Origin of the sequence: Pseudomonas sp. Teo4 (assembly GCF_034387475.1) — a bacterium.
GTDB lineage: Bacteria > Pseudomonadota > Gammaproteobacteria > Pseudomonadales > Pseudomonadaceae > Aquipseudomonas.
Genome location: NZ_JAXCIL010000001.1, coordinates 516,573 through 631,915 on the forward strand (window position 1 = coordinate 516,573; position 115,343 = coordinate 631,915).

The window sequence follows — 115,343 nt, forward strand, 5'->3', positions numbered from 1 at the left end:
GCAGGGCGTTGATGGCCACGGTCAGGCCGCCATCGGTGCCGTTCTTGAAGCCGACCGCCGAGGACAGGCCCGAGGCCATTTCACGGTGGGTCTGGGACTCGGTGGTGCGGGCGCCGATGGCCGACCAGCTGATCAGGTCCTGCAGGTACTGCGGGGAAATCGGGTCGAGCGCCTCGGTGGCGGTCGGCAGGCCCATTTCGGCCAGGTCCAGCAACAGCTGGCGACCGATGTGCAGGCCATCCTGGATCTTGAACGAGTCATCCAGGTAGGGGTCGTTGATCAGGCCTTTCCAGCCGACGGTGGTGCGTGGCTTCTCGAAGTACACGCGCATGACCAGGTACAGCGTGTCGGAGACCTCCTCGGCCAGCACCTTCAGGCGCTCGGCATATTCGTGGGCCGCCTTTATATCATGGATCGAGCAGGGGCCGACCACGACGAACAGGCGGTGGTCCTTGCCGTCGAGGATATTGCGCACTACTTCGCGGCCGGCAGTCACGGTCTGCAGGGCCTTGGCGCTGAGGGGGATTTCCTTCTTGAGCTGATCAGGGGTGATCAAGGTCTCGTTGGAGGCAACGTTTAGGTCATCGATCGGTAAATCAGCCATCGTGTTACTCGTCAGGTCACGGGTGCCGGCCGCCAGCAATCCCCGTGCGGCCCAGCAGCAAGAATATTCGCAGCGGGGAGCCGAACCTTAGCGCGTTAAAGGGGGCGCGACAATGGGCTGAGTCCCGTCGTTGCGGGGTTTTTCCCGAAGACTGTGGCGCTTGGCATCGATTCAGGTGCTTCGCAGCGGCAAACCGGTGTAAAAAAGCGCACCGTCCTTTATCTGGAGATCAGCATGCATTCTGGCAAACCGCGCATCGGCATCATCGGCAGCGGCGCCATCGGTGGCTTCTATGGGCTGATGCTGCAGCGTGCCGGCTTCGACGTGCATTTCCTGCTGCGCAGTGAATATGACGTGGTGCATCAGCACGGGCTGACCCTCGACAGCGCGGTGCACGGCAAGCTGCAAATGAAGGTTCAGTCTTATGTCGACGCCCAAGACATGCCGACCTGTGATTGGCTGCTGGTGGGGGCCAAGGCCACCAGCAACCTAGAGCTGGCGCCGCTGATCGTGCAGGTGGCCGCGCCGGATGCCCGCGTGGTGTTGCTGCAGAACGGCCTGGGTGTGGAGGCTCAACTGCGCCCGGCACTGCGCGACGACATGCACCTGTTGGGCGGCTTGTGTTTCATCTGTGTCAACCGTCAGGCACCGGGGCTGATTCGGCATCAGGCGTTGGGGGCGGTTCATCTGGGTTATCACAGCGGGCCGAGCAAGGACGGTGGTGCGGCGATTGTCGAAGAGGGCGCTGGTTTGTTCCGGGTGGCGGGTATCGACTCCAAGGCCATGAGCAATCTTGACCAGGCGCGCTGGCAGAAGCTGGTGTGGAATGTGCCATACAACGGCCTGTCGGTATTGTTGCGGGCCAGTACCACGCCGCTCATGGCAGACCCGGACAGTCGAGCATTGATCCAGGCCTTGATGGCAGAGGTTGTCCAGGGTGCGCTGGCTTGTGGGCACTCGCTGCCTGAAGGCTACGCCGAACAGCTTTTCCGCATGACCGAGCAGATGCCGGATTACTGGCCCAGCATGTACCACGACTTTGCCCAGCAACGTCCGTTGGAGCTGCAAGCCATTTATGCAGAACCACTGGCCCAGGCACGTGCGGCCGGCTGCCGCCTGCCGAACATGGAAATGCTCTATCAGGCACTGGCATTCATCGACCGCGCCAGTCGTCACGTCTGAGGCTGCCCAGGCCCGCGTCCCACGGTGCGCTGGGCGGCGAAGCGAGGCTGCTTGGCGCTGCTAAGCTGAAGCTTGCTCTGCCGTAGCGGCAGTCGAGGAGGTCGAATGATCCGTTCCATGTTGTATGCCACCGACCTCGGTGTTTACGCGCCATTTGTCATGCAGCATGCCCTGGCTTTGGCGCGAACCTTCAACGCGGAGTTGTACGTGATCCACGCAGTGGAGCCGATGGGGCAGTTCGCCGAGTCCCTTCTGCAGAGCTACCTCGACGAGCAGACCTTGGACGAGCTGCACAGCGAAGGCGTCAACACGGTCATGGCCAACATCGAACAGCGCGTGCTGGAAAACTTCCGCGAGGAGTTGGGGGAGGAGGCGGACCTGGCGGTCATCAAAACCGTCAGGGTGCGGCAGGGTGACCCTGCCCAGGTGATTCTCGATCAGGCGCAGCGCCTGGCGGTCGACCTGCTGATTTTTGGTAGTCATAGCCAGGGGGCGGGTGTCGATGTCCCCATTGGGCGCACGGCGGTGCGCTTGCTGCAATTGTCGCCGGTACCGGTGTACATGGTGCCGCTGGCTCAGCATCTTGGGCGTAGGAAAACGTGAACTTGGCGGTAGGGCGTTTCCGGAGGCATGTAACAAAATAGTTCTAGATTTATTTCGATAACCACTAATATAGTTATATATCGTCGCTGCCTGCAGCCGGTGACTTACCGCTGATCCGAGGGAAACCTATGAAGCTTCAACAACTGCGCTACATCTGGGAAGTGGCGCACCATGACCTGAACGTCTCTGCGACGGCACAGAGTCTGTATACCTCCCAGCCTGGGATCAGCAAGCAGATCCGCCTGCTCGAGGATGAACTGGGTGTTGAAGTCTTTGCCCGCAGCGGCAAGCACCTGACCCGGGTTACGCCCGCGGGTGAGCGCATCATCAACACCGCAGGCGAAATCCTGCGCAAGGTCGAAAGCATCAAGCAGATCGCCCAGGAATTCTCCAACGAGAAGAAGGGTACGCTGTCCATCGCCACTACTCACACCCAGGCTCGCTATGCACTGCCGCCAGTGATCAGCAGCTTCATCAAGCAGTACCCGGAAGTGTCCCTGCACATGCACCAGGGCTCGCCCATGCAGATTGCCGAGATGGCCGCTGACGGCACCGTCGACTTCGCCATTGCCACCGAGGCCCTGGAGTTGTTCGGCGACCTGATCATGATGCCGTGCTACAAGTGGAACCGTTGCGTGGTGGTGCCGCAGGGCCACCCGCTGACCAAGCTGCCGAAGCTCACGCTGGAAGCCGTTGCCGAGTACCCGATCGTGACCTACGTGTTCGGTTTCACTGGCCGCTCCAAGCTGGACGAAGCGTTCAACCACCGCGGCCTGACACCGAAGGTGGTGTTCACCGCTGCTGACGCTGACGTGATCAAGACCTATGTGCGCCTGGGGCTGGGCGTGGGTATCGTGGCCAAGATGGCGGTCGACACCAAGCTCGACAGCGACCTGGTGGCCCTGGACGCCAGCGAATTGTTCGAGGCCAGCATCACCAAGATCGGCTTCCGTCGTGGCACCTTCCTGCGTGGCTTCATGTGCGACTTCATCGAGAAGTTCGCCCCGCACCTGACCCGCGAGGTGATGGCCAAGGCCATCCAGTGCCATAACAAGCAAGAGCTCGAAGAGCTGTTCGACGGCGTCGAGCTGCCGGTGCACTGATTACACCAGGCATGAAAAAACCGGCTTGAGGGCTAATGCCTGTCAGTTGAGGTAATTGGGCTGCTCTGCAGCCCATCGCAGGCTTCGCCAGCTCCCACGGATTGAGTGCGCTTCTTGACGCATGCATCTGATCTGTGGGAGCTGGCGGAGCCTGCGATGGACCGCAAAGCGGTCCCTCTGGCTTAACTTACTGTGGGTCAGGCCTTGCTGATCAGGTTGCCAGCGTGCAGCCCGCATTCCTTCTGGGTCGACTCTTCCCACCACCAGCGGCCTTCGCGCTCGTGCTGGTTCGGCAACACCGGGCGGGTGCAGGGCTCGCAGCCGATGCTGATGAAGCCGCGCTCGTGCAGGCTGTTGTACGGCAGTTCGAGCATGCGGATATAACCCCAGACTTCCTCACTGGTCATTTGCGCCAGCGGGTTGAACTTGTACAGGGTGCGCTCGGGGGTGGAGAACGCCGTGTCGATTTCCAGTGCCGCCACCTGGCTGCGGGTGCCAGGGCTCTGGTCGCGACGCTGACCGGTGGCCCAGGCGCTCACCGTGGCCAGTTTGCGCCGCAGTGGCTCGATCTTGCGGACGCCGCAGCACTCGCCATGGCCGTCCTTGTAGAAGCTGAACAGGCCCTTTTCCTTGACGAACGGGTCCAGCTTGGCGCGGTCCGGGCTGAGGATCTCGATCGGCAGGTTGTATTGTTCGCGCACCTGGTCGATGAAGCGGTAGGTTTCCGGGTGCAGGCGGCCGGTGTCGAGGCTGAACACCTTGACCTGCTTGTTCAGCTTCCAGGCCATGTCGACCAGCACCACGTCCTCGGCGCCGCTGAAGGAGATCCACAGGTCGTCGCCGAAGTGCTCGAAGGCAAGCTTCAGGATGTCCTGTGGGGACTTGTTGGCATAGGTCGCGGCCAGGGCGGCGACGTCGAAGGGTTGGCTCATCAGGCGGTTTCCATCTTGGCTGTGGCGCTGTGCGCTCGTAGTGGTGTGATGGTAACAAAAAATGGCGGGGTAGACGCGCCCGCCTGCTGAATCACAGGCCTTGCAGCGTCTGCATCAACACCCGCACCTTGGCGATCGACTCTTCGTATTCCGCCTGCCAGTTGGAGTCCGCCACTACGGCGCCGCCGCCCCAACAGCTGGCTTGCCCATCCTTGATCAGCAGGCTGCGAATGGCGATGGAGCTGTCCATCTCGCCGCGCACGTCCACGTACAGCAGCGAGCCGCAGTACAGGGCGCGGCGTGTAGGCTCAAGCTCGTCGATGATCTGCATGGCGCGGATTTTCGGTGCGCCGGTGATCGAGCCGCCGGGGAAGCTATCGCCGATCAGGTCCAGGGCGTCCTTGTCGTTGGCCAGGCGACCGGTAATGCTGCTGACCAGGTGGTGGACGTTGGGGTAGCTCTCCAGGCTGAACAGCTCAGGCACCTTGACCGAGCCAATCTGGCAGGTGCGGCCCAGGTCATTGCGCAGCAGGTCGACGATCATCAGGTTTTCCGAGCGGTCCTTGGGGCTGTGACGCAGCTCTTCGGCGTTGCGCAGGTCCTCGGTTGGGTCGGCTGAGCGTGGGCGGGTGCCCTTGATTGGCCGGGTTTCGACCAACCCTTGGCTGACCCGGATGAAACGCTCTGGAGAGAAGCTGAGCAGCGCGCTGCCGTCGGCCAGTTGCTGAAAGCCCGAGAACGGCGTCGGGCAAGCCTTGCGCAGAGCCTGATAGGCACGCCAAGGGTCACCCTGGCAGGGCGCACGGAAGCGTTGGGTGAGGTTGATCTGGTAGCAATCGCCGGCCTGAATGTACTGCTGGACCTGGTCGAAGGCGACTTTGTATTGCGCCGGGGTCAGGTCGCCGGTCATCGGGGCAAGCAGCTGGAATTCAGGGTGCTCGACGCCCTCAGGGGCTTCGAACAGGCTGATCAGTCGCGCTTGCTCGGTGCTGTCCAGGCTTGGGTGCAGGACCAATTGGCTGGTGCCCAGCAGGTGGTCGGTGACCAATGCCCAGGCATACAAGCCCAGTTGCGCGTCGGGCAGGTCCAGGTCGTCGATGGCCTGGCTTGGCAGGTGCTCCAGGCGACGGCCGAAGTCGTAGCTCAGGTAGCCGATCAGGCCACCGGCGAACGGCAGTTCAACACCCTCGGGCAGCTCGGCCCGGCCCAGTTGCGCCAAGCCGTCACGCAGGCGTTGCAGGAAGGCGCGCCCCGTTTCATCAGGCTGCGCTTGCAGGTGCTGCATGGGCCAGGCGCTGAGCAGGTCGAAGCGGCCACGTTCGGCGCCGGGGCGGGCACTGTCGAGCAGAATGGCGCCAGGAGCCTTGCGCATGCGTGCGAAATAGGCGGCGGGGTCGGGCTGGTAGGGTAGAGGGTGGAGCGTACAGGTCGGCATCAGAATGGACGGCGATGAAAAAGCGAGGGGGCGATTGTAGACCTGTGTGGGATAAGCGCCTAGCACTGGGCGCGACATTCACCGTTGCGTTTTATGTTGGGGCCGCAAAGCGGCCCCTCTGGGTTTGCTAGCGCGAATTCACGTGCCCGAACAACCCCTGCGCAAAGCGCACGCGCTGCTCGGCATCCTCGGTTTCGCCATTCTTCGCCAGCGCTTCCAGATGCGCCTCGATGGCGTGGGTGCGTTGGGTCAGACCGCAGTCGTTGGCGATCTGGATGTTCAGGCCAGGGCGGGCGTTGAGTTCGAGAATCAACGGCCCCTTGTCCTGGTCCAGCACCATGTCCACGCCAATGTAGCCCAGGCCGCACAGTTCATAGCAACTGGCAGCCAGCTTCATGAAACCGTCCCAGTTCGGCAGTTGCACGCCGTCCACCGCGTTGGTGGTGTCCGGGTGCTTGCTGATGATCCGGTTCAGCCAGGTGCCGCGCAGCGTCATGCCGGTGGCCAGGTCCACACCCACGCCGATGGCGCCCTGGTGCAGGTTGGCCTTGCCGCCGGACTGGCGGGTCGGCAAGCGCAGCATGGCCATTACCGGGTAGCCCATCAGCACGATGATGCGGATGTCCGGCACGCCTTCGTAGCTGATGCTCTTGAAGATCTGGTCCGGGGTCACCCGGTACTCGATCAGTGCGCGGTCGCGGTGGCCACCGAGCGAGTACAGGCCAGTCAGGATGCTGGAAATCTGGTGCTCGATTTCCTCATGGCTGATGATCTTGCCGGAGACCGTGCGGTAGTTGTCCTCGAAGCGGTCGGCAATTACCAGGATGCCGTCACCGCCGGCGCCTTGCGCCGGCTTGATGACGAAATCGTTGCGCTCGCCAATGATCTGGTCGAGCTTCTCGATCTGTTTTTCGGTCTCGATGATGCCGTACATTTCCGGCACGTGGATGCCGGCGGCCAAGGCGCGTTCCTTGGTGATGATCTTGTCGTCGACGATCGGGTACAGGTGGCGCTTGTTGTACTTCAACACGTAGTCCGCGTTGCGCCGGTTGATACCCATGATGCCCCGGGCCTCCAGGGCTTTCCAGGTCTTGATCAGGCCGAACATCAGGCGTCAGCCTTCTTCAGAAAAGCCTTGAAGCGCACGAGCTCGGTCAGGCGGTAGCCGCGGTAGCGACCCATCGCCAGCATGAAGCCCACCAGAATCAGCAGCACCGCCGGGAAGGTGAAGACGAAGTACACCAGCTCCGGTACGGTCATCAGCAGGTGCGCGAGCGAGGCCGCGAACAGGGTGCCGATGGCGACTTTCATGGCATGGCCGCCGCCACGTTCTTCCCAGGTGATCGACAGGCGCTCGATGGTCATGGTCAGAATCACCATCGGGAACAGGGCGACCGACAGGCCGCGCTCAAGGCCCAGCTTGTGGCTGAACAGGCTGATGGCGGCAATCAGCACCACCACGAAGGTCAGCACCACCGACAGGCGCGGCAGCATCTGCAGCTTGAGGTGTTCGAGGTACGAGCGCAACGACAGGCCCAGGGCGGTGATCACCGTGAACAGGATGATACCGAAGCCCAGTTGGGTCTCGCGGAAGGCCAGGGCGATCAGCACCGGGGTGAAGGTACCCAGGGTCTGGACGCCGATCAGGTTGCGCAGCACCAGGATCACCAGCACACCGATCGGGATCATTACCATGATCATGAAGGTTTGCTGGGTCTGCAGCGGCAGGCCGTACAGGGAGTACTCGAGGAAGTCGGCGTCGGTGTTCTCGTCGGTCAGCTTGGCCAGGCGGATGGCGTTCATCTCGCTGTTGTTCATGCTGAAGGTGACGTTGGCTTTCTTGCCACCATCGACGGTGATCAGGTTGTCATCGCCGGTCCACCACAGCAGGCGGTCGCTAGGCAGGCCTTGCTCGCCGGTGTCCGGGTTGAAGTACAGCCAGTCGGTGCCGTTGAAGCTGCGCAGCCACAGTTCAGGTGTTTGCGGGGTGTCGGCGACCAGGCGGATGGTGTGGACCTTCTCGATCGGCACGTGGGCGATCGACAGCAGCAGGTCGATGACCTGGGCCTTCTTCATGGCCGAAGTGTCGCCGGCCAGCAACAGCTTGACGTTGTCATCGTTGAGATTGTTGACACGTTTGATGGTCTCGCTGACGAAGGTCTCGACGTCGGCCGAGTGCTGGCGGATCGGCGCCATCAGCGCTTCGGCGGCGATCTTCTCAGGGCCTTCGACAGCCAGGCTGTCACGGAAGGTCGGGCCTTTTACCGTGGTCTTTTCCTTGCTGTAACGCTTGGTCAGTACCAGGCGGTAGTAGAGCGTCTGGTTGCCACTGGCGCGGCGCGCCGACCAGGTCACCTTGCGGTTGCCGTCGGCCCGGTTGACGCTCACCCCGTAGTTGTTGGAGATGAAGCTCTCGTTGAGGCTGACGTAGTCGCGGTTCAGGGGCGGTACGAACATCTGGATCTTGACCGGGTCCTTGGCGCTGGCCACGAACTCGACCTTGGCGTCGATGTTCCACAGGTCATCGGTTTCGTCCTCGGTCACCGGAATGCCGAGGAAGAAGATCTGATAAGCCGTGACCGCCACGCCCAGCAACACCAGCACGGTGATCAGGACTTTCAGATGGAGGGTAAGAGAGCGCATCGGGGTTACTCTGCTTTGGGAGCTTCGGTGGCACAGGCAGGTTTGCCGGCCGCGTATTTAAGGCTTGGGTCGACCAGCGCGTCGAAGTGCTTGAGCGCCTCGGAGCCGATCAGCAGCGGGAACTGGAAAGCGCTGCGGTCGGTGAGGTTGACTTCGATGGTGCGCAGGTTCTGGCCCATGCAGATTTCGAGTTCGATGACCGGGCGGGCCGTGTAGGCCTTGCCGGAGTCAGCATCATAGTCGCCAGCGCGGCGCTTGATTTTGCTGACGCGGGCCAGAGGGCGCTCGATCGGGTGCGAGTGGGCGGCATCAATGGCCAGGTAGAAGCGCACCCAGCTCTCGCCATTGCGCTTGAAGCGCTTGATGTCGCGGGCACTGAGGGAGGCGGTCTTGGCGCCGGTGTCGAGCTTGGCGGCCACCTCCAGGTCGAGGTCGCCCAGGCGAGCGTATTCGTTCAGACCATACACGGTCTTGCCCGCCGCCTGGCCAAGGGCCGGCAGCAGGGTGAGGCATGACAGCAGTAAAACGGGTGTAAGTCTCATAATCCTGGCGCGGTGCTGTGCAGGGTTCGGGGCAAGGCGACTGGCAACTACTGCGCAAGCTTCCTCGTTCATCTGTCAACAACATGAATGGATGACAGACACGCAATCCATACTCCGTTGGAGGCGCGGCATTCTATCACGACGATGTCTTGGCGCCAGCGCGTCGCAATCAGACAGCGCAGGGCTTGGGTAAGTTCGTTCTTAGACAATTGTCGACAATATTGATTTTGTCTTTGACTGTTGGCGCCTGATTCGCTAGTTTCTGGCGAAGTGACTAGCAAGGTGTCAACAATATGCTCGACCTTTCCATCGACAGCCCCGCGGTGAACGACGAAACGGAAACCTTGTCCGAGAACGTCTTCCGCCGTATTCAGGCCGCGATCGTCAAGGGCGAGATCGCCCCCGGCAGCAAGATCTCCGAGCCTGAGCTGGCGCGTACCTACGGCATCAGTCGCGGCCCGCTGCGCGAGGCCATCCACCGTCTGGAAGGGCAGCGCCTGCTGGTGCGGGTGCCGCACGTCGGGGCGCGGGTGGTGTCGCTCAGTCATGCCGAGCTGATCGAGCTTTATGAAATCCGCGAATCCCTGGAAGGCATGGCCTGCCGTCTGGCCGCCGAGCGCATGAGCCTGGCCGACATCGACGAGTTGCGCCGGGTGCTCGACACCCACGAGCGCGACGCCGCGTTCCAGGCGGGGCAGGGCTACTACCAACAGGAAGGCGACTACGACTTCCACTACCGGATCATTCAGGGCAGCGGCAACCAGACCCTGGTCAAGATGCTCTGCGGCGAGTTGTACCAACTGGTGCGCATGTACCGCATCCAGTTCTCTGCCACGCCCAATCGGCCACGCCAGGCCTTCGCCGAGCACCACCGCATCCTCGACGCCATCGCCGACCGAGACGGCGAACTGGCCGAACTCCTGATGCGCCGCCACATCGGCGCGTCCAAACGCAACATTGAGCGTCACTACCTGGACGCCAACAACAACAGCCCACGAGGTGAGTCATGACTGTGAAGAGCACCCCCGGTCAGCGTTTTCGCGACGCCGTAGCTGCCGAGCATCCGCTGCAAGTGGTCGGCGCGATCAACGCCAACCACGCCCTGCTGGCCAAGCGTGCCGGTTTCAAGGCCATCTACCTGTCCGGTGGCGGCGTCGCCGCAGGTTCCCTGGGCCTTCCGGACCTGGGCATCAGCGGCCTGGATGACGTATTGACCGATGTGCGCCGTATCACCGACGTCTGCGACCTGCCGCTGCTGGTGGATGTCGACACCGGGTTTGGCGCTTCGGCCTTCAACGTCGCCCGTACCGTGCGTTCGATGATCAAGTTCGGCGCTGCGGCCATTCACATCGAAGACCAGGTGGGCGCCAAGCGTTGTGGGCACCGTCCGAATAAAGAGATCGTCACTCAGCAGGAGATGGTCGATCGCATCAAGGCGGCGGTGGACGCCCGTACCGACGACAGCTTCGTGATCATGGCGCGTACCGACGCTCTGGCTGTTGAAGGTCTGAACGCCGCCCTGGATCGCGCCGAGGCCTGCATCGAGGCTGGCGCCGACATGATTTTCCCGGAAGCCATCACCGAGCTTTCGATGTACAAGACCTTCGCCGACCGCGTAAGGGCGCCGATTCTGGCCAATATCACCGAATTCGGTGCAACGCCGCTGTACACCACCGAAGAACTGGCTTCGGTCGACGTGTCGCTGGTGCTGTACCCGCTGTCGGCCTTCCGCGCCATGAACAAGGCGGCTGAAAACGTCTACACCGCACTGCGCCGCGACGGTACCCAGAAGAACGTGGTCGACACCATGCAGACCCGCATGGAGCTCTACGATGCCATTGGTTACCACGCTTTCGAGCAGAGCCTGGATGCGTTGTTCGCCCAGAAGAAAGGTTGAGCCTGTGCTGGCCTCATCGCCGGCAAGCCGGCTCCCACAAGGGACTGCACTGGTTTTGAGGCATGCACTGTCCCTGTAGGAGCCGGCTTGCCGGCGATAGGGCCCACACAGACACCCCGAATTAGCCAGAAAGATTCCATAACAATTTCAAGAAAGGAGAAACACCATGGCCGAAGCAAAAGTACTCAGTGGCGCAGGCCTGCGTGGCCAGGTGGCCGGCCAGACCGCATTGTCGACAGTCGGCCAGGCCGGTGCCGGGCTGACCTACCGCGGCTACGATGTCCGTGACCTGGCGGCCGGTGCCGAGTTCGAGGAAGTCGCCTACCTGCTGCTGTACGGCGAGCTGCCAAGCAAGGCTGAACTGGCCGACTACAAGCGCAAGCTCAAAGGCCTGCGCGACCTGCCGCAAGCCCTCAAGGAAGTGCTTGAGCGCATTCCCCGCGATGCCCATCCGATGGACGTGATGCGCACCGGTTGCTCGGTGCTGGGTACCCTGGAGCCCGAGCTGACCTTCGAGGCCCAGCGCGAGAAGACCGACCGCCTGCTGGCCGTGTTCCCGGCGATCATGTGCTACTGGTACCGCTTCACCCACCAGGGTGTGCGCATCGACTGCACCAGTGACGAAGACACCCTGGGCGGGCACTTCCTGCACCTGCTGCACGGCAAGAAGCCGAGCGAGCTGCACGTCAAGGTGATGAACGTCTCGCTGATTCTCTACGCCGAGCACGAATTCAACGCCTCGACCTTCACCGCCCGCGTCTGCGCCTCGACCCTGTCCGACCTGTACTCGTGCATCACCGCGGCCATCGGTTCGCTGCGTGGCCCGCTGCACGGTGGCGCCAACGAGGCGGCGATGGAGCTGATCGAGCGCTTCCAGAGCCCGCAGGAAGCGGTGACCGAGCTGCTGGCCATGCTCGAGCGCAAGGACAAGATCATGGGCTTCGGCCATGCCATCTATAAAGAGTCCGACCCGCGTAACGAGGTGATCAAGGGTTGGTCGAAGCAGCTGGCCGATGAAGTGGGTGACAAGGTGCTGTACCCGGTCTCCGAAGCCATCGACAAGACCATGTGGGAGCAGAAACGCCTGTTCCCCAACGCCGACTTCTACCATGCCTCGGCGTACCACTTCATGGGTATCCCGACCAAGCTGTTCACCCCGATCTTCGTCTGCTCGCGCCTGACCGGCTGGGCGGCGCATGTCTTCGAGCAGCGTGCCAACAACCGCATCATCCGCCCGAGCGCCGAGTATGTCGGCGTCGAGCAGCGCCAGTTCGTGCCGATCGAGCAGCGCTGATACAGCAGGCCATGCACCTGTGGGCCCATCGCCGGCAAACCGGCTCCCACAGGTTCATCGCCGCCGCTGAGCATTGTGCAGTTCCTGTGGGAGCCGGCTTGCCGGCGATGAGGCCAGAACAGGCAGCGCAGGGCTGTTGACCGTACCGTGACCGAGCCTGATAACGATATGAATACCGCATTCCGCAAGCACCTGCCAGGCACCGACCTGGACTACTACGACGCCCGCGCGGCGGTCGAGGCGATCAAGCCCGGCGCATACGACGGCCTGCCATACACTTCCCGCGTGCTGGCCGAAAACCTGGTACGCCGTTGCGACCCAGCTACCCTCGACGCGTCCCTCGAGCAGCTCATCGAACGCAAGCGCGACCTCGACTTCCCTTGGTTCCCGGCCCGCGTGGTGTGCCACGACATCCTCGGCCAAACCGCGCTGGTCGACCTGGCTGGCCTGCGTGACGCCATTGCCGACAAAGGCGGTGACCCGGCCCAGGTCAACCCGGTGGTGCCGGTGCAGTTGATCGTCGACCACTCCCTGGCCGTCGAGTGCGGTGGTTTCGACCCGCAGGCGTTCGAGAAGAACCGTGCCATCGAAGACCGTCGCAACGAAGACCGTTTCCACTTCATCAACTGGACCAAGAAGGCGTTCAAGAACGTCGATGTGATCCAGCCGGGCAACGGCATCATGCACCAGATCAACCTGGAGAAGATGTCGCCGGTGATCCACAGCGACCGTGGCGTGGCCTACCCGGACACCTGCGTCGGTACCGACAGCCACACGCCACACGTCGATGCCCTGGGCGTGATCGCCATCGGTGTCGGTGGCCTTGAAGCCGAGAACGTCATGCTTGGCCGCGCCTCGTGGATGCGCCTGCCGGAAATCGTTGGTGTCGAGCTTGGCGGCAAGCTGGCGCCGAACATCACCGCCACCGACCTGGTGCTGGCCCTGACCGAGTTCCTGCGCAAGCAGAAAGTGGTCGGCGCCTACCTCGAATTCTATGGCGAAGGTGCCCGCGCCCTGACCCTGGGCGACCGCGCCACCATCTCCAACATGGCGCCGGAGTATGGCGCCACTGCCGCGATGTTCGCCATCGACCAGCAGACCATCGACTATCTCAAGCTGACCGGCCGCGAAGAACAGCAGGTCAAGCTGGTGGAAACCTATGCCAAGGCCACTGGCCTGTGGGCAGACGCCTTGGCCAAGGCCGAGTACGAGCGCGTGCTGCACTTCGATCTGTCGAGCGTGGTGCGCAACATGGCCGGCCCGTCCAACCCGCATGCCCGCGTGGCCACCAGCGACCTGGCAGCGAAAGGCATTGCCGGCGCCTGGGAAGAAGTCCCGGGCCAGATGCCGGACGGCGCGGTGATCATTGCCGCCATCACCAGCTGCACCAACACCAGCAACCCGCGCAACGTGATCGCTGCCGGCCTCCTGGCGCGCAACGCCAACAAGCTCGGCCTGGTGCGCAAGCCTTGGGTCAAGTCGTCGCTGGCGCCGGGTTCCAAAGCCGTTCAGCTGTACCTGGAAGAAGCGGGTCTTGAGAAAGAGCTTGAGCAACTGGGCTTTGGCATCGTCGCCTTTGCCTGCACCACCTGCAACGGCATGTCCGGCGCGCTGGACCCGGTGATCCAGCAAGAGATCATCGACCGTGACCTGTACGCCACTGCCGTGCTGTCGGGCAACCGCAACTTCGATGGGCGTATTCACCCATACGCCAAGCAGGCGTTCCTGGCATCGCCGCCGCTGGTCGTGGCCTATGCCATCGCCGGTACCATCCGCTTCGACATCGAGAAGGATGTGCTGGGCGTGGTCGATGGCAAAGAGATTCGTCTGAAGGACATCTGGCCGAGCGACGAAGAGATCGACGCGGTGGTGCGTGCGGCGGTCAAGCCCGAGCAGTTCCGCAAGGTCTACATCCCGATGTTCGCCATCGAGGAAGACCGTGGCCCGAAAGTGGCGCCGCTGTACGAATGGCGCCCGATGAGCACCTACATTCGTCGCCCGCCATACTGGGAAGGTGCCCTGGCCGGTGAGCGCACCCTGCGTGGCATGCGTCCGCTGGCGGTGCTGCCGGACAACATCACCACCGACCACCTGTCGCCGTCCAACGCCATCCTGCTCGACAGCGCGGCGGGCGAGTACCTGGCGAAAATGGGCCTGCCTGAGGAAGACTTCAACTCCTACGCCACCCACCGTGGTGACCACCTGACCGCCCAACGTGCCACCTTCGCCAACCCTAAGCTGTTCAACGAGATGGTGCGCAAGGAAGACGGCAGTGTGAAGCAGGGTTCGCTGGCGCGTATCGAGCCGGAAGGCAAGGTGACCCGCATGTGGGAAGCGATCGAGACCTACATGGAGCGCAAGCAGCCGCTGATCATCGTTGCCGGGGGCGACTATGGCCAAGGCTCGTCCCGTGACTGGGCGGCCAAGGGCGTGCGCCTGGCGGGTGTCGAAGCCATTGTTGCCGAGGGTTTCGAGCGTATTCACCGGACCAACCTGGTCGGCATGGGTGTGCTGCCGCTGGAGTTCAAGGCGGGTACCGATCGCAAGACCCTGGCATTGGACGGTAGCGAAACCTACGACGTGCTGGGCGAGCGCAAGCCGCGTGCAACCTTGACGCTGGTGGTGACCCGTAAGAATGGCGAGCGGGTCGAGGTGCCGGTGACTTGCCGTCTGGATACTGCTGAAGAAGTGTCGATCTACGAGGCTGGTGGCGTGCTGCAGCGCTTTGCCCAGGACTTCCTGGAAGCTTCGGCGTAGTGGCAGGGGGCTGCCGCGCAGCCCATCGCAGGCTGCGCCAGCTCCCACGGAACTTCTTGGACTGTCTGTGACAGCTCAGGCAGCCATTTTGTGGGACTGCTTGTGACAGCTCAGGCAGCTATTTTGTGGGAGCTGGCGCAGCCTGCGATGGCGCGCGCAGCGCGCCCAGATTGAACAGGACTATTCAATGGCACATGTACCGCAAGTAAAAATCCCCGCCACCTACATCCGTGGCGGCACCAGCAAAGGCGTGTTCTTCCGCCTGCAGGACCTGCCCGAGCAGGCCCAGATTCCCGGCCCGGCCCGCGACGCACTGCTGCTGCGGGTCATCGGCAGCCCCGACCCCTACGGCAAGCAGATCGACGGCATGGGCGGTGCGACTTCCAGCACCAGCAAGACCGTCATCCTGTCGCCCAGCATCAAGCCGGAGCACGACGTGGACTACCTGTTCGGCCAGGTCTCCATCGACAAGGCGTTCGTCGACTGGAGCGGCAACTGCGGCAACCTGTCTGCCGCTGTCGGCTCCTTCGCCATCAGCAGTGGTCTGGTTGAGGCGTCGCGCATTCCCCGCAACGGCATCGCCACAGTGCGTATCTGGCAGGCCAATATCGGCAAGACCATCGTTGCCCATGTGCCGATCACCGAGGGCGAAGTGCAGGAAACCGGCGACTTCGAACTCGACGGCGTGACCTTCCCCGCAGCCGAGGTTCAGCTGGAGTTTCTCGACCCGGCGGCTGACGAGGATGGTGACGGTGGCGCCATGTTCCCCACGGGTAACCTGGTGGACGATCTGGAGGTACCAGGCATTGGTACGTTCAAGGCGACTTTGATCAACGCTGGCATCCCGACCATTTTCGTCAATGCGGCCGATATTGGTTACACCGGTACCGAATTGCAGGATGCAATCAATGGTGATGCCCAGGCGCTGCTGCGTTTCGAGACCATCCGGGCCTATGGCGCGGTGCGCATGGGTCTGATCGAGCATGTCGACCAGGCTGCCGGACGTCAGCACACTCCCAAGGTTGCCTTCGTCGCGCCACCAACCACCTACACTGCGTCCAGTGGCAAGACTGTCGCGGCTGACGATGTCGACCTGCTGGTGCGTGCGTTGTCCATGGGCAAGCTGCACCACGCGATGATGGGCACCGCAGCCGTGGCGATCGGTACCGCTGCCGCCATTCCAGGCACGCTGGTCAACCTCGCCGCAGGCGGGGGAGAACGCAGCGCCGTGCGTTTCGGCCACCCCTCGGGTACGTTGCGGGTGGGGGCCGAGGCGCGCCAGGTCGGGGGCGAGTGGACGGTGACCAAGGCAATCATGAGCCGTAGTGCTCGCGTGCTGATGGAAGGCTGGGTGAGGGTGCCTGGCGATAGCTTCTAACGCACCATTGGCGCTCGGTTCTGGATGAGCAGGGCCGCGTTGCGGCCCATCGCCGGCAAGCCGGCCCCCACAGGTAAGGCGCTCGACTAGAGGGCGATGCAATCTGTGTGGGGTCTGGCTTGCCAGCGACGGGCTGCTCGGCAGCCCCCTTCACAGGAGCTGGAAATGAGCGCCAATGTAGACCTGAACGACCGCCCGGACTACGACCCGATACTGCAAACCCTGGCTGACTATGTGCTCAGATATCGGGTCGAATCCCCTGAAGCGCTGGATACCGCGCGCAACTGCCTGATCGACACCCTTGGCTGCGGCCTGCTGGCCCTGCGCTTCCCCGAATGCACGAAACTCCTCGGTCCGTTGGTGGAAGGCACCGTGGTCCCCCATGGCGCTCGCGTTCCCGGCACCTCCTATCGCCTGGACCCGGTCAAGGCGGCCTGGGATATCGGCTGCACCGTGCGCTGGCTGGATTACAACGACACCTGGCTGGCCGCCGAATGGGCGCATCCCTCTGACAACCTCGGCGGCATCCTTGCTGTGGCAGACCACCTGTCGCAAAGGCGCGTGGCCAATGGCGAGACGCCGCTGAGCATGCGCGACGTGCTGGAGGCCATGGTAATGGCTCATGAAGTCCAGGGCGTGCTGGCGCTTGAGAATGCCTTCAACCGTGTCGGCCTCGACCATGTGATTCTGGTGAAGGTTGCATCCACTGCCGTGTGCGCCAAGTTGATGGGGGCCAACCGTGATCAGCTGCTTTCGGCCCTGTCCCATGCCTTCGTCGATGGCCAGGCGCTGCGGGCGTACCGCCATGCGCCGAATGCAGGGTCGCGCAAATCCTGGGCAGCGGGCGATGCCTCCAGTCGTGGTGTGCGCCTGGCGGACATCGCGTTGCGAGATGAAATGGGCGTTCCGGGTGTGCTGACCGCGCCACAGTGGGGGTTCTACGATGTGTCGTTCAGCCATACCAACAAGGACCTGGCGCTCAAGCCCGCCGACCAGCGCGAGCTTCGCTTGCCCCAGCCGCTGGGCAGCTACGTGATGGAAAACGTGCTGTTCAAGGTCAGTTTTCCCGCTGAGTTCCATGCTCAGACTGCCTGCGAGGCGGCAGTGATGCTGCATCGACAGGTGCGCAACCGCTTGCATGAAGTCGACCGGATTCTCATCACCACCCAAGAATCGGCGATCCGCATCATTTCCAAGAGCGGCCCGCTGGCCAATGCCGCTGACCGTGACCATTGCCTGCAGTACATGGTGGCCGTGCCGCTGATCTTCGGTCACTTGGTGGCCGAGCACTATGAGGATGCCTTCCACGCAGCGCACCCCAGCATCGACCGGTTGCGTGACAAGATGGAGGTGGTTGAAGAACCGCGTTTCAGCCGCGAGTACCTGGAGCCTGACAAACGCTCGATCGCTAATAGCGTGCAGGTGTTTTTCAAGGATGGCACCAGCACCGAGCAGGTGGTGGTGGAGTACCCAATCGGCCATCGGCGTCGGCGCGGGGAAGGTATCCCGTTGCTGGAAGCGAAGTTCAGGGAGAACCTGGCAACGCGCTTTGCCCGACAGCGGTGCGAGGCGATATTTGCCTTGTGCAAGGATCAGCAGCGGCTGGAGGGTACCGCCGTGCACAACTTTGTCGATCTGTTCGTGATTTGAGGTGTTTGCAACGGCCTTGTCGCAGGCCAGGCAGCAAAGAAAAAGCCCCGGTATTTCTACCGGGGCTTTTCTTTACATCTTACAACTCAGCTTACGCCTGGACCACTGGGATCTTGGCGTTGGCTGCCGCTTCGCGGAATTCGGCGATCTGGTCGAAGCTCAGGTAGCGGTAGACGTCGGCAGCCATGCTGTCGATGTCCTTGGCGTACTGCATGTACTCTTCGACGGTCGGCAGCTTGCCGATGATCGAAGCAACTGCGGCCAGCTCGGCCGAAGCCAGGTACACGTTGGTCGCGTCGCCCAGACGGTTCGGGAAGTTACGGGTCGAGGTGGAAACCACGGTCGAACCGGTCTGCACACGTGCCTGGTTACCCATGCACAGCGAGCAGCCTGGCATTTCCATGCGCGCGCCAGCTTTGCCGTAGATGCCGTAGTAGCCTTCTTCGGTCAGCTGGTGAGCGTCCATCTTGGTTGGCGGAGCCAGCCACAGACGGGTCGGGATACCGCCCTTGACCTTGTCCAGCAGCTTGCCGGCAGCGCGGAAGTGACCGATGTTGGTCATGCACGAACCGATGAACACTTCGTCGATCTTCTCGCCCTGTACCGAGGACAGCAGGCGGGCATCGTCCGGGTCGTTCGGCGCGCAGAGCACAGGCTCTTTGACGTCGGCCAGGTCGATTTCGATGATTTCGGCGTATTCGGCATCGGCGTCAGCCGACAGCAGTTCAGGCTTGGCCAGCCAGGCTTCCATCGCCTGGGCGCGGCGCTCCAGGGTACGGGCATCGCCGTAGCCTTCGCCGATCATCCAGCGCAGCAGGGTGATGTTCGACTGCAGGTACTCGGCGATAGCCTTCTCTGGCAGCTTGATGGTGCAACCAGCGGCAGAACGTTCGGCCGAGGCGTCGGACAGCTCGAAGGCTTGCTCGACGGTCAGGTCGTTCAGGCCTTCGATCTCGAGGATGCGGCCCGAGAAGGCGTTGATCTTGCCCTTCTTCTCGACGGTCAGCAGGCCCTTCTGGATGGCGTAGTAAGGGATGGCATGAACCAGGTCACGCAGGGTGATGCCGGGTTGCAGTTTGCCCTTGAAGCGCACCAGGATCGACTCTGGCATGTCCAGCGGCATGACGCCGGTGGCGGCAGCGAAGGCCACCAGGCCGGAACCGGCCGGGAACGAGATGCCGATCGGGAAGCGGGTGTGCGAGTCACCACCGGTACCAACGGTGTCCGGCATCAGCATGCGGTTCAGCCAGCTGTGGATGATGCCGTCGCCTGGACGCAGCGACACGCCGCCACGGGTGCGGATGAAGTCTGGCAGGGTGTGGTGGGTGTTGACGTCGATCGGCTTCGGATAGGCCGCGGTGTGGCAGAACGACTGCATGACCAGGTCGGCGGAGAAGCCCAGGCACGCCAGGTCTTTCAGCTCGTCGCGGGTCATCGGGCCAGTGGTGTCCTGGGAGCCGACGGTGGTCATCTTCGGTTCGCAGTAGGCGCCTGGGCGTACGCCTTGGCCTTCTGGCAGACCGCAAGCGCGGCCGACCATTTTCTGGGCCAGGGTGAAGCCCTTGCCGGAATCGGCAGGCTGCTCTGGCTTCTTGAACAGGTCGGAAGCACCCAGGCCCAGTTCGGCACGGGCTTTCTCGGTCAGGCCACGGCCGACGATCAGCGGGATACGGCCGCCAGCGCGGACTTCATCCAGCAGGACTTCGGTTTTCAGCTCGAAGTTGGTGACCAGCTCGTCGCTGCCGTGACGGCGCACTTCACCTTTGAACGGGTAAACGTCGATGACGTCGCCCATGGCCAGGTTGGTGCAGTCGAATTCGATCGGCAGGGCGCCGGCGTCTTCCATGGTGTTGTAGAAGATCGGGGCGATCTTGGTGCCGAAGCAGAAGCCACCGGCGCGCTTGTTCGGCACGTACGGGATGTCGTCGCCGAAGAACCACAGCACCGAGTTGGTGGCGGATTTACGCGAGGAACCGGTACCGACCACGTCACCGACGTAGGCAACCGGGAAGCCTTTGGCCTTGACGGCTTCGATCTGGGCCAGCGGGCCGACCGAACCAGGCTGCTGCGGCTCGATGCCGTCACGGGCCATTTTCAGCATGGCCAGGGCGTGCAGCGGGATGTCAGGGCGCGACCAGGCGTCCGGAGCAGGGGACAGGTCGTCGGTGTTGGTTTCGCCAGGCACCTTGAACACGGTCAGGGTGTACTTGTCGGCGATGGCCGGGCGGGTGGTGAACCACTCACCGGCAGCCCAGGAGTCCAGGACGGCTTTGGCGTGGACGTTGCCAGCCTTGGCCTTTTCGGCCACGTCGTGGAAGGCATCGAACATCAGCAGGGTGTGCTTGAGCTGTTCGGCCGCGACGGCGCCCAACTCGGCGTCATCCAGCAGCGTAACCAGCGTTTCGATGTTGTAGCCGCCCTGCATGGTGCCCAGCAGCTCGGTGGCGTGCTTGCGGTCGATCAGCGGGGACTTGGCTTCACCTTTGGCGACGGCGGAGAGGAAAGCGGCCTTGACGTAGGCAGCTTCGTCGACTCCTGGCGGAACGCGGTTGGTGATCAGGTCTACGAGGAAGGCTTCTTCGCCGGCCGGCGGGTTTTTCAGCAGCTCGACCAGGCCTGCAGTTTGTTCGGCGTTCAGCGGCTGGGGCACGATACCCAGGGCGGCACGCTCTTCGATGTGTTTGCGGTAGGCTTCAAGCACAGTTATTACCCTCATCAGTGGTCCCTAAAGGGAGTCCGGGACGCTCATCCAGCATTCCTTGCACCCATGCGCGGAGCACGGCTTTTTGAGCCGTCCAGCCAGGGTCGCAAAGAATCCTTACAGAAGCTGCTTTCAAAGTTTTACGCCTGTAGAACGGAAGGCTGATGAGGGCTGGCACGGGCATGTGGGGACATGACCCGGGCCAACGCCGTTCTACCGGATGAACTGTGCTCGTGACGCTTTGAAAACAGCTTCCAACGGACATTGTTGCCTTGAAAAGGCGGGATGATTCTACGGCAAAAAAAGCCCGAAGGTAAGGCGGTGAATGTGACTTTAACGAGTGACCCTGGTTAGACAAAGGGCTAACATAAGCCCGTGTTCCACCGCCAAGCCGTTGTTTTTACATGTCCAACCACTCCATCAAGACCCCTTGCGTCGGCCTCTGCTCCACGGTTTACGGAGACACGGTGTGCCGTGGCTGCAAGCGTTTTCACCATGAAGTGATCCACTGGAATGGCTACGACGACGAGCAGAAGCGCGCGGTCTGGATGCGTCTGGAACAGCTGTTGGCGCAGGTGATGATGGCCAAGCTGGAGGTGTTCGACAAAAACCTGCTGCGCCAGCAACTGGTGCAGCGGTCAATCCGCTTCGTCGAGCAGCAGTCGGAGTATTGCTGGGCGTATCAGCTGATCGCTCGCGGGGCGCGGATGATTCGCGACCTGGAGGCTTACGGGATGGTGTTGCTGCCTGAGTTCCGCGATTGGGAACTGCCGCAGTTGCGCGATGCCATCGATCGCGAATTCTTTTTGCTTTCCGAGGCGCATTACCAGCGCTATATCGCCCCGAGCTTCTTGCGCGATGCCTTGGAAGGCGGGCAGGGCTGACCCGGGCTTAGGGTCAGCATGAAAGGTGTCAGCACGAAGGCCAGGCAACGCGAAACGGGGAGGAACGGCCAAGGGCCGTGCTCGACTCTACTTGGAGCACATGAGCATTCCGAACACCGTTTCAATGCAGTGTGGGCAAGTGCACATACATTGCGTAGAGAACCTGGAACATACTCGCATGAACCATGATCATGGTTGAGGCCGAATGCGGGCTGGTAATGTTGCCTTGACTGGAAGCGGGTCCTGCTTCATTCGCCACACACGTTGTCCGAAATTCTGGAGCTCATTAGCTTGCTTCAGGAGACGCAGATGTACAGTTTGGACAAGTCCAGGAGTTTCATGGCCAAAGCTTATTTTCAAGTCGGGTCAGCGCGTCACCCAATCGGTGCGAACTACAGTGACACAATCCCGGTTTTTGGCGAAAAAGGCTGGCTCTTCGCCGGTTCGGGCGGTCGTGACTATTCATTTGTAGAGTTGGTGATGAGCTTCGAGTGCTATCGAAGCCAGGCAGGCTCCGATCGCCTGTGGAAGATTGACGGCATCCAGAGTCAACTCGACCTCGCGCGCGGCACACTGATTGAGCAGAGTCGTAACGGTTACCTCGGCCTTTACAAGTCATCGTTCGATCACAAGAGCTCGGAGAGCCTGTGGGGCTTGAAGGGGCTGGACGTCGAGAACGGACTGGTAACATCCACTGTTGATGGGGTGATTTGGCGAGACAGTAGCGGCCGTCGCGTCAAATTGTTGACCGAAAGAGACGTAGGTGATTTGGGTGTGTCTCCTTACTTGAACACCCGAAAGGGTGAAGATGGGACACTTTCGCTGGAGATCCTTAGAGTCGGTATGGGCTGATACTCTACCGTGCGGTCGGGTATAGATGCCCGACCGCAGGGTGGCGTAGTTGCCAATCACGTTGGTGTATCAATCACCGATATATTCGCACCCGCTGGTGCAGGTCTCGTGAATCCGCACTTTCGACAGCTCAGGCAGCAGCGGCTTGACCTGGTCCCAGATCCACTTGGCGATCACTTCGCTGGTGGGGTTTTCCAGGCCTGGAATGTCGTTCAGGTAGTTGTGGTCCAGTTGCTCGTAGATCGGCTTGAAGATCGCCTTGATCTCGGAAAAATCGCGGATCCAGCCGGTGTGCGGGTCGAGCGGGCCGGTCAGGTGCAAGGCCACCTTGAACGAGTGACCATGCAGGCGGCCACACTTGTGCCCGGCAGGGACGTTGGGTAGGCGGTGGGCCGATTCGAATGTGAACTCTTTGAAAATTTCCACGCTGTCAGAACTCTGTAGGAATCATTACTGGCGGCGATTCTACCAGCATGGCCGCTACAAGGCTTGCAGGTGTTCATGCAACCGCCCGGTGGCAATCAATTCCAGCAGCTCGTCCCCCAGGCGCTGGCTTTCGGCAATGGCCTTGTACCAATAGCGCTTGCGGCTTGGCGCATCGCCCATGAAACGCTTGAAGTCTTTGCGGTCCGGCAACTTGCCGTAGGGCAGGGCTGCCAGGTACTGCGGCGAGGGCGTCATCAGCAGCACGTTCTGCAGGCGCGTGGCATCGCCTTTGCGCCAGGGCAGGGCCTTGTCGAACCAGCCGGGTACCACTTTGTCGGTGAAGTGCGGGTAGAGCACCAGGTCGTCGCCGCGGTAGGGCAGGTCGAGGTGGTAGTCGAGCAGGCCGCCGTCGCGGTAGGTGCCGGCGCCTGCACCGGGGATGTCGCGCACGCCTTCCATCACCATCGGAATCGAACCGGAAGCGAGCAGGGCGTGGCGCAGGTTGGCCAGGTCCAGCGGCAGGCAGCGCGACGGGAAGTCGGTGAGTTCGTCGAGCGGCGGCGCAGCTCGGTCATCGTGCAGGATGATGCGCTCGAAATGCCGACTCAGGCGCGAGCGACCCAAAATGTTGTCGGCGACGACCGAGGACAGGGCCATGCCCAGGCGACCGCGGTGGTCGTGGGCCAGTTGGCCGTGGCTTTTGACCACCAGGATATTCAGCCGGTAGTGCGCGTTGGCGAGAATCTGGCCATCGCAGCCTTGCAGCAGGTCATCGAGCATGCGCTGGCAGCTTTGGCTGATCTGAGCCGGGGTAACGCCCTTGGCGAAGTCCTGCTCGGTGTACAGTTCGCCCAGCCGGCGAATGCCAGCGACCGGGTCGTCGATGCAGGCACTGGCAAAGCGCCAAGAACCGATCGAGGCGCCAATCAATGCGCGTTGACGGGGTGCCGAGGGCAGCCATTCGCCGAACAGCGCCAGGTCCAGACCTTGGATGCCCAAGGGTTTCGGGCCACCTGCCGCACCAGGCAGTACGCCGATATCGGCTGCCTGCAAACCGCGTTCGCGAATCTGCTTCAGGGCTCGTTGGCCAGCCTTGAAGGTCAGGGCAGGGTACTTGATGTGGATGGCGCTCATGGAAGTTCTCGTCGGTGTCATGCGAGACAGTATAGAGACACTCAAGGCCAGATCGCCGGCAAGCCGGCTCCCACAAGGGCCGCGCTGGAGCTGCAAGCTGCGCTATCATGGCGCCAGCTGTTTTCAGGTTGAATTAAGGACCGCTGGGTAATCTTAACCCCGTAGACAACTTGAACATCTCCCAGGAGAGAAACGATGAAAACCTTGACTGCCCTGTTCACCGCCGCCGCCCTTGCCCTGGGCGCCAATGCCGCCTTCGCCAAGGACGTCCAGCCGGACGAAGTGGTCAAACTGGTGAACGCCAAGACCATCAAATCGCTGGATGAACTAAAGGCCGCCGCCGTCGCCAAGCACCCTGGCGCAACTGTGACCGATTCCGAACTCGAAGACGAATACGGCCGTTACATCTACAAGGTCGAACTGCGCGATGCACAGAACGTCGAATGGGACGTCGACCTGGACGCCAAGACCGGTGAAGTGCTGAAGGACGAGCGGGACAACTGATGATCGCGTTACCCCGGCCGGCGCGTTACCTGGCGCTTTCGCTGCTGGCCGTCTGTTCCCTGGCCGTTGCCCGTGACCTGGACCAGGATGAAGCACTGGAGCTACGCCAGAAAGGCATCATCCTGCCACTCGAACGCCTGCTCGAGACCGCCCTGGGGCGTTACCCCGGGGCGCGCTTGCTGGAGGCCGAGCTGGAAGAGGACGATGACCGCTATGAATATGAGGTCGAGCTGCTGACCGCCGAAGGTGTGGTTCGCGAAATCAAGCTCGATGCCAGCTCCGGTGCCCTGCTCAAAGACGAGGAAGACGACTGAATGCGCCTGTTGCTTGTCGAGGACAACGTACCGCTGGCCGACGAACTGATCGCCGGCCTGCAACGCCAGGGCTATGCCGTGGACTGGCTCGCCGATGGCCGTGACGCGGTGTACCAGGGCCAGAGCGAGCCCTACGACCTGATCATTCTCGACCTTGGCTTGCCCGGGTTGCCAGGCCTTGAAGTGCTGGGGCAATGGCGCGCCGGTGGCCTGGTGACCCCGGTGCTGATTCTGACCGCCCGTGGTTCCTGGGCAGAGCGTATCGAGGGCCTGAAGGCCGGGGCAGACGACTACTTGAGCAAGCCGTTTCACCCCGAAGAGTTGCAACTGCGCATCCAGGCGCTGCTGCGTCGTGCCCGTGGCCTGGCTAACCAGCCCACCCTCGAAGCGGCCGGTCTGCACCTGGATGAAAGCCGCCAATGCGTGCAGCGCGAGGGTGTGGATATCCAGCTGACCGCAGCCGAGTTTCGCCTGTTGCGCTACTTCATGCTGCACCCACGGCAGATCCTGTCCAAAAGCCATTTGGCCGAGCACCTGTATGACGGTGAGACCGAGCGTGACTCCAACGTGCTGGAAGTGCACGTCAACCACCTGCGGCGCAAGTTGGGTCGCAGCGTGATCGAGACCCGCCGCGGCCAAGGCTACCTGTACGCCGGGAGTGCCGAGTGAAGTCGATTCAGGCGCGTCTGAGCCTGGGCCTTGTGGCGGTGCTGGTGGTGGTGGGCGTGGCGCTTGCCCAGCTGACGTTGTGGCTGTTCGAGGTGGGGCTGCAGCGCTACCTGGAAGCGGGCCTGCGCAAGGAAAGCGAGAACCTGCTGGTGGCGATGGTGCGCGGCCCCTCCGGCCTGCAACTGGATGAGCGGCGTATTTCAGCGGCCTACCAACGGCCGTTTTCCGGCTACTACTTTCGCATCGACTTCGACCAGGGCACCTGGCGCTCGCGCTCGCTGTGGGACCTGGACATGCCCAAGCCTGCCGCGCCGGGCCTGTCGGACAGTCATGAACTAGGGCCGGAAGGCCAGCAGCTGTTGGCATTACGTGCAGACTACCGGCGCCTTGGCCAAGACGTCTCCATCAGCGTGGCGCAGGACTATTCCCCGGTGCGCGAGGGCTTCAGGCGCATGCAGCAGATCGGCCTGGGCCTGGGCCTGGTGGCGCTGGTGCTGATCCTGGTGCTGCAACGGGTCACCGTCACCCGGTCGTTGCGCCCGCTCGAGCGCGCGCGTCAGCAGATCGCCCAGCTGCAACAGGGCCAGCGTACGCAACTGGACGCCGAAGTGCCCACCGAGCTGGCACCGCTGGTGGACCAGATCAACCACTTGCTCAGCCACACCGAAGACAGCCTGCGCCGCTCGCGCAACGCCCTGGGCAACCTGGGGCATGCCTTGAAAACACCGTTGGCGGTGTTGCTCAGCCTGGCGTCCAGCGAGCGCCTCAAGGACCTGCCCGAAGTACGCGCGCAAATGCGTGAACAGCTGGAGCAGATTCAGCAGCGCCTGGCCCGGGAGCTGAACCGGGCGCGACTGGCCGGGGATGCGCTGCCGGGTGCTCAGTTCGACTGCGATGCCGAGCTGCCGGGTTTGCTTGCTACGCTGGGCATGATCCATGGCGAGGGCTTGTTGCTTGAACATGAGGCACCGCCTGGCCTGCTGTTGCCATGGGACCGCGAGGACCTGCTGGAACTGTTGGGCAACCTGCTGGACAACGCCTGCAAATGGGCCGACAGCGAGGTCCGGCTGTCGATCGCGCCGACCCCCGAGGGGTATCGGATCTACGTCGACGACGATGGCCCGGGGATTCCCGAGGCACAGCGTCAGCAGGTGTTGGAACGGGGTTCGCGGCTGGACGAGCAGGTTGATGGACACGGCCTGGGTCTGGGGATCGTGCGTGACATCGTCGAAGCGTGGGGCGGGCAGTTGGTGTTGCTGGAAAGCCCTTTGGGCGGGTTGCGGGTAAGTATCGAGCTGCCACGCAAGGGCCGGTAAGGCCGTAACGCTGTTTAGTTAAGTTCTCTGGGGCCAGATCACCACTGCAAAAAAATTGCAGTACAGCCGCATTTTTTTGAATTGGCCCAACCCCTGCGCATCCCTGCACAATTCCCTCACGAAACCTTGCGGTTTCCATCTCTCCAAGGACGGAGCCCCTAGGGCCCAGGCCTTTGCGGCTGGGCTTTCTTTTTAACCAGAAAAACACGACCCCGATTACCTGAATGTCTGCCTCGCCTTCTGAAAGCCGTCTGCGCAGGCTGTTGCCTGCCCCTTTGAATATCCCACCCAGAGAATGGCTGCGCGCCGCCGTGGGTGCGCTGCTGGGCCTGTTTCTCGCCGGTTGGTTGACCAGCCTGGCGTACGGCCCCGGCATCGCCTTGCACCTGCTCGGCCCTTTGGCCGCCTCGGCGGTGTTGATGTTCGCCGTGCACTCCGGGCCTTTGGCCCAACCCTGGCCGGTATTGGGCAGCTACGCCTTGGCCGGTGTCGTGGGCCTGGCCATGCGTCAGGGGTTCGGCGCCGAGTTGTGGGTGGCGGCCGTCGCCTTGGGCCTGTCGCTGGTGCTGATGTGCCTGCTGCGCTGCCTGCACCCGCCGGGTGGCGGCGTGGCGGTGAGTGCGGTGCTGGCTGACGCGGGCTTGACCGCGCTGGGGGATCACCTGCTTGAGCCGGTGCTGCTCAATGCCCTGATTCTGGTGGCGGTAGCGGTGGTCTATAACCGCATGACCGGCGTGCGTTACCCCAAGGGCGCGGCACCGCGCAAGGAACCGCACCACACCCACGATCCGCTGCCCAGTCAGCGCGTCGGCATCAGCAGCGACGATCTGGACCAGGCACTGGAAGAGCTGGGCGAATTCGTCGATGTCACCCGCGACGAACTGGAGCGCATCATCCTCGCCACCGAACAGCACGCCCTGCAGCGTAGCCTCGGCGGCATCACGGCGGCTTCGGTGATGTCCCGCGACGTGCAGTTCGCGACGCCGGACACCACGCTGGATCAGGCCTGGGCCATGTTGGCCGGCCACCACCTGAAGACCTTGCCCGTGCTGCAGCAGGGCAAGCTGGTCGGCATTGTCAGCCTTAGTGACCTGGTGGGAGCGGCCATGCAACGTGGGCGGTTCAGTTGGCGTGGGTTGTTCGCTCGCAAGACCGTGCGTCTGGCTCAGGTCATGAGCCGGCGCGTGGTCAGCGTCAGCGCTCAACACCCGCTGGAACGCCTGCTGCCGCTGCTGTGTGAACAAGGGCTGCATTGCCTGCCGGTGCTCGAGGGTGAGCGCCTGGTCGGTGTCGTCACCCAGACCGACCTGATTGCCGGCCTCAAGCGCCAGATGCTCAGCGGCTCAGATCAGCGGGTCCCAGCGTTGTGACCAATCGCTGGCGCCGGCTGCCACCAGCCGACGCAGGATCGCGAAGGATTGCTGCAGGGCCTCGCTGTCACGTTTGCGCGGATACACCAGGAACGTGGGGTAGGTGAATTCCGGCGCCTGCGGCACCCGCTCGAACACCCCGCTGTCCAGGTAGGCCTGGACCACGCGGGTACGGAAGTAGCCGCTGCCGCCCTGGTCGAGGATGAACTGCAGGGCCAGCGGCCCAAGGTTGAAGCTCAGGGCCGGGCGCGCGCAGTCGGGCAGGGCAGCGTCGTGCTGACGACGGAAGGCTTCGCCCCAGTCGATGTAGATGTAAGGGTCTGGCCGATCGACCCGGCGCACGCGAATCAGCTTTTCCTCCATCAATTGCTCCACCTGCAGCCCGGGGCCGTAGGTCGGCTGGTACACCAGCACGGCGTCGAGCAGGCCCATTTCCACCTTGCGCAGCAGCGACTCGCCGTCGCTGACCTCGCTGTGAATGGCATGGCTGGGCAGTTCCCGGTGCAGAGCGCTGACCCAGTCGAGCAGCATCGGGTTGCCCAGGCTCACCTCGCCACCGATATGCAGCACCTGCTGGCAGCCTTCGGGCAGCGGCAGGTCGCGCCGGGCCGCCTCCCAGGTCTGCACCAGCTGGTTGGCGTAGCTGACGAAGGCTTCACCGTCGCTGGTGAGGCTGGCGCCACTGCGGCTGCGCACGAACAGCTGGCAGCCCAACTGTTGCTCCAGGCGTTGCACCCGCGCGGTGATGGCCGTCTGCGACACGAACAGGCGTTCAGCAGCGGCGACCAGGCTGCCGCAACGCACGATTTCCAGAAAGGTTCGGGCCTGATCGATGTCCATGGGCTGCTCGGTGGCGGAAGGGGCGGCCTATTCTAGAGACTTTGCACCGTTATGGGGCGCATTTGCGTTGTCTGCAAATTTGCAGGTCGGTTGTGACTTTAGTCCCATGGCAGCCCCGGTGTGGAAGTCCATACTCAGTATTCGCCCTTCAATAACAACAAGTACCGGGTTTCCTTCGCTATGACCTATCAGCACAGTTACGCCCATTCCATTTCAGACCCTGCTGCCTTCTGGGCCGAACAGGCCGAACTGCTGGCCTGGCACCGCAAGCCTTCCCTGACCCTGCAGGAGAACCCCGACGGCACCCACCGCTGGTTCGCCGACGGTCGCTTGAACAGTTGCTACCTGGCCCTTGACCACCAGATCGAGCAAGGCCGTGGCGAGCAGCTGGCGCTGATCTACGACTCGCCGGTCACCGGCGTGCAGCAAGCGTTCACCTACAACCAGTTGCGCGACGAGGTGGCTCGTCTGGCTGGTCTGCTGCGACAGCTCGGCGTCGGCAAAGGTGATGGTGTGATCATCTACATGCCCATGGTGCCCCAGGCAGCGATGGCCATGCTGGCCTGTGCCCGTATTGGCGCGGTGCATTCGGTGGTGTTTGGTGGTTTTGCTGCGAACGAGTTGGCCCTGCGAATCGACGATGCCCGGCCGACGTTACTGCTCACGGCCTCGTGCGGGTTGGAATTCGATCGGGTGATCGAATACAAGCCGCTGGTCGATCGTGCCTTGCAGTTGGCCAAGCATCAGCCCAAGCAGGTGTTGGTGCTGCAACGTCCGCAGGCACGTGCCGAACTGCAAGCCGGGCGCGACCTGGACTGGAACCAGGCCCTCGCTGGCGCCGAGCCTGTGGCCCCGGTGGAGCTGGAGGCTGGCGACCCGCTTTACATCATGTACACCTCGGGCACCACGGGAAAACCCAAGGGCATCGTGCGCGAGAATGGCGGTAATGCGGTCGCTCTGTGCTACGCCATGCGCCACATCTACGGCATGCAGGCGGGGGATGTGTGGTGGGGCATATCCGACGTGGGCTGGGTGGTGGGCCATTCACTGATCGTCTACGGCCCGCTGATGAGCGGCTGCACCACGGTGTTCTACGAAGGCAAGCCGATTCGCACCCCGGACGCTTCTGCCTACTGGCGCGTGGTGGAGCAATACAAGGTCAACGCCCTGTTCTGCGCGCCGACGGCCATGCGTGCGATCCGCAAGGAAGACCCGGAAGGCGAGCTGATTCGTCGGCATGATTTGAGCTCGCTGCGCCAACTGTTCCTGGCGGGTGAGAAACTCGACTCCAGTACCCACGAGTGGCTGGAGCGGGTCAGCGGCAAACCGGTGCACGACCACTGGTGGCAGACCGAGACCGGCTGGCCGGTCACCGCACCTTGCGTGGGCCTGGAAGGCAGCGCGGCGAGGCCGGGTTCCAGCAACCGAGCAGTGCCCGGCTACAACGTGCGGGTGCTGGACGACGACGGGAATCTGCTTGGCCCGAATCACCAGGGTTCGATCGTTATCGCATTGCCGCTGCCGCCAGGCTGCAGCCAGACGCTGTGGGGCGATCATGACCGCTACCTGCAGGCCTACCTGCAAACTTACCCAGGCTATTACCACACCGGCGATGGCGGCTACCTGGACGATGACGGCTTCGTCTACATCATGGGACGCACCGATGACGTGATAAACGTCTCCGGGCATCGCCTGTCCACGGGCGAAATGGAAGACCTGGTGGCACGGCACCCGGCGGTGGCCGAATGTGCGGTGATCGGCGTGCATGACGAGATCAAGGGCCAGGTGCCGCTGGCGCTGGTGGTGCTCAAGGATGGAGAGGGCATTACCGAGTCGCAGCTGCTGGTCGAGCTGGTCGGCAGTGTGCGTGAAGAGATTGGCGCACTGGCGTGCTTCAACCGGGTGCGACTGGTCAAGCGCCTGCCCAAGACGCGTTCGGGGAAAATTCTGCGGGCGGTGTTGCGCAAGATCGCCGATGGGCAGGACTACATGCCGCCTTCGACCCTGGATGACCCAGCGGTGCTTGGGGAGATCGAGGCGGTGCTGGCGGATTTGCCTCGGGCGGGTTGAAGTATTCCCCGTGCTGGCCTCATCGCCGGCAAGCCGGCTCCCACAAGATCACCGCCGAAATTGTAGGAGCCGGCTTGCCGGCGATGAGGCCCTTTCAGCCAACCTGGTCCAATGGCCCGACCTGATGCAGTTGCCCCAGCCGGCTACGGGTGCGCATCAGGTCGGCAAGAGGCCCGCCCAGGCTGTCGGCCAGTGCCCGCTGGCCGATCACCGTCAGTTGTTTGTCCTGATCGTAAAGCACGTCCACCAGGTTGACGAAGCGTTGCTGCGCCGCCAGTGAACACTCCGACAAGTCATCCAGCTGATCGATGATCCACTCATCGTACTGACCAGCCAGCGCCAGGTAATCGATCACTGCCGTGGCCTGTTCGCACAAAGCCTCGAACGCAAACATCACTTGCCGCTCATTGCTGGCCAAGGCCCGCAAGGGGCGTTTGTTGACCTCTAAAACGACCGGTTGCAGTTCAGGCACGTTCAGCTTTCGGCGCTGGTCGTCATTTCCAGGCCACACATAGCTGCCCTGGGTGAAGCGTTGATGCGCGCGGTTGGCCGGCAGGCTGCGAAAATCGGTGTCGCCGCCGACTTCCAGCACCTGCATGCGGCTATTGATCAGGCGGATCACCGGCAGGAAGCGTTCGTGGTACAGCGGGTTTGGCAGCAGGCCCTCGGGCGCATAGTTGGACGTTACCAGCAGGAAGATGCCGCGCTCGAACAAGGCACTGAACAACCGGGTGAGCAGCATGGCATCGCCAATGTCGTGCACATGGAACTCGTCGAAGCACAGCACTCGGCAATCACCCAGCAGTTCATCCAGCGTCGCGCCCAGGGCGTCGTCCAGCGCCCGGTGGCGGTGCATGCCCTGGTGCAGGCGGGCGAAGAAATCGTGGAAGTGCAGGCGCTGCTTGGCCTCCACTGGCACCGCCTGGAAGAAGCCATCCAGCAGCCAGCTTTTGCCACGGCCCACCGAGCCATGCAGGTAAAGGCTGCGTGGCTGGCCTTGCTCCAACCTTGCCAGTTGCTCGGCCATGCACTGGATGACCTGGCGTTGGCCATCACTGAGCTGGTAGCCGCGGGCGTCGGCCTTGTCCTCGAACCAGGCGAGCAACTCGCTGTCGTTGGACATGCCGGCGCGCAGGCGCTGGCCGAGCTGACGCAAAGGGGAAGGGATCCAGGCGGACAAGACGAAGCCTCCTTGGGCAATGGCAGGGCAGGGTGCAGCTTGCGGGAAGTCGGCTATTTTGACTAATAGAGAAACCTGGAGGCAATCATCGTGACAGGCGATGGTTGTGCAAGGCCTTCAAGCATCGTTCTTGTTGTACGCAGGTCAGGTGATGGACGACATCCATGCTTTATCCCGTTTCGTAGAAATCCAGGAGCCCGTATTCGAGCGAGTGCTGGGCGAGCTGGCGGCCGGGCGCAAGACCAGTCACTGGATGTGGTTCATCTTTCCGCAACTCGATGGCCTCGGGCATAGCGCCATGGCCGAGCGCTACGGGATTTCCGGTATTGCCGAAGCGCGCGCTTACTTGCGTCACCCGCTGCTTGGCCCTCGACTGCTGCAGTGCATCAACGCTTTAATGCCCCACACCGATAAAACCGCCAGGGAAATACTTGGCCGGCCTGACGACCTCAAGCTTCGCTCCTGCCTGACGTTGTTCGCCCAGGTCGACCCGCATGATGCCGTGATCGATCAGGCACTGTTGCAGTTTTATGGTGGTGAGCCGGATGCCGCCACCCTTGATCTGCTCGGGTGCTAGAGGGCGGTCGAGCACCTAGAAACACTAACTCGCTGTTTTACTGCAATTTTTTTTGCATCGGGGGCTTCCCAGGTGCAAAGAATGTTGTTAAAGTGCCGCGCATTCCAAGACAACAACCCAGTTGTCGAAAAGTTGGAATTGTCAGAGTAGCAATCGCTACATCCGATACAGGGGCGTCGCCAAGCGGTAAGGCAGCAGGTTTTGATCCTGCCATGCGTTGGTTCGAATCCAGCCGCCCCTGCCATTTCCTAGCAGATTTTTTCCCATCTCAGTGCAGAGTTAGTCGGCGCTGGGTTTTGTCGTTTCTGCGCATCTTGCCTACCCTGGCATGCCAAGCAACTCCTTCAGCACCCGCGCCAGTTCTTCCGCCTGCACCGGCTTCTGGATCACCAGGCTGCCCGGCAAGTCCAACCCTTGCAGTTCGGCATAGCCGGTCAGGAAAACCACTGGCAGGCGTGGGAAGCGTTCACGCACGGCCTGGGCCAGTTGGGCGCCGTTGAATTCCGGCATGGCAAAGTCCGTCAGCAACAGGTCGATGCCCTCGTCCAGTTGCGCCAGCGCCTGCTCGCCGTTGTGTGCCTGACGTACCTGGTAACCGTACTGGCGCAACACGTCACCCATCATGTCACGCACCAGGTGGTCGTCATCCACCAGCAGCACCGTGCGGTCCCTGCCGCTTTCGCTGACCGACTGCGCCATGCTTGCCACGATGGGCCTGGCCTCGACTTCCTGTTTCACGGCCGGCAGGTACACCGCTACCTGGGTGCCGCGCCCTGGTTCGGTGTCGATGCGCACACCGCCGCCGGACTGTTTGGCAAAGCCGAACACCTGGGCCAGGCCCAGGCCAGAACCTTTGCCGATGTCCTTGGTGGTGAAGAAGGGCTCGAAGACTTTGGCCAATACTTCCTCGCTCATGCCGCACCCGGTGTCGCGGATACTCAGCATCACGTATTCGCCAGGCTCAGGGTCTTCCGGGCGCTGGGGACGTGCCTTGATGCGCGTGTTACGGGTAGAAAGCGTCAGCTGGCCACCATCGGTCATGGCATCCCGGGCATTGATGGCCAGGTTGAGGATGATCATCTCGGTCTGGGTCGGGTCGGTCAGCGCCTGCCAAAGGTTGTTGTCCAGGTCCAGGCGCACCGAAACATTGCCGCCCAGGGTGCGGCGCAGCAGTTCTTCCAGGCCGGTCAGTGTCTGGTTGAGGTTCAGTGGCACCGGCTCCAGGCGTTGGCGGCGAGAGAATGCCAGCAGCTGCGAGGTGAGCTTGGCGCCGCGCTCACCGGCTTCGCGGATGTGCGTCAGGCGCGTGCGGGCTTTGTTCAGGTCGGCTTTGTCCAGGTCGCGCTCAAGGAAGGTGGCGCCGGTGAGGATCACCGTGAGCAGGTTGTTGAAGTCATGGGCGACCCCGGCCGTGAGCTGACCGACCGCCTCCAGCCGCTGCATCTGTTGCAGCGCGGCCTCGATGCGCTCGCGTTCGGTGATCTGTTCGCGCAGGCGGGTGTTGGCTTCGGCCAGGCCCAGCGCGGATTCACGCTCGCTGGTGATGTCACGGGCCACCACATAGAGCAGGGTGTCTTCAGGCACTACCACCCACGACAACCAGCGCTGCTGGCCGCCGGCATGCTGGATGCGGCTGACGAAACGGGCGCTGGTGCGGCCATGGGCCAGGGCGGCCAGTTCATTGAGCAGGGTTTCCTGATCGGTTTCAGGAAGCAGGTGCAGCAGCGAGGTCTGGCTCAGGCGCTCGCGGGAGAACCCCAGGCTGGCCTCCCAGGCCGGGTTCAGTGCGACGGGTGTGAGGTCTTTGTTCAGCACCGCCAGCAGGTCTTGTGACAACTCCCAGGCGCGGTCGCGCTCGCGGGTACGGCGCTCGACCCGCTCCCCGAGCATCTCGTTGAGTTGCTTCAACGCCTGTGTGGCCATGCGCTGGGTGTGGATGTCCTGCAGCACGCCAGAGAAGCGTACGCAGCGGCCTTCGACCAGTTGGCTCTGGCCGCTGCTGAGCAACCAGCGCGGCTCCAGGCCATGGGGTTGCGCGATGCGGAACTCGACCCGGTAATGGCCATCGCTGTCCGGGCTCATGGCCTGGTTCACGGCGTCGCGGACCAGCGCCAGGTCGTCGGGGTAGATGCCGGCGTAGAACACCTCAAGGCTCATCTCGGTGTCGGTGGGCAGGCCGAACAGGGTCTTGCACCTGTCATCCCACAGCAACAGGCCCTCCTGGGGGCGATAATCCCAGGTGCCCATGCCTGCAGCGTCGATGGCGATACGCGCCCGTGCCTCGACATCGGCCAGCGCTTCCTCGGCGCGGCGCCGACGTTGGCGCTCCTGCACCTCGGTCAGAGCCCGGCGTACGGCCTTGGGCAGCAGTGGCAGGTTTTTCTTGAGAACGTAATCGGTGGCGCCCAGGCGGATCATTTCCACCGCGTGCTCTTCGCCATAGATGCCAGACAGGAAAATGAACGGCACGTCCGGCGCCAGGCGCTGGGCGATGGCCAGCACCTCGGTGCCGGATGAGCCGGGCAGCACGCAGTCGCAGAGAATCAGGTCATAGTGACTTTCACGCAGGGCGTGCTCGACCCCGGCGTGGTTGAAGACCAGTTGCGACTGCACTTGCAGCCCGCTGCGCTCCAGGCGCACCAGGGTCAGCTCGGCGTCCATCGAGCTGTCTTCGACCATCAGCAGTTTGAGCGGTGTCGGCAGCATGTTCGCGCAGGCCTCAGTTGCTGCCACGGCGATTCAGCCGCAGTGAGCCGGGTGGTGGCTCGTTGAGTACGGCCCAGAACACGCCAAGGTCGGAAATCGCCGCAACGAACTCCTTGAACTCCACCGGTTTGACCACGTAGGCGTTGACCCCCAGCTCGTAGGCCCGCAACAGGTCCGGCTCTTCCCGCGAAGAAGTCAGCATCACCGTGGGGATGCTGCGCAGTTCAGGGGTTGCGCGAACCTCCTTGAGCACTTCCAGGCCATCGACCTTGGGCAACTTCAGGTCCAGCAACAGGACGGCAGGGTTGCCGTCATCGCGCTCGGCATAGGCGTTGCGGCGCAGCAGATAGTCGAGGGCGTCGGCGCCATCGCGCAGGACGATGACTTCGTTGGCCAACTGGCTACGCTCCAGGGCCAGGAGTGTCAGCTCCAGGTCACGAGGGTTGTCTTCAACCAGCAGGATAGGCTTGAGCATGATGGTTTCAGGTACCTCCGTCAGTCGAGGGTTCGCGGGGGAGAGTGAAATGGAAGGCGGCGCCTTGGTCAATCTGGCCCTCGGCCCAGACCCGGCCTTCATGACGCTCGATGATGCGTCGCACGCTCGCCAGGCCGATGCCGGTGCCTTCGAAGTCTTCCATGCGATGAAGGCGTTGGAACACGCCGAACAGCTTGTTGGCATAGGCCATGTCAAAGCCTACGCCGTTGTCCCGCACGCAGATCTCGATTTCTTTCGGGTGTTCGAGGGCGTGTATGTCGATGCGAGCCGGCTCGCGCCCGCGCGTGTACTTGATGGCGTTAGCGATCAGGTTCTGCAGGGCCAGGTTGATGAAGGCGGGGTCGGCATACACCTTCGGCAGCGTGGCGATGTTCCAGATGATTTCACGGCCCTGGTAATCCGGCGCCAGGTCGCTACGGATGGCGGTGATCAGGGCATTGAGGTCGACATCCGACAGGCGCAAGGCCGAGCGGCCCATCTGCGAGAAATTCAGCAGGTTGTCCACCAGGCTGCCGGCGAAGTGCGCGGCCTCGCCGATGTGCTGCAGGAAGCGCCGGCCACGTTCGCTCAGGCCTTGGCCCTCGATTTCGCCAAGCAGCTCGGTGTACCCGGCGATGTGGCGCAGAGGTGCCCTCAAGTCGTGGGACACGCTGTAGGAAAATGCTTCGAGTTCCTTGTTGGAACGACGCAACTCGTTGGCCAGTTGCGCCAGCTCTTCGGCCTTGCGCAGGACGATGCCCAGCACGGCGGTGCGCAACTCGACGACACCTTCGATGATCAGTGGGTCCCAGGGTTGGCAGTAGCCGCGCACGTCCTCCTGCCAGCGTTCGAAGCTGTGCCGCGGGTCGAGGTTGCCCTGTGGGCCGATGTGTTTTTCCGGGCGTCCGGCCCAGTGCACGGTACGAACCTGCTCGGGACGGAACCACAGCAGGTAGTGCGAGTGTATTTGTGAAATCGCCACGGCCAGCACACCCGCCACGTGGCGAGTCAGTTCGGGAAGCTCGTCGATGTCGCGGCCCAGATTGTCGCTGTGGAACACCGCTTCGCCGTCGCGTCGCGACAGCCAGTGGACCAGAGCATTGACCTGCGCGGCCGGTGGCGTCTGGCCAATGAGTTCGCAGCGTTCGGCGGAGATGACCGCGGCCCCGGTGGCGCCGGCGAAGTCCAGCAGTACCTGCGGCAGGTGGTGCAGGCCATCGCTGACACTGTCATGGTCGGCCATCGATGAAATCATCCGTACGATATGCTGGCGCAGGTCGAGCAGCATGCGGGTACGGGCGTGGGACTCGCGCGATTCGATCTGCAGCGACAACACGCTGGCCAGCAGTTCGCAGGCGGTGCGGGTACGCAGATCCACGGTGCGCGGCTGCGCGTGGTGACACGAAATCAGCCCCCACAGCTGCCCGTCCACCACGATCGACAGTGACATGGAGGCCAGGGTGCCCATGTTGCGCATGTATTGCAGGTGCACCGGCGAGACGCTGCGCAGCGTGGCGAAACTCATGTCCAGGGCCTTGCCGGTGCGAGGGTTGGCGGTTGGCACCAGGTTTGCCGGTCGGTAATTGGCGTCCTCGATCACCCGAATGCGGTTGACCCGGTACAGCTCGCGGGCCTGGCGCGGAATATCCGAGGCCGGAAAGCACAGGCCCAGATAGCGCGGATAGCCGTCATCCGCCACCTCGGCCAGCACCTGGCCATTGCCCTCTTCATCGAAACGGTAGGCCTTGACCCGGCCAAAACCGGTGATGCGCTTGATCTGCTCCACCGACTGTTGCAGCAACTCCTGCAGGCTGCCAGCAGTGTGCAGGCTACCGACGAAACCACGCACCAGCGGATAGTAGTCGCCATGGGCTTCGAGGCCTGTCGGGGTGCGCATGGGCTCGAACTCGGCGATCAGAACCTGATCATGGCGATGGACCAGCAAGCGCAGGGTATCCCCACAGGGTGAGCCTGGTCGCAGGCACACATCGCCGATGTGGAAGGGGAACACTTCCTCCGCAGGGAGCCGCTCGAGCTGCCCGCGCAGGTCGAAGGGGCCACTTACCAGATCGGCGAATGCACTGCCCACCAGCTCCTTGGCCGGCACGCCCAGCCAGCGCTCGAGGTTGTCGCTGGCCTGAAGGATGCGCAGGTCGTGCTCGTCCAGTACCAGCAGAAACCCGTGGGGCTGGATGCTGCCCGGCACCTGGATCGGCTCCTGGGCGCATCGCTCGAGGGCTTGGGCAAGCGCATTGTCTGCAGTCATCTAAGAAACGCTCCTGTCATGTCCGTCCATGCATCGTGCATGCGTCTGATACAGGCTGTTGGTTGATAGGCACCGTAACAGAATGTAGGCCGTTTTACCGGCCTATGGCCATTGGAGGCAACGGATGCGCCGTGGGTTCGGCGTGTGGGCAAATTTTCTTGCCTCCCCTGGCAAATCCCGGTTCGGCAGAATTAATACAAAAGAGTGGCGCCAGGCCATCACGGCGATTGCATTCCGCTGCTACGCTGAAACTCAGCACATAACGACAAGGATAATAGGGTGACGGAACGCTTTCTGGCCGCGCTGTTGGGCCTGTTGTTGAGCGCCAGTGCCGTGGCGACAGACTTCCTTGTGGAAGTGCGGGTTCAGGTAGAGCGCGGGTGCATGCTGGTCAACCAGCAGCGCGACGCCGGTGCGCAGGCCCTGGGGCGGATCGACCTGGGGGCTACCGCACGCCTGGACGGCCCTGGTGCGCCGCTGAGCGGCGTGCTGATCAGCCGGCGGCCACCGCGCCTGGAATGCAACCCGGACACGCCGTACCAGGTGCGTGTCGACGGTGGCCAGCACGGCGGTGTCGGCGAGTTGCGGTTCCTGGCCAGCAAGGACGGCAAAGCCCGTCCCATTCCTTATCGTCTGTACAGCGACGCAGCCTGGCGCGAGCCGGTGGAGGCCGGGGTGCCGCACTCGGCGCGGGTGCCTGACAGCGGCTCGGTGGAGTTGCCCCTCTACGCCCGCATCGACAGCCTGGCCTGGGTGCCGCGGGCGGGGCTGTATGCCGACATGCTCAAAGTCACAGTGACTTGGTAGGAAGCCCGCCATGCACAAGGACGCGATGCCATGAACCGTACCTCGATTCTGTTGCTGAGCCTGGGTCAGCTGCTGTTGCCCAGTGGCATCGCCCATGGCACCACTACCGGGTTCATCCAGGCGCGTCTGGTCATCAGCGCCGCGTGCCAGATCAGCAGCGGCAGCGAGCAGCCCGCCAGTCTGGCCAACCCGGGTGTGATGGACTTCGGGGCACGTGGCCCGAACTGGGATCAGCCGTTGCGTAGCCAGGTTGACAAGGTGGCCGGCGAAGGTGGTCTGCAGATCAGCTGCACGCCCGAGGTCCGGGCCTTCAATGTTCGTATCAATGGTGGCCTCAATGGTAGCGACGGTGTTCGCAGGCTGAGTAATGGCCGCCAGACCATCGCCTATCAACTGGCGCTCGACCCTGGCGGTAACAGCCATTACGGCATCGGCCAGGCGCATGCATTCATCGTCAGCAGCACCCGACAAGTACCCATCCCCATCTACGGCGTAGTGGTGGCGCAATCACGTGCGCTGCCTGCCGGGCTGTATCGCGACACCCTGAGAGTGACCCTGGACTGGTAAGCACGCAAGGAGACTCCGATGCGCACGACTATCGCCCACTGCATTTTCGCTGGCCTCGGCTTGGCCCTGGCGGCCCAGGCCCAGGCCGTTACGGTGACTGGCACCATCAGCTCGACTCTGATTCTGACCGCCGCCTGCCAGGTCAATGGCAGTGGGGCGACCACGGGGTTGAACTTCGGCACGCTCAACTTCGGCACGCAGGATACCCTGTTCACCTCCGCCAATGGGCAGGTGCTCGGTGGTGGAGGCGGGGCCATGAGCATTCTCTGCTCGGCCGGTACCGTGCCGATCGTCAAGGTACGCGCGGGTGCCCATGACGGCCTTTCCAGTGGCGGCACCCGTGCCCTGGCCGACGGCAGCGGCAATTTCGTGCCCTACGACTTCTATACCGACGCCGGGCACACACAGGTGCTGGCCATCGACGGCACCATCAGCCTGCCGACCAGCACCGGTGTGGCCCAGACGGTCAACCTGTATGGTCAGGCGCGCGGCAAGACCGGCTTGCCGGCTGGGACATACACCGACACCGTGGCAGTCGAGCTGTCGTTCTGAGCCATGCGCCGCTGCCTGAGCGGGTGCCTCGCGGGGGTAGGGGTGTTGCTGGCCGCACCGCTGGGGGCGGTGACCAGCAGCACCTTCCAGGTTTCCGCGCAAATCGTCGCCGGCTGTCTGGTCGTGGGCAACGTGAGCAACTACGGCCTGCTCGATTTCGGCACTCAGTCGGCGCTTGCGAGCGGCACCCTCAGCACCTCCCTGGGCGGCACTACGGTGACATTCCAATGCACCCCGGGTGTATCGATGAGCATGAGCCTGGACGGCGGCCAGAACCCCGCCAGTGGTACGCGCAATCTCAAACGCAGTGGCGGTACGCAATTGCTTGCGTATCAGTTGTACAGCGATGCGGCCTACAGCCAGGCGCTGAGTATCGGGGCAAGCGCCACGGTCAGCTACAGCGACCCCGCCGCAATCAAATTACCGGTCTATGGCCGGACGACATTGACCGGCACTTTGCCGGCAGGCACCTACACCGATGTGGTGCAAGTGACGGTGACCTGGTGACACAGCCGGCAACCATGACAAGAAACCAAGGAGAGCAGTATGGCGTCAGGCGTGCAGTGGGCGCGAGGGTTGTTGGGGCTGTTGCTGCTGGCCAGTGTGCCGGCAGGGGCCGCCACGTCGGTATTGATCTGGCCGATTGATCCGGTTCTGGAGGCTGGCCAGAAGGCGGGTGCGTTGTGGCTGGAAAACCGTGGGACCGCTCCGACCAGCTTGCAGGTGCGCGTCTTCGCCTGGCGCCAGGGCGACTATCAAGAGCAGTTCCAGGCCCAGCGCGACATCATCGGCAGCCCGCCGGTTGCCACTATCGCACCGGGGCAGAAGCAACTGGTGCGGCTGACGCGTATCGCTAACTCACCCGTCGGCCAGGAACAGGCCTACCGCATCATCATCGATGAAATCCCTTCGCCGTTGCCAACCGACACATCCAGCCAGGGCACGACCGCGGCCATCCGCCTGCAGATGCGTTATTCGGTACCGCTGTTCGTCTATGGCGAAGGCCTGTGGGGCAAACCCGACCCTGAAGGCAGGCGCAGCGCCGACAGTGTTGGCAAGCCGCAGCTGAGCTGGCGCGCGGTGACAGTGCAGGGCAAGCCTTATGTGGAACTGCGCAACACCGGCCCGGTTCACGCTCGCCTGACCGACGTGGTGGTGCAGCAAGGCAACCAGTCCAGGCCGCTGGCCGAGGGCCTGCTGGGGTATGTACTGCCGGGGGCCAGCATGCGTTGGCCGGCGCCGATGGCGCCGAATGCCGGCAGCGTGCTCAAAGGCCGGGTCAACGGCCAGGAACTGGCCGAAGCCATCCGTCAGGGCCAATGAACCTTCAGCTGATTGCTTGGCAGTGGCTAGGGAGGCCCCGGCAATGGTTGGAATCCGTGTGTGAAATGGCCATCGCTGATGGCGCGCCGCTGGTGCCTGGGGGTGGTTCTGCTCGGCCCCGGCCTGGGCGCTGCCGACGACTTGCCACCACCCCCCACGGAGATGGCCAGCATCGCCGACGCCACGCTGTACCTCGATGTGCTGGTGAACCAGGTGCCCAAGGCTGAACTGGTGCCGGTCCAGCAGCGGGCCGGGCGCCTTTACCTGGAAAGCGACGTGCTGCGTGGCGCGGGCGTCAGCCTGCCGGGCAATCCCCAAGGCGAGCTGGCGCTGGATGCCGTGCCGGGCCTGCATGCCGACTACGATAGCCAGAACCAGCGCCTGTCGCTGCAGGTGCCGCCCACCTGGCTGCCGGACCAGCAGGTCGGCGCTCGCAACCTGTACCCGGCCAGCGACGCCCGCAGCAGCTTCGGTGCGCTGCTCAACTACGACCTCTACCTCAATGACACCGATGATGGCGGCACTTACCTGGCCGCCTGGAACGAACTGCGCCTGTTCGACAACTGGGGCACGTTCGCCACCACCGGGCAGTGGCGCCAGTCGTTCAATCGCATGCCGGGCGACGACAGCCGCCAGGGCTTCTTGCGCTACGACACCACCTGGCGTTTCACCGACGAGCAGCGGTTGCTGACCTACGAGGCCGGCGACCTGGTCACCGGTGGCTTGCCTTGGACCAGCTCGGTGCGCGTTGGCGGCCTGCAGTTATCCCGCGACTTCGGCGCCCGACCAGACCTGGTGACTTATCCGCTGCCCGCGTTCGCGGGCGAAACGGCGGTGCCCACTTCGCTGGACCTGTTCATCAACGGCTACAAGAGCAGCACCACCGAGCTGCAGCCAGGCCCCTACACCCTGACCAACGTGCCCTTCATCAATGGCGCTGGCGAGGCTGTGGTGGTAACCACCGACGCCCTCGGTCGGCAGGTGTCGACCACCTTGCCGTTCTATGTCACCAGCACCCTGTTGCAGAAAGGCCTGTCGGACTTCTCAATCGCCGCCGGTAGCCTGCGCCGTGAGTATGGCGTGAGCGATTTCAGCTACGGCCCAGGCGTCGCGTCGGCCAGCTTGCGTCACGGCCTTACCGACAATTTCACCCTGGAAAGCCACGTCGAAACCGCAGAATCCTTGCTGCTTGGCGGCGTGGGCGCAAACATGCGCCTGGGCAATTTTGGTGTGCTCAACGCTGCTGTGGCGCAGAGCCAATTCGAAAGTGAAAAAGGCCACCAGGTGGCGCTCGGCTACCAGTACAACAGCCAACGCCTGGGCTTCAGTTACCAGCGCCTGCAACGCCATGGCGAGTATGCCGACCTGTCGCGGGTCGACACACCCGACATGCAACTGAGCCAGCGCAGCGAGCAGGTCACCGTGAGCCTGAACCTGAACCAGTATGGCAGCCTTGGTGCAGGCTATTTCGATGTGCGTGCCGGCGACGGTACACGGACACGTCTGCTCAACCTGAGCTGGAGCCGACCGCTGTGGGGCAACAGCAGCCTCTATCTGTCAGCCAACCGCGAAATTGGCGATAGCCAGTGGGCGGTGCAGGCGCAATTGGTGATTCCGTTCGACCTGCACGGGACCTTGGCCTTGAGCGCCGAACGCACCCAGCAAGGCGAAGACCTGCAGCGCGTCAATTACAGCCGCGCGGTGCCGGTGGGCAGTGGCGTGGGCTACAACCTGGGTTATGCAATCGGCAGTGATCGCGACGCCTACCACCAGGCCGATGTGACCTGGCGCCTGCAGTCGGTGCAGCTGCAGGCCGGGGTGTATGGCAACAGCGGCGAGTTGACTCGCTGGGCAGACGCCACCGGTTCATTGGTATGGATGGACGCCGGCCTGTTTGCCGCCAACCGTATCGACGATGCCTTCGTGGTGATCAGCACCGACGGTTACGCCGACATTCCGGTGCGCTACGAGAACCAGGAAGTCGGCCGTACCGACCATAACGGCCATCTGCTGGTGCCATACAGCAGCGGCTACTACCGCGGCAAATACGAGATCGACCCCATGGATTTACCTCCGGACATTCTGGCGGCAGACGTGGAGCAGCGTGTGGCGGTGCGCCGGGGTAGTGGCTATCTGCTGGAGTTCCCGCTCAAGCGTGTATTGGCGGCGAGCATCGAGTTGGTCGATGCCGGCCAGCAGGCGCTCAAACTGGGCAGTCGCGTGACGCATCAGGAAACCGGCAGCCAAGCGGTGGTCGGTTGGGACGGCCTGGTTTACCTGGAGAACCTGTCGCCACACAACCGCCTGCAAGTGGACCTTGAAGGAGGCGGGCAGTGCCAGGTCGAATTCGACTTGCCTGAAGGGGAGGGTTCGATTCCACTGATCGGCCCATTGGTGTGCCGATGAACCTGCGCCTTGGCGGTTTGCTGCTCTGTACGTTGCTGCCGGCCGGATCGGCGTGGGCGGGCTGCACATTGGTATCGACGTCGCCGGTAGCCTTCGGCACGATCAACTCGACCTTGGTGCGCAATGTCGTACAGAGTGCGTCCACCACCAATGCCGGGCTGCAGTGCACCGGCTCGTTGGTATCGCTATTGTCGACCACCGACCACTTCTACCTCACGATCACGTCGTCCAGCGCAGGCCTGGTCGGGCCGACCGGGGATGTCATCCCTTATACGATCTACGGTGACAACACCACGTCCTATGCGATCACCCGTGGCACACAGTTCGATTTCGCCCCCAAGGGCATCCTCGAAGCACTCGGCCTGCTCGGCAGTATCGCCCCCAAAACCGTGCCGCTGTACCTGAAAACCCAGACTGGCAGCAATGTCGCGGCGGGGCTGTATCAGGAAACCCTGAACCTGGCCTGGAGCTGGGATTATTGCATCGGAGTCGCTGTCGGTGGTTTGTGTCTGGCTGGGCGTGACTCGGGTAGCGGCAGCAGGACCCTCAATGTGAGCCTGACGGTAAGCAACGACTGCCAGATCACCACACCCAACATCAGTTTCGGCAGTGCCCCGGTGGTGGGCGGGTTTGGCACGGTGAGCCAGAGTGTGAGCCTGTCGTGCACCAAGGGCAGCAGCTACACGGTAGGGCTCAATGATGGCGAGAACGTGTCGGGCGGGCGGCGCAGGATGAAGTCCAGCGCCAACAATTACCTGGCGTACGACATCTTCAAGAGTGCTGGCGCGGTGCGTTGGGGTTCGTTGACCACTGCCCGACGTTCGAGTAGCGATGCCGACGTGAACCCAGGAAACGGGACCGGAACCGGCAGCCAGGTGTTCAATTACAACGCCAAGGTCTACACCGACCAGACCACACCGCCGGCGGCGAGTTACACCGACAATGTGATTCTGGATGTGCAGTTCTGATCTGGCTTTTGCGGCCCCATCGCCGGCAAGCCAGCTCCCACATGTTACGTCGCAGCCTGAACCTGTGGGAGCCGGCTTGCCGGCGATGAGGCCCTGAGCTTCAGCGCAAATCGTCGACCATCTTCAACAACGTCTGCAACACCGCCCCAGCCAACGCCTTCGACCGTGCCCCCGACCACCCAGTGACAGGGTTCGGCGCATCGTCATGGTCCTTGAACGGCATTTCCAGGGTCAGCGACAGGCAGTCATACGCCATGCCCACTGCATTGCACGCCAAGGTCGTATTGGCCTGCCCCGGTTCGTCACGGGTGTAGCCGTACTTGGTCTGGAAGTCCGGCGTCACGCTGCACAGCGTGCTGCGAAACTGTTCTTCCAGCTTCGCCAGCCGCGGCGTGTACCCCGGGTTGCCTTCACAGGCGGCGGTGAACACATGCGGGATTTCCTCATCGCCATGCACATCGATGAACGCATCCACGCCGTGTTGTTTCATCTGCGCCTGGGCGAAGAACACCTCAGGGCTGAGCTCGACGCTGGCGTCCTGCCAGGCACGGTTGAGGTCCTTGCCCTTGAAGTTGGTGCGCAGGTGGCCGAGGAAGGCCCCATCAGGGTTCATGTTGGGAATCAGGTACAGGTCGGCCTTGGCCAGCAGTTGCTGCATCGTCGCGTCGTTGGCCTGCAGGCGATCGATCACCCCCTCCATGAACCATTCGGCCATATGCTCGCCTGGGTGTTGCTGGGCGATCAGCCACAACTTGCGCTTGCCCGCCGCGCCATCGCCAGCGCGCAGCAGTGGAATGTCTCGGCCCTGCACGCTGCGGCCATGGGCAAGCAGTTCGACACCGGGAATCTGCTGGGCGCGCTCGATCAACTGGTTGTGGCGGGCACGAGGGTAGGGCTCGAAGTAGGCGAACCAGACCTGCTCCTGCTCAGCCTTCAGCTCGAACGAAAGGGCTTTGCCATCGAACTGGCTAGGTACCCGGAACCAGCTTTGCTGGTCGTAGGAGGCCACGGCGTGGTAGCCGCTCCAGGCGTTCTTGTAGGAAGACTCAGAAGCGTTGTCCAGGCTGAAGCGATGGGCCTGACCCGGCGTGAGACCGCTGACCTTGAAGTGGAACCACTGGAAATGGCCGCTGTGCGTGTCCGGGCGGATGGCCAGGTGCACCTGACTCGGGTTGCTGACATCCAGCACCTGGATGTTGCCGGAATCGAAATCGCAGTCGATCTGCAGGGGGGACAGCGTTGCGGTCATTGTCAGGCTCCTGAGGTTTTTGTGGGGGTACTGTACACCGGGTTGGGGGGATGTTGCGGTTTTGGAGGGGGTAAGTGTGTATGCCTCCCTGGTTATTTCTTGTGTGGTACCTCGAAGGCTTCGGAGGGCGGCAATGCAGCCCGAACATTGAAGAGGCGACAAACGCCATACCAGCAGATTGCAAGTGTCAGGTTGTAGGGGAACAGCACAGCCCAGAAAGGCAGCTGCCAGAGTTTCTTGCCCTGCATTTCACCGGGCTCGCCGGTTCGCCAAGGGGCGTAATGACGCCAAGCTTCCGTTGGGGTCAGGCAGATGGCGTGAAGTGGCCTGTACCACCAGTTGGGTTCACCGGGTGGCGGTAACTTGTCTGGGCCGTGGTCCATGAAATGGCGAATGTACTCCCAGACTTCGGCGACATGGGTGATGTCAGAGTCGGTGGGTTCGTTGCTGTCTACCCAGAGGCAGTCTTTTTGATGGAGCGTGCCATCCGCTCGGCGCGGGGCGAATGCGAGGGCGTACTGGGTGCTGAAGGAAGAACCGCCGAATTCGGTGCGTTTGAATAGTCCACCTCCGATGTTCTTCCAGTCGAACACGAAGAGTTTACTGAATCGTTGGTAATAGATTTTTTTGGTGGAGCGGTTTAAGTAGAAGCTGGAAAGTTGTTTGATGAAGGTGATTCGATATATCAGAAATGGGGTAAAAATAAAAGGCGCTAATATTAGCATGGCTATAAATGGATAGTCTTTATCGTAGGGGGATGTTATGGCGTCGAGGACTATGCCGGGGTAGGTTAGAAGGATCAATATTACTGTCATGGCTGTGTATAACTTTCCCATGAACACAGAGTCGGTTACCCAAGGGTTGCGTAAGCAGAGTATCTTGTCGGAAATGCTAAGCTGTTGGTCGCAAATTCTGGGGGTTATGTTGCTTTTGTTGTTTTGATCGAATATCCATATTACTGACATGGCTTACTTCTCAAGTTTGAATTCTGCTGATGACTCGGATTTTTCATGCAAGCCTTGGTTTGGCAGGTAGGCAATGTTTAGTGTTGCCTCCTTGGCTTTGCTTATTTCGTTTTTAATATAAATTACCAATCCAGCAGGTGTGGTTTTGCACAAGGGGACTAATGGGAGCTCTCTCAGGTTTCCATTGCCGTCTAGGCTGGTCAAGGCTCCCGACCACTTGCTCTGCCCAACGATGAATTCACGTAGAAGTATGGTGAACTCTGCGGTGGTGTAAGGTGTGGGCGAATCGTCATTAATGATGGCTATCCAGTTAGACGGTGACCAAGAGTTATCGTCGCTCCAGCCACTGGTTAGGCCGTCAAGACCTAACTGTTTTGCGTCTTTAGCAGTTAGCAAAATTGGGGAGTAATATTCGGCCTGCCATGTTCTGATTTCTTCAGTGAGACTGACGTATCTGGGAAGTTTTTGCTCAAAGTCTAGCGTTAAACCTGTACGGATTTCTCCGTCGTTGAGGCGTGTGCCGAAGATGCTCCGGGCTGCCCATAGCTCAATAGGGCTATGAAGCCGTTCGTTCGCTTTTGCATGAAGATAAAGTCCTCCTGCAATAAGTGCCGCACCTAATAGTACGACTCCAGCGGCAGCCCAGCCCGCGAATGGAATCACCGATGTGGGGCCAGCGATGGCGAGGCCGCCTTCTAAAATCAATGAGGATCCGATGGCGGCGGTGAATCCACCTGAAAGTGTGTACATACTAGCAATCCGGTCACCATGGTTTTGCTGGCGCGCAGCTTTTTCGAGGTCTGAATAAAATCCAAATATAATTGCGGGGTAACCGGATAGCCGCGCAAACAGGTTGCTTCCCAGAAACTTTACAAACCCATTGCCAAACGCCATGCCCGGAGCCGTTTTGCTCAAGCGCAACATCACCGCCTTTTGCGTAGCCCGCACACTCACCAGTGTTGCCGCCGCCGCACCGATCACACCGAAGATGGAGGCCGCAAACCCGGTGGTGTATTCCAGCGTGTCACTTTGCTGCAAACTGTTGTACGCCGCTTTCAGTGCAATCACATTGAACCAGAGCATCCCCGCATTCAAACCCATCCCCGCGCTCGCCGTCAGCAACCCGATGAAGTTTGGCTTGACCCGTGTGGTGGTCGTTAGCTCGACGGTGACTGTTCGGCTACCGGTCAACCGGAGTTGCTTCAGTTCCTCGACCTGGGCCATCCCGGTCTTCAGGTAGCGTTCCACCTCCTTACTGAACGGATTCTCCCGTATCAGCTGGTCGGTGATCCCGTAGCGCGCGGCCAACAACCCCAGGGCCTTTTCGGCATTGGCTTCCTGGGCGGCGGCCAGCACCTGTTGGCGCAGCGTGTGACTGGCATCCCAGCGGGTCTGGCCGCGCATGCGTTTGAGCACCACGGCATTGACGGACTGGGCGGTGAGGTCGGTGATGTCGGCAATCGCCGGAAAGCGGCCAACGAGGCCTTCGATGACGTTGTCGCTGCCGCCCAGCAGGGTGCCGACGGCATCGGCTTTGTCCTTGAACGGGTTGAACGGCGCCAGGGCCATGTACAGCGGGCTGTCGTGCTGATCCAGCCAGCGCTCCAGGCGCCGGAAGCGCTGGTCGTAGTCTTCGGTGCCCGGCACCGGTTGGCTCATGGGGTGGATGAGCAAGGCCAGGGCGATTTCCAGGCCTCGGGCGGAAACTATCTCGTTGCGGTCGTAGCAGGCCAGCGCTGCTGCCAGGCTGTACGGATCATCGATGTGCGGCGCTTCGGCGGTGGCCAGCCACAGGTCGTGATCGCTGATGGCCTGCATCGCCAGGGTGCGCAAGCCGTCGATGCGTTGTTCCAGTTCGTCGCGTTCGGCCAGGAACCGCTGGTACTTCGCGGCATCGATACGCTGGGCCAGGCGTGCGCCACCGGGGGAATAGTCGGGGTGGGTCAGCGCTTGGTAGCGGGCCTGCGCCTTGGCCAGCGAGCTGACCGGCGAGTCTGGCAAAAGGTCTCGTGCAACGATCTCCGGGGTGGGCACATCGGCGGGGTACAGGCTCTCCAGCGTCTTGTTCAGCAGCATGGCCACCAGGTTTCGGTGGTGAAAATCCTGGCTTTGTGCGCTCAGCCGTTCGGCATCCAGGCGGTAGCAGGCGGGTAGGCATTGCTGTGCGGGGCTCTGCGCGGGGCGGGTGTGCTCCAGTTGTTCGGACGGCATCAAGTCGCGCATCTGGTGCTGGTAGGCCGAAGCGGACAGGGCCAGGTCCAGCGCCATGCCTTCGGCATCGGCCAGCACCACCACCGCCGGGATTTTCGGCTGGGTGCTGGGGTAGTGCTTTGCCATGGCGCTGAGGTTGCCAATGGGCAGCAAGTCGTGGCGCGGGTGGCTGCTCCAGGTCAGCGACATGCGCCGGTCTTCCTGCTTGAAGTCCTCAACCCAAGTGGTCAGGGCGCTGACCGGCAATACGTGGGGCTGGGTGGACGGGGCCTGGTTGTTGGCAATCAGTTCGGCCATGTCCAGCTGGCGCATATGCCGTTTGCGCACTGCGGCCGAAGTGGTGATGCGGGCGGTCATGGCGTTGGTCCACAGGTGCGGGCTGTAGCCAATCCAGACTTCACTGGCGGTGTCAGTGCAGGTGTCGGCCCAGACCCAGCCCATGGTCCGGCGGGACAGGTAGGCATCGCGGCGGTGGTAGCACTCCAGGCCGCGGTAGCGCAGTTCCTTGTAACGGCCTTCGCCGTCGTATTCATGGATGACCAGCTTTTCGCCTTCGGTGCCCCTCATGAACACATAGACATACCCTGGGCGCAGGGCGCGCAAGGTGTAGGCCGAGTGCTGCAGCGGGGGGAAGCCTTGTTCCAGATTGAAGCCGGAGTCGGTGTAGCAGCAGGGTGGGGCATCGGCCCCGCGCGGGACGATGGCATAGCGCACCGGCAGGATGGGAACGCGTGCGCTGCAGGCAGGGTGGGAGACGGCGCGGCTCACGGTGGAGTCAGTCATGGGGTGGTTTCCTTACTCTGTATTGGCGCGTTTCGATGTCCTTATTTGTTGTGCGGCGACAATCTTCCAGCACCCTCGAATTGAAAGTGAAGAAATAAGAATGCTTGTTGAATGAGTGTGCCGCAGCAAGTCCAAGTGCTGACAATAACGTGCAATAGGTAGTCAATACATATTTGGGCTTCCTAAAAGAGTGTAGGAAGTTTCGCTTTGTTAATTTCGCGCGCCTGTTTTGAAATAATTTGATTCAACTACAGGTGTGAAGACAGCGTCGCGCACTTAAGTGTGCAAAGAGGGGGCGTAATTATGAATGGCAACGGAAGTCGCTGACCGCTGGCGGCAATGCTACCGCTTATTGGCGCGCTGTTGGCGGGTGATGCTCAGATCAGAGCAGCGACGCTAGGCAACGAGTGGCATAAAGGCAGCGGCATGGGAATGTTTGGAAGTCATCGTCCGGTGAGCGCGATTCGTCGCGCTAACAACAGCGAGCTTATGCTTTCGGCTCCAAGCAATCACCAGTGATGCGGCGCATCGGCTGGCCTCATCGCCGGCAAGCCGGCTCCTACAGGGGGGCGTGCCGGTGGACGCGGGTTCCCCCGCAAACCATCCGCACAACCTTACCCCTTTTCGTAAAAAACCTAACCAGCCGCATCAACCTCCAAAAACGCCGCTTCCAGCAACTGCCGCGTATACGCATGCTGCGGCGCGTGGAAAATCGCCTGCGCATCTCCTTGTTCCACCACATGCCCATGCTTGATCACCATCAACTGGTGACTCAATGCCTTGACCACCGCCAGGTCATGGCTGATGAACAGGTAGGTCAGGTTGTACTTGCTCTGCAGGTTGCGCAGCAACTCTACCACTTGCCGTTGCACGGTCCGGTCCAGCGCCGAGGTCGGCTCATCCAGCAGGATCAATGCAGGCTTCAACACCAGCGCCCGGGCAATCGCAATCCGCTGACGCTGCCCGCCGGAAAACTCATGGGGGTAACGGTGGCGTGTCCGTGGATCAAGCCCCACTTCCTCCAGGGCCGCGACGATTGCGGTTTCCTGCTCCGCCGGGGTGCCGATCCGGTGAATGCGCAGGCCTTCACCGACGATATCCGCCACGCACATGCGTGGGCTGAGGCTGCCGAACGGGTCCTGGAACACCACCTGCATTTCCCGCCGTAACGGGCGCACTTCCTTCTGGTTCAGCCCTTCCAGATTCTGCCCATGAAAACGGATCCCGCCCTGGCTGGAAATCAGCCGCAAGATGGCCAGCCCCAGCGTCGACTTGCCCGACCCGGACTCGCCCACGATCCCCAGCGTCTGCCCCTGGGGCAGGCTGAAGTTGACCCCATCCACTGCCTTTACATGGTCGACCGTGCGCCGCAACAAACCCTTCTTGATCGGGAACCAGACCTTGAGGTCCTTCACCTCGAGCAACGGCGCCCCCACCGGGTTGTGCGCGGGCAACCCGCTGGGCTCGGCGTTGATCAGCATCTGCGTGTAAGGGTGCTGCGGCGCGCTGAACAGTGTGCCGCAGTCGGCTTGCTCGACGATCTGCCCGCGCTGCATCACGCACACACGGTGGGCGATGCGCCGCACCAGGTTGAGGTCGTGGCTGATCAGCAGCAGGGCCATGCCCAAGCGCGCCTGTAGCTTCTTCAGCAGGTCGAGAATCTTCAACTGCACGGTCACATCCAGCGCCGTGGTCGGCTCGTCGGCGATCAGCAGTTCAGGCTCGTTGGCCAGGGCCATGGCAATCATCACCCGCTGGCGCTGGCCGCCGGACAGTTCATGGGGCAACGCCTTCAAACGCTTCTTCGGCTCGGGAATGCCGACCATTTCCAGCAGTTCGAGGGTGCGGGCGGTGGCCTGCTTGCCGGTCAGGCCCTTGTGCAGCAGCAGAATCTCGTTGATCTGCTTCTCGATGCAGTGCAGTGGGTTCAAGGAGGTCATCGGCTCCTGGAAGATCATCGCGATGCGGTTGCCACGGATGTGCCGCATGGCCTTTTCGCTTTGATGCAACAGGTCCTTGCCTTCGTAGCCGATGCTGCCGCTGGGGTGGCGGGCCAGAGGGTAGGGCAGCAGGCGCAGGATCGAGTGGGCGGTCACGGACTTGCCCGAGCCGCTCTCGCCGACCAGGGCCAGGGTCTCGCCCTTGCGGATGTCGAAACTGATGCCGTCGACCACGCGGTTGACCTGCTCGCCGGTGACGAACTCCACCGCAAGATCACGGACTTCGATCAGGTTGTGTTCGCTCATGTCATTTCCTCGGGTCGAAGGCATCGCGGGCGGACTCGCCGATGAACACCAGCAGGCTCAGCATCACCGCCAGCACGGCGAAGGCGCTGATGCCCAGCCAGGGCGCCTGCAGGTTGGATTTGCCCTGGGCCACCAGCTCACCCAGCGAAGGTGCGCCGGGGGGCAGGCCGAAGCCGAGGAAGTCCAGGGCGGTCAGGGTGCCGATGGCGCCGGTGAGGATGAAGGGCATGAAGGTCATGGTCGAAATCATCGCGTTGGGCAGGATGTGGCGATACATGATGGCGCCATTGCGCATGCCCAGGGCGCGTGCGGCGCGCACGTACTCAAGGTTACGCCCACGCAGGAACTCGGCGCGCACCACGTCCACCAGGCTCATCCATGAGAACAGCAGCATGATGCCCAGCAGCCACCAGAAGTTGGGCTGGACGAAGCTTGCGAGAATGATCAGCAGGTACAGCACCGGCAGGCCCGACCAGACTTCCAGGAACCGCTGGCCAGCCAGGTCGACCCAGCCGCCGTAATAGCCCTGCAAGGCGCCGGCAATGACGCCGACGATGGAGCTAAGCACGGTCAGGGTCAGGGCGAACAGCACCGAAATGCGGAAGCCGTAGATCACCCGGGCCAGCACGTCACGCCCTTGGTCGTCGGTGCCCAGCCAGTTGTCGGCCGAGGGCGGCGCGGGGGCGGGGACCTTCAGGTCGTAGTTGATGCTCTGGTAGCTGAACGGAATCGGTGCCCACAGCACGAAGCTGTCTTTCTTGGCCAGTAGCTCGCGTATGTAGGGGCTCTTGTAGTTGGCCTCCAACGGGAACTCGCCGCCGAAGGTGGTTTCTGGGTAGCGCTTGAAAGCCGGGAAATACCACTGGCTGTCGTAGCGCACGGCAATCGGTTTGTCGTTGGCGACCAGTTCGGCGCCCAGGCTCAGGCCGAACAGGATGATGAACAGCCACAACGACCACCAGCCCCGGCGGTTGGCCTTGAAGCGCTCGAAGCGCCGACGGTTGAGAGGGGACAGGGCCATGTCAGTGCTCCCGGCTGGCGAAGTCGATGCGTGGATCGACCAGGGTGTAGGTCAGGTCGCCGATCAGCTTCACCACCAGCCCCAGCAGGGTGAAGATGAACAGGGTGCCGAAGACCACCGGGTAGTCGCGGTTGATTGCCGCTTCGAAACTCATCAGGCCCAGGCCGTCGAGCGAGAAAATCACCTCGATCAGCAGCGAGCCTGTGAAGAAGATGCCGATGAACGCCGACGGAAAACCGGCGATCACCAGCAGCATGGCGTTGCGGAACACATGGCCGTACAGCACCCGTGGCCGGCTCAGGCCTTTGGCCTTGGCAGTGATCACGTACTGCTTGTTGATCTCGTCCAGAAAGCTGTTCTTGGTCAGCAGGGTCATGGTGGCGAAGTTGCCGATCACCAGCGCGGTAATCGGCAGCACCAGGTGCCAGAAGTAGTCCAGCACCTTGCCGGTGGTGGACAGCTCGTCGAAGTTGTTCGAGGTCAGCCCCCTGAGCGGGAACCAGTCGAAGTAGCTGCCGCCGGCGAACAGCACGATCAGCAAAATGGCGAACAGGAACGCGGGAATGGCATAGCCGACGATGATCGCCGAGCTGGTCCAGACATCGAAGTGGCTGCCGTGACGCACGGCCTTGGCGATCCCCAGAGGGATCGACACCAGGTACATGATCAGGGTGCTCCACAGCCCCAGCGAGATCGATACCGGCATTTTCTCGGCAATCAGGTCGATGACCTTGGCGTCGCGGAAGAAGCTGTCGCCGAAGTCCAGCTGGGCGTAGTTCTTGACCATGATCCACAGCCGTTCCGGTGCCGATTTGTCGAAGCCGTACATGCGCTCGATTTCGGCGATCAATGCTGGGTCAAGGCCCTGGGCTCCGCGGTAGTTGGAGCCGGCCACCGAGACTTCCGCGCCGCCACCGGCGATGCGGCTGGTGGCGCCTTCGAAGCCTTCGAGCTTGGCGATCATCTGTTCCACCGGGCCACCGGGGGCGGCCTGGACGATGATGAAGTTGATGATCAGGATGCCGAACAGCGTCGGAATGATCAGCAGCAGGCGGCGCAGGATATAGGCCAGCATGTCAGTTGGCCTCATCCGCAGGGGCCGCTGCATCCGGCATGGCCGGGGCGACCTCGGGCTTGATCCACCAGGTGTCGATGCCCACGTCGTACTTGGGCGACACTTTCGGGTGGCCGATGTTGTTCCAGTACGCCACGCGCCAGGTCTTGATGTGCCAGTTGGGGATCACGTAGTAACCCCACAGCAAGACACGGTCCAGTGCCTTGGCATGGTTGACCAGGCTCTGGCGCGAGTCGGCATTGATCAGCTGTTCGACCAGTTGGTCGATGGCCGGGTCGCGCAGGCCGATGAAGTTGCGGCTGCCGGGGTTGTCCGCGGCGGCGCTGGTCCAGTACTCGCGCTGCTCGTTGCCGGGCGAGTTGGACTGCGGGAAACCGCCGACGATCATGTCGAAGTCCCGCGAGCGCAGGCGGGTGATGTACTGGGAAACGTCGACCCGGCGGATGTTCAGGTCGATACCCAGGTCGGCCAGGTTACGCTTGAACGGCAGCAGGATACGCTCGAACTCGGTTTGCGCCAGGAGAAACTCGATGGTCACCGGCTTGCCCTGGGCATCGACCATCTTGTCGTCGACGATTTTCCAGCCGGCCTCTTGCAGCAGCTTGTATGCCTTGCGTTGCTGCTCGCGGATCACGCCGCTGGCGTCGCTGACCGGGTTGTGGAAGGCCTCGGTGAAGGCTTGCTCGGGGACTTTGCCGCGAAACGGTTCGAGAATCTTCAGCTCATCGGCGCTGGGCAGGCCGCGTGCGGCCATTTCGGAGTTTTCGAAGTAACTGCCCGTGCGGGTGTAGGCGCCGTTGAACAGCTGCTTGTTGGTCCACTCGTAGTCCAGCAACTGGCTCAGCGCTTCGCGCACGCGTACGTCCTGGAACAGCGGGCGGCGCAGATTGAAGATAAAGCCCTGCATGCCGGTGGGGTTGCCGTTTGGCAACTCTTCGCGAATCAGGCGCCCTTCGCGCACCGCTGGTACGTTGTAGGCGGTGGCCCAGTTCTTCGCGCTCATTTCGAGCCAGTAGTCGAACTGCCCGGCCTTGAGTGCTTCCAGGGCCACGGTGTTGTCACGGAACGAGTCGACGGTCATCGCATCGAAATTGTAGAAACCACGGTTGATCGGCAGATCCTTGGCCCAGTAGTCCTTGACCCGCTCGTAGCGGATCGAGCGGCCGGCCTTGACCTCGGCCACCTTGTACGGGCCGCTGCCCAGTGGGATCTCCAGGTTGCCACGGGTGAAGTCACGGCCTTCGTACCAGTGCTTGGGCAGCACCGGCAATTGGCCGAGAATCAGCGGTAGCTCACGGTTGTTGCCGTGCTTGAACTTGAACAGCACCCGCAGCGGGTCTTCGGCCACCACCTCGGCCACGTCGGCGTAATACTGGCGGTAGAGCGGCGCCCCTTGCTTGGTCAGGGCATCGAAGGTGAACACCACATCGTCCGCACGCATCGGGTGGCCGTCATGGAAGCGGGCCTCGGGGCGCAGGTAGAAGCGTACCCAGCTGTTGTCCGGGGCCTTTTCGATCTTGCCGGCCACCAGGCCGTATTCGGTAAACGGCTCGTCCAGGCTCTGACGCATCAAGGTGTCGTAGATGATGCTGATGTTGTCGGCGGCGACCCCTTTGTTGATGAAGGGGTTGAGGCTGTCGAAACCACCGAAGCTGGACTGGCGGAAGGTGCCGCCCTTGGGCGCGTCCGGGTTGACGTAGTCGAAGTGCTTGAAGTCGGCCGGGTATTTCGGCGCCTCGTCGTAGAGGGTGAGCGCATGTTGTGGCGCGGCCAGAGCCGGCAGGCTCAGGCAGGCGAGCAACAGGCTGCCTGCCAGCCGGCGCAGGTGATGCGTTGGCATCATTGGGCTTTCTCCGAAGTCTTGAGCCACCAGCTGTTCAAGCCCAGTGTGTAGGGCGGCGTGGTGACGAAGGCGAACCGGTTGCGGTAGGCCAGGCGGTGATTGTCGAGATACCAATTGGGGATCATGTAGTACTGCCACGAAAGCACACGGTCCAGGGCGCGGGCGGCGGCGACCTGGTCGTCGCGGGTACGGGCGGCGAGCAAGGTGTCGAGCAGGTGGTCGACCACCGGGTCCTTGACCCCAGCATAGTTCTTGCTGCCCTTGGTCGAGGCCTGGCTTGAATGGAAGTACAGCCACTGTTCGAGGCCTGGGCTCAAGGTCTGGTTCAGGGTCATCAGGATCATGTCGAAATCGAACTGGTCCAGGCGCTGCTTGTACTGGGCTCGGTCTACTGTGCGCAGATGTGCGTCAATACCGATGCTCGCCAGGTTTTCGACATAAGGTTGCAGGATGCGTTCAAGGTTGGGGTTCACCAGCAGCAGCTCCATACGGAATTGCTGGCCCTTGTTGTTCACCAGACGCTGGCCGTCGAGCTTCCAGCCGGCCTGGGCAAACAGGGCGAGCGCCTGGCGCAGGGTCTGGCGGTTGATGCCGCGGCCATCGGTGTGGCTGACCTTGTAAGGCTCGGTGAACAGCTTCTCTGGCAACTGATCACGGAACGGTGTGAGCAGCAGCCACTCCTTGCCGGTGGGCAAGCCGGTCGCGGCGAAATCGCTGTTGGGGTAGTAACTGGTCGAACGCCGGTAGGCACTGCTGAACAGGGCGCGATTGGTCCACTCGAAATCGAGCATCAGGCCCAAGGCCTGGCGAACCTGTGCGTCGCTGAAATTGGCCCGGCGGCTGTTCATGAACAGGCCCTGGGTCTGGGTCGGGATGCGGTGGGGAATCTGCGCCTTGATGACATCACCGCGGCGAATCGCCGGGAAGTTATAGCCGTTGGCCCAATTCTTGGCCTGGTGCTCGATATAGATGTCGAATTCGCCGGCCTTGAAGGCTTCGAAGGCCACCGTGGCGTCCCGGTAGAATTCGTACTCGACGCGGTCGAAATTGTATTTGCCGCGGTTGACCGCCAGGTCCTTGCCCCAGTAGTTCTTCACCCGCTCGAATACCAGGCTGCGGCCCGGTTGTACCTGGGTGATGCGGTATGGGCCACTGCCCAAAGGCGGTTCGAATGTGGTGGCCTTGAAGTCGCGGCCTTGCCAGTAGTGCTTGGGCAGCACCGGCATTTCACCTAGTCGCAGGATCAGCAGCGGGTTGCCGGCGCGCTTGAACACGAAGCGGATACGCAGCGGCCCGAGAATGTCCACCCGCTGCACTTCCTGCAGGTTGGTGCGGTAGATCGGGTGGCCGTCCTTGAGCAGGGTCCGATAGGTGAATGCAACGTCTGCCGAGGTGATGGGGTGGCCATCGTGGAAGCGTGCTTCCGGGCGCAGGTTGAACACCACCCAACTGCGGTCCTCGCTGTACTCGACCGAGCGGGCGATCAGGCCATAGCTGGAGGTAGGTTCGTCGCCGGACGGGTCGTATTGGCCGGTGCCGATCATCAGCGGCTCGTTCAGCTCGCTGATGCCGTACTGCAGGAAATTCGGCGTGGTGACCGGGCTCGAGCCTTTGAAGGTGTAAGGGTTGAGCGTGTCGAACGTGCCAAATGCCATGGCCCGCAAGGTACCGCCTTTGGGCGCTTGCGGGTTTACCCAGTCGAAATGGGTGAATGTGGCCGGGTACCTGAGCGTGCCGAACTGCGCGTATCCGTGGCTTTCGCTCACCATCGCGACTGCGGGAAAGCTCAAGGCCAGGCTGAGTGACAGCAGGAGGGGACGTATCAATTCGGCATCCGATCCAGAGGCGTTGGGCTTTGGTCGGGGTACAGTAACAGCTTGGCGGGGTTGGAAAAAGGTGTGGTTGGGTGGATCGCGTAGCGTTGCTTTGCAGCCCATTCGCGGGGCAAGCCCGCTGCTACAGCTTGATCAGCAATCCAGAAAATTGCGGGGTTCTTGTGGGAGCGGGCTTGTCCGCGAATGGGGCGCGAAGCGGCCCCAACGCTCACATCAGTGCGACAGGTAAACCGTGAGGGTCTGCCCCGGCTTGAGTGCATGCCCGCTGCGCGGATTCCAGCGCTTGAGGTGCTTCATTTCGACGTTGAAACGTTTGGCCACCAGGTACAGCGAATCACCTTTGCGCACTTTGTATTGGGTGGAACGTTTTTGCGAGGCCGCTACCCGATTGCCAGCCGCGCTCGGCGCGTTGCCACCGCGCAGGGCCAATACCTGACCTGCGCGCAGGCGATTGCCCGGCAGTTTGTTCCAGCGCTGAATATCCTTCACCGAAACGCGGTTGGCCTTGGCGATGCTGGCCAGGTTGTCGCCACGCTTGACCCGATAGCTGCGCGCCGCCGGGGCCTTGGCCTCGGCCACTGCGGCCTCGAACACGGCCTTGCGTGGTTGCAGGCTGACCAACTGCTCTGGCTTGAGGTTGTTCAGGCTGTTGGTCAGCAATTGGGCCTTGGCCGTTGGCACCAGCAGTTGCTTGGGGCCGTCAACGGTCATGCGTTTCTTGAACGCCGGGTTGAGCTGAATCAGCTCGTCTTCGTCGATGTTGGCGAAGGCGGCAACCCGCGACAGGTCGAGGCGGTCATTGATCGCCACTGCCTCGAAGTAGGGTTCGTTGGCGATCGGGTTCAGGTTCACGCCGTAGGCTTCCGGCGTCATCACCACCTGCGACAGGGCCAGCAGCTTGGGCACGTAGTCACGGGTTTCCTGGGGCAGTGGCAGGTTCCAGTAGTCGGTCGGCAGGCCGAGCCTCTCGTTACGCTCGATGGCCCGGCTGACCGTGCCTTCACCGGCATTGTAGGCCGCCAGGGCCAGCAGCCAGTCGCCGTTGAACATGTCGTGCAGGCGGGTCAGGTAGTCCAGCGCGGCGTTGGTCGACGCGGTGATATCGCGGCGGCCATCGTAGAAGTTGGTCTGGCGCAGGTTGAAGTGGCGACCGGTGGACGGGATGAACTGCCACAAGCCCACGGCATGGGCGCGGGAGTAGGCCATCGGGTTGTAGGCACTTTCGATGGCCGGCAGCAGCGCCAGCTCCAGCGGCATGTCGCGTTCTTCAAGGCGCTCGACGATGTAATGCAGGTAGAGGCTGCCACGCTCGCCGGCACTTTCGAGGAAGGTCGGGTTGCTGGCAAACCACAGGCGTTGCTGTTCGATCCGCGGGTTGACGTCGATGTTGTCCTGCAGGGCGAAGCCCTGGCGCATGCGCTCCCACACATCCTGCGGTGTTTGGTCGGCAGGTTTGACCGCCAGAGGCGACGGCTTGTGCTTGATCCGAGCCTGATAGTTGTGCGCGCGAACGCTGTCGGATTCGTCGACCTGACGGGTGCTCTGGCAGCCCACCAAAGTGGCGGCCAGGGCCAGCGCACTGATTTGGGCCAGGCGCGTCAGGGCGACGGAATGAGAGGTTCTGCGGCTACGGGAAGACATCGGCTGGGACAGGTTTCCGGGCGAAAAATTTCGGCGATTCTAGAAACCGGTCCCTCTCGGGTCAACCATTGACCTCGGTCTGCGATATATCTTGAGGTTATCAGAAGGTGTCCTTCCAAGACCTCAAGGCAGCAAAAACAGTGACCTGCGTGGGGTTTGAATGTCCCTTCCATTCGTCTGCTTTTTGTTTAACTAATGTTTCAGAGGTACGCAGGAAGGGGTTGGTCAGCCTCTCGAGGCCGATGGTTGATGGCAATGTGATGCGATTGTCGGCGCGTAGCTGGGTAACGTCCTCGAACCGTTGCAGAACGTGCGGGTTTGACGGCTCCACGGCCTTGGCAAAACGCAGGTTGCTCAGGGTGTATTCGTGGGCGCAGTACACCTCGGTTCGCTCGGGCAAGGCCGCCAGGCGGGCGAGAGCGGGTTGCATCTGCTCTGGCGTGCCTTCGAACATGCGCCCGCAACCGGCGGCGAACAGCGTGTCACCACTGAACAGCAGCGGAGTCGCGGGTTGATCGCTGAAATAGGCGATATGCCCGAGGGTATGGCCTGGCACGGCCAGCACCTGGAAGGTCACGCCCAGCACTGTCAGCTGGTCGCCTTCGTCCAATGCCAGGTCGCGGCAGGGAATGCGCTCGTTGGCCGGGCCGCAGACCCGTGCATAGGTCAAGCGCTTGAGGCGCTCGACACCGCCGACGTGATCGTTATGGTGGTGAGTCACCAGGATGTCTTCCAACACCCAGCCAGGGTTGGCGGCGAGCCAGGCTTCCACCGGGCCGGCGTCACCTGGATCGACCACCGCGCAACGGCGTTTGGCAGTATCCTGTAACAACCATATGTAGTTGTCGGAGAAAGCGGGGAGAGCATCGATCTGTATCATGGTGCGGATCCGAATCGCCAAGCGTGGCACATGAGGGCATCTTAGCCGCGATGGCGCGGTGCGAGAACCTTCGAGGGAGAGCGCAATGACCGACCAAGCCTTTGCCCAGGCCGACCCGGACTGGGTCGAGCTGATCAGCCTGGCCCGTGACTGGTTCAACGGGCCGCTCGGGCGACTGATGCTCGAAGAAGAGGAAAAACTGCTCGAAGAGGAACTGGGGCGCTTTTTTGGCGGCTTCCTCGTTCATTACGGCCCGTGTGCCGAGGCTCCGCCGAGTGCGCCTCAGGTACAACGCAACGTTCGCCTCGGCGCGCCGCTGCCGGGTGTGGAGATCGTCTGTGAAGAACAGGCCTGGCCGCTTGGCGAACATGCCGCCGACGTGGTGGTGCTGCAACATGGCCTGGACTTCAGTCTGTCGCCCCACGGCCTGCTGCGCGAGGCGGCCAGCGCCGTGCGCCCTGGCGGGCATCTGTTGATCGTCGGCATCAACCCCTGGAGCAGTTGGGGCGTGCGCCATTTCTTCAGCCATGGCGCACTGCGCAAGGCCCGCTGCATCTCGCCCTCGCGGGTTGGCGACTGGCTCAACCTGCTGGGCTTCGCGCTGGAGAAACGCCGCTTCGGGTGCTATCGTCCGCCGCTCACTTCACCGGCCTGGCAGCAACGCCTGGCGGGTTGGGAGCGGATGGCGGGAGGCTGGCAGAGTGCCGGCGGTGGGGTCTACCTGCTGGTAGCGCGCAAGATGGTGGTCGGCCTGCGGCCGTTGCGCCAGGTGCGCCGCGAGCCGATGGGCAAGCTGCTGCCGCTGCCGATGGCCAAGGTCAACCGTACCGCCGCCAACCCGGATACCGAAAAGCACTGAACATGAGTGGTACATGAGCGATAGCGTCGAGATGTATACCGATGGCGCCTGCAAGGGCAACCCCGGCCCAGGTGGCTGGGGCGTCCTGCTGGTCTTCAAGGGCGTCGAGAAGGAACTGTGGGGCGGCGAACGCGAAACCACCAACAACCGTATGGAACTGATGGCCGCGATCCAGGGGCTGATGGCTCTCAAGCGCGAATGCGAAGTGGTGCTGACCACCGACTCGCAGTACGTGATGAAGGGCATCAACGAGTGGATGGCCAACTGGAAGAAGCGTGGCTGGAAGACCGCTGCCAAGGAACCGGTGAAAAACGCCGACCTCTGGCAGTTGCTCGACGAGCAGGTTAACCGTCACAAGGTGACTTGGAAGTGGGTACGTGGTCACATCGGCCACCCCGGCAACGAGCGTGCCGACCAGCTCGCCAACCGCGGTGTCGACGAAGTGCGCAGCAAGGGTTGAGCTGGGGTACAATCCGCCCCCCGTTTTGTCATAGATGCAAGTTGGAGCCCTCCGCGTGGAGCAGCAGCAAGATACCAGGCTGGTCATTCTCGATACCGAAACCACCGGCATGCCAGTGGGCGAAGGCCATCGAATCATCGAGATCGGCTGTGTCGAGGTCATCGGCCGGCGCCTGACCGGGCGTCACTTCCACGTGTACCTGCAACCTGATCGGGAAAGTGACGAGGGCGCCATCGGCGTTCACGGCATCACCGATACCTTCCTGGTCGGCAAGCCGCGCTTTGCCGAGGTGGCCGAAGAGTTCTTCGAGTTCATCCAGGGCGCCACGCTGGTCATCCATAACGCGGCGTTCGACGTTGGCTTCATCAACAACGAATTCGCCTTGATGGGGCAGCAGGACCGCGCTGATATTTCCCGGCACTGCACCATTCTTGACACCCTGTTGCTGGCTCGGGCCCGTCACCCAGGGCAGCGCAACAGCCTCGATGCGTTGTGCAAACGCTACGACATCGACAACTCCGGCCGTGAACTGCACGGCGCATTGCTCGACTCGGAACTGCTGGCTGACGTCTACCTGGCGATGACCGGTGGCCAGACCAGCCTGTCGCTGGCTGGCCATGGTGCTGATAGCGACGGTGATGGGCAGGGCGGCACTGGCAGTGAGATTCGCCGTATTACCGGGCGTGCGCCTGGTCGGGTGATCATGGCTACCGCCGAGGAGATGGAGGCCCATGCCGAGCGCCTGGCGGCCATTGCCAAGTCGGCGGGCGGGCCGGCAATGTGGCAGGTGCTGACGGAAACGCCTGCCGGTTGATGTGCTGGCCGCTGCGGCCTTGTCGCCGGCAAGCCGGCTCCCACATGGACCGCACCAATCCTGAGGTCACTGCAGTACCTTTAGGAGCAACTGTCTTGCTCAATTTCTAAAAGCTGGCGCGATCCCTGTGGGAGCTGGCTTGCCAGCGATGAGGCCCGTACTGACACCATCAGCTCTACTACCCTGAACAGCATGACCTGTTCGAAAGGGGGTAGTAACGGATGTACAAGGACCTCAAGTTCCCCATCCTCATCGTCCACCGGGCGATCAAGGCTGACAGTGTCGCCGGTGAACGTATCCGCGGTATTGCCGATGAGCTGAGCCAGGACGGCTTTGCCATCCTCGCCGCGGCCGACCATGCCGAAGCACGCCTGGTTGCCGCTACCCACCACGGCCTGGCCTGCATGCTGATCGCCGCCGAAGGCGTCGGCGAGAATACCCACCTGCTGCAGAACATGGCCGAACTGATTCGTCTGGCTCGCCTGCGGGCCCCGAACCTGCCCATCTTCGCCCTGGGCGAGCAGGTCACGCTGGAGAACGCACCCGCCGAAGTCATGGGCGAACTCAACCAGTTGCGTGGCATCCTCTATCTGTTCGAAGACACAGTGCCATTCCTGGCCCGGCAAGTCGCCCGCGCTGCCCATATCTACCTCGACGGCTTGCTGCCGCCGTTCTTCAAAGCCTTGGTGCAGCACACCGCTCAATCGAATTACTCATGGCACACCCCCGGTCATGGTGGCGGCGTGGCTTATCGCAAGACGCCCGTAGGCCTGGCGTTTCATCAGTTCTTCGGTGAAAACACCCTGCGCTCCGACCTGTCCGTTTCGGTGCCCGAACTGGGTTCGCTGCTCGACCATACCGGCCCGCTCGCCGAAGCCGAGGCCCGTGCCGCGCGCAACTTCGGCGCCGACCACACCTTCTTCGTGATCAATGGCACATCCACCGCCAACAAGATTGTCTGGCACGCCATGGTGGGCCGTGACGACCTGGTGCTGGTGGACCGCAACTGCCACAAGTCGGTGGTGCATGCGATCATCATGACTGGTGCCATTCCCATTTACCTGTGCCCAGAGCGCAACGAGCTGGGCATCATCGGCCCGATCCCGCTCAGTGAGTTCAGTGCCGAAGCGATCCAGGCGAAGATCCTGGCCAACCCCCTGGCCCGCGGCCGTACGCCTCGGGTCAAGCTGGCGGTGGTGACCAACTCCACCTACGACGGGCTGTGCTACCACGCTGGAATGATCAAGCAGGCGTTGGGCGCTAGCGTCGAGGTGCTGCACTTCGACGAAGCCTGGTTCGCCTATGCGGCCTTTCATGACTTCTTCGAAAACCGTTATGCCATGGGCACCGCCTGTGAGGCAGACAGCCCGCTGGTGTTCAGCACCCACTCCACCCACAAACTGCTCGCAGCCTTCAGTCAGGCGTCGATGATCCATGTTCAGGACGGCGCGCAGCGTCAGCTGGACCGCGACCGCTTCAACGAAGCGTTCATGATGCATATCTCCACTTCACCGCAATACAGCATCCTCGCCTCGCTGGACGTGGCTTCGACCATGATGGAAGGCCCGGCTGGGCGCTCGCTGCTGCAGGAGATGTTCGACGAGGCTCTGAGTTTTCGCCGGGCCCTGGCCAACCTGCGCGAGCACATCGCCGCCGATGACTGGTGGTTCAGTATCTGGCAGCCGTCGACGGCAGAAGGGATTCACCGACTTGCGGTGCAGGACTGGTTGTTGCAACCAGGTGCGCAGTGGCATGGCTTCGGCGAGCTGGCGGATGACTATGTATTGCTCGACCCGCTCAAGGTCACGTTGGTGATGCCCGGTCTCGATGCCGGTGGTGTGCTGGGCGAGCATGGCATTCCGGCGGCGGTGGTCAGCAAGTTCCTCTGGGAGCGTGGGCTGGTGGTGGAGAAGACCGGGTTGTACAGCTTCCTGGTGCTGTTCTCCATGGGCATCACCAAAGGCAAGTGGAGCACCTTGCTGACCGAGCTGTTGGAGTTCAAGCGTCACTACGACGGCAACACGGTATTGAGTGCGTGCCTGCCCAGCGTGGTGGCGGTGGCGCCTTCGCGTTATCAGGGCATGGGGCTGCGCGACCTGTGCAACCAGTTGCACGATTGCTACCGCGCCAACGCCACTGCCAAGCAGCTCAAGCGGTTGTTCACGCGGTTACCCGAGGTGGTGATGAGCCCGGCACAGGCTTATGACCGTATGGTACGCGGTGAAGTGGAAGCGGTGCCCATCGAGGCGCTGCTGGGTCGGGTCGCAGCGGTGATGCTGGTGCCGTATCCGCCAGGCATCGCGCTGATCATGCCGGGCGAGCGTTTCACCGAAACCACCCGCTCGATTCTCGATTACCTGGCCTTCGCCCGCGCATTCGACAGCGGCTTTCCTGGCTTCGTCGCCGACGTGCATGGGCTGCAGCATGAGAACGGCGCTTACACGGTGGACTGCATCAAGGAATGCGAATGATCTCGACGCCGGTGCGCGCCAGTTCGAAGCGGTCTTCACCCAGGTGGTTGACCTTGTCGCCGATGGCCAGGCGGTAACTGGTGATCGGTGCGCCCTGGATGCTGCCGTCGATCTGCAGGGTGGATTCCTGGAATTCGTGGACGGGGTAGATACGGCCTTCGGCGTCACGGGCGTGGAACTGGCCGACCATTACTGCTGCCATTTGGGTGAAAACCTCTGAATTGCTTGGGAAATGTCTGCAGGCATAGACCGCTTCAGGCGGCAGGAAGTTTTAGCCGCAACGAAAAAAAACCAAGGGGCCGAGGAACGGTCATCTATAACTACAACGTCCCATTACCCAGCAAAGGTTGGAAATCGCCATGAGCCAGGTGTATTCGGTAGCGGTCGTCGTCGGCAGCTTGCGCAAGGATTCGTACAACCGCAAGGTGGCCCGGGCACTTTCGGAGCTGGCGCCGTCCAGCCTTGCCTTGAAGATCGTCGAGATCGGCGACTTGCCGCTGTACAACGAGGATGTCGAGGCTGAAGGCGTGCCCGAGTCCTGGAAGCACTTTCGTGATGAGATTCGTCGCAGTGACGCCGTGCTGTTCGTGACCCCGGAGTACAACCGGTCGGTGCCGGGCTGCTTGAAAAATGCCATTGACGTGGGGTCCAGGCCCTACGGGCAAAGTGCCTGGAGCGGCAAGCCGGCGGCGGTGGTGAGTGTCTCGCCGGGGGCCATCGGTGGTTTTGGTGCCAACCATGCCGTGCGCCAGTCGCTGGTGTTTCTCGACATGCCCTGCATGCAGATGCCCGAGGCCTATATCGGTGGGGCGGCGAGCCTGTTCGAGGACAACGGCAAGCTCAATGACAAGACCCGGCCGTTCCTGCAAGGGTTCATCGACAAGTTTGCTTCGTGGGTGAAGCTGAACCGCGCGGTTTGAGGTTGCGGGCGTCAGGCCCTATCGCCGGCAAGCCGGCTCCTACAGGTACGGCAGTGATCTGAAGATCGTCGCGGTCTCTGTGGGAGCCGGCTTGCCGGCGATGCGTCGGTCAGAACGCCTGCGGCATCTCACCTTTGGCCAGCCGCCGGTTGATATCGGCAATCACCTCTGGCAACTCGTTGATGGTGTCGATCAGGTAGTGCGGGCGCGAACTCTCGAACATCGCGTGGATGCGCTTGCGTTCGCTTTCCAGTTTCTCCGCACTCAGCGCCCGGTAACCCTCCCAGGTCAGGCCCAGTGCGTTGCCCGAGCACACCAGTGCCACGGTCCACATGCCGGCACGGCGGCCCTCGAGAATGCCGGGTACGGTATCGTCGACCTTGACGCAGGCCGCCACATCGTCGATGCCCAGGGCGATCACGTTGGCCAGGGCCTGAGCCGGCCAAGGGCGGCCATTGGGCGTTTCATCAGTGGCCACCACATGGTCGGCGACATAGCCGTTCTGCGCGGCCAGCTCCACCACCTTGTCCATCACCACTTTCGGGTAGCCGGAGCACGAGCCGATCTTCAGGCCGTCCTTGCGCAACCCGGTGAGGGTATCCAAGGCGCCTGGAATCAGCGCCGAGTGCACGGCGATCTTCTCGATCTGCAGCGGCATGAAGCGCTCGTAGATGGCGGTGACGTCCTCGTCGGTGGGCGTGCGGCCGAACACCTTGCGGTAGCGCTCGGCGATTTCCGGCACGTCGCACAAGGTGCGGATGTGGTCCCACTTGCCCATGCCCATCGGGCCACGGGCCTCTTCGATGGACACCTGAACGTCGAACTCGGCGAAGGCTTCGACGAAGATCTGGGTCGGGGCGAAGGAGCCGAAGTCGACCACGGTGCCGGCCCAGTCAAGAATGGCGGCTTGCAGCTGGGTAGGGTTGCTGTAGTTCATGTGCGCGAATTCCTAGAAGGTTGGGGCGGTTGGGCGAATCAGATGTCCAGTACTTCCATTTCCCGCAGCACTTGGGCCACGGCATCGACAGCGGCCTGCATGCCGTCCGCCCCGACCACGCCGATGCAGCCGACGCGGAAGGTTTCGACCTGGGTCAGCTTGCCCGGGTAGAGGATGAAGCCCTTGGCCTTGACCCGCTCGTAGAAGTCCTTGAACTGGTAGCGGGCATCGTTCGGCGCGTGGAAGGTGACGATGATCGGTGCCTGGATCTCGGCCGGCAGGAAGCTGCGCAGGCCAATGGCCGCCATGCCGTCGAGCAGGGTCTTGCAGTTGTCGGCGTAGCGCTGGTGGCGCGCTGGCAGGCCGCCTTCTTCGTTGTATTGCAGCAAGGCTTCGTGCAGGGCGGCGACCACGTGGGTGGGCGGGGTGAAGCGCCACTGGCCGGTCTTGGCCATGTACTGGTGCTGGTCGTGCAGGTCCATGGCCAGGGAGTGGGCATTGCCTTCGGCGCCGGCCAGGGCGTTTTTCTCGGCGAACACGAAGCCCATGCCCGGTACGCCTTCAAGGCATTTGCCCGAGGCGGCGATCAGCGCTTCGAAGGGGATTTCGCGGGCATCGATCGGCAGCGCGCCGAACGAGCTCATGGCGTCGATGATCAGGCGTTTGCCGTGGCGCTTGATGACCTGGGCAATCTCCGGCAGCGGGTTGAGGATGCCGGTGCTGGTTTCGCAGTGGATCAGCGCCACGTGGGTCACGGCCGGGTCGGCGGCCAGCAGGCGGTCGACGTCGGCGGCGGTGGTCGGTTGGTCTTCGGCGGTTTCGAAGGTGCTGTAGGTGCGGCCCAGAACTTTGCAGATCTTGGCCAGGCGCTGGCCGTAGGCGCCATTGATCAGCACCAGTACCTTGCCGTCACGGGGTACGAGGGTGCCGATGGCGGCTTCGACGGCAAAGGTGCCGCTGCCTTGCAGGGGCACGCAGTGGTGGCTGGCGCTGCCATCGATGATCGCCAGCAGTTGTTCGCAGACACTGGCAGTGAGTTGGTTGAAGTCGCGGTCCCAGGAACCCCAGTCCACCAGCATGGCTTGGCGGGTGCGGATTGAAGTGGTCAGTGGGCCGGGGGTCAGCAGAATCGGGGCTTTGCTCATTCCGTGGTTCCTCACAAGCTGCGGGTGGTCCGCCAGTTGATGTGGCGCTGAAACTACGGGTGCTAGGTTGCAATTCGGTCTCTCATCAATCAAATTGTTTGTTGTTATGCCAGCCATAAGTCAGGCCGATAGATATGAACCTGTTCCAGCTTCGTGCGTTCGACGCGGTCGCCCGTGAAGGCAGTTTTACCCGTGCCGCGGCACGCCTGTTCATCAGCCAGCCGGCGGTGACCGGGCACATCAAGGCGTTGGAGGAGCACTACCAGATCACCCTGTTGCGGCGCACGGCGCGGCGGGTGGAGCTGACGGAGGAGGGCACCCGTCTGGCCGCCATCACGCGGGCCATGTTCAGCCTGGCCGAAGAAGCGCAGTCGATGCTGGAAGCCAACCGGCAGTTGTTGACTGGGCGCCTGGAAGTGGCTGCCGATGGGCCACACAGGGTCATGCCGATGCTGGCCCAACTACGCGCACGCTTTCCCGGTATCACCGTCAACCTGCGGCTGGGCAATGCCCAGGAAACCCTGGCCGCTCTGCTGTCGGAGCATGCCGATGTGGCCGTGTTGACCGAAGTCGAGCCGCGCAAGGGGCTGTATTTACAGAGCCTTGGCGATTCGCGGATGTGTGCCTTGTTGCCTGTCGGCCATGCCTGGGCGCACGAGGCTGGTGAATTGGCCCTGTCCGAACTGGACAAGCAGATCATGGTGCTGCGTGAGCCCAGTTCGATCACCCGGCGCACCTTCGACCAGGCCTGTGCCGCTGCCCAGGTGCACCCTAGGGTGCTGCTGGAACTGGACAGCCGCGAGGCCGTGACCGAGGCTGTGGCGGCCGAATTGGGTATCGGCATCGTCTCGTCGGTGGAGGTCGCTCATGATCCCAGGGTGGTGGCTCGGCCGATTGCCGGCGACGGGTTGGTGAACCGGCACATGGTCGGTTGCCTGGAGCGTCGCCGTGAACTGCGTTTGATCAAGGCATTCCTGGGGTTGGATGGCCAATGAGCGAGAAAGACACCATATCCATGCAGCTGGTACGTGAGGCCCTGCTGCAGACATGCCCGGCCGGGCAACCCGATGTTGGCCTGCTGCTGCGCGCCGGCATCGACCCGGCACAGCTGGAGTTGGCGCAGGCAAGGGTGTCCGCCGATGCCTATGCCAAGCTCTGGCGCCTGCTGGCGAGGCGTTGCAACGATGAGTTCTTTGCCATGGACCCGCGCGGGCTGCCCATGGGCAGCCTTGCGTTTCTGACCCGCGCTGCGATGGCCCAGCACAGCCTCGGCGCCGGGCTCGAGATTGCCTTGGGCTTTCTGTCGTTGATGCTTCAGGACTTGCAACCCAGCCTGGTGCGCCAACAAAGCCTGGCTGAAATCGTCGTCAACGAACCCCAGGACCAACCTCGCCGGGCATTTACCTATTTCACCTTCTGGATGATCGTGCACGGTGTGGCCTGCTGGTTGGCGGGGCGACGCATCCCGATCCTGGCCATCGACCTGCGTTGTGCCGAGCCGCCGTTCTGCGACGATTACCGGGTGATGTTTTCCGAGAACCTGCAATTCGAACGCCCGCGCACACGCATGATCATCGCGGCGGACTGCCTCGATCTGCCGCTCAAGCGCACGCCCCAGGAGTTGCAGCGTTTTCTTGCCGAGGCACCGGGCAACATCCTGGTCAAGTACCGCGACCCGGCCAGCCTGGCCAGGCGTATTCGCGGTGACCTGCTGAAAATCGACCCGGCCCACTGGCCGGACGCTGACAGTCTTGCCCGTGGTTTATGCCTGTCGAGCGCCACCCTGCGCCGACGCCTGGCGGAAGAAGGGCAGACCTACCAGCGGCTCAAGGACAGTGCACGGCGGGAACTGGCCATTGCCTGGCTGGCCCAGGCGGAGCCTGCGCTGGGCGACATCGCCGAGCGCCTGGGCTTCGCCGACAGCAGTTCGTTCTACAAGGCGTTTCGCAAATGGTTCGGCTGCAACCCTGGGCATTACCGGGCGCTGATCCAGGCTCGCGACGCTGGCGAGTGAGCCTGTCTGCGCGGCCAGAGCCGAAGCGTTTCCAGCTGATGGCGAGGCGGCGCAGGTAGAAGCATGGGCGCCTTTTCTGCCTGGACTGGAGCTCCCATGATGCTGATTTCCCCCGCCGAACCCACACCCACCTTGCAAGCAAAGCTGGCGTCCGCCACCGACGATTTCATCAGAGCCCAGTTGCCTGACTGGCTAAAGCGTGCCTCGCAAGGCCAGATCAAGAAATTGCGCGACAGCTTCAAAACGCATAAGGCAAGCCAGGACAAGCTGCGGTCCGCAACATCAGAGTTGCTGGGGCTGCAAAGTTTTGCCGAAGAAAAATTTCATGAACACCTGAAAGCTAGCCTGCCCGACGGCACGCGTGTGGCGGATTTGCGCTGGGTCACGGTTTCCCCCCACTTTTCCAGTCGTTTGGATCGGCCTGATTTCGCCTACGGCCCCAAGTACACCTACACACCCGGGCTGCTGAAACTGATGCAGGGATTCAGTAAGGGAGCCAGTTTCTACGTGGGCAGTGGCCTGGGGCTTGAAGGCAGCGACGACGTACTGATAGCTGCCAACTCGGCTTTCATCGAGCGGTGCCGGACGTTGGACGTGGGCAAGTTGTATCAGGATGAACTCGATAAGGTGTACGGCGAACAGAACTTGAAGCTGCTCGCTGAAGACAAACGCAGCGGGTTTATTCTGGCCATCGAAATCGCAGCGCTCCAGGGGCAAATCAACGCATCGGAGCAGCTAGCGCTGCGGGAAGTGGCCGAGCATGTTCCCAATACCTACGGCCAGCCAGTCCCACACAGTGTCAACATGCTCGAATTGTTGGGGCACCGGCTTTCCAACGCGCTGCTGGTCGAGTTGCGCGAGTTCGATGGTGTGATTCAAAGTGTGCTGCTGTACCTGCCCAGCGACCCCACTCAGGCTTTGCGCCGTTTCACCTCGTTGTCCGACATGCGCGACAAACTGGTTGCCGAGCTGCGGCAACCAGGCTTTCGACAATGCCTGGGGCAGCAGGTAAGCCTGAAGGATCGCCACACCTTTCTGCAAACGTTGGATTCACGTTTGAAGGACGCTCAGCCGGACTTGCAGATGATGCGTGGGACCATTGTCGGGGATACCTTCCGCGACTTGTCCAGGGTGCAGGTTCAGCAGATCAAGGACGACGCCCGCTTGCTACTGGTGCCCACGCAAGAGGTCAATGACGATGCCACCAGGAAGCGGATAGAAAATTGGACGGCTGTAGGCTTGGGTTTGACCAACTTGGCCGGGCTGTTCAATCCCGTGGTCGGGGCGTTGTTGCTTGGGCAACTGCTGGCGCAAACCTTGTCCGAGGTGTTCGAGGGCGTGCTGGATTGGTCCAAAGGGCATCAGCATGAGGCGTTGGAACACCTGCTTAGTGTTGCTGAAGTCCTGGCATACACGGGCGCCACGGTAGCGGGCGTGAAGGTCGTGCGCAGTGCGTTCGTGGATACGCTGGAGCCCGTTGCTCTGGACGCTCGACGTAAACGTCTTTGGCAAAGCGACCTGAAACCCTATGAAACAACGCCAGACGATGCAATGTTACGCCCTGACGGTCTGTACGGCGCGGGCACCCGCCGCTGGATGCGCGTGCAGACCCGCTACTACGAAGTGCATCGCTCCCCTACGCAAGGCTCTTGGCGCTTGCGCCATCCGCTGCGTGACAACGCCTATGGGCCGGTAGTACTGCACAATGGCCAGCGTAGCTGGCGCTTGTTGCATGATCGGCCGCTGGAGTGGGACGACAGCGCCCGCATGTTGAATTGCCTGTGGCCGCAGGACCCTCCGCTTGATGCGGCACGGGCCAGGCAGATTCTGCACGTGGCCGGCATCGATCAGGACGAACTGCGCGGCGTGCTGGTGGAGAACCGGCCAGCGCCTATTGCGCTCACCGATACCTTGCGCCGCTTCGAGGTGGATGCCCGCATAGAAGCGTTCATCGGCCATCTGAACAGCGGCGAGCTGTTGAGCAGCGAAGAAGATTTGCTTGATTGGTGCAGCGCGCAACCGGATGTAGCCGGCCCCCCAGCCGGGCTGCGCGAACGGTTGATCCAGAAGATGCCTGAGATGCGTTGGCGGCTTTTCGAGAGCTTCGCATTCGCGCCGCGTTCTGGCATTTCGTTGGCCAATGTGGTGTCGCGGGACTTCCCTGGGCTTCCCAAGGGTTACATTCCCGAGGTGTTGCGGGGCATTGGCACGACCGAGCTGGAAATCGCCCGCCAGCAGTCACGCTTGCCGCTGGCCCTGGCAACCAAGGCCCGATCGCTCTTGCGGGTTGCCCGGCTTACCCGGGCGGTGGAGGGCTTCTATCTCGGCAGTGCCAGTTGCGAGGAAACCGATCAGCTGGCGGTGGCGCTGCTGCGCCAGATACCTGAAAGACCTGCCGACTTGAACCTGGAGGTGCGTGAGGCAACACCCACGGGGCGCCTGTTGGCCGAGCTGGCCCCCGAAAGCCCTGCGGCTGGGCGCGTCTGCCTGGTCCGTGTCAGCAGGCACTTCCAGCTGTTCAATGGCCTGGGGCGGCCTTTGCCGATCACAGGGTTGAAGCCTGCGACGATCTTCGATGCGCTCGTGGCGTGCATGTCATCCGCCCAGTTGCAAACGTTGGGAATCGACGGCGATGGGGCCAGCTTGCAACTGCGCCAAAAGTTGAGCGCGCTGCTGCCAGGCTCGCACGATCAATGCGCGAAACTGCTGGGTTGGCAGCCTGAGACCCGCTGGTTCAACCCTGGCCAGCGTCTGGCTGACGGGCGGGTTGGTTACCTGCTCAGCGGGCGCGGCGAAGGTGCGCGGGTGCCAGGCCCCAGGCAGCATCTGTTTGACGGTTTGCGCCAGCTGTTCCCCGGCCTGGATGACAACCAGTTGAATCAGGAACTGGAGCGCTTGTTGAACGGGGAAGACATGCCGTTCGCATCGTTGGCTGCGTTGCAGGACGATCACGAGCAGTTGAACCGTGCATTGAACGGTTGGGTGTCGGCAGAGCTGAACGATGCCAGGCAGGCCAACCGGCAACGATTTGCCGAGCTTGTGCTGCGCGCCTGGCGAGGTCAGGGCGAGCGACTGCCGGACACCGACGGTCAGCCTGGCGGTTTGCGGTTGGTGTTGGGCTTTGGCGAACTGTCTTCCCTGCCGTCGTTGCCAGGGCATGTGCAGTTCAATCACGTGACGGCCCTGGCCATCAACGACAGCTCGCTGACTACTGTGGCCAGCGATTTTTTGCATGGCTTCGTCAACGTGCGCAACCTGAATCTCAATGGCAACCGATTGTTGGGCATTCCGACGGGGATCGGCTACATGCCCGAGTTGCGAACCCTGAGGATGGCGCGCAACCGCATCCGCATGAACAGGGCGGCTGTCGAAGTACTGGCCGGCCTGCCACGTCTTTCACACCTCGACCTGAGCTACAACCCTCTGGGGGTTCTTTACTTACCGTTCGCTCGACTACAGCAATTGGTTCAGTTGAACGTGCGCCATTGCCGCCTGAGTGTCTGGCCGGCAAACATCGAACTGTGCCCCCACTTGCAGATGGCTGACTTGCGCGACAACCAGCTGACCATGGTCGCGCCCGAAACATTACAGATGCCGCAAAGCTTTCGCCAGGCGTTTCTGGTGGATCGGAACCCGTTAAGCAATGTTCAGGTGTTCAGCCTGTATTCCCTGGACGCGATACCAGAGGAGTCTTCCCCTGAACTGCCGCTGGAGGAAATTCGCAGTGTGTGGATCGGCGCTGCAGACGAGTCGTCCAGGTTCGGCCGTAGTCTGATCTGGGAAGCCGTGGCGGCGGCCGACAACAGCGGACCTTTCTTGCAGTTGTTGGGCCGATTGCAAGAGGTTGCCGACTTCGCGCGGGCGCGTTGGTACCTGGCTGAGCAGGTCTGGGCGTTACTGCAAGCGTTGCAGGAAGATGCAGTGCTGCGCAGCGTGGTATTCGGCTTGGTCGACAGGTTGCCAGCGGCGCAGAATCGCATCGCCGATACGTTCAGTCAGCTGCTATTGCGCATGCTGGAAGCCCGGTTCGAGCGGGCGGCCCTGCGGGGAGAACAGCGGGCGGCGCTCATGGCCTTCGGGCTGGGCCGTTATCGCCTGGATTACATCGATGAGGTGGCGCGCCGGGCGACGGCTCGGGTGAACCAGGCGCGGGCCCTGGCTCGGGAGGCCGGCGAGAGTATGGCGGTTCTGGATGACGTCGATGGCAGGGACATCAACCTCTTGTATCGCATCAGGCTCAGGGAAGCATTGAGGTTGCCTGGCCAGCCTCAAGCCATGTTTGGCGCCTCCCAGCTGGGTGTCAGTGAGCAGTCGATAGTCGAGGACAGGCTGCAAATCGAACGTCAGGAGGGCATTGATGCACTCGCCGATGACCTCAGTCAGCGCAACTTCTGGCAGTACTACCTGAGGGTTCATTACGCAGATGACTTCCAGGTGCTGGACACGGCTCATCGCAACCGGGTTGCCAGGTACCACGCAGACAATCCGCAGGCAACGTCGGTACAGCGCGCACGAGCACTGGATGACCTTCAGATCGAGCATGACGCGGCGTTGCACCGTCACAGGGTTGTGCTGACCCGCCAGGAGTTGAGAACCGACTCGTCTCGACAAGGTTGACCTGTGTCGTGCCCCTCATCGGAATTGGCCGATGGGGGGCTTTCCCGGTTCAGCAGGAATTCTGGTGCATGCAGTGTAAGCGGCTCCTCCACCGCTATGACAACGACCATGATCGAACCGACAAGAGATACCCTGCGCGAGCAAGCCACCGACGCATTCATTGCACAGACGCTGCCTGGCTGGCTTGCAGGCATCGCCCATCCCCGACTGATTGCTCTGCGCGATTGCTTCGAGCGCTACATGCAGACCCAGCTACGGGTGCAGACGGCGTTTTCCGGGCTAACATCGCTCTCCACCTTTGCCAGGACAAGTCTGCAAAAGGAGCTTGATACTTCCATGTCACTGACCCTCGCCCTGGACCAGGCTCAGTGGCGAGAAGAGCGTCGCAAGCTGCTCACAGATGCGTCGGGCGTGAAAACGTACGAGTCCTATTTCGTGCGCGTGCCCGCGCTGCAGAAACTGATGCAGAACTTCAAGCATAACGAACCCTTCTTCGAGCAGACCGCTCTGGTGTACCCGAGCGATGTTGCGACAGGCCGGGCGGAGCAGGTGCTGACTACTGACACTGCCAGCGTGGTCAAACTCTGCCGGGAGGCGGATGTTGGCAAGAAGTATCAAGAAGATCTCGACAGCGTGATCGACGCTGAATGCCAGAAAGCTTTGGCCGATGACAAGCTTGCGCAATTCAGTCTGGCCGTTGAGCTCGCCGCACTGAAAAAGCATTTGCCTGCCGATGAAGTGGCCATGTTACGGCGTTTTGTCGATAAAGAACCGCTGACCCACCCGCATATGCATCGGGTGCAGGTGGGGGCACTGCAAGTATTTGGCTGTCGTGTCGAGGGAGCCCTGGCGTTTGGATTGCAGCAGCTGCGCCCATCGTTCAGGGATCCTTCACCCTTCGTCGCGAAAAAAGTGATCCTTTACTTGCCTGGCGACCCCAAGCAACCGCTGCGGTCGCTGGACGGTTGGCAAGCAGCCAGTTGGGCATTGGGTGCGCTGTTGCGCGACCCCGCTTATGCAGAAGACTTCGTCCAGCGTATCGCGATATCGGAGCGCGCAGGCTTCATTACCAAATTGCGCCTGCGACTGCGTGATGAAAACACCGATGCAACTTGCGCCTGCGAGGAAATGGAAGAATCGGCTTTCCAGACGCTGGCAGCCCAGCAGTCGCAGCGGATTCGCGACAACGCGCGTTTTCTTGCGGTGCCCACCGAGCAGGTCGATAAGCGGGCCAGTTCAGAGCGTCTGGAGATGCTGGAGAGCGTGGGAATGGGGCTGGTTGGCCTTGCCGGCTTGTTCGTGCCGGTGATCGGTACGCTGCTGGTGACCCAATGGGTGGGCGAGACGCTTTCCGAGGTGTTTGAGGGGGTCCATGACTGGAAACAGGGCCACCAGCACGAAGCCATCGAGCACCTGTTGGGAGTCGTCGAGACGGTGGCGGTGAGCGCCGCATTGGCGGCCGGTACCACACTGGTTGCCCGAGGCTTCACTCGTAGCACGCACGTCGACCAACTGGTGCCCGTGCTCAATGATGCGGGGGAACAGCGGCTATGGTCCGGTGATATCAGCCACTACGAAGATAAATCTCCACCCAGTGATCTTCTGGAGCAGGACAACGGCCTGCTGGCCAATGGCGACGGCCATTGGTGGCGTAACGGTGACAAGTACTATCAGGTCAGGCCGACGCAGGGGCGCAGTGTTTGGCAGTTGCGTCATCCCGAGCGTCAGGCGAGTTATGGGCCGACGCTCGAGTTCAACGGCGAGCGTAGCTGGCGGCTATCATCCGAGCGGCCGCTTGAATGGGAGGGCGAGGGCCTGTTGCTGAAGCGTCTGTGGCCGCAGGCGGCCGGCTTGAGCACCGAGCGCATCAGCCAGATCCTCAAAGTCGCCGATGTCGACCAGGCGCACCTGCGCGGTTTGTTGGTGGAAGGGCGTGCGCTTCCGGTCGAGCTTCGTGACACTCTGGAGCGTTTTGCCGTGGATGCTCGTGTCGATGCCTTCTTCGAGCAGTTGATTCAGGGGCAGGACTACGATGCGCAGTTCTTCCAGTGGTGCGGCGACAGTTTGAAACTCGATGCGATGTCACTGGAAGAGCAGCGCCTGGCGTTCATCGATGATGCAGCATCGTTGCGCGAGCAGTTGTTCGAGCACTTTTCGCAGCAGTACCTGACGACGGACCCTTTGCGGGCCTTGCTTTCGAGGGATTTCAGCGGGCTGCCCGATGCCTACGCGCTCGACGTGCTCAATCAGGCAACCGAAACCCAGCGGCAATGGATGCTGAGCCAAGACCGTATTCCTCTGGCGGTTGCTGAACGGGCGCGCGAGCAACTGCAGCTGGCGAAGGTGACCCGCGCGCGCGAGGGCTTTTACCTCAAGGGCAGCTATCAGCCAGAGTCGGTATCACTGGTGTTCGCGTTGTTGCGAAAACATGCCAGTTTGTCGGGAGCGGCTGACATCGAGCTGCGCGAAGGCTCGGATATCGGCCGTTCATTGGCACGCTTGAATCCGCAGAGCGATCCACAGCGCATTACCACCGTTCTGGTGAAGCAGCCCGGCGGCTTCAAGTGTTATGACTTGGAAGGGCATGAGCTGGATGTCGAACTGGCCGACCCTGTGAATATCGCCGAAGTGCTTGCCAGGTACCTCGGCAAACGTGACCTGGCGCGTCTGACCTGGGATGGCGCCCAGGCCAGCGAGCAGATTGCCTACACGCTCAGAGCCTGGTTGCCCGCAGGCCGCAAAGCGTTTGCCGAGTTGATGGGGGTGCGCGAGATAAAACCGCCCAGGAACCCACTGCGGCGGTTGCCTGATGGGCGCTTCGGTTACCTGCTGAACGGACGGGAAGAGCAGCAGCATCCGTCCCGCCGACTGCTTCTTGAAGCCGTGAGCGCGCTTTATCCGGCACATCCTTCGCAATTGCTGGAGACGTATGTGTCGATTCTGCTGCAGTCTCCACGGACGGCCTACGCCATCATGATCGGGCAGTACCAGCAATATCTTGCACTTGATCGAAGCATGGACAACTGGGTGAGGGCTGCACCAGCGGGGAACTTGCGTGGAGCACGCCGCTTCGTTGCCGAAGAATTCCGGCGCAGTTGGCGCTTGGATGGACCGAGTTCCGCCCCGTCGAGTGACTATCAGTCGACCACGCGGCTGACGTTGGTCGGACTGGAGGTCGGGAGTCTGCCCATGTTGCCCGCCGATACGGACTTTCGGCACATCACTGACTTGGTTCTGGTCGGACTGCAACTGGCCACCGTGCCACAGAGTTTCCTGCGTTGCTTCCCTCGCTTGCGCTGGTTGAATCTGAGCGACAATGCCTTGGTCGATCTGCCTGTCGAAGTGGGTGAGCTGAGCCAGCTCAGAACCCTGCGCCTGGCACGTAACCGGATCCGAATGACCGAGGAGGCCGCTCAAACCATCAGCCGCCTTACCCAGTTGGAGATACTCGACTTGAGTGCCAACCGGTTGGGGCCCGTCAGTCTGCGCCTTGAAGATTTGTCTCGCTTGCGCGACCTGAACCTGCGGCAGGTTAACCTGCAGAGCATACCCGCAGGCTTGGAGCAATGCGCGCAGTTGCAAGTGGCGGACCTGCGTGACAACCAGATCGCTCAACTGCCCAACAGCTTGCTGCAGGCTTCGTTGCAGGTCCGTCGCGCGGTGATGCTGGACAATAACGCGTTGCCCGTCGCCGAGCGTGAACGCCTGCATGCAGCCAACCCCTTGACGGGTCAGGCCTCTGCGGCGGACCAAGCGTTCGGGCGTGCACGGGCGGACTGGCTCGAGCAGGCGCAGGCGCCAGCAAGGGAAGGTCACGGGCGGCGATGGGACGCGTTGTTGGCGGTGCCGGACAGTGCCGAGTTCTTCCGTTTGCTGGTCGAGCTGACCCGTACCAGCGACTTCCAGCGCGTTCCGCAAGACTTGTCGCGCAGGGTGTGGGCTGTGATCGAGGCCGCCAGCGAAAATGCCACCCTGCGTGGCGAGTTGTTCCAGCTGGCCGCATCCCGTGGTTGCGTGGATCTGGTGATTTCCTGCTTCAGCACGCTGGAGGTTCGCGTATTGCTGGCTAAGGCCATGAGCGCCGCCGGCAACGAGGGCGAGGAAGGCGCGCTGTTGGAGCTGGCCAGGGGGCTGTTCCGGTTGGATCGGGTCGAGGCCATTGCGCGCGAGGACGTCGAACGGCGCGTAATGTTCGAGCAGGACAGGCTGCGCAGCCATGGCTATTCGGACGAAGAGGCCCATGTGCGTGCACTTGAGCGAATAGATGCAGTCGAAGTCAGCCTGGCGTATCGCGTCGGCCTGGCGGGGAAGCTGAACCTCCCAGGCCAGCCCAGGACCATGCAATTCGAGCATCTGGCCGGGGTGAACCCGATGTTGCTCAGCAATGCCGCAGCTTCGGTGAGATGGGCCGCAGGCACCGATGCCCTGCCAAGCTACATCAGCCAGCGGGATTTCTGGATCGCCTACCTGGAGCGCCACCACGACGCTGAGTTCAAGCAGGTAAAGCAGCCATTCTGGGACCAGCTGGAGGAAGAGGGCACGGACGACCTGGCGCGCGTTGAGCAAATCCAGGAAGCCTTTGACAAGGCAGTCCGGGAGCTGGTCCTGCGGCTGACCCGCCAGGCACTGGACAGGCATCCTGCGGCCGGGTGAAGGGCCTGCGCAACGGCCAAACCGCTCATCCCGATTGAGCGGTTTGGCCATTGCCGAGCGGCGCTGGCAGCGACAACATCGTCAGACAGGTGGTGCACTCCAACAATAAGAAACCAGGAGTCTGACGATGCGCGATTACGCCGAGGCCGTCCGTTCGTTCAACTACGATGAGGTTGCCAGCGCAGCCTTGCACGGCAACCTCGAAGCCCTCAATGCCTGTGTCGAGTGCTGCGACCGACATGCCGGCAGCGGCAAGCTCGCCCTGATCTGGGAGGGCCGCGACGGCGAAGGCCAACGTTACAGCTTCGACCAGCTCCAACAGCAGGCCGCACGCTTTGCCAATGTGCTCAAAGCCCAGGGCGTAGAGGCTGGCGACCGGGTCGCCGGTTTGATGCCGCGTACCCCGGAGCTGCTGGTGACCATCCTCGCCACCTGGCGCCTGGGGGCGGTGTATCAGCCGCTGTTCACTGCCTTTGGTCCCAAGGCCATCGAGCACCGCCTGGAACAGTCCCATGCCCGTGTCGTGGTGACCGATAGCGTTAACCGCGCCAAGTTGGACGACGTGAACGATTGCCCAACGATCATCACCGTGAAGGCCAGGGCAGGCGAGCTGGACTTCCACCGGTTGCTCGAAGACGCCGCTGACCAGTGCGAGCCCGTCATGCGCAGCGGCGATGCCCCGTTCCTGCTGATGTTCACCTCGGGCACCACTGGCCCGGCCAAACCCCTTGAAGTGCCGCTGCGCGCCATCGTCGCCTTCCAGGGCTACATGCGTGACGCCATCGACCTGCAACCGCAAGACAACTTCTGGAACCTGGCCGACCCGGGCTGGGCCTATGGTCTTTACTACGCCGTCACCGGCCCGCTGTCACTGGGCCACGCCACCACCTTCTACGACGGCCCATTCAGCGTCGAAAGCTGCGCGCGCGTGATCAACAAACTGGGTGTCACCAACCTGGCCGGTTCGCCGACGGCCTACCGTTTGCTGATTGCCGCAGGCAGTGAATTTTCCACACCGATCAAAGGCCAGTTGCGGGTAGTCAGCAGCGCGGGCGAGCCCCTGAACCCCGAGGTGATCCGTTGGTTCGCCGACGAGCTGGGCGTGACCATCCACGACCATTACGGCCAGACCGAGCTGGGCATGGTGCTGTGCAACCACCATGGCCTGACGCACCCGGTGCACCTGGGGTCCGCCGGCTTTTCCATCCCCGGCCACCGCATCGTCGTGGTGGATGAGCAGGGTATGGAGTTGCCGGCCGGTCAACCGGGCATCCTCGCCGTGGACCGCGAGCAGTCGCCGCTGTGCTGGTTCGGCGGATATCACGGTTTGCCAACCAAGTCGTTCGTCGGCAAGTACTACCTCAGCGGCGACACCGTTGAGCTCAACACCGATGGCAGCATCAGTTTCGTTGGCCGCAGCGACGACGTGATCACCACCTCCGGTTACCGCGTCGGCCCGTTCGATGTGGAAAGCGCGTTGATCGAGCATCCAGCCGTGATCGAGGCCGCGGTGATCGGCAAGCCAGACCCGGAGCGTACCGAACTGATCAAGGCGTTCGTGGTGCTGGCGGCCGGCTTCACCGCCAGCCCTGAGCTTGAGGAAACCCTGCGTCAGCACGTACGCCAACGTCTCTACGCCCACGCCTATCCTAGAGAAATCGAATTCGTCAGCGAGCTGCCGAAAACCCCGAGCGGCAAGCTGCAACGCTTCATCCTGCGCAATCAGGAAATCGCCAAACAACAAGCGCAGCTGGCCACCCGCGCCAGCGCCTGAAAGGAAAGACACCATGCAAATTACCCATAAGCACTTCATTGTCAGCGGCGGCGCCTCAGGGCTCGGAGCCGCTACCGCGCAAATGCTGGTCGAAGCAGGCGCCAAGGTGATGCTGGTCGACCTCAATGCCGCTGCGGTCGAAGCCAAGGCCCGCGAGCTGGGCGACAACGCCCGTTTCGCGGTCGCCGACATCAGTGACGAACAGGCCGCAAAGGCGGCGGTGGATGCGGCGGTTGCGGCCTTTGGCAGCCTGCACGGCCTGGTCAACTGCGCCGGTATCGTCGGTGCCGAGAAAGTGCTGGGCAAACAGGGGCCACACGGCCTGGCCAGCTTCGCCAAGGTGATCAACGTCAACCTGATCGGCAGCTTCAACCTGCTGCGGCTGGCTGCTGCGGCCATGGCCGAGGGGCAGGCGGACGAGGGCGGCGAGCGTGGCGTGATCATCAATACTGCGTCCATCGCGGCCTACGACGGGCAGATCGGCCAAGCCGCCTACGCCGCCTCCAAGGGCGCCATCGCCAGCCTGACCCTGCCGGTGGCGCGTGAGCTGGCGCGTTTCGGCATCCGCGTGATGACCATCGCCCCAGGCATCTTCGAAACACCGATGATGGCCGGCATGACCCAGGAAGTGCGTGATTCGCTGTCCGCCGGTGTGCCGTTCCCGCCGCGCCTGGGGCGCCCGCAGGAATATGCCGCGCTGGCCCGTCACATCATCGAGAACAGCATGCTCAACGGCGAGGTGATTCGCCTCGACGGCGCGCTGCGCATGGCTGCCAAGTAAGGAGAACCGGACATGACCCTTGCCAACGACCCGATTGTCATCGTCAGCGCTGTACGTACGCCCATGGGCGGGTTGCAGGGCGACCTCAAGAGCCTGACCGCGCCGCAACTGGGCAGCGCGGCCATCCGTGGCGCCGTCGAGCGCGCCGGGCTCGACGCCGCCAGTGTCGAACAGGTGCTGTTCGGTTGCGTACTGCCAGCCGGCCAGGGCCAGGCACCCGCGCGCCAGGCCGCGTTGGGCGCCGGCCTGGACAAGCACACTACCTGCACCACCCTGAACAAGATGTGTGGTTCGGGCATGCAGGCAGCCATCATGGCCCACGACCTGCTGCTGGCCGGTAGCGCCGATGTGGTGGTGGCCGGTGGCATGGAGAGCATGACCAACGCGCCGTACCTGCTGGACAAGGCCCGTGGCGGCTACCGCATGGGGCACGGCAAGATCATCGACCACATGTTCATGGACGGCCTGGAGGACGCCTACGACAAGGGGCGTCTGATGGGAACCTTTGCCGAAGATTGCGCCCAGGCCAATGCTTTCAGCCGCGAGGCTCAGGATGCCTTCGCCATCGCGTCCCTGACCCGCGCCCAGGACGCGATCAAAAACGGCCGCTTCGCCGCCGAGATCGTTCCGGTCGAAGTCACCGAGGGCAAGGAAAAACGCATCATCAAGGATGACGAGCAGCCGCCCAAGGCCAAGCTGGACAAGATCCCGCAGCTAAAGCCAGCCTTCCGCGAAGGCGGTAGCGTGACTGCGGCCAACTCCAGTTCGATTTCCGACGGTGCTGCGGCACTGGTGCTGATGCGTCGCAGCGAAGCCCAGAAGCGCGGGCTCAAGCCGCTGGCGGTCATCCATGGCCATTCGGCGTTCGCCGATGCGCCAGCACTGTTCCCGACTGCGCCGATCGGTGCCATCGACAAGTTGATGAAACGCACTGGTTGGAGCCTGGCCGACGTCGACCTGTTCGAGATCAACGAAGCGTTTGCCGTGGTCACGCTGGCGGCCATGAAACACCTCGACTTGCCACACGACAAGGTCAACATCCACGGGGGCGCGTGTGCCCTTGGCCACCCCATCGGTGCCTCTGGCGCGCGGATCCTGGTGACCTTGCTCTCGGCCCTGCGCCAGAACAACCTGCGCCGCGGCGTCGCCGCCATCTGCATCGGCGGTGGCGAAGCCACGGCCATGGCTGTCGAATGCCTGTATTGAGGTGAACCATGCTGGTAACAGACGAGCAACAACAGATCGCCGACGCTGTCCGGGATTTCGCCCAAGAGCGCTTGAAACCATTCGCCGAACAGTGGGACAAGGAACATCGCTACCCACGTGAGGCCATTGCGGAAATGGCTGGGCTGGGCCTGTTCGGCATGCTGGTGCCTGAGCAGTACGGTGGCAGCGATACCGGTTATGTCGCCTATGCCATGGCCCTGGAAGAGATCGCGGCCGGCGACGGAGCCTGCTCGACCATCATGAGCGTGCACAACTCGGTGGGCTGCGTGCCGATCCTCAAGTTTGGCAGCGAGCAGCAGAAACAGCAGTTCCTGACCCCGTTGGCCAGCGGCTCGATGATCGGTGCCTTTGCCCTGACCGAGCCTCAGGCAGGCTCCGATGCCAGTAGCCTGAAGACCCGAGCGCGGCTCGACGGCGACCATTACGTGCTCAATGGCAGCAAGCAGTTCATTACGTCCGGTCAGAACGCCGGGGTGGTGATCGTGTTCGCTGTGACCGACCCGGAGGCGGGCAAGCGTGGCATCACCGCGTTCATCGTGCCCACCGACTCGCCTGGTTATCAGGTCGCACGGGTCGAGGACAAGCTCGGTCAGCATGCCTCCGACACCTGCCAGATCGTGTTCGACAACGTACGAGTACCGGTCGCCAACCGCCTCGGTGAGGAAGGGCAGGGCTACAAGATCGCCCTGGCCAACCTCGAAGGCGGCCGCATCGGCATCGCTTCCCAGTCGGTCGGCATGGCGCGTGCTGCGTTCGAAGTGGCGCGTGACTATGCCAACGAGCGGCAGAGCTTCGGCAAAGCGCTGATCGAGCACCAGGCAGTGGCCTTCCGCTTGGCTGACATGGCCACGCGCATTGCGGTCGCCCGGCAGATGGTGCTGCATGCCGCTGCCCTGCGCGACGCCGGGCGTCCGGCGCTGGTTGAGGCCTCGATGGCGAAGCTTTTTGCCTCGGAAATGGCCGAAAAGGTCTGTTCGGATGCCTTGCAGACGCTCGGTGGATATGGCTATCTGAGCGACTTCCCGCTGGAGCGGATCTATCGCGACGTTCGGGTCTGCCAGATCTACGAGGGCACCAGCGACATTCAGCGCATGGTCATTGCGCGCAATCTTTGAAGGAGCAGTCTGCATGGCATTCGAAACCATCCTGTTGGACATCCACGGCAAGGTCGGCCTGATCACCCTCAACCGGCCCCAGGCACTCAATGCGTTGAACGCGCAGATCGTGGGTGAGATCAACCAGGCACTGGACCAGCTCGAGCGTGACCCGAACATCGGCTGTGTGGTGCTTACCGGTTCGGCCAAGGCCTTCGCCGCCGGTGCCGACATCAAGGAAATGGCCGAGCTGAAATACCCGCAGATCTACGTCGACGATCTGTTCAGCGATGCCGACCGTATCGCCAACCGACGCAAACCCATCATCGCCGCAGTGTCGGGCTTCGCCCTGGGCGGCGGTTGCGAGCTGGCGATGATGTGTGACTTCATCCTGGCCGGCGACAACGCCAAGTTCGGCCAGCCGGAAATCAACCTCGGTGTGCTGCCGGGCATGGGCGGCACCCAGCGCCTGACCCGTGCGGTGGGCAAGGCCAAAGCCATGGAACTGTGCCTGACCGGGCGCCTTATGGGTGCTGAAGAAGCCGAACGTGCAGGCCTGGTGGCCCGCGTGGTGCCGCAGGCCGAATTGCTCGAAGAGGCGCTGAAGGTGGCTGCAACCATCGCCAGCAAGTCGATCCCGGTCAGCATGATGGTCAAGGAAAGCGTCAACCGTGCGTTCGAGGTCACCCTCAGCGAAGGTGTTCGCTTCGAGCGTCGCGTGTTCCACGCCGCATTCTCCACTGAAGACCAGAAGGAAGGCATGGCCGCCTTCATTGCCAAACGCGAAGCGCAGTTCAAGGACCGCTGAGTGTTACCCTGTCGTGGCCTGGGCGCCACGGCAGGGTTTTCGACCCTCTCCCTCAGCCGCCCGTCACCTGCAAAGGGTGCGCGGCGGCCAGGCCTGGATTTGCCGATGGGCGGAATCCAGGCTATTTCGGTCAAATTCCCGTGTGATTGCAGTTGCTCAAGGCGACGTGGCGCCTTAGACTGCCGCCCCCTGTAAAAGAGTGCCGGTTGGCGCTTGAAGAATTCCGCTGCCTGCGCCACGGCGTTGGCGGCACCCGAATCGCCCAAATGCACATTTTTTCATAGAGAAATCGATGACCAAGGAACAGTTGCTGGCCATGTCGGCCGATGACTACATGAACGCTGACCAGCTGGCATTTTTCACTGCCTTGCTGCAGGCGATGAAAGTCGACACCCATGAACGCATCGAGCTGAGCCGCGCCACCATCGAAGGCTTGGACACCCCGTCGGACCCTGCCGATGTGGCCTCGGTCGAGGAAGAGCGTAGCTGGCTGGTCAATGCCATTGACCGCGACCAACGTCTGCTGCCGCAGCTGGAAATGGCCCTGGACCGTATTGCTGACGAAAGCTTCGGCTGGTGCGACGACAGCGGTGAGCCCATCGGCCTTCAGCGCTTGCTGATCAGCCCGACCACCAAGTACTGCATCGAAGCTCAAGAGCGTCACGAGCAACTCGACCGCCACCAGCGCCAGATCTGATCGGCGCGTTTGGCCAAGCCCCACGGAGTGATCCCTGGGGCTTTTTGCGTTGCAGTCGGGCATGACAGATTTGTTGCTGTTGGTGCAATACAGCTGTACTCAAGTGTGCTTTTTCCGATACCCGAGCAGGCGTATCATGGCTTTATCGTTAGGTTGCTAATTAAATTCCGGAGGGAATGATGAATAGCCGAGTCGATGTAGCCGTGATGATTGGCTCAGGTGTGCCTGCAATGCTGCAGGCGCAGGGACGGCGGGTGTGCTGGGTGGTGCTGGTCAATGGCGAGCGCCGCGGTACGGCCTTTGCCTCGCGGGCCGAAGCGGTCGAGTGTCAGGCAGCCTGGTTGCAGCAACTGGAAAAAGGCCAAGCGGCCTGATCAGAATATTGCGCTCAGTTCCGTAAGAAAAAGCTCTTTTTCTCTCGACGAATTTTGGTGTTTTCGTGCATATTTCTGCCTACGTAATGCACCGATAGAATCCAGCGCCCATTCTGCCGAGGGGCCTTTCGCGATCTGTCGCATCTTTTCTGGCATTTTTGCTGTCAGACTTTACGCTTCCCCAGTGGGAATGTGCCGAAAGCCTGCACTGAGGCCAGATCTGGCAAGTCAGAGTAACGATTCCTGCATGCTGCAGCGTCAGCATGCACAGACATTTTGTGTATTGCGTTATTAATCTTCGTCTATCGACATGAATTGGCCGCGCCTCTTTCAAGGAAGGGGAGTGCGGGATGTAACCGGTTTGAGGATCACTTCATTGGCAGTCAGTACTCTTGATACCCACGCTTTGTTTGCCTTGGGCGACTTGCGCGCAAGGCTCGTCAAACTGTTCCAGGGGCGTTTTGTCTATGTCACCGAACAAAGCCCCGAAGGCCTGTATATGGCTGAAATCGACACTGAAAGCGCTTTGGTCGTCGATGACAAGCAGCGTCTTGAATTGAAAGTGGGTGACCACTTTCGCGCTGCGGTCTTGCCCAGTCGTGAAGGCGGCAAGCTGGAAATGCGCTTTCGTGACATCAAGCTCAATGTTTATGGCGTGGGCGATTACGCGTACGTCTCGGTGCCTGAAGGCGAAGGGATCGTATTCCGCGAAGGCAACGGTGTGATGCTGGTGTTTGCCGCCCAGCAACAAGTTCAGGAAGGGCTGGGCAAGTTGCTCAAAGCAGTCACGGGCAAGGTTGCGAAGTGGCGCAAGGGTGAATTGACCACCTTCAAGGCCAGCGAATGAGTGACAGCGCCGGCACGCCCGACAGCCGCGCCGAGTTTCACCGGCGCCATCAGGCGCAGGCCGCTACCGAGGCAAAGCAGCTTCTGGCCCAGCGAGAGCGGATGCAGGGTGCCTGGATGAACTGGGTAGCGGGCCAGCTTTATCAGCTCAGCCCTCCACCCTATGCCGCCATGGTGCGGCGTGAATTGCAGCGGTTGACCCAGGGGTGAGGCGACAGCCCTTCAGTGGTCGCCATCTTTTCTGCTGCTGACTTCTTCGGGTACGGCTTCTTTCGACATCCGTTTACGGAACAGTGCGGCCCTGGCAAGCAGCAAGGTGGTGACCGGTACTGTGATCGACAGCAGAATCGGAATCAGCCAGGCGTGCAGCACTGGCCCTTCCTTGAGCCACGAAAAGTAGATGATCGAGGCCAGGGACACGCACCAGGCCCCGAGAGTGGAGGCCAACGCTGGCGGGTGCATGCGCTGGAAGTAGTCCTTCAGGCGCAGCAGGCCCAGGGCGCCAACCAGCGCGAACAGGCTGCTGATCAACAGTAGCGCGGCGGTGATCAGTTCCAGCCAGAGGGGGAGGTCGAGGGTTTCGGTCATTCGATCACCTCACCGCGCAGCAGGAACTTGGCCAGGGCGAACGAGCCGACGAAGCCGAACAGCGCAATCAGCAAAGCGCCTTCGAAGTAGGTATCGCTGGCGTAGCGAATACCGAGCACCAGCATCATCAGCATGGCCAGGATATACAGGTAGTCCAGCGCCAGGACACGGTCCTGGGCGGACGGGCCGCGAAACAGCCGGATCAACGTCAGGGCCATGGCCAGGGCGAAGATGAACAGGCTGGCGAGGACTGCGTTGGCAAGCAGGCCTGTCATTCGAATATCTCCATCAACGGGCGTTCGTAGGTGTGCTTGAAGTGTTCGATGAAGACGTGCTCGTCATCAAGGTCGAACACATGCAGCAGTAGCACGCTGCGGTCCAGGGCCAGCTCCGACCAGACCGTGCCGGGCACGACCGTGGTGATCATCGACAGCGCGGCCAGGCCATGGGCATCGCGCAGATCCAGCGGGATGTGCACGAAAGCCGAGCGGGGTGGTTTTTTGCCGGCGCTCAGCACGCCACGGGCGACCAGCAGGTTGGACGCGATCACATCGATACCCACCCGGGCGATCAGCCTGGCGACAACCAGTGGCCGCCGCACGCGGGCGTGCTGGGGGCGCAGGGGGGCCATCAGTAGCGGGGCCAGGATGCCCAGTGCCGCAGCCAGCAGCAGATTGCCGGGGCTGACGGAAAGGTTGAGCAACAGCCACAGCACGAACAGCGACATGGACAGCAGCGGGGCAGGGAAGAGTCGGCTCATGGCTGCACCTGAACATCAAGTGAAGTGGGGCCCGGTATCGGTCGAGCAGCCATCACAGCCTCAATGTAGGCGTCGGGTGCCTGCAGGCTGGCGGCGGTGTCCTGGGTATAGCGCAGCACAGGCTCGGCCCTGAAGCTGAGGATGATGCACAGACCCAACAGGATGACGATCGGCAGGCATTCGTAACGCCGCAGCACTGGCGAGGGGCGTTCCTCGGGTTTCCAGAAACGCTGTATGCCGACGCGGCCAAAGGCGATCAGCGACGCCATGCCGGACAGCACCAGCAGCGCTACCAGCCCCCAGCCTGCCGCAGTCAGGGGTTGTTCGCTCGGGGTGCCCAGCCCTTGGGGGTTGAACAGGGCACTGATCAGGTTGAGTTTGCCGATGAAACCGGACAGCGGCGGCATGCCGATGATCAGCAGGGCGCAGGCGATGAAGCTAAGACCGAGGAAGGCCATGGTCCACGGAATGATCTGGCCGATCACTGCCTTTTGATCGTCGTCGAGGTTGATGCCCTTCGGCGGGTGCAGCGACTCCAGCGGTGAAGGAATCGCGTCTTCTTCTTCATCCAGGGGTTGTTCGTTGGCCGAGCGCGAGCGTTCGACCAGTTCTGCGAGCAGGAACAGCGCGCACAAGGCCAAGGTCGAGCTCACCAGATAGAACAGCGCAGCACCGATCAGTGCCGGTTGGGCGAAGCCGACCGCGCCCAGCAAGGTGCCGGCGGAGACCAGAATGCTCAGTGCCGCCAGGCGCTCCAGACGCTGGGCAGCAAGGATCGACACCGCGGCCACCGCCAGCGTCACCAGGCCCCCATACACCAGCCATTGGCCGCCGAAATGGGCCGAAGCCCCGGCCTGGCCGGAGAACAGCAAGGTCCACAGGCGTAGCACGGCATACAGCCCGACCTTGGTCATGATGGCGAACAGCGCCGCCACCGGGGCGCTGGCCGACGCGTAGGCGGGCACCAGCCAGAAATTCAGTGGCCAGATACCGGCCTTGACCAGAAACGCCATGGCCAGAATCGCCGCACCGGCATGCAGCAGACCGCGATCGGCTTCAGGCACCAGCGGAATCTTCAGCGCCAGGTCGGCCATGTTCAGTGTGCCAGTTACGCCGTAGAGCATCGCCGCGCCTACCAGGAACAGCGACGAGGCAAACAGGTTGATGGCGATGTAATGCAGGCCGGCCCTGACCCGCGCCCGGCCCGAGCCGTGCAGCAACAGGCCATAGGACGCTGCCAGCAGCACCTCGAAGAACACGAACAGGTTGAACAGGTCGGCGGTCAGGAAGGCCCCGTACAAGCCCATCAGCTGGATCTGGAACAGCGCGTGGAAACTGGCGCCAGCGCTGTCCCAGCGGGCGCGGGCGAACAGCAGTGCGCTGACACCGATGACCCCGGTCAGGGTCAGCAGCATCGCGGACAGGTGGTCGACCACCAGCACGATGCCGAACGGCGCAGGCCAGTTGCCTGGCAGGTACACGCCGATGGACTCTGCCTGACCCTGGGTGCGGACCCACAGCAGCAGGCAGACGGCGATGGCCAGGCCGGTGATGCTGGACAACAGGTTCAGGCGTGCCTTGAGCGGGCGATGTTTTTCACCCAGCAACAACATCACGGCCGCCGTGAGCAACGGCAGCAGGATTGGCGCGACGATCAGTTGGCTCATTGCACTCATTCGTCACGCTCCCGGCCGTCCACGTGGTCGGTGCCGGTCAGGCCGCGAGAGGCCAGCAGCACCACCAGGAACAGGGCGGTCATGGCGAAGCTGATGACGATGGCGGTGAGCACCAGGGCCTGGGGGAGCGGGTCGGTGTAGTGCAGCAGGTCCTGGGTGACGCCGTCCTTGATGATGGGTTCCTTGCCGATGAACAGGCTGCCCATGCTGAAAATGAACAGGTTGACCCCGTACGACAGCAGGCACAGGCCCATGATCACCTGGTAGGTCCGAGGGCGCAGAATCAGCCACACCCCAGAGGCGGCCAACACACCGATGGCGACTGCAATGACTTCTTCCATCAGGCGGCTCCTGCTTGGCTGGATTTCGACGGGTTGCCCGGGCGATAGGCGCGGACCGACTGGTGCGCCAGGGCGGTGAGGATCAGCAAGGTCGAGCCGACCACCACGGTGAACACGCCGACATCGAAGAACAAGGCGCTGGCCACGTGCACATCACCCAGCACCGGCAGGTGCAGGTGAGCGGTATGGGTAGTCAGGAACGGGTAGCCCAGCAGCATCGCGCCGATTCCGGTCAAGGTGGCGCACAGCAGGCCAGTGCCCATCCAGCGCAGCGGGCGCAGGCTCATCTGGGCTTCGACCCACTGTGTCCCGGCAACCATGTACTGGAGGATGAACGCCACCGACATGACCAGGCCGGCGACAAAGCCGCCGCCGGGCTGATTGTGGCCGCGCATGAACAGGTACATCGACACCAGCAGGGCGATCGGCAGCAGCAGACGCACCAATACGGCCGGCACCATCATGAAGCCCAGTGCGGTATCGGTGGCGTGGCGCGGGTTGATCAGGTCGGTGACCACGTCCGGTGCCAGCAGACGCTGCTGGGCCGGCAGTTGCATGCTCTCCTTGGGCGGGCGGAAGCGGCGCAGCAGGGCGAAGACTGTAAGGGCCACGGCGACCAGCACAGTGATTTCACCGAGGGTATCGAAGCCGCGGAAGTCGACCAGCATCACGTTCACCACGTTGGTGCCGCCGCCTTGGGGCAGGGCGCGGCTGAGGTAGAACGATGAAATGTCGTTGGGCGTCGGCCGGGTCAGCATGGCGTAGGACAACGCGGCCATGCCGCCGCCGACCAGCACTGCCAGCAACAGGTCGCGTAGACGACGCAGGCGGGCGCGCTCCTGGCTGCCGGGCAACGGCGAAACACCTTCGATACGACGCGGAAGCCAGCGCAGGCCGAGCAGGATCAATACGGTGGTAACCACTTCCACCACCAGTTGGGTAAGGGCCAGGTCCGGCGCCGAGAACCAAACGAAAGTAATGCAGGTCATCAGGCCGCACACGCTGACCATGATCAGTGCCGCCAAGCGGTGATACTTGGCCTGGTAGGCAGCCCCAATGGCGCAGGCGATGGCGATCAGCCACAGGGCGACGAATACACCTGAGCCTGGGATTTTCGGGCGGTCGCCCCAGCTCAGGCCGCTGTACAGCATTGGCGTGAGGCCGGCCAGGAAGGCCGCCAGCACCAGCATGAACAGTTGCGATTGCAGGCGTCGGGTGGTCAGCAGGCGCTCGATACGACGTGCCAGCAGCATCAGGCGGACCTGGCCGTGCTCGAACAGGCGCTTGCCGTTGAAGCGTTCGATCAGTGGTGGGTAGGGGAAGCGACCACGTCGCAGCTGGTTGCGCAGCAGCAGGTAAAGCACGATACCGCCGCACATGGCGATCAGGCTCATGATCAGCGGAGCGTTCCAACCGTGCCAGATGGCCAGGCTGTACTCGGGCAAGGTGCCTCCCACCACCGGCAGTGCCGCGGCCGCCAGCAGTGGCCCGACCGACTGGGCCGGGAAAATGCCCACCACCAGGCAAGTGAGTACCAGTAACTCCACGGGGGCGCGCATCCAGCGTGGCGGCTCATGTGGGGTGTGTGGCAAGTCCTGTGCGGTTGGGCCGAAGAACACGTCGACGGTGAACCGCAGGGCGTAGGCCACGCTGAAGGTGCCCGCGAGGGTGGCAATCACCGGTAGCGTGGCTTCGACCCAGGCAGTGGAGCTGATGAACACGGTTTCGGCGAAGAACATCTCCTTGGACAGGAAACCGTTCATCAGCGGCACGCCGGCCATCGAGGCGCTGGCAACCATGGCCAGCGTGGCCGTGTAGGGCACCAGGCGGATCAGGCCGCTGAGGCGGCGGATATCGCGGGTGCCGCTTTCATGGTCGATGATGCCGGCGGCCATGAACAGCGATGCCTTGAAAGTGGCATGGTTGAGGATATGGAACACCGCCGCGACTGCGGCCAGCGGGCTGTTCAGGCCCAGTAGCAGGGTAATCAGGCCGAGGTGGCTGATGGTCGAATAGGCCAACAGACCCTTGAGGTCGTTCTGGAACATCGCGGCGAAGGCGCCGAGCAGCAGGGTGAGGGCGCCGGCACCGCCGACGATCCAGAACCACTCTTCACTGCCTGAAAGCACCGGCCACAGCCGGGCGAGCAGGAAAACACCAGCCTTGACCATGGTCGCCGAGTGCAGATAGGCCGACACCGGCGTCGGCGCAGCCATGGCGTGGGGTAGCCAGAATTGAAAGGGAAACTGCGCACTCTTGCTCAGGGCGCCGATCAGAATCAGCGGCAGCAGCACCGGGTAAAGCGCATGTTGGCGGATGGCCTCACCAGCGGCCAGCACCTTGTCCAGGTCGTAGCTGCCGACCACATGACCGAGCAGCAGCGCGCCGACCAGCAGGCACAATCCACCCGCCCCGGTGACCATCAGCGCCATGTAGGCGCCTCGGCGAGCATCGGCACGGTGGTGCCAGTAGCCGATGAGCAGGAAGGAGAACAGGCTGGTCAGTTCCCAGAAGAACACCAGCTGGATGAGGTTGCCGGAAATCACCAGGCCGAGCATCGCGCCCATGAACGCCAGAAAGAACGCAAAGAAGCGCGGTACCGGGTCTTGCGGCGACATGTAGTATCGGGCGTAGAGCGACACCAGGGTACCGATGCCGAGCACCAGCAGCGAGAACAGCCAGGCGAAGCCGTCCATGCGCAACACCAGGTTCATGCCGAGGCTCGGCAGCCATAACAGCTCTTCGCGAATGACGCCGCCGTGGGCGACTTGCGGGTACAACAGTGCTACCTGGACGGTGCCGACCAGGGCCACGAGTCCGGCGAGGATGGACTCGGCGTTACGTGCGTTGTGCGGCAGCACGGCTGCCAGGCAACTGCCCACGAACGGCAGAAGCAATAGCACTATCAATGACATAGCGTTCTATTCTGGAGAAGTTTGCCAAGGATCATACGTGCCGAGCAGTTGATCACCAACACGCAAGCTGTCGCAGAATCGTACAAATACGGTGTGACAAGCTGTTTTTTTATAACAGTTTTTTACAAAGCATAGCTGCTGTTGCGCGCTTTACCGGCTGCCTTCACGTTCGTGCTGAAGGGTTTCTTGCGTAGCTGATTCGGGCTCGTTGGCGCGGCGGATCTTCAACTCGCTGACGATCACGGCCAATACGATCAGCGCGCCGCCGATCAGCGCCACGCCCGGCAGACGTTCGCCTGCCATGCGCCCGACGATTCCGGCCCAGACCGGCTCGCCCGCGTAGATCAAGGTGGCGCGGGTCGGCGATACCGATTGCTGGGCCCAGTTCATCGCCACTTGAATGACGGCGCTCATGGCGCCCAGGCCCAAGGCGCTGGCCAGCAACAGCCAGGAAAAATCGGGAATGCGTTCCTGGGTCGGGACGATCATCAGGAACGACAGCAGCGAAGCGGTGGCCAGTTGCACCACGGTCACGCGGCGCACATCGACCTGGCCGGCATAGCGGCTGATCAGGATGATCTCGCCAGCGATGGCCACGGCACTGACCAGGGTGACCAGCTCCCCTTCGCTGAAATGCAGCGCGCCACCCTCCGGGCCTGCCAGCAGCATCAGGCCGACGAACGCCAGGCCGATGCCGATGCTGGGCATCAGCCCAGGCCGGCGCCCCAGCACCAGCCATTGCAGCAGTGGAACGAAGGGCACGTAGAGTGCGGTGATGAAGGCCGACTGGCTGCTGCTGATGGTTTGCAGGCCCATGGTCTGCAGCCCGTAGCCGAGCATGATGGATACACCAATCAGCATGCCGGCCTTCAGTTCGGTGAAGGTCAACCCGGACAACGCGCGTGCCGAGACCAGGCCGACGAACAGGGCGGCGGCGGCGAATCGCAGGCCGACAAAAAACATCGGGCCACTGACGGTCATGACGTTGTGGACCAGCAGGAAGGTGCCACCCCAGAGCATGGTGATGAACACCAGGACCAGTTCGGCCTTGCTCAGGCGCAATGAGACGGACGGCTGTGGGCGATCGATGGGGTGGCTCATGGTCTTGCACACTCGGAGGGGGCGGCGCACAATCGCCGCAAAGTGGGCAGTATACTGCGCAATCCCTTCCAGTGAGCAATATAGTGCACAAAGATTCTGCGCACCGGGCATCGGTGCTTCAACATGTCAGTCAAAACGTCCGTCACCTGCGCAATAGCCTGGGGTTTAGTCAGAGCGCCCTGGCAGAGCGCTCCGGCGTCAGCAGGCGCATGCTCGTGGCAATCGAGGCGGGGGAAAAGAACGTCAGCCTGACCACCCTCGACCTGATCGCCGAAGCACTGGGGGTGGCGTTCAGCACGTTGATTCAGGCGCCCGACCATCGTGATCCCAGCCGCATCGACGAGTTGGCCTGGGCCGGTGAGCACCCCCAGAGCAAGGCTGTGTTGCTGGCCAGCAGTGTGGCCCGCCGAGAAGTCGAAATCTGGGAGTGGACCCTGGCGCCGGGTGAGTGCTACGTCAGTGAAGCCGACGCCGAGGGCTGGAGTGAGCAGATCTATGTGGCGGAAGGGCAGCTGACGCTGATCATCGAAGGGGCCGAGCACTGCCTGCAGGTCGGCCAATTCCATGTGTTTCCCAGCAACTGCCGGTATGCCTACCGCAACGATGGCAGCGTGCCTACGCGTTTCGTGCGTAATGTGGTGATCTGACGGCAGGCATGGCCAGCGCTCAATTGCCCAGCAGGTCGTCGGTTTTCACCACCTTGGCGTAGGCAAATGCCAGTGCAGCCATCGCCGAGGCATGCACGTCGGCCGCTGGCACCTGCTTGCCGTCGAAGTCCAGCGGCAGGGTCGCGCAGGCATCGTGCGCCACGGTGACGTCATAGCCATAATCGGCGGCGGCGCGGGTGGCAGCGTCGATGCACATGTGGCTCATGCTGCCGACGATGGTCAGTTTGTCGACGCCGTGTTGGTCCAGGGTGCTCTTGAGTGGTGTGTCCCGGAAGGCGTTGACCTTGTGCTTGAGTACCACCGGCTCACCTTCCTTGGGCAGGACTTTTTCGTGAATGGCCGCTCCCTTCGAGTCTGGTGCGAAGAACGGTGCATCTGCGCTTTCGAACTCGTGACGTACATGCACCACCAGATCGCCCCGCTTGCGGGCGGCTTCAAGCAGCCGGGCAGCGTTGTCGGCTGCGGCGTCGGCACCGTCGAGGGTCCATTTGCCGCCTGGGAAGTAGTCGTTCTGGATGTCGATGATGATCAGTGCTTGCTTGCTCATGGTGCCTCCTGTGGCAGTAGTCGTTGGCAGGCCTAAGTTATAGGCTGTATGCACGGACCTGAGGATTGGCGCGAACGACACTATGGCGGCAAAAACTGACAACCTCGACAGCCTGGAGATTGGCCTGCTGATCTACCCTGGCGCGCAGAGCGCGGCGGTGCATGGTCTTGATGACCTGTTTACCGTTGCCAATCGTGTAGCCAGCGAACTGGGGGCGGTCGACTTGCCGCGTGTGCGCGTCAGTCATTGGCAGGTGGATGAGGCGGGGCAATTGAAGTGTGCCGCTGATGACGATGGCGACACGCTGCAGGCGCTGCGTGTGCTGATCATTCCGCCGAGCCTTGAGTCGATTCCTGCGTCGGAGCTGCTCGAACGCCACTGTGCGTCGCTTCGCCAGTGGCATGGCCAGGGTACGGTATTGGCCTCGGTGTGCATCGGCGTGTTCTTCATCGCCGCCAGCGGACTGCTCGATGGGCGAGCGGCCAGTACTCACTGGAATTACGCGCAGCCACTGGCGCAACGTTTTCCCAAGGTTCAGGTGGAGGCCAACCAGCCGCTGCTGGACGATGGCGACATCGTGACGTCGGCCGGGCTGATGGCCTGGACCGACCTCGGCTTGCGCTTGCTGGAGCGTTTTCTCGGCGCTTCGTTGGCGTGGGAGACGGCCCGCTACCTGTCGGTCGAGCCGATATCGGCGCCGTTACCCGGTGCCTTGTTCAATCCGCGGCTGGAGCACGGCGATGCGGCTGTGCTCAAGGTTCAGCATTGGTTGCAGAGCAGCGGTGCGCAACAGGCAGACCTGGCAGGCATGGCTGCGTGTGCCGGGCTCGAGGAGCGGACATTCCTGCGACGCTTTCGCGCCGCCACGGGGTTGAAGCCGACCGAGTATTGCCAGCAGGTGCGAGTAGGGCGGGCATGCCGGATGCTGGAGTTCACACGGCGTAACGTCGAGCAGATTGCCTGGGGGGTGGGGTATCAGGACCCCAGTGCGTTTCGCCGGGTGTTCCAGCGAATCACCGGGTTGACCCCCAGTGACTACCGGCGACAGTTCGCCGTCCTCGGATAGCCGCAGCGCTCAAGGCAGGTGCAGGCGCTCCGGCGGGTGTGGTCCCGGCCCGTCCTCGGCCAGGTGATCCTGCTGGTTGCGCAGCGGGCACTCCTTCAACGACAGGCAGCCGCATCCAATGCAGCCGTCGAGTTTGTCACGCAGCATGAGCATTTCATCGATGCGCCGGCTGAGGTCCTCCCGCCAGCGGGCCGACAACCGTTGCCAGTCTTCGGCGGTCGGGGTGTGGTCGTCGGGCAGTGCTGCCAGGGCGCTGGCAATGTCGGCCAGCGGAATGCCCAGGCGTTGTGCCATCTTGATCACCGCGACCCGGCGCAACATGGCTCGTTGGTAACGGCGCTGGTTGCCCGCGTTGCGGCTGCTGTGAATCAACCCCTTGGTCTCGTAGAAGTGCAGCGCGGTCACCGCCACGCCGCTGCGTGCGGCGAGTTGGCCGACACTGAGCAATCTGTCCTGGGTGGCTGGCTTGTGACTGGGCATGGGGGAGAAAACGCTTGACCTTGAGTTAACTAGAGGTTTTACCCTGCTGGCCATCGCGCTGCAAGCGTTTGGAACGAGGAGACTGCCCATGAAGCCCACGCCGCCTTCCCTGTGGTTCACCCAGATGATCGAGTACGAAGTTCCTGCTTCGCGCCAGGCCGCGTTGGCCCAGGCGTTGGTCACGCGCAGCGAGGAGCTGGCAGCGCGTTGCGAGGGTTTGCAAGGGGTCAGCATCCAGGCCAGCGACGATGGCAGTCGGGTACTGCAGTATTTGCAATGGCAGTCGCGCCAAGCCTGGACAGCAGCTGCACAGTGTTTCGTCGAGGGCTCGTTTCTTGACCTGTTGTGTCGGCACCAGGCGCGTGGAGTGAATTTCTCCGCCTATCAGGCGCTGCGCAGCCTGGCGCGGGGCGCGGACGGAGGTCTGCACTGCCAGGTGGGTGAGGCCCAGATTTACCAAGTCGTATGAAACTTCCTTTTCTATTGCGGGAAGTATCTGGCAGACAGGTGGCGTAGTAGGCATCGCACGCCGTAGGTCGGTCATGGCGATTGCAGGGCCGTGGTGGCTGCTCCATTATCGAGGTTTGGATCAACCACGATGTGTCCGCAGGAGTGCGCATGAACGTTCAGACCACCTTCGAGGCAAGTGTGCCGCAGCGCCTTGTGCGAGTACGTGAAGCCATGGGCAAAGAGGGCGTCGACGCCTTGCTGGTGCCTTCGGCCGACCCTCACCTTTCCGAGTACCTTCCGGGGCATTGGCAGGGGCGTCAATGGCTCTCGGGGTTCGAAGGCTCGGTGGGCACGTTGGTGGTTACGGCGGACTTTGCCGGACTGTGGGCGGACAGTCGCTACTGGGAACAGGCCGAGAAGGAACTGGAAGGTAGCGGCATCCAACTCATGAAGCTGTTGCCTGGCCAACCGGGGGCGCTGGAATGGCTGGGCGATAACGCCAAGCAAGAAGGCGTGGTGGCGGTGGATGGCGCAGTCATGGCCTTGACCTCGGCGCGTCAGCTGGGTGAGCGCCTCAAGACCCGTAAGGCGCAGTTGCGGACCGATCTGGATCTGCTTGGCGCGGTCTGGGAGGCTCGGCCGTCGCTGCCGAACAATCCGGTTTATCAGCACTTGGCCCCTCATGCCACCGTGAGTCGGGCGGAAAAACTGTCCCAATTGCGCCAGACCCTGAATGACAAGGGGGTTGATTGGCATTTCATCGCCACGCTTGACGACATCGCCTGGTTGTTCAACCTGCGCGGTAGCGATGTGTCCTATAACCCGGTGTTCGTGTCCTTCGCGCTGATCAGTCAACAAGCAGCGACGCTGTTCGTCAGTGGCGACAAAGTCGACGAGCACCTGCGCCAGGTGCTGGCGGTGGATGGTATCGAGGTGCACGACTACGCCCTGGTAGGGAAGGCTCTCGCTTCTATTACTCCCGGAACTCGGCTGCTGATCGACCCCGCTCGGGTTACCTGCGGCCTGCTGGATAACCTGGACAAGCAAGTTCAGCTGGTCGAGGGCATCAACCCCACCACGCTAAGCAAATCACGCAAGTCCGGTGAGGAACTGAAGCATATCCGCCGGGTAATGGAGCAGGATGGTGCGGCTTTGTGCGAGTTCTTCGCTTGGTTCGAGGCGCAGCAGGGCAAGGAGGTCATCACCGAGCTGACCATCGATGAGCAGTTGAGCGCGGCGCGCGCCCGTCGCCCGGATTTCGTCTCGCTGAGTTTTTCGACCATTGCGGCTTTCAATGGCAATGGTGCGATGCCGCATTACCGAGCCACCGAACTGTCCCATGCTGTCATCGAGGGTGACGGCCTGCTGTTGATCGACTCCGGCGGGCAGTATCTGGGCGGCACCACGGATATCACACGGATGGTTCCAATCGGCAGCCCCACGCTTGAGCAGCGCCAGGACTGCACGCGAGTGCTCAAGGGCATGATTGCCTTGTCGCGCGCCACATTCCCCCGCGGCATTCTTTCGCCGCTGCTCGATGCCATTGCCCGGGCGCCGATCTGGGCGGAGCAGGTGGATTACGGCCATGGTACCGGTCATGGGGTCGGTTACTTCATGAATGTGCATGAAGGGCCGCAGGTCATTGCATTCCAGGCAGCGACCACGCCTCAGACAGCGATGCAGGCTGGCATGATCAGCTCGATCGAGCCCGGCACCTACCGACCTGGTCAATGGGGGGTGCGAATCGAGAACCTGGTGATCAACCGTGAAGTGGGTAAAAGTGCCTTTGGCGACTTCCTGAACTTCGAGACCCTGACGTTGTGTCCGATTGATACTCGATGCTTGCTGCCCGAGCAGTTGACCAAGGAGGAACGGGACTGGTTGAACAGCTATCACGCAACGGTGCGTGAGCGTGTTTCACCTCTGCTCAAGGACGATGCGCTGGACTGGTTGCAGGTGCGTACCGCGCCGATCTGAGCACCTTGAAATCGCAAGCCCCGCTCCCTCGGTGTGGGAGCGGGCTTGCCTACGATGGGCTGCTGCGCAGCCCAGGCTGATTATTTGCAGATGACGATCATGCTACGGCTGGTGTAACCCGCAGGGTTGATGCCGAACAGGTAATCGCCGGGCTCTTCGTCGGTGTCCCCGGAGCGTGCGATGACCTTGTAGCCGCGATCACTGCACGAATTCGCGGCCTTGCTGTAGCAGTTGTCCCACGAAGAGGAGAGGCCGGAGCAGTTGATATGCAGGCCCTTCTTCCCTTTCTTGACCTCAGTCTTGGCTGTGGCGGCGCATCCAGCAATAGCCAAGATGGCCAGGATGAGCAAAATTCGTTTCATTCCTGTCCTTACTTTGCAGGGCTTGTCAGCTGTCTGGCCCTGTCGAAATTGCGTCAATTCTTCCTGAAATGTCCCCAGCGTCCGTGTTCGGCTCAGTAGATAGCGTGAACATGATAATTCTGTGACAGCTTAATCAGCGCGACGGGTCGCCACAATGGTTAATCTGGTCTCAAATGAAAATATTTCTCATATCAGTCGGCCGCTACCGGGGGATTCGCTTCCTGACGCATCGACAAGGTTGCACCGACTGAGGCAGTAATGATGGCGCCGATTGCCAGCCACTGGGTAACGGTAAGGAACTCACCCAGGAAAATCAGGCCTGACAGCGCGGCAACGGCAGGCTCGATGCTCATCAAGGTACCAAAGGTACGGGCAGGCATCTTCGTGAGGGCGATCATTTCCAGACTGTAGGGCAGGGCGGTCGACAGGATGGCAACACCGAGGGCCAATGGGATCACGGTAGGGGTGAGCAGTGCGCTGCCGGCATGGACGATGCCGATAGGGGCGACGAACAACGCCGCGACCACCACGCCCAGTGCTGCACCCTGAATGCCGTGCTCGGCGCCGGCGCGTTGGCCGAACAGAATATAGAGCGCCCAGCAGACACCTGCGCCCAATGCATAGGCGGCACCGACCAAATCGAGTGACTGGCCGCCATGCCCTGCCGGAATCAGCAGCACCAACCCGAGGGTGGCCAGGCCGACCCACAGGAAGTCGATGGCCCGGCGCGAACCGAACAGCGCTACGGCCAATGGCCCGGTGAACTCCAGCGCTACGGCAATCCCGAGGGGTACGGTTTGCAGAGACATATAGAAGAGGAAGTTCATGCCGCCCAGCGCCATGCCGTAGATGACCACGTTACGCAGTGTGGTGGCGGTGATGCGAGTGCGCCAAGGGCGCAGGATCAGCAGCATGATCACGGACGCGAAGATCAGTCGCAGCGTCGTGGTGCCCTGTGCCCCGATGATTGGGAACATGCTCTTGGCCAGAGAGGCGCCAGACTGGATCGATGCCATGGCAATGAGCAGCAGGCCTATAGGGAGAAGGGTTGCGGCCAGACTGCGGGGTTGGGTGTTCATTTATGTGCTGCGGTCCTGGAATGAGGGCGGTGTGCACTATAGTGCGCAATTGTCCGGTCGGGCCGCAAGCTTCTGCTCTATATAAAGGTGCTTGCAATAATTCTGCAGTAAAGGCTTGACGCGATCTCGAATCCCCTTATAATGCGCCCCACTTCCGACGCAGTCGAAACGAAAAACTCCTTGTTAATCAACAGGTTGAGCGTTTTGAAAGCAGAAAGAAGCGCTGAAAGAGGTGGTTGACAGCGTTTTTAAACGCTGTATTATTCGCCTCCCGCTACGAGAGATCGCAGCGAGCCAAGTGTTTGAAGCTAAACGAGTTTCTCGCAAAAAACTTCAAAATAAACGCTTGACAGCAAATGAGGAAAGCGTAGAATGCGCGCCTCGGTTGAGACGAAGCACTCTTAGCCAAACGCTCTTTAACAAATCGAATCAAGCAATTCGTGTGGGTGCTTGTGAGTACGGACTGATAGTCAAAAAGATTATCAGCATCACAAGTGGCCATGCGAGAAATCACATAGTCATTTGAGATTGCTGAGCCAAGTTTAGGGTTTCTTAAAAACCCAAGCAGTATTGAACTGAAGAGTTTGATCATGGCTCAGATTGAACGCTGGCGGCAGGCCTAACACATGCAAGTCGAGCGGATGACGGGAGCTTGCTCCTTGATTCAGCGGCGGACGGGTGAGTAATGCCTAGGAATCTGCCTGGTAGTGGGGGACAACGTTTCGAAAGGAACGCTAATACCGCATACGTCCTACGGGAGAAAGCAGGGGACCTTCGGGCCTTGCGCTATCAGATGAGCCTAGGTCGGATTAGCTAGTTGGTGAGGTAATGGCTCACCAAGGCGACGATCCGTAACTGGTCTGAGAGGATGATCAGTCACACTGGAACTGAGACACGGTCCAGACTCCTACGGGAGGCAGCAGTGGGGAATATTGGACAATGGGCGAAAGCCTGATCCAGCCATGCCGCGTGTGTGAAGAAGGTCTTCGGATTGTAAAGCACTTTAAGTTGGGAGGAAGGGCAGTAAGTTAATACCTTGCTGTTTTGACGTTACCGACAGAATAAGCACCGGCTAACTCTGTGCCAGCAGCCGCGGTAATACAGAGGGTGCAAGCGTTAATCGGAATTACTGGGCGTAAAGCGCGCGTAGGTGGTTCGTTAAGTTGGATGTGAAAGCCCCGGGCTCAACCTGGGAACTGCATCCAAAACTGGCGAGCTAGAGTACGGTAGAGGGTGGTGGAATTTCCTGTGTAGCGGTGAAATGCGTAGATATAGGAAGGAACACCAGTGGCGAAGGCGACCACCTGGACTGATACTGACACTGAGGTGCGAAAGCGTGGGGAGCAAACAGGATTAGATACCCTGGTAGTCCACGCCGTAAACGATGTCAACTAGCCGTTGGAATCCTTGAGATTTTAGTGGCGCAGCTAACGCATTAAGTTGACCGCCTGGGGAGTACGGCCGCAAGGTTAAAACTCAAATGAATTGACGGGGGCCCGCACAAGCGGTGGAGCATGTGGTTTAATTCGAAGCAACGCGAAGAACCTTACCAGGCCTTGACATGCAGAGAACTTTCCAGAGATGGATTGGTGCCTTCGGGAACTCTGACACAGGTGCTGCATGGCTGTCGTCAGCTCGTGTCGTGAGATGTTGGGTTAAGTCCCGTAACGAGCGCAACCCTTGTCCTTAGTTACCAGCACGTTATGGTGGGCACTCTAAGGAGACTGCCGGTGACAAACCGGAGGAAGGTGGGGATGACGTCAAGTCATCATGGCCCTTACGGCCTGGGCTACACACGTGCTACAATGGTCGGTACAGAGGGTTGCCAAGCCGCGAGGTGGAGCTAATCTCACAAAACCGATCGTAGTCCGGATCGCAGTCTGCAACTCGACTGCGTGAAGTCGGAATCGCTAGTAATCGCGAATCAGAATGTCGCGGTGAATACGTTCCCGGGCCTTGTACACACCGCCCGTCACACCATGGGAGTGGGTTGCACCAGAAGTAGCTAGTCTAACCTTCGGGAGGACGGTTACCACGGTGTGATTCATGACTGGGGTGAAGTCGTAACAAGGTAGCCGTAGGGGAACCTGCGGCTGGATCACCTCCTTAATCGACGACATCAGCCTACTGATGAGCTCCCACACGAATTGCTTGATTCATTGTAGAAGACGATCAAGATCCCATAGGGATCTAATGTTGTTCCTGATCAGAACTCGGAAATGAGCATTCGCATCGAATGTTGATTTCTGACTTTTGTCAGATCGTTCTTTAAAAATTCGGATATGTGATAGATATAGACTGATAGCCACTTTCACTGGTGGATATCAGGCTAAGGTAAAATTTGTGAGTTCTGCTCTTAATTGAGCAACATGCGAATTTTCGGCGAATGTCGTCTTCACAGTATAACCAGATTGCTTGGGGTTATATGGTCAAGTGAAGAAGCGCATACGGTGGATGCCTTGGCAGTCAGAGGCGATGAAAGACGTGGTAGCCTGCGATAAGCTTTGGGGAGTCGGCAAACAGACTGTGATCCAGAGATCTCTGAATGGGGGAACCCAGCCAGCATAAGCTGGTTATCTTGTACTGAATACATAGGTGCAAGAGGCGAACCAGGGGAACTGAAACATCTAAGTACCCTGAGGAAAAGAAATCAACCGAGATTCCCTTAGTAGTGGCGAGCGAACGGGGACCAGCCCTTAAGTTGGTTTGAGATTAGTGGAACACTCTGGAAAGTGTGGCCATAGTGGGTGATAGCCCCGTACACGAAAATCTCTTATCAATGAAATCGAGTAGGACGGAGCACGAGAAACTTTGTCTGAACATGGGGGGACCATCCTCCAAGGCTAAATACTACTGACTGACCGATAGTGAACCAGTACCGTGAGGGAAAGGCGAAAAGAACCCCGGAGAGGGGAGTGAAATAGAACCTGAAACCGTATGCGTACAAGCAGTGGGAGCCTACTTTGTTAGGTGACTGCGTACCTTTTGTATAATGGGTCAGCGACTTATATTCAGTGGCGAGCTTAACCGAATAGGGGAGGCGTAGCGAAAGCGAGTCTTAATAGGGCGTTTAGTCGCTGGGTATAGACCCGAAACCGGGCGATCTATCCATGGGCAGGTTGAAGGTTAGGTAACACTGACTGGAGGACCGAACCGACTACCGTTGAAAAGTTAGCGGATGACCTGTGGATCGGAGTGAAAGGCTAATCAAGCTCGGAGATAGCTGGTTCTCCTCGAAAGCTATTTAGGTAGCGCCTCATGTATCACTGTAGGGGGTAGAGCACTGTTTCGGCTAGGGGGTCATCCCGACTTACCAAACCGATGCAAACTCCGAATACCTACAAGTGCCGAGCATGGGAGACACACGGCGGGTGCTAACGTCCGTCGTGAAAAGGGAAACAACCCAGACCGTCAGCTAAGGTCCCAAAGTCATGGTTAAGTGGGAAACGATGTGGGAAGGCTTAGACAGCTAGGAGGTTGGCTTAGAAGCAGCCATCCTTTAAAGAAAGCGTAATAGCTCACTAGTCGAGTCGGCCTGCGCGGAAGATGTAACGGGGCTCAAACCATGCACCGAAGCTACGGGTATCACCTTTGGTGATGCGGTAGAGGAGCGTTCTGTAAGCCTGTGAAGGTGAGTTGAGAAGCTTGCTGGAGGTATCAGAAGTGCGAATGCTGACATGAGTAACGACAATGGGAGTGAAAAACTCCCACGCCGAAAGACCAAGGTTTCCTGCGCAACGTTAATCGACGCAGGGTTAGTCGGTCCCTAAGGCGAGGCTGAAAAGCGTAGTCGATGGAAAACAGGTTAATATTCCTGTACTTCCAGTTATTGCGATGGAGGGACGGAGAAGGCTAGGCCAGCTTGGCGTTGGTTGTCCAAGTTTAAGGTGGTAGGCTGAGATCTTAGGCAAATCCGGGATTTCAAGGCCGAGAGCTGATGACGAGTTGCTATTAGGCGACGAAGTGGTTGATGCCATGCTTCCAAGAAAAGCTCCTAAGCTTCAGATAACTGGGAACCGTACCCCAAACCGACACAGGTGGTCGGGTAGAGAATACCAAGGCGCTTGAGAGAACTCGGGTGAAGGAACTAGGCAAAATGGCACCGTAACTTCGGGAGAAGGTGCGCCGGCGAGGGTTAAGGACTTGCTCCGTAAGCCCATGCCGGTCGAAGATACCAGGCCGCTGCGACTGTTTATTAAAAACACAGCACTCTGCAAACACGAAAGTGGACGTATAGGGTGTGACGCCTGCCCGGTGCCGGAAGGTTAATTGATGGGGTTAGCGCAAGCGAAGCTCTTGATCGAAGCCCCGGTAAACGGCGGCCGTAACTATAACGGTCCTAAGGTAGCGAAATTCCTTGTCGGGTAAGTTCCGACCTGCACGAATGGCGTAACGATGGCGGCGCTGTCTCCACCCGAGACTCAGTGAAATTGAAATCGCTGTGAAGATGCAGTGTATCCGCGGCTAGACGGAAAGACCCCGTGAACCTTTACTATAGCTTTGCACTGGACTTTGAATTTGCTTGTGTAGGATAGGTGGGAGGCTTTGAAGTGGGGACGCCAGTTCTCATGGAGCCATTCTTGAAATACCACCCTGGCAACTTTGAGGTTCTAACTCAGGTCCGTTATCCGGATCGAGGACAGTGTATGGTGGGTAGTTTGACTGGGGCGGTCTCCTCCCAAAGAGTAACGGAGGAGTACGAAGGTGCGCTCAGACCGGTCGGAAATCGGTCGTAGAGTATAAAGGCAAAAGCGCGCTTGACTGCGAGACAAACACGTCGAGCAGGTACGAAAGTAGGTCTTAGTGATCCGGTGGTTCTGTATGGAAGGGCCATCGCTCAACGGATAAAAGGTACTCCGGGGATAACAGGCTGATACCGCCCAAGAGTTCATATCGACGGCGGTGTTTGGCACCTCGATGTCGGCTCATCACATCCTGGGGCTGAAGCCGGTCCCAAGGGTATGGCTGTTCGCCATTTAAAGTGGTACGCGAGCTGGGTTTAGAACGTCGTGAGACAGTTCGGTCCCTATCTGCCGTGGACGTTTGAGATTTGAGAGGGGCTGCTCCTAGTACGAGAGGACCGGAGTGGACGAACCTCTGGTGTTCCGGTTGTCACGCCAGTGGCATTGCCGGGTAGCTATGTTCGGAAGAGATAACCGCTGAAAGCATCTAAGCGGGAAACTTGCCTCAAGATGAGATCTCACTGGGATCTTGAATCCCCTAAAGGGCCGTCGAAGACTACGACGTTGATAGGTTGGGTGTGTAAGCGCTGTGAGGCGTTGAGCTAACCAATACTAATTGCCCGTGAGGCTTGACCATATAACACCCAAGCAATTTGCTGACGCAGATTGCGGTGGTGAAGACGAAAGAACCGAAAATTCGCACGCTTCAAATTAAAGAACCACAAATATCGCATATCCGAATTCGCCAAGAGTGTTCCTAAGACATTCTGGCTACAGAATTTCTTGACGACCATAGAGCATTGGAACCACCTGATCCCATCCCGAACTCAGTAGTGAAACGATGCATCGCCGATGGTAGTGTGGGGTTTCCCCATGTGAGAGTAGGTCATCGTCAAGATTCATTTCGCAAAACCCCTATCTGCATATGCAGGTAGGGGTTTTGTCTTTTCCGGGTTTTATCCCGGCAAGCTCCCACGGTGCTCTGTGGGAGCCGGCTTGCCGGCGATGAGGCCTTCGATGTCGGGTCTTAACTTCCTCAGCCCCGCGCCAATTCCGCCAAATGCGCGGTCGCTTCTTCGCTCTTGAGCACCAACACATCGCCTTCGAGCGAGTCGAGCACCACTTCTGACGTATTACCGATCAGCGCCCCTGAAATGCCTGTGCGGGCAACAGTCCCGATAATGGTTACCACTGCATCGCATTGTTTCTCTTGATAAGGAATCAACACATCTGCCGGGCCTTCTGCAATGTGCAAGCGGTCATCGCTGATTTCAAATTCGGCCTGGAATGCCTTGCATGCCTCACGGTAACGTTGCTCGATGGTCTCGCTGAGTTGGTAGGTGGGGTCAGATGCCGACAGCATGGGCGATGGGTGAGCGGCGACGACATGCAGCTCTCCTTTGGCCAAACTGGCGATCGCATAGCCATGATCGATGATGCTGGCATGCAGACGGCGGTGATCCTGATCGTCGTTGCCCACATCCACTGCAGCAAGAATTTTACCCCCGGTCCACGGCCGCTCACTCTTCACCATCAACACCGCACACGGGCATTGACGTAACAGTTTCCAGTCGCTGGGTGTGAGCAGCGCTTTTTTCAGCGGGTTATCCGGTCGGTGCTCCTTGATCACCAGCTCGCAGCCTTCGGCTTGCTGCACGTGAATGATGGTTTCGTGCAAGCTTTCACGCCAGGCCTCTTCATGAGTGACATTGTCATACCCATCATCATGCAACTGACTGCTCAGCAAGCTCAGCAGGGCGCTGTGGTCATGCTTCTTGTCGCACATTAGTAAGTGCAGGCGCGCACCGGTCATGCCTGCAATCAGTTTGGCCCGGGTCAGGGCGCGGCTGTGGGCATGCTCAGGGTCTAGAACGACGAGGATGCTGCGGACGGCTTGCATGGGCGTTAGCTCCCTTCAAAGATGGCGGCCAGTGCCTGACTATAGTCCGCGCCCAACGCGCCGCCGTTTGATGTACATCAAGCATAGCCACTGGCGTTGGCTGTCGCCGCCGGTATAATCCCCGGTCCTGCCTGTCCTGTGTGGTTGTGTGCTTATGTCCCTGATCCCTGAAATCGACGCCTTTCTAGGCTGCCCAACCCCAGACGCCTGGATCGAAGCAGCGCTGGCGGACCAGGAAACCTTGCTCATCGACCACAAGAATTGCGAGTTCAAGGCTGCCAGCACAGCTCTGAGCCTGATCGCCAAGTACAACACGCACCTGGATCTGATCAACATGATGTCGCGCCTGGCTCGCGAAGAGCTGGTGCATCATGAGCAGGTGCTACGCCTGATGAAGCGTCGGGGTATGCCACTGCGGCCAGTCTCCGCGGGGCGTTATGCGTCGGGTTTGCGCCGTCTGGTGCGTGCCCACGAACCGGTCAAACTGGTCGATACGCTGGTTGTAGGGGCATTCATCGAGGCGCGCAGTTGCGAGCGCTTTGCAGCCCTGGTGCCGCACCTGGATGAAGAGCTCGGCACCTTTTACCACGGGCTGCTCAAAAGCGAGGCACGCCACTATCAGGGTTACCTGAAGCTGGCGCACCAGTACGGTGACGAAGCGGATATTGCCAAGCGAGTGGTACTGGTACGGGAAGCGGAGGCCGAGCTGATCTGCTCGCCCGACCAGGAACTGCGCTTCCACAGTGGCATTCCACTGGCGCAGGCGGCCTGAAACCGCACTAGGAACGGCGTCCCAGCAGCAACCCGACCACCAGGCCAAAGCCTGCGGAAATGGCCACGGTCTGCCAGGGATGCCCGCCAATGTAATCCTGGGTGGCATCCACTACCGGTTGCGCTCTGGCGCGTACCCGGCCGGCAGACTCACGGGCCTGGCGCAGCTTCAGGCTGACCTGGGCGCGCAGGGTTTCTGCCTCTTCGCCTACCAGTGAAGCGCTGTCGTTGAGCAGTTTCTCCGACTCTTCGATCAAGGCCTGCAGTTCGCTGAATACTTGATCCTTGATCTGTTCGCTGTCGGCAAGCAGGGTAGTTTTTCGAGCCATGAACACATCCTCGTCAATGGGTGATTTGAATAATGGATGCCGGCGCACCGGGAAAGTTGCGCCGGCGTACCGATCGCTCGCCGCTACAGTGTAAGATAGCGGCCATTTTTCACTGGCAGGTACCCCCATGAGTTTCAATCTGGCCAACAAAAGCTTTGAGGAACGGGCACAGATCGAGGCAGAGAAGGCCCGCTTGTTCGAACTGTGGCAGAACAACCTCGGCAAGGCCAAAGGTGAGGCTGCACGGCTGATTTCGGAAAAGCCTCGGCGCAAGGGCAAATGGGCCGAATGGGTGCGAGCCGAGCTCGACAACATGTCGCCACCGGAATACGCCAGCATGGTGCGCAGCGAAGTCAACAAACTGATGGCCGCCGCCAGCGCCAACCGCTGACCGCATCAGGTTCGGCGATTCAGCGGTACAGGCTACCGCCCTGGGGCAGATCAAGCTTGCCCTCGTCGGTGAAGCGCACGGTGCCAAACAAGCCTCCCGCCAGTTTTCCGCGCAACACGTAGGGCAGCCCTTGCAGTGAGTCCAGCTTGCGCAGGCCATAGGCCTGTCGCAGGAAAGAGAACGCAGTGACGCTCACTGGCACCACGATCACCGCTTCGTCGTATCGACCGATGTGCCCCCGCTGGTCGCTGACCCCGGCAGCCAGTGGCTGGCCGTTCACTTCAAGATTGAGCGCGATGCCATTGAAATCCATGGGCGACTCATTGGGGTTCTGCACGCGCATCTTGATAGCCATGCGCATTTCCAGTTCTTGTCCTGGCAGGGGTTCGATGCCGATCACGCTGATGTTCAGTGGGTCACGTGGCTGGAACAGTGCGCAGGCGTTAAGCCCGATCGCCATCGACAGCACCAGTGCACAGCGAGCGTAGCGGTGTAGACAGTCACGCATGGAGGTGGCCTTGTCGTGAAGAGTCAACCCGCAGTGTGGCAAATGCACGCTGACGTTGAAAGTGTTGGGCTTTATGAAAGATACTGTTTCTCATTAACGCCCGATAATTCCTCTTACTGGCTGTTTTTCACCAATGCTGACGTCTCCCGTGTCCGGTCTGCTGGCGAGTTTCCAGGAGCACTACGACGACCTGCTGCAGTTTCTTACCCGGCGTATGAACGACCGGCAGCGGGCCGCCGATGTGGCGCAGGAGACCTATCTCAAGCTCGTGCAGGTCGACCAGCAAGCAGTACCGGTGCTGCATGCACGTAGTTACATTTTTCGTGTGGCCGGCAATCTGGCCATCGACGCCTTGCGCAGGGAGCAGCGCAACGCCGCCCGTCACGATGACAGCGATGGCGCGGGGGAGGTAGCGTGTCCGGCACCCGCGCCGGAGGCGGCGTTGCTGGCCCGGGAGCGCTTGCAGATACTCGATGAAGCGCTGCTGCAGCTGCCCAGCAAGCCCCGCGAGGCGCTTTTGCTCAACCGCATCGAAGGGCTGACCCAGGCGCAGATCGCACAACGGCTGGGCGTTTCCGAGAGCATGGTGGCAAAATATATCGGCCAGGCGCTGCGCCACTGCCGTGACTGGCTCAAACACAACCATGACTGACGCCCTTGCCATGCCCGCGCCCCAACCTATCAGCGACTTGTCCGACGATGCCCTCGACTGGCAGGTATTGCTGCACTCCGGCAACGCCACTGCGGCAGACCACGCACGCTACCTGCGCTGGTGTCAGCTGAGCCCGGCCCATGCCGAGGCGGCGCGCGAGGCCCAAACGCTCTGGCAGGATATCGGCGGTACTTCCACTGCCCAATCGTTCGTTGCGCCGCCGGTGCAGCGCGGGCGCCACTGGGCAGCCGGCATTGCCGCATCGCTGGTGCTGCTGGTGGCAGGCTACACCGGCTGGCAGCAAGCCCCGGCCTGGTTGGCCGACTACCACACAGGCGTGGGACAGCGGCAGAGCATCACCCTGGCCGATGGTTCTCGGGTAATGCTCAACAGCGCCAGCGCCTTGAACGTGGCTTTTACCGACCACGAACGCAGGGTCGTGTTGCGGGCCGGCGAAGCGCTTTTCGAAACCGTCGATGACGCGCGCCCCTTTGTTGTTGAAACCGGCGATGAAGTTGTACAGGGCGGCACTGCCGTGTTCAGCGTGCGCAGTGACGGCCGCGTGGTGCTGGCCCAGGGTGAGGCCAAGGTGGCAGGGCAGCCTGTACCGCTATCGCCAGACGCCAGTGCGCAGACGGCCTGGCAACGGGGCAAGCTGATCTTCAACGGCAAGCCGTTGGGCCAGGTGCTGGCAGAGCTTGAGCGTTACCAGCATGGCCGCATCCTGCTGTCGGACAGCCAACTGGCAACGCTGCAAGTCAGTGGGGTGTTCGATCTCGACGAACCCCAGGCTTTGCTGCGCACACTCGAGCAGCGTTACGGCCTGAAGGTCACCTACTTGCCGTGGCTGGCGGTAGTGCATTGAGCCTTTAGACAATAATCGAAATTTTTTTCATTCAGCACTGCAAGTTCATGCAGGCCAGATCGTCGTAGTGGGACTGATCAGCAACCCATTCTCATTTACGACTTGTCTGGAAGCTTATTCGTGACACTCACGCTCAAGCCCTTGCACCGCCGCGGCGGTCGTTTCCATCATGCCTTGCTGTCCTGCACCGCCTTGGCCATGCTTGCCGGCCCTTTGCAGACCTGGGCTGCGACCACGCTCGATCAGGCCAGGATCGAAACTCGGCAGGTACAGCTCGACCTGCCCGCGCAGTCCCTCGACCAGGCCCTGACCGCATTTGCCGACCAGGCCGGGTTGCACCTGCTGTACACCACCAGTGACGTCGCGGGGCTCACCAGCCCGGCGTTGCAAGGCAGCTACAGCATCGAGCAGGCACTGCAGCAACTGCTGGCCGGTAGCGACATGGCCTGGCACTTCAGCGATGCCCGCACCGTGACCCTGCGCAGGGCTGAGGGCGCGCCTCAGGCGATCAAGCTCAAGCCCATCGAAGTCAGCGTGGCGTCGCGCACCAGCACCGCGATCAGTGAAATCCCCGGTACGGTCTGGGTCGTCGACCAGCAGCAACTGCGTGAGCAGATCGACAGCGGTGTCAGCCTCAAGGAGGCCATCGGCAAGCTGGTACCAGGCCTGGACCTGGCCCCTGAAGGGCGCACCAACTATGGCCAGAACATGCGCGGGCGCAATGTGCTGGTGATGATCGATGGTGTCAGCCAGAACAGCTCGCGAGGCTTGTCGCGCCAGTTCGACAGCATTTCGCCGTTCAACGTCGAACGCGTCGAAGTGTTGTCCGGCGCCAGCGCCATCTACGGCGGCGGTGCCACCGGCGGCATCATCAATATCGTGACCAAGAAGGGCGAGCCTGGGCCTGCACGTTTCGAGACTCAGCTTGGTGCCAGCAGCGGCTTCAACAATAGCGATGACCTGGCTACTCGCTTTGCCCAGTCGGTTAGTGGCGGTAATGAGCGAGTGAATGCTCGTCTCGGGGTTTCCGGAGAGCAGAACGAAGCTTTCTATGACGGTGCGGGCGACCAGATCTTCATCGACAACACCCAGACCGATTTGCAGTACAACCGCACCATCGACGTGCTCGGCACGCTGGGGCTCACCTTGAGCGACGAGCAGAGCCTCGACCTGCTGGCCCAGTACTACGACTCCGGCAACCACGGCAGCACCGGCATCTACTTCCCCAACCTCAACTACAACGCACCGTCCGACCTGGAAGACGCCGAGCTGCGCAGTGGTTACTCCTCGGACCTCGAACCGCGCACCCGGCGTCTGCTGCTCAATGCCAACTACCACCACGCCGATGTGCTGGGCCAGGACTTCTACCTACAGGCTTCGTACCGCAAGGAGGACGATAATTTCTACCCGTTCCCTTACTACAACCGTGCCACCCCCACTGGCTCGCGAGGCGTGTATTTCGCCGCGTCGCAGCAGAACTTCGAAGTCACCAGCCTCAAAGGGCTGTTCGCCAAGCAATGGGAGACGCTCAAGCTCACCTATGGGGTCGACCTGGACCGAGAGCGCTTCAATGCCCAGCAGACCACCTTCGATGCACTGACTTCTTCCGAAAGCGGTGGCCTGGACCTGGACAAAGCCAGCAAGGCTGACCGTTACCCCAGTTACCGGGTCGATGGCGTGTCGGTGTACGCCCAGCTCGACTGGCACGCCACGGACAACCTGACCCTCTCCGGAGGGGCGCGGCGTCAGCAGATGGATGTGGATGTCAGCGACTTCAAGGGCGTGCCCGGCGGCAGCAACGACTACCAGGTCAACCTGTACAACATCGGCGCCATCTACGACTTCAAGAACGGCCATCAGGTATGGACCAACTACGGTGAAGGCTTCGATCTGCCGGACCCGGCCAAGTACTACGGCAAGCAAGGCCTGAGCGTGGCAGATAACCCTCTGGCCGGTATCAAGAGCCGTCAGGTCGAGCTTGGCTGGCGTTACGCGGACCTGGACTGGGACGCCCAGGCGGCGTTGTACTACATCTGGTCGGACAAGATCATCAACGTCGATTCGCAGACCCTGACCATCGATGTGCAAGACCAGAAGAGCCGCGACTTTGGCTTTGAAGGTGCCTTGACCCGGCACTTCCAGAGCGGCTGGGAGGCGGGCGGCACCCTGCACCTGACCCGTTCCGAGGAAGAAGACGCCGACGGTGGTTGGATCAAGCGCGATGCCCGTTACGCGTCGTTGTCCAAGTCAACCGCGTTCGTTGGCTGGAAGGGCGACGGGCGCAGCGCGCGACTGCAGGCCAACCATGCATTCAGCCTCAAGGATGATGCTGACCATGAGATTGACGGTTACACCACTTTCGACCTGCTGGCCAGCCAGGACTCCGGTTTCGGTACCTTCAGCGCAGGTATCCAGAACCTGCTGGACAAGCAGTACAGCACGGTCTGGGGGCAGCGGGCGACGCTGTTCTACTCGCCAACATACGGGCCAGCGTATCTGTATGACTACCAAGGCCGGGGGCGGACCTACACCCTGGCCTGGAGCATGGCCTACTGACCGAAGTTGTAAATAGTGACCCTATCGCCGGCAAGCCGGCTCCCACAGGCTGGGAGTGAACCCAAGATCGGCTTGATCCTTGTGGGATCCGGCTTGCCGGCGATAGGGCAGGGGCAGGCGACCATCACGCCAAGCCAAACGCCAACCGCAAATCCGCCACAAATGCGCGCTGCGCCTCCCCGCATGCCTGCCCTCGATGCCATGCCAGGGTGAACGGCACTAGAAAATCCAGCCCCGGATCCAACGCTCGCAGCAGCCCTTGCGCTTCCCAGGGGGCCGCATAATGGCAGGGCAAGTAACCGATATGTCGCCCCGAGAGAATAAAGGCCAGCACACTCTCAGTCTGTTCCGCCACCGCCATGCTCCGGCGGCTCTGAAACGGCTCGCCACCTTTTAGAAAACGATAGGGATGGCGCACCTGGTCCACGTCGAGCAACTGCTCTTGCGCCACCTCGGTCATACCGAACAGCGCATGCCCCTGGCCGCAATACAAGCGCTGGCGCTCTTCGAACAGCGGCTGGTAATCGAAGGCAGCCTGGTTGCCGGAGAAGTAGCTGATGGCGTAATCCAGCCGCTGCTCCAGCAGAAGGCGCTCCAGCTCGGCGGGCGGCGCGCTGATCAGCTCCAGGAGGACGGACTCATCGCGATCGCGAAAGCGTGATATCGCGTTGGCAATGCGCAGGCTCACCGAGCTGTCCTGGCCCTCTGCCAGGCCGAGGCGCACGGTCCCCAACAACCGCCCGCCAACACCATTGGCCTGCTGGCGAAAGTGCTCGATGTTTAGCAGCAGTTCGCGGGCCGCATCCAGCAGCAATTGGCCTTTTTCCGTCAGCCGGAAGCCACCCTTGCCACGGTTGCACAAGCGATAGCCCAAACGGGTTTCCAGCTGCGCCATGCGCTGGCTGATGGTGGGCTGGCTCAGCCCGAGAACGCCCTGGGCGGCACTGAAGCCACCGGCCTCTACTACAGTGACGAACAGCCGCAGCAGGTGCAGGTCAGGGTCTTGCAATTGGCCCAGCATTACATTGCTCCTGGTGAATGTCAGCTTTGCAGACTTGCCATTTTTGCAATGTTACCCGGCTGGCATGCTGGCGGCATCCACCCATTTGCCGAGGTGTCCGTCATGCGTCGATCGTTGTGTCTGTTGCCCCTGATACTGGCCCTGCCGCTGCAGGCCGAAGAAAAGGTCGTGAACCTCTATAGCTGGGCGGACTACGTCACGCCGCAAACTCTTCAACGCTTTGAACGGGAAACCGGCTACAAGGTGCGCTACGACACCTTCGACACCACTGAAGTGCTGGAAACCAAGCTGTTGACCGGCGGCAGCGGCTACGACGTGGTGGTGCCTTCTTCCACGGTGCTGGCCCGGGCATTGAAGGCCAGCGCGTTGCAACCACTGCAAGCGCAGGCCATGCCGGGCTACGCCAACCTCGACAAGGACCTGCTGGCCAAGCTCGCCGAGGTCGACCCAGGCAACCGCTATGCGGTGCCATACACCTGGGGCACATTGGG

At 61.7% G+C, this 115,343-nt stretch carries 94 protein-coding genes, 1 tRNA gene, 3 rRNA genes and 1 pseudogene (2 of these 99 cut by a window edge); 57 read left to right on the plus strand and 42 right to left on the minus strand.

What is annotated here, in order from left to right; genetic code table 11:
• Positions 1-604, minus strand: the 5' portion of a protein-coding gene (locus tag PspTeo4_RS02605) for a 3-deoxy-7-phosphoheptulonate synthase (protein ID WP_085674649.1). It extends 473 nt beyond the left edge of the window; only the first 604 of its 1,077 coding nucleotides appear in the window; the start codon lies at positions 602-604; its stop codon lies beyond the left edge, outside the window.
• 234 nt (positions 605-838) lie between these two features.
• Here PspTeo4_RS02605 and PspTeo4_RS02610 point away from each other — a divergent pair, with 234 nt between their 5' ends.
• The 3 genes from PspTeo4_RS02610 to cysB all read left to right on the plus strand — a co-directional run bounded on the left by PspTeo4_RS02610 (position 839) and on the right by cysB (position 3,492).
• Positions 839-1,786: a putative 2-dehydropantoate 2-reductase gene (locus PspTeo4_RS02610; RefSeq protein WP_322362158.1), complete on the plus strand. Its 948-nt coding sequence runs from the start codon at positions 839-841 to the stop codon at positions 1,784-1,786.
• Between the two features lie 105 nt (positions 1,787-1,891).
• Complete coding sequence (locus PspTeo4_RS02615) at positions 1,892-2,389, plus strand: universal stress protein (RefSeq protein WP_322362159.1); 498 nt, start codon at positions 1,892-1,894, stop codon at positions 2,387-2,389.
• A 128-nt stretch (positions 2,390-2,517) separates the two neighbouring features.
• A complete protein-coding gene (gene cysB / locus PspTeo4_RS02620) occupies positions 2,518-3,492 on the plus strand; it encodes an HTH-type transcriptional regulator CysB (RefSeq protein ID WP_322362160.1) in 975 nt (324 codons plus the stop codon).
• A gap of 197 nt (positions 3,493-3,689) precedes the next feature.
• Here the strand turns inward: cysB and PspTeo4_RS02625 are convergent, their stop codons facing one another.
• From PspTeo4_RS02625 to PspTeo4_RS02645, 5 genes are all read right to left on the minus strand, one after another.
• Positions 3,690-4,424 carry a phosphoadenylyl-sulfate reductase gene (locus PspTeo4_RS02625; protein ID WP_322362161.1) on the minus strand — a complete coding sequence of 245 codons (735 nt, stop codon included), beginning with the start codon at positions 4,422-4,424 and terminating at the stop codon, positions 3,690-3,692.
• Between the two features lie 91 nt (positions 4,425-4,515).
• Positions 4,516-5,859 carry an aminodeoxychorismate synthase component I gene (gene pabB / locus PspTeo4_RS02630; protein WP_322362162.1) on the minus strand — a complete coding sequence of 448 codons (1,344 nt, stop codon included), beginning with the start codon at positions 5,857-5,859 and terminating at the stop codon, positions 4,516-4,518.
• A gap of 127 nt (positions 5,860-5,986) precedes the next feature.
• Positions 5,987-6,967 carry an alpha-L-glutamate ligase-like protein gene (locus PspTeo4_RS02635; protein ID WP_322362163.1) on the minus strand — a complete coding sequence of 327 codons (981 nt, stop codon included), beginning with the start codon at positions 6,965-6,967 and terminating at the stop codon, positions 5,987-5,989.
• Positions 6,967-8,502 carry an inactive transglutaminase family protein gene (locus PspTeo4_RS02640; RefSeq protein WP_322362164.1) on the minus strand — a complete coding sequence of 512 codons (1,536 nt, stop codon included), beginning with the start codon at positions 8,500-8,502 and terminating at the stop codon, positions 6,967-6,969. The genes PspTeo4_RS02635 and PspTeo4_RS02640 overlap by 1 nt, the downstream gene beginning before the upstream one ends.
• Positions 8,503-8,507: 5 nt before the next feature.
• Complete coding sequence (locus tag PspTeo4_RS02645) at positions 8,508-9,044, minus strand: ATP-dependent zinc protease (protein ID WP_322362165.1); 537 nt, start codon at positions 9,042-9,044, stop codon at positions 8,508-8,510.
• A 293-nt stretch (positions 9,045-9,337) separates the two neighbouring features.
• Here PspTeo4_RS02645 and PspTeo4_RS02650 point away from each other — a divergent pair, with 293 nt between their 5' ends.
• The 6 genes from PspTeo4_RS02650 (at position 9,338) to prpD (ending at position 18,020) form a co-directional block, all read left to right on the plus strand.
• Positions 9,338-10,054 (plus strand): GntR family transcriptional regulator, encoded by a 717-nt coding sequence (locus tag PspTeo4_RS02650; protein WP_322362166.1) that lies wholly within the window; start codon positions 9,338-9,340, stop codon positions 10,052-10,054.
• Entirely contained in the window at positions 10,051-10,941 is an 891-nt protein-coding gene (gene prpB, locus PspTeo4_RS02655; protein ID WP_322362167.1) for a methylisocitrate lyase, read from the plus strand. Before PspTeo4_RS02650 ends, prpB begins: the two co-directional genes overlap by 4 nt.
• Positions 10,942-11,107: 166 nt before the next feature.
• Positions 11,108-12,235 (plus strand): 2-methylcitrate synthase, encoded by a 1,128-nt coding sequence (prpC, locus tag PspTeo4_RS02660; RefSeq protein WP_322362168.1) that lies wholly within the window; start codon positions 11,108-11,110, stop codon positions 12,233-12,235.
• Positions 12,236-12,403: 168 nt separating this feature from the next.
• Positions 12,404-14,992, plus strand: coding sequence for a Fe/S-dependent 2-methylisocitrate dehydratase AcnD (gene acnD, locus PspTeo4_RS02665; RefSeq protein WP_322362169.1), 2,589 nt, complete (start codon positions 12,404-12,406; stop codon positions 14,990-14,992).
• 187 nt (positions 14,993-15,179) lie between these two features.
• Positions 15,180-16,370, plus strand: a complete 1,191-nt coding sequence (prpF, locus tag PspTeo4_RS02670; RefSeq protein ID WP_322362170.1) for a 2-methylaconitate cis-trans isomerase PrpF — start codon at positions 15,180-15,182, stop codon at positions 16,368-16,370.
• A 165-nt stretch (positions 16,371-16,535) separates the two neighbouring features.
• Positions 16,536-18,020, plus strand: coding sequence for a 2-methylcitrate dehydratase (gene prpD / locus PspTeo4_RS02675; RefSeq protein WP_322362171.1), 1,485 nt, complete (start codon positions 16,536-16,538; stop codon positions 18,018-18,020).
• A gap of 91 nt (positions 18,021-18,111) precedes the next feature.
• On the opposite strand, the gene acnB is transcribed toward prpD, so the two are convergent.
• Positions 18,112-20,721: a bifunctional aconitate hydratase 2/2-methylisocitrate dehydratase gene (acnB, locus tag PspTeo4_RS02680; protein ID WP_322364787.1), complete on the minus strand. Its 2,610-nt coding sequence runs from the start codon at positions 20,719-20,721 to the stop codon at positions 18,112-18,114.
• A gap of 404 nt (positions 20,722-21,125) precedes the next feature.
• Here acnB and PspTeo4_RS02685 point away from each other — a divergent pair, with 404 nt between their 5' ends.
• Both PspTeo4_RS02685 and PspTeo4_RS02690 read left to right on the plus strand, forming a co-directional pair.
• On the plus strand, positions 21,126-21,605 hold the full coding sequence (locus PspTeo4_RS02685; protein ID WP_322362172.1) for a DUF1289 domain-containing protein: 480 nt from the start codon (positions 21,126-21,128) through the stop codon (positions 21,603-21,605).
• A 309-nt stretch (positions 21,606-21,914) separates the two neighbouring features.
• Complete coding sequence (locus PspTeo4_RS02690; protein WP_322362173.1) at positions 21,915-22,457, plus strand: hypothetical protein; 543 nt, start codon at positions 21,915-21,917, stop codon at positions 22,455-22,457.
• A 69-nt stretch (positions 22,458-22,526) separates the two neighbouring features.
• Here the strand turns inward: PspTeo4_RS02690 and queD are convergent, their stop codons facing one another.
• Together queD and PspTeo4_RS02700 are read right to left on the minus strand one after the other, a co-directional pair.
• Positions 22,527-22,883, minus strand: coding sequence for a 6-carboxytetrahydropterin synthase QueD (gene queD / locus PspTeo4_RS02695; RefSeq protein WP_322362174.1), 357 nt, complete (start codon positions 22,881-22,883; stop codon positions 22,527-22,529).
• A gap of 54 nt (positions 22,884-22,937) precedes the next feature.
• Positions 22,938-24,017: a patatin-like phospholipase family protein gene (locus PspTeo4_RS02700; RefSeq protein WP_322362175.1), complete on the minus strand. Its 1,080-nt coding sequence runs from the start codon at positions 24,015-24,017 to the stop codon at positions 22,938-22,940.
• A 195-nt stretch (positions 24,018-24,212) separates the two neighbouring features.
• Between PspTeo4_RS02700 and PspTeo4_RS02705 the strand changes: the two genes are divergently transcribed.
• The 5 genes from PspTeo4_RS02705 (at position 24,213) to PspTeo4_RS02725 (ending at position 28,190) form a co-directional block, all read left to right on the plus strand.
• On the plus strand, positions 24,213-24,521 hold the full coding sequence (locus tag PspTeo4_RS02705) for a PepSY domain-containing protein (RefSeq protein ID WP_322362176.1): 309 nt from the start codon (positions 24,213-24,215) through the stop codon (positions 24,519-24,521).
• Positions 24,521-24,835: a PepSY domain-containing protein gene (locus PspTeo4_RS02710; protein WP_322362177.1), complete on the plus strand. Its 315-nt coding sequence runs from the start codon at positions 24,521-24,523 to the stop codon at positions 24,833-24,835. Before PspTeo4_RS02705 ends, PspTeo4_RS02710 begins: the two co-directional genes overlap by 1 nt.
• A complete protein-coding gene (locus PspTeo4_RS02715; protein WP_322362178.1) occupies positions 24,836-25,504 on the plus strand; it encodes a response regulator transcription factor in 669 nt (222 codons plus the stop codon). It abuts the gene before it with no gap.
• Positions 25,501-26,820, plus strand: coding sequence for a sensor histidine kinase (locus PspTeo4_RS02720; RefSeq protein ID WP_322362179.1), 1,320 nt, complete (start codon positions 25,501-25,503; stop codon positions 26,818-26,820). The genes PspTeo4_RS02715 and PspTeo4_RS02720 overlap by 4 nt, the downstream gene beginning before the upstream one ends.
• A 224-nt stretch (positions 26,821-27,044) precedes the next feature.
• Complete coding sequence (locus PspTeo4_RS02725; RefSeq protein ID WP_322362180.1) at positions 27,045-28,190, plus strand: HPP family protein; 1,146 nt, start codon at positions 27,045-27,047, stop codon at positions 28,188-28,190.
• Here PspTeo4_RS02725 and PspTeo4_RS02730 read toward each other — a convergent pair.
• Positions 28,164-29,030 (minus strand): LysR family transcriptional regulator, encoded by an 867-nt coding sequence (locus PspTeo4_RS02730; RefSeq protein WP_322362181.1) that lies wholly within the window; start codon positions 29,028-29,030, stop codon positions 28,164-28,166. The genes PspTeo4_RS02725 and PspTeo4_RS02730 overlap by 27 nt on opposite strands.
• 180 nt (positions 29,031-29,210) lie before the next feature.
• Between PspTeo4_RS02730 and PspTeo4_RS02735 the strand changes: the two genes are divergently transcribed.
• On the plus strand, positions 29,211-31,100 hold the full coding sequence (locus tag PspTeo4_RS02735) for a propionyl-CoA synthetase (protein WP_322362182.1): 1,890 nt from the start codon (positions 29,211-29,213) through the stop codon (positions 31,098-31,100).
• Positions 31,101-31,194: 94 nt separating this feature from the next.
• Here PspTeo4_RS02735 and zapE read toward each other — a convergent pair whose 3' ends face one another.
• On the minus strand, positions 31,195-32,280 hold the full coding sequence (zapE, locus tag PspTeo4_RS02740) for a cell division protein ZapE (RefSeq protein WP_322362183.1): 1,086 nt from the start codon (positions 32,278-32,280) through the stop codon (positions 31,195-31,197).
• A 151-nt stretch (positions 32,281-32,431) separates the two neighbouring features.
• Between zapE and PspTeo4_RS02745 the strand changes: the two genes are divergently transcribed.
• Both PspTeo4_RS02745 and PspTeo4_RS02750 read left to right on the plus strand, forming a co-directional pair.
• A complete protein-coding gene (locus PspTeo4_RS02745) occupies positions 32,432-32,857 on the plus strand; it encodes a DUF1810 domain-containing protein (protein ID WP_322364788.1) in 426 nt (141 codons plus the stop codon).
• 169 nt (positions 32,858-33,026) lie between these two features.
• A tRNA-Gln gene (locus PspTeo4_RS02750) sits at positions 33,027-33,101 on the plus strand.
• A gap of 74 nt (positions 33,102-33,175) precedes the next feature.
• Here the strand turns inward: PspTeo4_RS02750 and PspTeo4_RS02755 are convergent.
• From PspTeo4_RS02755 to PspTeo4_RS02765, 3 genes are read right to left on the minus strand one after another with little or no spacing between them, the layout of a single operon-like run.
• Entirely contained in the window at positions 33,176-35,563 is a 2,388-nt protein-coding gene (locus tag PspTeo4_RS02755; protein WP_322362184.1) for a response regulator, read from the minus strand.
• A 13-nt stretch (positions 35,564-35,576) separates the two neighbouring features.
• A complete protein-coding gene (locus PspTeo4_RS02760; protein ID WP_322362185.1) occupies positions 35,577-36,038 on the minus strand; it encodes a response regulator in 462 nt (153 codons plus the stop codon).
• A 7-nt stretch (positions 36,039-36,045) separates the two neighbouring features.
• Entirely contained in the window at positions 36,046-38,304 is a 2,259-nt protein-coding gene (locus PspTeo4_RS02765) for an ATP-binding protein (protein WP_322362186.1), read from the minus strand.
• Positions 38,305-38,583: 279 nt separating this feature from the next.
• Between PspTeo4_RS02765 and PspTeo4_RS02770 the strand changes: the two genes are divergently transcribed.
• The 7 genes from PspTeo4_RS02770 (at position 38,584) to PspTeo4_RS02800 (ending at position 44,927) form a co-directional block, all read left to right on the plus strand.
• Positions 38,584-39,111, plus strand: a complete 528-nt coding sequence (locus tag PspTeo4_RS02770) for a spore coat U domain-containing protein (RefSeq protein WP_322362187.1) — start codon at positions 38,584-38,586, stop codon at positions 39,109-39,111.
• A 30-nt stretch (positions 39,112-39,141) separates the two neighbouring features.
• The gene (locus PspTeo4_RS02775) at positions 39,142-39,678 is read left to right on the plus strand and encodes a spore coat U domain-containing protein (RefSeq protein WP_322362188.1); all 537 of its coding nucleotides are present in this window, start codon (positions 39,142-39,144) and stop codon (positions 39,676-39,678) included.
• A gap of 18 nt (positions 39,679-39,696) precedes the next feature.
• A complete protein-coding gene (locus PspTeo4_RS02780; RefSeq protein WP_322362189.1) occupies positions 39,697-40,230 on the plus strand; it encodes a spore coat U domain-containing protein in 534 nt (177 codons plus the stop codon).
• A gap of 3 nt (positions 40,231-40,233) precedes the next feature.
• Positions 40,234-40,737 carry a spore coat U domain-containing protein gene (locus tag PspTeo4_RS02785; RefSeq protein ID WP_322362190.1) on the plus strand — a complete coding sequence of 168 codons (504 nt, stop codon included), beginning with the start codon at positions 40,234-40,236 and terminating at the stop codon, positions 40,735-40,737.
• A 39-nt stretch (positions 40,738-40,776) separates the two neighbouring features.
• Positions 40,777-41,553: a molecular chaperone gene (locus PspTeo4_RS02790; protein ID WP_322362191.1), complete on the plus strand. Its 777-nt coding sequence runs from the start codon at positions 40,777-40,779 to the stop codon at positions 41,551-41,553.
• 78 nt (positions 41,554-41,631) lie between these two features.
• Positions 41,632-43,959 (plus strand): fimbria/pilus outer membrane usher protein, encoded by a 2,328-nt coding sequence (locus PspTeo4_RS02795; RefSeq protein WP_322364789.1) that lies wholly within the window; start codon positions 41,632-41,634, stop codon positions 43,957-43,959.
• Positions 43,956-44,927, plus strand: a complete 972-nt coding sequence (locus PspTeo4_RS02800; protein WP_322362192.1) for a spore coat U domain-containing protein — start codon at positions 43,956-43,958, stop codon at positions 44,925-44,927. The genes PspTeo4_RS02795 and PspTeo4_RS02800 overlap by 4 nt, the downstream gene beginning before the upstream one ends.
• A gap of 100 nt (positions 44,928-45,027) precedes the next feature.
• Here PspTeo4_RS02800 and PspTeo4_RS02805 read toward each other — a convergent pair whose 3' ends face one another.
• From PspTeo4_RS02805 to gloB, 10 genes are all read right to left on the minus strand, one after another.
• Positions 45,028-46,176, minus strand: a complete 1,149-nt coding sequence (locus tag PspTeo4_RS02805; protein ID WP_322362193.1) for a M14-type cytosolic carboxypeptidase — start codon at positions 46,174-46,176, stop codon at positions 45,028-45,030.
• A 92-nt stretch (positions 46,177-46,268) separates the two neighbouring features.
• A complete protein-coding gene (locus tag PspTeo4_RS02810) occupies positions 46,269-47,141 on the minus strand; it encodes a DUF6708 domain-containing protein (protein WP_322362194.1) in 873 nt (290 codons plus the stop codon).
• Between the two features lie 3 nt (positions 47,142-47,144).
• Positions 47,145-50,135, minus strand: coding sequence for a T6SS effector BTH_I2691 family protein (locus PspTeo4_RS02815; protein ID WP_322362195.1), 2,991 nt, complete (start codon positions 50,133-50,135; stop codon positions 47,145-47,147).
• Positions 50,136-50,770: 635 nt separating this feature from the next.
• On the minus strand, positions 50,771-52,381 hold the full coding sequence (locus PspTeo4_RS02820) for an ABC transporter ATP-binding protein (protein ID WP_322362196.1): 1,611 nt from the start codon (positions 52,379-52,381) through the stop codon (positions 50,771-50,773).
• Between the two features lies 1 nt (position 52,382).
• On the minus strand, positions 52,383-53,402 hold the full coding sequence (locus tag PspTeo4_RS02825; protein WP_322362197.1) for an ABC transporter permease: 1,020 nt from the start codon (positions 53,400-53,402) through the stop codon (positions 52,383-52,385).
• 1 nt (position 53,403) lies between these two features.
• A complete protein-coding gene (locus PspTeo4_RS02830; RefSeq protein WP_322362198.1) occupies positions 53,404-54,477 on the minus strand; it encodes a microcin C ABC transporter permease YejB in 1,074 nt (357 codons plus the stop codon).
• Between the two features lies 1 nt (position 54,478).
• On the minus strand, positions 54,479-56,320 hold the full coding sequence (locus PspTeo4_RS02835) for an extracellular solute-binding protein (protein WP_322362199.1): 1,842 nt from the start codon (positions 56,318-56,320) through the stop codon (positions 54,479-54,481).
• A complete protein-coding gene (locus tag PspTeo4_RS02840; RefSeq protein ID WP_322362201.1) occupies positions 56,317-58,146 on the minus strand; it encodes an extracellular solute-binding protein in 1,830 nt (609 codons plus the stop codon). Before PspTeo4_RS02840 ends, PspTeo4_RS02835 begins: the two co-directional genes overlap by 4 nt.
• A gap of 222 nt (positions 58,147-58,368) precedes the next feature.
• A complete protein-coding gene (locus PspTeo4_RS02845) occupies positions 58,369-59,796 on the minus strand; it encodes a lytic transglycosylase domain-containing protein (RefSeq protein WP_322362202.1) in 1,428 nt (475 codons plus the stop codon).
• Between the two features lie 100 nt (positions 59,797-59,896).
• On the minus strand, positions 59,897-60,676 hold the full coding sequence (gene gloB, locus PspTeo4_RS02850) for a hydroxyacylglutathione hydrolase (RefSeq protein WP_322362203.1): 780 nt from the start codon (positions 60,674-60,676) through the stop codon (positions 59,897-59,899).
• Positions 60,677-60,761: 85 nt separating this feature from the next.
• On the opposite strand from gloB, the gene PspTeo4_RS02855 reads away from it, so the two are divergent.
• The 4 genes from PspTeo4_RS02855 to PspTeo4_RS02870 all read left to right on the plus strand — a co-directional run bounded on the left by PspTeo4_RS02855 (position 60,762) and on the right by PspTeo4_RS02870 (position 65,280).
• Positions 60,762-61,535 (plus strand): class I SAM-dependent methyltransferase, encoded by a 774-nt coding sequence (locus PspTeo4_RS02855; RefSeq protein WP_322362204.1) that lies wholly within the window; start codon positions 60,762-60,764, stop codon positions 61,533-61,535.
• Between the two features lie 13 nt (positions 61,536-61,548).
• Entirely contained in the window at positions 61,549-61,995 is a 447-nt protein-coding gene (gene rnhA / locus PspTeo4_RS02860) for a ribonuclease HI (protein ID WP_322362205.1), read from the plus strand.
• Between the two features lie 55 nt (positions 61,996-62,050).
• Positions 62,051-62,809 carry a DNA polymerase III subunit epsilon gene (gene dnaQ / locus PspTeo4_RS02865; RefSeq protein ID WP_322362206.1) on the plus strand — a complete coding sequence of 253 codons (759 nt, stop codon included), beginning with the start codon at positions 62,051-62,053 and terminating at the stop codon, positions 62,807-62,809.
• A gap of 221 nt (positions 62,810-63,030) precedes the next feature.
• Positions 63,031-65,280 (plus strand): Orn/Lys/Arg decarboxylase N-terminal domain-containing protein, encoded by a 2,250-nt coding sequence (locus PspTeo4_RS02870; RefSeq protein ID WP_322362207.1) that lies wholly within the window; start codon positions 63,031-63,033, stop codon positions 65,278-65,280.
• Here the strand turns inward: PspTeo4_RS02870 and PspTeo4_RS02875 are convergent.
• A complete protein-coding gene (locus PspTeo4_RS02875; RefSeq protein ID WP_322362208.1) occupies positions 65,264-65,482 on the minus strand; it encodes a hypothetical protein in 219 nt (72 codons plus the stop codon). The genes PspTeo4_RS02870 and PspTeo4_RS02875 overlap by 17 nt on opposite strands.
• A gap of 157 nt (positions 65,483-65,639) precedes the next feature.
• Here PspTeo4_RS02875 and PspTeo4_RS02880 point away from each other — a divergent pair, with 157 nt between their 5' ends.
• Entirely contained in the window at positions 65,640-66,200 is a 561-nt protein-coding gene (locus PspTeo4_RS02880; RefSeq protein ID WP_322362209.1) for an NADPH-dependent FMN reductase, read from the plus strand.
• A 109-nt stretch (positions 66,201-66,309) separates the two neighbouring features.
• Here PspTeo4_RS02880 and phnX read toward each other — a convergent pair whose 3' ends face one another.
• Together phnX and PspTeo4_RS02890 are read right to left on the minus strand one after the other, a co-directional pair.
• Positions 66,310-67,137 carry a phosphonoacetaldehyde hydrolase gene (gene phnX / locus PspTeo4_RS02885; RefSeq protein ID WP_322362210.1) on the minus strand — a complete coding sequence of 276 codons (828 nt, stop codon included), beginning with the start codon at positions 67,135-67,137 and terminating at the stop codon, positions 66,310-66,312.
• A gap of 38 nt (positions 67,138-67,175) precedes the next feature.
• Positions 67,176-68,282, minus strand: a complete 1,107-nt coding sequence (locus PspTeo4_RS02890; RefSeq protein WP_322362211.1) for a 2-aminoethylphosphonate--pyruvate transaminase — start codon at positions 68,280-68,282, stop codon at positions 67,176-67,178.
• Between the two features lie 134 nt (positions 68,283-68,416).
• Here PspTeo4_RS02890 and PspTeo4_RS02895 point away from each other — a divergent pair, with 134 nt between their 5' ends.
• The 13 genes from PspTeo4_RS02895 to PspTeo4_RS02955 all read left to right on the plus strand — a co-directional run bounded on the left by PspTeo4_RS02895 (position 68,417) and on the right by PspTeo4_RS02955 (position 87,377).
• Entirely contained in the window at positions 68,417-69,277 is an 861-nt protein-coding gene (locus tag PspTeo4_RS02895) for a LysR substrate-binding domain-containing protein (RefSeq protein ID WP_322362212.1), read from the plus strand.
• A complete protein-coding gene (locus PspTeo4_RS02900; protein ID WP_322362214.1) occupies positions 69,274-70,296 on the plus strand; it encodes an AraC family transcriptional regulator in 1,023 nt (340 codons plus the stop codon). The genes PspTeo4_RS02895 and PspTeo4_RS02900 overlap by 4 nt, the downstream gene beginning before the upstream one ends.
• Positions 70,297-70,392: 96 nt before the next feature.
• Positions 70,393-74,913 carry an NEL-type E3 ubiquitin ligase domain-containing protein gene (locus tag PspTeo4_RS02905; RefSeq protein WP_322362215.1) on the plus strand — a complete coding sequence of 1,507 codons (4,521 nt, stop codon included), beginning with the start codon at positions 70,393-70,395 and terminating at the stop codon, positions 74,911-74,913.
• Positions 74,914-75,021: 108 nt separating this feature from the next.
• A complete protein-coding gene (locus PspTeo4_RS02910; RefSeq protein WP_322362216.1) occupies positions 75,022-79,566 on the plus strand; it encodes an NEL-type E3 ubiquitin ligase domain-containing protein in 4,545 nt (1,514 codons plus the stop codon).
• Between the two features lie 127 nt (positions 79,567-79,693).
• On the plus strand, positions 79,694-81,340 hold the full coding sequence (locus PspTeo4_RS02915) for an AMP-binding protein (protein WP_322362217.1): 1,647 nt from the start codon (positions 79,694-79,696) through the stop codon (positions 81,338-81,340).
• A gap of 13 nt (positions 81,341-81,353) precedes the next feature.
• The gene (locus PspTeo4_RS02920; protein WP_322362218.1) at positions 81,354-82,121 is read left to right on the plus strand and encodes an SDR family NAD(P)-dependent oxidoreductase; all 768 of its coding nucleotides are present in this window, start codon (positions 81,354-81,356) and stop codon (positions 82,119-82,121) included.
• A gap of 12 nt (positions 82,122-82,133) precedes the next feature.
• On the plus strand, positions 82,134-83,327 hold the full coding sequence (locus PspTeo4_RS02925; protein WP_322362220.1) for an acetyl-CoA C-acyltransferase: 1,194 nt from the start codon (positions 82,134-82,136) through the stop codon (positions 83,325-83,327).
• Positions 83,328-83,335: 8 nt separating this feature from the next.
• Positions 83,336-84,463: an acyl-CoA dehydrogenase gene (locus PspTeo4_RS02930; RefSeq protein ID WP_322362221.1), complete on the plus strand. Its 1,128-nt coding sequence runs from the start codon at positions 83,336-83,338 to the stop codon at positions 84,461-84,463.
• 13 nt (positions 84,464-84,476) lie between these two features.
• Positions 84,477-85,250: an enoyl-CoA hydratase gene (locus tag PspTeo4_RS02935; protein ID WP_322362222.1), complete on the plus strand. Its 774-nt coding sequence runs from the start codon at positions 84,477-84,479 to the stop codon at positions 85,248-85,250.
• Positions 85,251-85,542: 292 nt separating this feature from the next.
• Positions 85,543-85,947 carry a TraR/DksA family transcriptional regulator gene (locus tag PspTeo4_RS02940; RefSeq protein ID WP_322362223.1) on the plus strand — a complete coding sequence of 135 codons (405 nt, stop codon included), beginning with the start codon at positions 85,543-85,545 and terminating at the stop codon, positions 85,945-85,947.
• A gap of 179 nt (positions 85,948-86,126) precedes the next feature.
• The gene (locus PspTeo4_RS02945) at positions 86,127-86,321 is read left to right on the plus strand and encodes a hypothetical protein (protein ID WP_322362224.1); all 195 of its coding nucleotides are present in this window, start codon (positions 86,127-86,129) and stop codon (positions 86,319-86,321) included.
• Between the two features lie 376 nt (positions 86,322-86,697).
• The gene (locus PspTeo4_RS02950; RefSeq protein ID WP_322364790.1) at positions 86,698-87,168 is read left to right on the plus strand and encodes a hypothetical protein; all 471 of its coding nucleotides are present in this window, start codon (positions 86,698-86,700) and stop codon (positions 87,166-87,168) included.
• A complete protein-coding gene (locus PspTeo4_RS02955) occupies positions 87,165-87,377 on the plus strand; it encodes a hypothetical protein (RefSeq protein ID WP_322362225.1) in 213 nt (70 codons plus the stop codon). Before PspTeo4_RS02950 ends, PspTeo4_RS02955 begins: the two co-directional genes overlap by 4 nt.
• Before the next feature lie 12 nt (positions 87,378-87,389).
• Here PspTeo4_RS02955 and PspTeo4_RS02960 read toward each other — a convergent pair whose 3' ends face one another.
• The 7 genes from PspTeo4_RS02960 to PspTeo4_RS02990 form a co-directional block, all read right to left on the minus strand.
• On the minus strand, positions 87,390-87,755 hold the full coding sequence (locus tag PspTeo4_RS02960) for a Na+/H+ antiporter subunit G (protein ID WP_322362226.1): 366 nt from the start codon (positions 87,753-87,755) through the stop codon (positions 87,390-87,392).
• Entirely contained in the window at positions 87,752-88,030 is a 279-nt protein-coding gene (locus tag PspTeo4_RS02965; protein WP_322362228.1) for a K+/H+ antiporter subunit F, read from the minus strand. The genes PspTeo4_RS02960 and PspTeo4_RS02965 overlap by 4 nt, the downstream gene beginning before the upstream one ends.
• Positions 88,027-88,515 carry a Na+/H+ antiporter subunit E gene (locus PspTeo4_RS02970; protein ID WP_322362229.1) on the minus strand — a complete coding sequence of 163 codons (489 nt, stop codon included), beginning with the start codon at positions 88,513-88,515 and terminating at the stop codon, positions 88,027-88,029. The genes PspTeo4_RS02965 and PspTeo4_RS02970 overlap by 4 nt, the downstream gene beginning before the upstream one ends.
• On the minus strand, positions 88,512-90,191 hold the full coding sequence (locus PspTeo4_RS02975) for a monovalent cation/H+ antiporter subunit D (protein WP_322362231.1): 1,680 nt from the start codon (positions 90,189-90,191) through the stop codon (positions 88,512-88,514). Before PspTeo4_RS02975 ends, PspTeo4_RS02970 begins: the two co-directional genes overlap by 4 nt.
• Positions 90,188-90,532 carry a Na+/H+ antiporter subunit C gene (locus PspTeo4_RS02980; protein WP_003250128.1) on the minus strand — a complete coding sequence of 115 codons (345 nt, stop codon included), beginning with the start codon at positions 90,530-90,532 and terminating at the stop codon, positions 90,188-90,190. The genes PspTeo4_RS02975 and PspTeo4_RS02980 overlap by 4 nt, the downstream gene beginning before the upstream one ends.
• Complete coding sequence (locus tag PspTeo4_RS02985; protein ID WP_322362235.1) at positions 90,532-93,447, minus strand: monovalent cation/H+ antiporter subunit A; 2,916 nt, start codon at positions 93,445-93,447, stop codon at positions 90,532-90,534. Before PspTeo4_RS02985 ends, PspTeo4_RS02980 begins: the two co-directional genes overlap by 1 nt.
• Before the next feature lie 150 nt (positions 93,448-93,597).
• Positions 93,598-94,548 carry a DMT family transporter gene (locus PspTeo4_RS02990; protein WP_322362237.1) on the minus strand — a complete coding sequence of 317 codons (951 nt, stop codon included), beginning with the start codon at positions 94,546-94,548 and terminating at the stop codon, positions 93,598-93,600.
• An 83-nt stretch (positions 94,549-94,631) separates the two neighbouring features.
• Here PspTeo4_RS02990 and PspTeo4_RS02995 point away from each other — a divergent pair, with 83 nt between their 5' ends.
• A complete protein-coding gene (locus tag PspTeo4_RS02995; protein WP_322362239.1) occupies positions 94,632-95,195 on the plus strand; it encodes an XRE family transcriptional regulator in 564 nt (187 codons plus the stop codon).
• Positions 95,196-95,214: 19 nt separating this feature from the next.
• On the opposite strand, the gene PspTeo4_RS03000 is transcribed toward PspTeo4_RS02995, so the two are convergent.
• Positions 95,215-95,763 (minus strand): cysteine hydrolase family protein, encoded by a 549-nt coding sequence (locus PspTeo4_RS03000; RefSeq protein ID WP_322362241.1) that lies wholly within the window; start codon positions 95,761-95,763, stop codon positions 95,215-95,217.
• Positions 95,764-95,845: 82 nt separating this feature from the next.
• On the opposite strand from PspTeo4_RS03000, the gene PspTeo4_RS03005 reads away from it, so the two are divergent.
• Positions 95,846-96,829 carry a GlxA family transcriptional regulator gene (locus PspTeo4_RS03005; protein WP_322362242.1) on the plus strand — a complete coding sequence of 328 codons (984 nt, stop codon included), beginning with the start codon at positions 95,846-95,848 and terminating at the stop codon, positions 96,827-96,829.
• A gap of 9 nt (positions 96,830-96,838) precedes the next feature.
• On the opposite strand, the gene soxR is transcribed toward PspTeo4_RS03005, so the two are convergent.
• Positions 96,839-97,309 (minus strand): redox-sensitive transcriptional activator SoxR, encoded by a 471-nt coding sequence (soxR, locus tag PspTeo4_RS03010; RefSeq protein WP_322362243.1) that lies wholly within the window; start codon positions 97,307-97,309, stop codon positions 96,839-96,841.
• Between the two features lie 88 nt (positions 97,310-97,397).
• Here soxR and PspTeo4_RS03015 point away from each other — a divergent pair, with 88 nt between their 5' ends.
• Positions 97,398-97,778, plus strand: coding sequence for an antibiotic biosynthesis monooxygenase (locus PspTeo4_RS03015; protein ID WP_322362244.1), 381 nt, complete (start codon positions 97,398-97,400; stop codon positions 97,776-97,778).
• A 149-nt stretch (positions 97,779-97,927) separates the two neighbouring features.
• Positions 97,928-99,736, plus strand: coding sequence for an aminopeptidase P family protein (locus PspTeo4_RS03020; RefSeq protein WP_322362246.1), 1,809 nt, complete (start codon positions 97,928-97,930; stop codon positions 99,734-99,736).
• 80 nt (positions 99,737-99,816) lie between these two features.
• Here the strand turns inward: PspTeo4_RS03020 and PspTeo4_RS03025 are convergent, their stop codons facing one another.
• Positions 99,817-100,098 (minus strand): hypothetical protein, encoded by a 282-nt coding sequence (locus tag PspTeo4_RS03025; protein WP_322362247.1) that lies wholly within the window; start codon positions 100,096-100,098, stop codon positions 99,817-99,819.
• 191 nt (positions 100,099-100,289) lie between these two features.
• On the minus strand, positions 100,290-101,177 hold the full coding sequence (rhtA, locus tag PspTeo4_RS03030; RefSeq protein ID WP_322362248.1) for a threonine/homoserine exporter RhtA: 888 nt from the start codon (positions 101,175-101,177) through the stop codon (positions 100,290-100,292).
• A 572-nt stretch (positions 101,178-101,749) separates the two neighbouring features.
• Here rhtA and PspTeo4_RS03035 point away from each other — a divergent pair.
• From PspTeo4_RS03035 to rrf, 3 genes are all read left to right on the plus strand, one after another.
• Positions 101,750-103,286: ribosomal RNA gene (locus PspTeo4_RS03035) — 16S ribosomal RNA — on the plus strand.
• A gap of 318 nt (positions 103,287-103,604) precedes the next feature.
• Positions 103,605-106,496: ribosomal RNA gene (locus PspTeo4_RS03040) — 23S ribosomal RNA — on the plus strand.
• 145 nt (positions 106,497-106,641) lie between these two features.
• Positions 106,642-106,757, plus strand: a 5S ribosomal RNA gene (gene rrf / locus PspTeo4_RS03045).
• The 16S, 23S and 5S rRNA genes sit together here, the layout of an rRNA operon.
• Before the next feature lie 138 nt (positions 106,758-106,895).
• On the opposite strand, the gene PspTeo4_RS03050 is transcribed toward rrf, so the two are convergent.
• Complete coding sequence (locus PspTeo4_RS03050) at positions 106,896-107,759, minus strand: universal stress protein (RefSeq protein ID WP_322362249.1); 864 nt, start codon at positions 107,757-107,759, stop codon at positions 106,896-106,898.
• Between the two features lie 154 nt (positions 107,760-107,913).
• On the opposite strand from PspTeo4_RS03050, the gene PspTeo4_RS03055 reads away from it, so the two are divergent.
• On the plus strand, positions 107,914-108,531 hold the full coding sequence (locus PspTeo4_RS03055) for a tRNA-(ms[2]io[6]A)-hydroxylase (protein ID WP_322362250.1): 618 nt from the start codon (positions 107,914-107,916) through the stop codon (positions 108,529-108,531).
• 7 nt (positions 108,532-108,538) lie between these two features.
• Here the strand turns inward: PspTeo4_RS03055 and PspTeo4_RS03060 are convergent, their stop codons facing one another.
• Entirely contained in the window at positions 108,539-108,859 is a 321-nt protein-coding gene (locus tag PspTeo4_RS03060) for a DUF883 family protein (RefSeq protein WP_322362251.1), read from the minus strand.
• A 127-nt stretch (positions 108,860-108,986) separates the two neighbouring features.
• Here PspTeo4_RS03060 and PspTeo4_RS03065 point away from each other — a divergent pair, with 127 nt between their 5' ends.
• Positions 108,987-109,250, plus strand: a complete 264-nt coding sequence (locus tag PspTeo4_RS03065) for a hypothetical protein (RefSeq protein WP_322362252.1) — start codon at positions 108,987-108,989, stop codon at positions 109,248-109,250.
• 19 nt (positions 109,251-109,269) lie between these two features.
• Here PspTeo4_RS03065 and PspTeo4_RS03070 read toward each other — a convergent pair whose 3' ends face one another.
• Positions 109,270-109,758 (minus strand): LEA type 2 family protein, encoded by a 489-nt coding sequence (locus PspTeo4_RS03070; RefSeq protein ID WP_322362253.1) that lies wholly within the window; start codon positions 109,756-109,758, stop codon positions 109,270-109,272.
• 133 nt (positions 109,759-109,891) lie between these two features.
• Here PspTeo4_RS03070 and PspTeo4_RS03075 point away from each other — a divergent pair.
• The 3 genes and pseudogenes from PspTeo4_RS03075 to PspTeo4_RS03085 form a co-directional block, all read left to right on the plus strand.
• A pseudogene (locus PspTeo4_RS03075) lies at positions 109,892-110,398 on the plus strand (RNA polymerase sigma factor); the annotation flags it as partial.
• Positions 110,399-110,402: 4 nt separating this feature from the next.
• Positions 110,403-111,275 carry a FecR family protein gene (locus PspTeo4_RS03080; protein ID WP_322362254.1) on the plus strand — a complete coding sequence of 291 codons (873 nt, stop codon included), beginning with the start codon at positions 110,403-110,405 and terminating at the stop codon, positions 111,273-111,275.
• A 120-nt stretch (positions 111,276-111,395) separates the two neighbouring features.
• Complete coding sequence (locus PspTeo4_RS03085) at positions 111,396-113,831, plus strand: TonB-dependent receptor (RefSeq protein ID WP_322362255.1); 2,436 nt, start codon at positions 111,396-111,398, stop codon at positions 113,829-113,831.
• Between the two features lie 124 nt (positions 113,832-113,955).
• On the opposite strand, the gene PspTeo4_RS03090 is transcribed toward PspTeo4_RS03085, so the two are convergent.
• Positions 113,956-114,852 (minus strand): LysR family transcriptional regulator, encoded by an 897-nt coding sequence (locus PspTeo4_RS03090; RefSeq protein ID WP_322362256.1) that lies wholly within the window; start codon positions 114,850-114,852, stop codon positions 113,956-113,958.
• 102 nt (positions 114,853-114,954) lie between these two features.
• On the opposite strand from PspTeo4_RS03090, the gene PspTeo4_RS03095 reads away from it, so the two are divergent.
• Positions 114,955-115,343 carry the 5' portion of an extracellular solute-binding protein gene (locus PspTeo4_RS03095; RefSeq protein WP_322362257.1) on the plus strand. Its footprint extends 691 nt past the window's final position, so 389 of the gene's 1,080 nt are visible here — the first part of the coding sequence; it begins with the start codon at positions 114,955-114,957; its stop codon lies off the right edge, out of view.

Bases quoted from the DNA above. Each gene is read 5' to 3' on its own strand.
- PspTeo4_RS02610 (WP_322362158.1), top strand. From the start codon at position 839: ATGCATTCTGGCAAACCGCGCATCGGCATCATCGGCAGCGGCGCCATC.
- PspTeo4_RS02615 (WP_322362159.1), top strand. From the start codon at position 1,892: ATGATCCGTTCCATGTTGTATGCCACCGACCTCGGTGTTTACGCGCCA.
- cysB (WP_322362160.1), top strand. From the start codon at position 2,518: ATGAAGCTTCAACAACTGCGCTACATCTGGGAAGTGGCGCACCATGAC.
- PspTeo4_RS02625 (WP_322362161.1), bottom strand. From the start codon at position 4,424: ATGAGCCAACCCTTCGACGTCGCCGCCCTGGCCGCGACCTATGCCAAC.
- pabB (WP_322362162.1), bottom strand. From the start codon at position 5,859: ATGCCGACCTGTACGCTCCACCCTCTACCCTACCAGCCCGACCCCGCC.
- PspTeo4_RS02635 (WP_322362163.1), bottom strand. From the start codon at position 6,967: ATGTTCGGCCTGATCAAGACCTGGAAAGCCCTGGAGGCCCGGGGCATC.
- PspTeo4_RS02640 (WP_322362164.1), bottom strand. From the start codon at position 8,502: ATGCGCTCTCTTACCCTCCATCTGAAAGTCCTGATCACCGTGCTGGTG.
- PspTeo4_RS02645 (WP_322362165.1), bottom strand. From the start codon at position 9,044: ATGAGACTTACACCCGTTTTACTGCTGTCATGCCTCACCCTGCTGCCG.
- PspTeo4_RS02650 (WP_322362166.1), top strand. From the start codon at position 9,338: ATGCTCGACCTTTCCATCGACAGCCCCGCGGTGAACGACGAAACGGAA.
- prpB (WP_322362167.1), top strand. From the start codon at position 10,051: ATGACTGTGAAGAGCACCCCCGGTCAGCGTTTTCGCGACGCCGTAGCT.
- prpC (WP_322362168.1), top strand. From the start codon at position 11,108: ATGGCCGAAGCAAAAGTACTCAGTGGCGCAGGCCTGCGTGGCCAGGTG.
- acnD (WP_322362169.1), top strand. From the start codon at position 12,404: ATGAATACCGCATTCCGCAAGCACCTGCCAGGCACCGACCTGGACTAC.
- prpF (WP_322362170.1), top strand. From the start codon at position 15,180: ATGGCACATGTACCGCAAGTAAAAATCCCCGCCACCTACATCCGTGGC.
- prpD (WP_322362171.1), top strand. From the start codon at position 16,536: ATGAGCGCCAATGTAGACCTGAACGACCGCCCGGACTACGACCCGATA.
- PspTeo4_RS02685 (WP_322362172.1), top strand. From the start codon at position 21,126: ATGTCCAACCACTCCATCAAGACCCCTTGCGTCGGCCTCTGCTCCACG.
- PspTeo4_RS02690 (WP_322362173.1), top strand. From the start codon at position 21,915: ATGTACAGTTTGGACAAGTCCAGGAGTTTCATGGCCAAAGCTTATTTT.
- PspTeo4_RS02700 (WP_322362175.1), bottom strand. From the start codon at position 24,017: ATGAGCGCCATCCACATCAAGTACCCTGCCCTGACCTTCAAGGCTGGC.
- PspTeo4_RS02705 (WP_322362176.1), top strand. From the start codon at position 24,213: ATGAAAACCTTGACTGCCCTGTTCACCGCCGCCGCCCTTGCCCTGGGC.
- PspTeo4_RS02710 (WP_322362177.1), top strand. From the start codon at position 24,521: ATGATCGCGTTACCCCGGCCGGCGCGTTACCTGGCGCTTTCGCTGCTG.
- PspTeo4_RS02715 (WP_322362178.1), top strand. From the start codon at position 24,836: ATGCGCCTGTTGCTTGTCGAGGACAACGTACCGCTGGCCGACGAACTG.
- PspTeo4_RS02725 (WP_322362180.1), top strand. From the start codon at position 27,045: ATGTCTGCCTCGCCTTCTGAAAGCCGTCTGCGCAGGCTGTTGCCTGCC.
- PspTeo4_RS02730 (WP_322362181.1), bottom strand. From the start codon at position 29,030: ATGGACATCGATCAGGCCCGAACCTTTCTGGAAATCGTGCGTTGCGGC.
- PspTeo4_RS02735 (WP_322362182.1), top strand. From the start codon at position 29,211: ATGACCTATCAGCACAGTTACGCCCATTCCATTTCAGACCCTGCTGCC.
- PspTeo4_RS02745 (WP_322364788.1), top strand. From the start codon at position 32,432: ATGGACGACATCCATGCTTTATCCCGTTTCGTAGAAATCCAGGAGCCC.
- PspTeo4_RS02755 (WP_322362184.1), bottom strand. From the start codon at position 35,563: ATGCTGCCGACACCGCTCAAACTGCTGATGGTCGAAGACAGCTCGATG.
- PspTeo4_RS02760 (WP_322362185.1), bottom strand. From the start codon at position 36,038: ATGCTCAAGCCTATCCTGCTGGTTGAAGACAACCCTCGTGACCTGGAG.
- PspTeo4_RS02765 (WP_322362186.1), bottom strand. From the start codon at position 38,304: ATGACTGCAGACAATGCGCTTGCCCAAGCCCTCGAGCGATGCGCCCAG.
- PspTeo4_RS02775 (WP_322362188.1), top strand. From the start codon at position 39,142: ATGAACCGTACCTCGATTCTGTTGCTGAGCCTGGGTCAGCTGCTGTTG.
- PspTeo4_RS02780 (WP_322362189.1), top strand. From the start codon at position 39,697: ATGCGCACGACTATCGCCCACTGCATTTTCGCTGGCCTCGGCTTGGCC.
- PspTeo4_RS02785 (WP_322362190.1), top strand. From the start codon at position 40,234: ATGCGCCGCTGCCTGAGCGGGTGCCTCGCGGGGGTAGGGGTGTTGCTG.
- PspTeo4_RS02790 (WP_322362191.1), top strand. From the start codon at position 40,777: ATGGCGTCAGGCGTGCAGTGGGCGCGAGGGTTGTTGGGGCTGTTGCTG.
- PspTeo4_RS02795 (WP_322364789.1), top strand. From the start codon at position 41,632: ATGGCGCGCCGCTGGTGCCTGGGGGTGGTTCTGCTCGGCCCCGGCCTG.
- PspTeo4_RS02800 (WP_322362192.1), top strand. From the start codon at position 43,956: ATGAACCTGCGCCTTGGCGGTTTGCTGCTCTGTACGTTGCTGCCGGCC.
- PspTeo4_RS02805 (WP_322362193.1), bottom strand. From the start codon at position 46,176: ATGACCGCAACGCTGTCCCCCCTGCAGATCGACTGCGATTTCGATTCC.
- PspTeo4_RS02810 (WP_322362194.1), bottom strand. From the start codon at position 47,141: ATGTCAGTAATATGGATATTCGATCAAAACAACAAAAGCAACATAACC.
- PspTeo4_RS02815 (WP_322362195.1), bottom strand. From the start codon at position 50,135: ATGACTGACTCCACCGTGAGCCGCGCCGTCTCCCACCCTGCCTGCAGC.
- PspTeo4_RS02820 (WP_322362196.1), bottom strand. From the start codon at position 52,381: ATGAGCGAACACAACCTGATCGAAGTCCGTGATCTTGCGGTGGAGTTC.
- PspTeo4_RS02825 (WP_322362197.1), bottom strand. From the start codon at position 53,402: ATGGCCCTGTCCCCTCTCAACCGTCGGCGCTTCGAGCGCTTCAAGGCC.
- PspTeo4_RS02830 (WP_322362198.1), bottom strand. From the start codon at position 54,477: ATGCTGGCCTATATCCTGCGCCGCCTGCTGCTGATCATTCCGACGCTG.
- PspTeo4_RS02835 (WP_322362199.1), bottom strand. From the start codon at position 56,320: ATGATGCCAACGCATCACCTGCGCCGGCTGGCAGGCAGCCTGTTGCTC.
- PspTeo4_RS02845 (WP_322362202.1), bottom strand. From the start codon at position 59,796: ATGTCTTCCCGTAGCCGCAGAACCTCTCATTCCGTCGCCCTGACGCGC.
- gloB (WP_322362203.1), bottom strand. From the start codon at position 60,676: ATGATACAGATCGATGCTCTCCCCGCTTTCTCCGACAACTACATATGG.
- PspTeo4_RS02855 (WP_322362204.1), top strand. From the start codon at position 60,762: ATGACCGACCAAGCCTTTGCCCAGGCCGACCCGGACTGGGTCGAGCTG.
- rnhA (WP_322362205.1), top strand. From the start codon at position 61,549: ATGAGCGATAGCGTCGAGATGTATACCGATGGCGCCTGCAAGGGCAAC.
- PspTeo4_RS02870 (WP_322362207.1), top strand. From the start codon at position 63,031: ATGTACAAGGACCTCAAGTTCCCCATCCTCATCGTCCACCGGGCGATC.
- PspTeo4_RS02875 (WP_322362208.1), bottom strand. From the start codon at position 65,482: ATGGCAGCAGTAATGGTCGGCCAGTTCCACGCCCGTGACGCCGAAGGC.
- PspTeo4_RS02880 (WP_322362209.1), top strand. From the start codon at position 65,640: ATGAGCCAGGTGTATTCGGTAGCGGTCGTCGTCGGCAGCTTGCGCAAG.
- phnX (WP_322362210.1), bottom strand. From the start codon at position 67,137: ATGAACTACAGCAACCCTACCCAGCTGCAAGCCGCCATTCTTGACTGG.
- PspTeo4_RS02890 (WP_322362211.1), bottom strand. From the start codon at position 68,282: ATGAGCAAAGCCCCGATTCTGCTGACCCCCGGCCCACTGACCACTTCA.
- PspTeo4_RS02895 (WP_322362212.1), top strand. From the start codon at position 68,417: ATGAACCTGTTCCAGCTTCGTGCGTTCGACGCGGTCGCCCGTGAAGGC.
- PspTeo4_RS02900 (WP_322362214.1), top strand. From the start codon at position 69,274: ATGAGCGAGAAAGACACCATATCCATGCAGCTGGTACGTGAGGCCCTG.
- PspTeo4_RS02905 (WP_322362215.1), top strand. From the start codon at position 70,393: ATGATGCTGATTTCCCCCGCCGAACCCACACCCACCTTGCAAGCAAAG.
- PspTeo4_RS02910 (WP_322362216.1), top strand. From the start codon at position 75,022: ATGATCGAACCGACAAGAGATACCCTGCGCGAGCAAGCCACCGACGCA.
- PspTeo4_RS02915 (WP_322362217.1), top strand. From the start codon at position 79,694: ATGCGCGATTACGCCGAGGCCGTCCGTTCGTTCAACTACGATGAGGTT.
- PspTeo4_RS02920 (WP_322362218.1), top strand. From the start codon at position 81,354: ATGCAAATTACCCATAAGCACTTCATTGTCAGCGGCGGCGCCTCAGGG.
- PspTeo4_RS02925 (WP_322362220.1), top strand. From the start codon at position 82,134: ATGACCCTTGCCAACGACCCGATTGTCATCGTCAGCGCTGTACGTACG.
- PspTeo4_RS02930 (WP_322362221.1), top strand. From the start codon at position 83,336: ATGCTGGTAACAGACGAGCAACAACAGATCGCCGACGCTGTCCGGGAT.
- PspTeo4_RS02935 (WP_322362222.1), top strand. From the start codon at position 84,477: ATGGCATTCGAAACCATCCTGTTGGACATCCACGGCAAGGTCGGCCTG.
- PspTeo4_RS02940 (WP_322362223.1), top strand. From the start codon at position 85,543: ATGACCAAGGAACAGTTGCTGGCCATGTCGGCCGATGACTACATGAAC.
- PspTeo4_RS02945 (WP_322362224.1), top strand. From the start codon at position 86,127: ATGAATAGCCGAGTCGATGTAGCCGTGATGATTGGCTCAGGTGTGCCT.
- PspTeo4_RS02955 (WP_322362225.1), top strand. From the start codon at position 87,165: ATGAGTGACAGCGCCGGCACGCCCGACAGCCGCGCCGAGTTTCACCGG.
- PspTeo4_RS02960 (WP_322362226.1), bottom strand. From the start codon at position 87,755: ATGACCGAAACCCTCGACCTCCCCCTCTGGCTGGAACTGATCACCGCC.
- PspTeo4_RS02965 (WP_322362228.1), bottom strand. From the start codon at position 88,030: ATGACAGGCCTGCTTGCCAACGCAGTCCTCGCCAGCCTGTTCATCTTC.
- PspTeo4_RS02970 (WP_322362229.1), bottom strand. From the start codon at position 88,515: ATGAGCCGACTCTTCCCTGCCCCGCTGCTGTCCATGTCGCTGTTCGTG.
- PspTeo4_RS02975 (WP_322362231.1), bottom strand. From the start codon at position 90,191: ATGAGTGCAATGAGCCAACTGATCGTCGCGCCAATCCTGCTGCCGTTG.
- PspTeo4_RS02980 (WP_003250128.1), bottom strand. From the start codon at position 90,532: ATGGAAGAAGTCATTGCAGTCGCCATCGGTGTGTTGGCCGCCTCTGGG.
- PspTeo4_RS02985 (WP_322362235.1), bottom strand. From the start codon at position 93,447: ATGTCATTGATAGTGCTATTGCTTCTGCCGTTCGTGGGCAGTTGCCTG.
- PspTeo4_RS02990 (WP_322362237.1), bottom strand. From the start codon at position 94,548: ATGAGCCACCCCATCGATCGCCCACAGCCGTCCGTCTCATTGCGCCTG.
- PspTeo4_RS03000 (WP_322362241.1), bottom strand. From the start codon at position 95,763: ATGAGCAAGCAAGCACTGATCATCATCGACATCCAGAACGACTACTTC.
- PspTeo4_RS03005 (WP_322362242.1), top strand. From the start codon at position 95,846: ATGGCGGCAAAAACTGACAACCTCGACAGCCTGGAGATTGGCCTGCTG.
- soxR (WP_322362243.1), bottom strand. From the start codon at position 97,309: ATGCCCAGTCACAAGCCAGCCACCCAGGACAGATTGCTCAGTGTCGGC.
- PspTeo4_RS03015 (WP_322362244.1), top strand. From the start codon at position 97,398: ATGAAGCCCACGCCGCCTTCCCTGTGGTTCACCCAGATGATCGAGTAC.
- PspTeo4_RS03020 (WP_322362246.1), top strand. From the start codon at position 97,928: ATGAACGTTCAGACCACCTTCGAGGCAAGTGTGCCGCAGCGCCTTGTG.
- PspTeo4_RS03025 (WP_322362247.1), bottom strand. From the start codon at position 100,098: ATGAAACGAATTTTGCTCATCCTGGCCATCTTGGCTATTGCTGGATGC.
- rhtA (WP_322362248.1), bottom strand. From the start codon at position 101,177: ATGAACACCCAACCCCGCAGTCTGGCCGCAACCCTTCTCCCTATAGGC.
- PspTeo4_RS03050 (WP_322362249.1), bottom strand. From the start codon at position 107,759: ATGCAAGCCGTCCGCAGCATCCTCGTCGTTCTAGACCCTGAGCATGCC.
- PspTeo4_RS03055 (WP_322362250.1), top strand. From the start codon at position 107,914: ATGTCCCTGATCCCTGAAATCGACGCCTTTCTAGGCTGCCCAACCCCA.
- PspTeo4_RS03060 (WP_322362251.1), bottom strand. From the start codon at position 108,859: ATGGCTCGAAAAACTACCCTGCTTGCCGACAGCGAACAGATCAAGGAT.
- PspTeo4_RS03065 (WP_322362252.1), top strand. From the start codon at position 108,987: ATGAGTTTCAATCTGGCCAACAAAAGCTTTGAGGAACGGGCACAGATC.
- PspTeo4_RS03070 (WP_322362253.1), bottom strand. From the start codon at position 109,758: ATGCGTGACTGTCTACACCGCTACGCTCGCTGTGCACTGGTGCTGTCG.
- PspTeo4_RS03080 (WP_322362254.1), top strand. From the start codon at position 110,403: ATGACTGACGCCCTTGCCATGCCCGCGCCCCAACCTATCAGCGACTTG.
- PspTeo4_RS03090 (WP_322362256.1), bottom strand. From the start codon at position 114,852: ATGCTGGGCCAATTGCAAGACCCTGACCTGCACCTGCTGCGGCTGTTC.